This window comes from Porphyrobacter sp. ULC335 (genome assembly GCF_025917005.1).
Taxonomy (GTDB): Bacteria; Pseudomonadota; Alphaproteobacteria; order Sphingomonadales; family Sphingomonadaceae; genus Erythrobacter.
Genome location: NZ_CP078091.1, coordinates 1579787 through 1695129, shown reverse-complemented (window position 1 = coordinate 1695129; position 115343 = coordinate 1579787). Strand labels below are relative to the sequence as shown.

At 65.0% G+C, this 115343-nt stretch carries 86 protein-coding genes (2 of these 86 running past the window's edge); 49 read left to right on the top strand and 37 right to left on the bottom strand.

Annotated features, from left to right (window positions below; all coding sequences use genetic code 11):
* The 5 genes from argC to KVF90_RS07990 form a co-directional block, all read left to right on the top strand.
* Positions 1-455 carry the end of an N-acetyl-gamma-glutamyl-phosphate reductase gene (argC, locus tag KVF90_RS08010; protein ID WP_264394321.1) on the top strand. 484 nt of this gene lie to the left of the window's left edge, so the window shows 455 of its 939 coding nt (coding positions 485-939); its start codon lies beyond the left edge, outside the window; it ends in the stop codon at positions 453-455.
* A gap of 199 nt (positions 456-654) precedes the next feature.
* Positions 655-993: a P-II family nitrogen regulator gene (locus tag KVF90_RS08005; protein WP_054119870.1), complete on the top strand. Its 339-nt coding sequence runs from the start codon at positions 655-657 to the stop codon at positions 991-993.
* A gap of 75 nt (positions 994-1068) precedes the next feature.
* Complete coding sequence (gene glnA / locus KVF90_RS08000; RefSeq protein WP_264394320.1) at positions 1069-2478, top strand: type I glutamate--ammonia ligase; 1410 nt, start codon at positions 1069-1071, stop codon at positions 2476-2478.
* A 146-nt stretch (positions 2479-2624) separates the two neighbouring features.
* Complete coding sequence (locus KVF90_RS07995; RefSeq protein WP_264394319.1) at positions 2625-3584, top strand: calcium/sodium antiporter; 960 nt, start codon at positions 2625-2627, stop codon at positions 3582-3584.
* A 190-nt stretch (positions 3585-3774) separates the two neighbouring features.
* Entirely contained in the window at positions 3775-7350 is a 3576-nt protein-coding gene (locus KVF90_RS07990; protein ID WP_264394318.1) for an autotransporter domain-containing protein, read from the top strand.
* 75 nt (positions 7351-7425) lie between these two features.
* Here KVF90_RS07990 and KVF90_RS07985 read toward each other — a convergent pair whose 3' ends face one another.
* Both KVF90_RS07985 and KVF90_RS07980 read right to left on the bottom strand, forming a co-directional pair.
* Complete coding sequence (locus tag KVF90_RS07985) at positions 7426-8082, bottom strand: hypothetical protein (protein WP_264394317.1); 657 nt, start codon at positions 8080-8082, stop codon at positions 7426-7428.
* The gene (locus KVF90_RS07980; RefSeq protein WP_264394316.1) at positions 8079-8285 is read right to left on the bottom strand and encodes a helix-turn-helix transcriptional regulator; all 207 of its coding nucleotides are present in this window, start codon (positions 8283-8285) and stop codon (positions 8079-8081) included. Before KVF90_RS07980 ends, KVF90_RS07985 begins: the two co-directional genes overlap by 4 nt.
* A 220-nt stretch (positions 8286-8505) precedes the next feature.
* Between KVF90_RS07980 and KVF90_RS07975 the strand changes: the two genes are divergently transcribed.
* Entirely contained in the window at positions 8506-9069 is a 564-nt protein-coding gene (locus KVF90_RS07975) for a lysozyme (RefSeq protein ID WP_264394315.1), read from the top strand.
* Here KVF90_RS07975 and KVF90_RS07970 read toward each other — a convergent pair.
* The 4 genes from KVF90_RS07970 to KVF90_RS07955 form a co-directional block, all read right to left on the bottom strand.
* On the bottom strand, positions 9063-13277 hold the full coding sequence (locus tag KVF90_RS07970; protein WP_264394314.1) for a translocation/assembly module TamB domain-containing protein: 4215 nt from the start codon (positions 13275-13277) through the stop codon (positions 9063-9065). The genes KVF90_RS07975 and KVF90_RS07970 overlap by 7 nt on opposite strands.
* A 14-nt stretch (positions 13278-13291) precedes the next feature.
* Positions 13292-15568 (bottom strand): BamA/TamA family outer membrane protein, encoded by a 2277-nt coding sequence (locus KVF90_RS07965; protein ID WP_264394313.1) that lies wholly within the window; start codon positions 15566-15568, stop codon positions 13292-13294.
* Positions 15569-15635: 67 nt separating this feature from the next.
* On the bottom strand, positions 15636-16493 hold the full coding sequence (locus tag KVF90_RS07960; RefSeq protein ID WP_264394312.1) for an arginyltransferase: 858 nt from the start codon (positions 16491-16493) through the stop codon (positions 15636-15638).
* A 209-nt stretch (positions 16494-16702) separates the two neighbouring features.
* Positions 16703-17965: a threonine ammonia-lyase gene (locus tag KVF90_RS07955; protein WP_264394311.1), complete on the bottom strand. Its 1263-nt coding sequence runs from the start codon at positions 17963-17965 to the stop codon at positions 16703-16705.
* Positions 17966-18117: 152 nt separating this feature from the next.
* Here KVF90_RS07955 and KVF90_RS07950 point away from each other — a divergent pair, with 152 nt between their 5' ends.
* Positions 18118-19770 carry an amidohydrolase gene (locus tag KVF90_RS07950; protein WP_264394310.1) on the top strand — a complete coding sequence of 551 codons (1653 nt, stop codon included), beginning with the start codon at positions 18118-18120 and terminating at the stop codon, positions 19768-19770.
* Here KVF90_RS07950 and tatC read toward each other — a convergent pair whose 3' ends face one another.
* The 9 genes from tatC to KVF90_RS07905 all read right to left on the bottom strand — a co-directional run bounded on the left by tatC (position 19771) and on the right by KVF90_RS07905 (position 27285).
* The gene (gene tatC / locus KVF90_RS07945) at positions 19771-20580 is read right to left on the bottom strand and encodes a twin-arginine translocase subunit TatC (protein ID WP_264394309.1); all 810 of its coding nucleotides are present in this window, start codon (positions 20578-20580) and stop codon (positions 19771-19773) included.
* Complete coding sequence (gene tatB, locus KVF90_RS07940; protein ID WP_264394308.1) at positions 20573-21016, bottom strand: Sec-independent protein translocase protein TatB; 444 nt, start codon at positions 21014-21016, stop codon at positions 20573-20575. The genes tatC and tatB overlap by 8 nt, the downstream gene beginning before the upstream one ends.
* A 38-nt stretch (positions 21017-21054) precedes the next feature.
* A complete protein-coding gene (locus KVF90_RS07935) occupies positions 21055-21303 on the bottom strand; it encodes a twin-arginine translocase TatA/TatE family subunit (protein WP_264394307.1) in 249 nt (82 codons plus the stop codon).
* Between the two features lie 107 nt (positions 21304-21410).
* Positions 21411-22049 carry an SMC-Scp complex subunit ScpB gene (gene scpB, locus KVF90_RS07930; RefSeq protein WP_264394306.1) on the bottom strand — a complete coding sequence of 213 codons (639 nt, stop codon included), beginning with the start codon at positions 22047-22049 and terminating at the stop codon, positions 21411-21413.
* Positions 22046-22834 carry a segregation and condensation protein A gene (locus tag KVF90_RS07925; protein ID WP_264394305.1) on the bottom strand — a complete coding sequence of 263 codons (789 nt, stop codon included), beginning with the start codon at positions 22832-22834 and terminating at the stop codon, positions 22046-22048. Before KVF90_RS07925 ends, scpB begins: the two co-directional genes overlap by 4 nt.
* Positions 22831-23853: a beta-N-acetylhexosaminidase gene (nagZ, locus tag KVF90_RS07920; protein WP_264394304.1), complete on the bottom strand. Its 1023-nt coding sequence runs from the start codon at positions 23851-23853 to the stop codon at positions 22831-22833. Before nagZ ends, KVF90_RS07925 begins: the two co-directional genes overlap by 4 nt.
* 81 nt (positions 23854-23934) lie before the next feature.
* Positions 23935-24627, bottom strand: coding sequence for an SPOR domain-containing protein (locus KVF90_RS07915; RefSeq protein WP_264394303.1), 693 nt, complete (start codon positions 24625-24627; stop codon positions 23935-23937).
* Between the two features lie 40 nt (positions 24628-24667).
* Positions 24668-26416: an arginine--tRNA ligase gene (argS, locus tag KVF90_RS07910; RefSeq protein ID WP_264394302.1), complete on the bottom strand. Its 1749-nt coding sequence runs from the start codon at positions 26414-26416 to the stop codon at positions 24668-24670.
* Between the two features lie 218 nt (positions 26417-26634).
* Positions 26635-27285 (bottom strand): hypothetical protein, encoded by a 651-nt coding sequence (locus KVF90_RS07905; protein WP_264394301.1) that lies wholly within the window; start codon positions 27283-27285, stop codon positions 26635-26637.
* Positions 27286-27357: 72 nt separating this feature from the next.
* Here KVF90_RS07905 and ispH point away from each other — a divergent pair, with 72 nt between their 5' ends.
* From ispH to rnhA, 3 genes are read left to right on the top strand one after another with little or no spacing between them, the layout of a single operon-like run.
* Positions 27358-28335 (top strand): 4-hydroxy-3-methylbut-2-enyl diphosphate reductase, encoded by a 978-nt coding sequence (gene ispH, locus KVF90_RS07900; protein WP_264394300.1) that lies wholly within the window; start codon positions 27358-27360, stop codon positions 28333-28335.
* Positions 28336-28356: 21 nt separating this feature from the next.
* Positions 28357-29325: a homoserine kinase gene (locus KVF90_RS07895; RefSeq protein ID WP_264394299.1), complete on the top strand. Its 969-nt coding sequence runs from the start codon at positions 28357-28359 to the stop codon at positions 29323-29325.
* A gap of 28 nt (positions 29326-29353) precedes the next feature.
* Positions 29354-29812, top strand: coding sequence for a ribonuclease HI (gene rnhA / locus KVF90_RS07890; RefSeq protein WP_264394298.1), 459 nt, complete (start codon positions 29354-29356; stop codon positions 29810-29812).
* 122 nt (positions 29813-29934) lie between these two features.
* On the opposite strand, the gene KVF90_RS07885 is transcribed toward rnhA, so the two are convergent.
* The 3 genes from KVF90_RS07885 to KVF90_RS07875 are packed head-to-tail and all read right to left on the bottom strand — an operon-like array spanning position 29935 to position 32227.
* Positions 29935-30111 carry a YegP family protein gene (locus KVF90_RS07885; protein ID WP_081095341.1) on the bottom strand — a complete coding sequence of 59 codons (177 nt, stop codon included), beginning with the start codon at positions 30109-30111 and terminating at the stop codon, positions 29935-29937.
* A gap of 59 nt (positions 30112-30170) precedes the next feature.
* Positions 30171-31280 carry an NAD(P)/FAD-dependent oxidoreductase gene (locus KVF90_RS07880; RefSeq protein WP_264394297.1) on the bottom strand — a complete coding sequence of 370 codons (1110 nt, stop codon included), beginning with the start codon at positions 31278-31280 and terminating at the stop codon, positions 30171-30173.
* A complete protein-coding gene (locus KVF90_RS07875; RefSeq protein ID WP_264394296.1) occupies positions 31277-32227 on the bottom strand; it encodes an alpha/beta fold hydrolase in 951 nt (316 codons plus the stop codon). The genes KVF90_RS07880 and KVF90_RS07875 overlap by 4 nt, the downstream gene beginning before the upstream one ends.
* 133 nt (positions 32228-32360) lie before the next feature.
* On the opposite strand from KVF90_RS07875, the gene KVF90_RS07870 reads away from it, so the two are divergent.
* From KVF90_RS07870 to KVF90_RS07840, 7 genes are all read left to right on the top strand, one after another.
* The gene (locus tag KVF90_RS07870; RefSeq protein ID WP_264394295.1) at positions 32361-32864 is read left to right on the top strand and encodes a prepilin peptidase; all 504 of its coding nucleotides are present in this window, start codon (positions 32361-32363) and stop codon (positions 32862-32864) included.
* Positions 32865-32953: 89 nt separating this feature from the next.
* Complete coding sequence (gene cpaB, locus KVF90_RS07865; RefSeq protein WP_264394294.1) at positions 32954-34072, top strand: Flp pilus assembly protein CpaB; 1119 nt, start codon at positions 32954-32956, stop codon at positions 34070-34072.
* 87 nt (positions 34073-34159) lie between these two features.
* Positions 34160-35719: a type II and III secretion system protein family protein gene (locus tag KVF90_RS07860; protein ID WP_264394450.1), complete on the top strand. Its 1560-nt coding sequence runs from the start codon at positions 34160-34162 to the stop codon at positions 35717-35719.
* Between the two features lie 19 nt (positions 35720-35738).
* Entirely contained in the window at positions 35739-36419 is a 681-nt protein-coding gene (locus tag KVF90_RS07855; RefSeq protein WP_264394293.1) for a CpaD family pilus assembly protein, read from the top strand.
* Positions 36420-36422: 3 nt separating this feature from the next.
* Complete coding sequence (locus tag KVF90_RS07850) at positions 36423-37703, top strand: pilus assembly protein CpaE (RefSeq protein ID WP_264394292.1); 1281 nt, start codon at positions 36423-36425, stop codon at positions 37701-37703.
* 110 nt (positions 37704-37813) lie between these two features.
* Positions 37814-38785, top strand: coding sequence for a type II secretion system F family protein (locus KVF90_RS07845; RefSeq protein ID WP_264394291.1), 972 nt, complete (start codon positions 37814-37816; stop codon positions 38783-38785).
* Positions 38786-38804: 19 nt separating this feature from the next.
* On the top strand, positions 38805-39809 hold the full coding sequence (locus KVF90_RS07840; RefSeq protein ID WP_264394290.1) for a type II secretion system F family protein: 1005 nt from the start codon (positions 38805-38807) through the stop codon (positions 39807-39809).
* A 40-nt stretch (positions 39810-39849) separates the two neighbouring features.
* On the opposite strand, the gene KVF90_RS07835 is transcribed toward KVF90_RS07840, so the two are convergent.
* The 4 genes from KVF90_RS07835 to KVF90_RS07820 all read right to left on the bottom strand — a co-directional run bounded on the left by KVF90_RS07835 (position 39850) and on the right by KVF90_RS07820 (position 43383).
* Complete coding sequence (locus tag KVF90_RS07835; protein ID WP_264394289.1) at positions 39850-40353, bottom strand: MarR family winged helix-turn-helix transcriptional regulator; 504 nt, start codon at positions 40351-40353, stop codon at positions 39850-39852.
* Complete coding sequence (locus KVF90_RS07830; RefSeq protein ID WP_264394288.1) at positions 40346-41218, bottom strand: crotonase/enoyl-CoA hydratase family protein; 873 nt, start codon at positions 41216-41218, stop codon at positions 40346-40348. Before KVF90_RS07830 ends, KVF90_RS07835 begins: the two co-directional genes overlap by 8 nt.
* Before the next feature lie 183 nt (positions 41219-41401).
* Positions 41402-42187: an SDR family NAD(P)-dependent oxidoreductase gene (locus KVF90_RS07825; protein WP_264394287.1), complete on the bottom strand. Its 786-nt coding sequence runs from the start codon at positions 42185-42187 to the stop codon at positions 41402-41404.
* 26 nt (positions 42188-42213) lie between these two features.
* Entirely contained in the window at positions 42214-43383 is a 1170-nt protein-coding gene (locus KVF90_RS07820; RefSeq protein ID WP_264394286.1) for an acetyl-CoA C-acetyltransferase, read from the bottom strand.
* Between the two features lie 340 nt (positions 43384-43723).
* On the opposite strand from KVF90_RS07820, the gene KVF90_RS07815 reads away from it, so the two are divergent.
* The 6 genes from KVF90_RS07815 to KVF90_RS07790 all read left to right on the top strand — a co-directional run bounded on the left by KVF90_RS07815 (position 43724) and on the right by KVF90_RS07790 (position 53504).
* Entirely contained in the window at positions 43724-46960 is a 3237-nt protein-coding gene (locus KVF90_RS07815) for a TonB-dependent receptor domain-containing protein (protein ID WP_264394285.1), read from the top strand.
* 70 nt (positions 46961-47030) lie between these two features.
* Positions 47031-48545, top strand: coding sequence for a putative 2OG-Fe(II) oxygenase (locus KVF90_RS07810; RefSeq protein ID WP_264394284.1), 1515 nt, complete (start codon positions 47031-47033; stop codon positions 48543-48545).
* Between the two features lie 5 nt (positions 48546-48550).
* The gene (locus KVF90_RS07805) at positions 48551-50422 is read left to right on the top strand and encodes a tetratricopeptide repeat-containing sulfotransferase family protein (RefSeq protein WP_264394283.1); all 1872 of its coding nucleotides are present in this window, start codon (positions 48551-48553) and stop codon (positions 50420-50422) included.
* An 89-nt stretch (positions 50423-50511) separates the two neighbouring features.
* Positions 50512-51060 (top strand): type VI secretion protein, encoded by a 549-nt coding sequence (locus KVF90_RS07800; protein ID WP_264394282.1) that lies wholly within the window; start codon positions 50512-50514, stop codon positions 51058-51060.
* A gap of 4 nt (positions 51061-51064) precedes the next feature.
* Positions 51065-51796, top strand: a complete 732-nt coding sequence (locus tag KVF90_RS07795; RefSeq protein ID WP_264394281.1) for a 2OG-Fe(II) oxygenase — start codon at positions 51065-51067, stop codon at positions 51794-51796.
* 25 nt (positions 51797-51821) lie between these two features.
* Positions 51822-53504: a tetratricopeptide repeat protein gene (locus KVF90_RS07790; protein ID WP_264394280.1), complete on the top strand. Its 1683-nt coding sequence runs from the start codon at positions 51822-51824 to the stop codon at positions 53502-53504.
* A gap of 92 nt (positions 53505-53596) precedes the next feature.
* Here KVF90_RS07790 and KVF90_RS07785 read toward each other — a convergent pair whose 3' ends face one another.
* Positions 53597-56617 carry a TonB-dependent receptor domain-containing protein gene (locus KVF90_RS07785; protein ID WP_264394279.1) on the bottom strand — a complete coding sequence of 1007 codons (3021 nt, stop codon included), beginning with the start codon at positions 56615-56617 and terminating at the stop codon, positions 53597-53599.
* 246 nt (positions 56618-56863) lie between these two features.
* Here KVF90_RS07785 and KVF90_RS07780 point away from each other — a divergent pair, with 246 nt between their 5' ends.
* Positions 56864-57433 (top strand): hypothetical protein, encoded by a 570-nt coding sequence (locus tag KVF90_RS07780; RefSeq protein ID WP_264394278.1) that lies wholly within the window; start codon positions 56864-56866, stop codon positions 57431-57433.
* A gap of 84 nt (positions 57434-57517) precedes the next feature.
* On the opposite strand, the gene KVF90_RS07775 is transcribed toward KVF90_RS07780, so the two are convergent.
* From KVF90_RS07775 to clpB, 3 genes are all read right to left on the bottom strand, one after another.
* On the bottom strand, positions 57518-59512 hold the full coding sequence (locus tag KVF90_RS07775; protein ID WP_264394277.1) for an alpha/beta hydrolase family protein: 1995 nt from the start codon (positions 59510-59512) through the stop codon (positions 57518-57520).
* Positions 59513-59687: 175 nt separating this feature from the next.
* The gene (locus tag KVF90_RS07770) at positions 59688-63089 is read right to left on the bottom strand and encodes a TonB-dependent receptor domain-containing protein (RefSeq protein WP_264394276.1); all 3402 of its coding nucleotides are present in this window, start codon (positions 63087-63089) and stop codon (positions 59688-59690) included.
* 377 nt (positions 63090-63466) lie between these two features.
* A complete protein-coding gene (clpB, locus tag KVF90_RS07765) occupies positions 63467-66043 on the bottom strand; it encodes an ATP-dependent chaperone ClpB (protein ID WP_264394275.1) in 2577 nt (858 codons plus the stop codon).
* Positions 66044-66249: 206 nt separating this feature from the next.
* Between clpB and KVF90_RS07760 the strand changes: the two genes are divergently transcribed.
* From KVF90_RS07760 to KVF90_RS07735, 6 genes are all read left to right on the top strand, one after another.
* On the top strand, positions 66250-68457 hold the full coding sequence (locus KVF90_RS07760; RefSeq protein ID WP_264394274.1) for an acylase: 2208 nt from the start codon (positions 66250-66252) through the stop codon (positions 68455-68457).
* Between the two features lie 46 nt (positions 68458-68503).
* Positions 68504-71356, top strand: coding sequence for a M16 family metallopeptidase (locus tag KVF90_RS07755; protein WP_264394273.1), 2853 nt, complete (start codon positions 68504-68506; stop codon positions 71354-71356).
* Between the two features lie 120 nt (positions 71357-71476).
* Complete coding sequence (locus tag KVF90_RS07750; protein WP_101791671.1) at positions 71477-71776, top strand: hypothetical protein; 300 nt, start codon at positions 71477-71479, stop codon at positions 71774-71776.
* A gap of 137 nt (positions 71777-71913) precedes the next feature.
* Positions 71914-72348, top strand: coding sequence for an META domain-containing protein (locus KVF90_RS07745; protein WP_264394272.1), 435 nt, complete (start codon positions 71914-71916; stop codon positions 72346-72348).
* A 151-nt stretch (positions 72349-72499) separates the two neighbouring features.
* On the top strand, positions 72500-74170 hold the full coding sequence (locus KVF90_RS07740) for an MFS transporter (protein ID WP_264394271.1): 1671 nt from the start codon (positions 72500-72502) through the stop codon (positions 74168-74170).
* Between the two features lie 106 nt (positions 74171-74276).
* On the top strand, positions 74277-77648 hold the full coding sequence (locus tag KVF90_RS07735; protein WP_264394270.1) for a PAS-domain containing protein: 3372 nt from the start codon (positions 74277-74279) through the stop codon (positions 77646-77648).
* Here KVF90_RS07735 and KVF90_RS07730 read toward each other — a convergent pair.
* Positions 77618-78259 (bottom strand): response regulator transcription factor, encoded by a 642-nt coding sequence (locus tag KVF90_RS07730; RefSeq protein ID WP_264394269.1) that lies wholly within the window; start codon positions 78257-78259, stop codon positions 77618-77620. The genes KVF90_RS07735 and KVF90_RS07730 overlap by 31 nt on opposite strands.
* A gap of 4 nt (positions 78260-78263) precedes the next feature.
* Positions 78264-80195, bottom strand: coding sequence for an acetate--CoA ligase (gene acs, locus KVF90_RS07725; RefSeq protein WP_264394268.1), 1932 nt, complete (start codon positions 80193-80195; stop codon positions 78264-78266).
* A gap of 146 nt (positions 80196-80341) precedes the next feature.
* Between acs and KVF90_RS07720 the strand changes: the two genes are divergently transcribed.
* The gene (locus KVF90_RS07720) at positions 80342-81781 is read left to right on the top strand and encodes a DcaP family trimeric outer membrane transporter (RefSeq protein WP_264394267.1); all 1440 of its coding nucleotides are present in this window, start codon (positions 80342-80344) and stop codon (positions 81779-81781) included.
* Between the two features lie 205 nt (positions 81782-81986).
* On the opposite strand, the gene KVF90_RS07715 is transcribed toward KVF90_RS07720, so the two are convergent.
* On the bottom strand, positions 81987-82670 hold the full coding sequence (locus KVF90_RS07715) for an OmpW/AlkL family protein (RefSeq protein ID WP_264394266.1): 684 nt from the start codon (positions 82668-82670) through the stop codon (positions 81987-81989).
* Between the two features lie 162 nt (positions 82671-82832).
* Between KVF90_RS07715 and KVF90_RS07710 the strand changes: the two genes are divergently transcribed.
* The 13 genes from KVF90_RS07710 to KVF90_RS07650 all read left to right on the top strand — a co-directional run bounded on the left by KVF90_RS07710 (position 82833) and on the right by KVF90_RS07650 (position 96044).
* The gene (locus KVF90_RS07710) at positions 82833-83573 is read left to right on the top strand and encodes a Crp/Fnr family transcriptional regulator (RefSeq protein ID WP_264394265.1); all 741 of its coding nucleotides are present in this window, start codon (positions 82833-82835) and stop codon (positions 83571-83573) included.
* 76 nt (positions 83574-83649) lie between these two features.
* A complete protein-coding gene (ccoN, locus tag KVF90_RS07705; RefSeq protein ID WP_264394264.1) occupies positions 83650-85305 on the top strand; it encodes a cytochrome-c oxidase, cbb3-type subunit I in 1656 nt (551 codons plus the stop codon).
* 25 nt (positions 85306-85330) lie between these two features.
* Positions 85331-86095 (top strand): cytochrome-c oxidase, cbb3-type subunit II, encoded by a 765-nt coding sequence (gene ccoO, locus KVF90_RS07700; protein WP_264394263.1) that lies wholly within the window; start codon positions 85331-85333, stop codon positions 86093-86095.
* Positions 86092-86259 carry a cbb3-type cytochrome oxidase subunit 3 gene (locus KVF90_RS07695; protein WP_264394262.1) on the top strand — a complete coding sequence of 56 codons (168 nt, stop codon included), beginning with the start codon at positions 86092-86094 and terminating at the stop codon, positions 86257-86259. Before ccoO ends, KVF90_RS07695 begins: the two co-directional genes overlap by 4 nt.
* The gene (gene ccoP / locus KVF90_RS07690; RefSeq protein ID WP_264394261.1) at positions 86246-87193 is read left to right on the top strand and encodes a cytochrome-c oxidase, cbb3-type subunit III; all 948 of its coding nucleotides are present in this window, start codon (positions 86246-86248) and stop codon (positions 87191-87193) included. The genes KVF90_RS07695 and ccoP overlap by 14 nt, the downstream gene beginning before the upstream one ends.
* The gene (gene ccoG / locus KVF90_RS07685; protein ID WP_264394260.1) at positions 87186-88652 is read left to right on the top strand and encodes a cytochrome c oxidase accessory protein CcoG; all 1467 of its coding nucleotides are present in this window, start codon (positions 87186-87188) and stop codon (positions 88650-88652) included. The genes ccoP and ccoG overlap by 8 nt, the downstream gene beginning before the upstream one ends.
* Positions 88649-89104 carry a FixH family protein gene (locus tag KVF90_RS07680; RefSeq protein ID WP_264394259.1) on the top strand — a complete coding sequence of 152 codons (456 nt, stop codon included), beginning with the start codon at positions 88649-88651 and terminating at the stop codon, positions 89102-89104. The genes ccoG and KVF90_RS07680 overlap by 4 nt, the downstream gene beginning before the upstream one ends.
* Positions 89101-91224 (top strand): heavy metal translocating P-type ATPase, encoded by a 2124-nt coding sequence (locus KVF90_RS07675; RefSeq protein WP_264394258.1) that lies wholly within the window; start codon positions 89101-89103, stop codon positions 91222-91224. Before KVF90_RS07680 ends, KVF90_RS07675 begins: the two co-directional genes overlap by 4 nt.
* Positions 91221-91370, top strand: a complete 150-nt coding sequence (gene ccoS / locus KVF90_RS07670; RefSeq protein WP_264394257.1) for a cbb3-type cytochrome oxidase assembly protein CcoS — start codon at positions 91221-91223, stop codon at positions 91368-91370. The genes KVF90_RS07675 and ccoS overlap by 4 nt, the downstream gene beginning before the upstream one ends.
* Complete coding sequence (locus KVF90_RS07665) at positions 91367-91597, top strand: hypothetical protein (protein ID WP_264394256.1); 231 nt, start codon at positions 91367-91369, stop codon at positions 91595-91597. Before ccoS ends, KVF90_RS07665 begins: the two co-directional genes overlap by 4 nt.
* 44 nt (positions 91598-91641) lie before the next feature.
* Positions 91642-92952, top strand: a complete 1311-nt coding sequence (locus KVF90_RS07660) for a radical SAM protein (RefSeq protein ID WP_264394449.1) — start codon at positions 91642-91644, stop codon at positions 92950-92952.
* Between the two features lie 122 nt (positions 92953-93074).
* Entirely contained in the window at positions 93075-94430 is a 1356-nt protein-coding gene (gdhA, locus tag KVF90_RS07655; RefSeq protein WP_264394255.1) for an NADP-specific glutamate dehydrogenase, read from the top strand.
* 225 nt (positions 94431-94655) lie between these two features.
* Positions 94656-96044: a PucC family protein gene (locus KVF90_RS07650; RefSeq protein ID WP_264394254.1), complete on the top strand. Its 1389-nt coding sequence runs from the start codon at positions 94656-94658 to the stop codon at positions 96042-96044.
* A 199-nt stretch (positions 96045-96243) separates the two neighbouring features.
* On the opposite strand, the gene KVF90_RS07645 is transcribed toward KVF90_RS07650, so the two are convergent.
* Both KVF90_RS07645 and KVF90_RS07640 read right to left on the bottom strand, forming a co-directional pair.
* On the bottom strand, positions 96244-96426 hold the full coding sequence (locus KVF90_RS07645) for a light-harvesting protein (protein WP_264394253.1): 183 nt from the start codon (positions 96424-96426) through the stop codon (positions 96244-96246).
* Between the two features lie 13 nt (positions 96427-96439).
* On the bottom strand, positions 96440-96595 hold the full coding sequence (locus KVF90_RS07640) for a light-harvesting protein (RefSeq protein ID WP_264394252.1): 156 nt from the start codon (positions 96593-96595) through the stop codon (positions 96440-96442).
* Between the two features lie 536 nt (positions 96596-97131).
* On the opposite strand from KVF90_RS07640, the gene KVF90_RS07635 reads away from it, so the two are divergent.
* A complete protein-coding gene (locus KVF90_RS07635; RefSeq protein ID WP_264394251.1) occupies positions 97132-97650 on the top strand; it encodes a DUF2853 family protein in 519 nt (172 codons plus the stop codon).
* Positions 97651-98209: 559 nt separating this feature from the next.
* Here KVF90_RS07635 and KVF90_RS07630 read toward each other — a convergent pair.
* Positions 98210-99160: a tetratricopeptide repeat protein gene (locus KVF90_RS07630; protein WP_264394250.1), complete on the bottom strand. Its 951-nt coding sequence runs from the start codon at positions 99158-99160 to the stop codon at positions 98210-98212.
* Positions 99161-99280: 120 nt separating this feature from the next.
* Here KVF90_RS07630 and KVF90_RS07625 point away from each other — a divergent pair, with 120 nt between their 5' ends.
* Genes KVF90_RS07625 through KVF90_RS07610 form a run of 4 tightly spaced genes read left to right on the top strand, consistent with a single transcriptional unit; the run spans position 99281 to position 105387 of the window.
* Positions 99281-101809 (top strand): cyclic nucleotide-binding domain-containing protein, encoded by a 2529-nt coding sequence (locus KVF90_RS07625; protein ID WP_264394249.1) that lies wholly within the window; start codon positions 99281-99283, stop codon positions 101807-101809.
* Positions 101809-102687, top strand: coding sequence for a hypothetical protein (locus KVF90_RS07620; RefSeq protein WP_264394248.1), 879 nt, complete (start codon positions 101809-101811; stop codon positions 102685-102687). Before KVF90_RS07625 ends, KVF90_RS07620 begins: the two co-directional genes overlap by 1 nt.
* A 10-nt stretch (positions 102688-102697) precedes the next feature.
* Positions 102698-104497: a cytochrome c3 family protein gene (locus KVF90_RS07615; protein WP_264394247.1), complete on the top strand. Its 1800-nt coding sequence runs from the start codon at positions 102698-102700 to the stop codon at positions 104495-104497.
* A gap of 2 nt (positions 104498-104499) precedes the next feature.
* The gene (locus tag KVF90_RS07610) at positions 104500-105387 is read left to right on the top strand and encodes a metallophosphoesterase (RefSeq protein ID WP_264394246.1); all 888 of its coding nucleotides are present in this window, start codon (positions 104500-104502) and stop codon (positions 105385-105387) included.
* Between the two features lie 3 nt (positions 105388-105390).
* Here KVF90_RS07610 and KVF90_RS07605 read toward each other — a convergent pair whose 3' ends face one another.
* The 5 genes from KVF90_RS07605 to KVF90_RS07585 form a co-directional block, all read right to left on the bottom strand.
* Positions 105391-109500 (bottom strand): hypothetical protein, encoded by a 4110-nt coding sequence (locus KVF90_RS07605; RefSeq protein ID WP_264394245.1) that lies wholly within the window; start codon positions 109498-109500, stop codon positions 105391-105393.
* Positions 109500-111356, bottom strand: a complete 1857-nt coding sequence (locus KVF90_RS07600; protein ID WP_264394244.1) for a hypothetical protein — start codon at positions 111354-111356, stop codon at positions 109500-109502. Before KVF90_RS07600 ends, KVF90_RS07605 begins: the two co-directional genes overlap by 1 nt.
* The gene (locus tag KVF90_RS07595; RefSeq protein ID WP_264394243.1) at positions 111357-113261 is read right to left on the bottom strand and encodes a heme-binding protein; all 1905 of its coding nucleotides are present in this window, start codon (positions 113259-113261) and stop codon (positions 111357-111359) included.
* 45 nt (positions 113262-113306) lie between these two features.
* A complete protein-coding gene (locus KVF90_RS07590; RefSeq protein WP_264394242.1) occupies positions 113307-114695 on the bottom strand; it encodes a cytochrome c family protein in 1389 nt (462 codons plus the stop codon).
* Positions 114696-114840: 145 nt separating this feature from the next.
* Positions 114841-115343, bottom strand: the 3' portion of a protein-coding gene (locus KVF90_RS07585) for a hypothetical protein (protein WP_264394241.1). Its footprint extends 244 nt past the window's final position; the window shows 503 of its 747 coding nt (coding positions 245-747); its start codon lies beyond the right edge, outside the window; the stop codon is at positions 114841-114843.

Below are 115343 nucleotides of genomic sequence, written 5' to 3'. Positions count from 1 at the left end.
CAATCGCCTTTCGCGCCTATGGCCTGACCCTTGGTCACAAGCATCTGCCCGAGATGCAAGCCTATGCGCGCCTTGCTCACCCGCCGGTGTTCTCGCCCAGCGTGATCCCTGCGCATCGCGGGATGGTTGTCGATGTACCGCTTGCGCTTGGCGCTATGCCGGATGTCCAGCAGATCGAGGCGATGCGCGAGACGCTGGCGGCATTTTATTCCACCGGTCAGGTCATCGTCGTGCACGGCCCAAACGAGCCGCCCGGCGAATTGCTTCTCGATGCAGCCAGCGCACCGTGGGATGGTATGGAACTGTTCGTGTTCGCCAATTCTGACGGCAGCCAGGCCCGGCTGATCGCCCGGCTCGACAACCTCGGCAAGGGCGCATCGGGCGCTGCGATCCAGAACCTCAACATCATGTGCGGCCTGCCCGAAACCACCGGCCTTCGCCTCGACCGTGCTTAAAATTTAGGCAAGCCCCGATCATATGCTGTGCACCATTGCGCAGTGCACCATAATCTTGCTAACCGCACCTCATCGGCGAAAGACATCCCCACCCTTGAGTCTTCAAGCAGCAAGGATCGTTCGCAGCCACCACCTTAAAGCTTGGCACGGTTCTTGTTAAGAATCGGTCAGCAATCAGCCAAGCGCGGATGGGGACGACGTGAAAAAGATCGAAGCGATCATCAAACCCTTCAAACTCGACGAGGTGAAGGAGGCGCTGCATGAAATCGGCGTGTCCGGTATCACCGTTACCGAAGCCAAGGGTTTCGGACGCCAGAAGGGCCATACCGAACTCTATCGCGGCGCTGAATATGTCGTCGACTTCCTGCCCAAGGTGAAGCTTGAAGTGGTCGTCGCCGACGATCAGGCCGAACGCGTGGTCGAAGCCATCGCTGCCGCCGCGCAGACCGGTCGCATCGGCGACGGCAAGATCTTCGTTACTGCGATCGAGAGTGCGTTGCGCATCCGCACCGGCGAAACCAACGACGACGCGATCTGATTTCCCCCTCTCCAGCCTGCCGAAGCGGCGGGTCGGCCAGAAACACACCGCCATAATATCCGGAGGCAAATACCAATGTCGAAAGCTAAAGACGTCCTGAAGAAGATCAAGGACGAGGAAATCGAGTGGGTCGATCTGCGCTTCACCGACCCCAAGGGCAAGTGGCAGCACCTCACCATGGTCGCCAGCATCATGGGCGAAGACGAGCTTGAAGACGGGTTGATGTTCGATGGTTCGTCCATCGCCGGCTGGAAGGTCATCAACGAATCCGACATGATCCTGAAGCCCGATCTCACCGAGACCTGGGTCGATCCGTTCAGCGCCACCCCGATGCTGATCATCAACTGCGACATCGTCGAGCCTTCGACCGGTGACTGGTACAGCCGCGACCCGCGTACGACGGCCAAGCGCGCCGAAGTCTACCTCAAGTCGACCGGCATCGGTGACACCGTGTACGTCGGCCCCGAAGCCGAATTCTTCATGTTCGACGATGTGCGCTTTGAAGACGGCTATGCCGGCTCGGGCTTTGCGATCGACGACATTGAACTGCCGGGCAACACCTCGAAGGAATACGAGGGCGGCAACATGGGCCACCGCCCGCGTGCCAAGGGCGGTTACTTCCCGGTCGCGCCGGTCGACAGCGCTGTCGACATCCGCGCCGAGATGGTTTCGACCATGCTCGAAATGGGCCTGCCCTGTGACAAGCACCACCACGAAGTCGCCGCCGCCCAGCACGAGCTGGGCCTGACCTTCGGCACGCTGGTGCAGACCGCCGACCGCATGCAGATCTACAAGTATGTCGTCCACCAGGTCGCCCATGCCTATGGCAAGACCGCGACCTTCATGCCCAAGCCGATCAAGGCCGATAACGGCTCGGGGATGCACACGCACATCTCGATCTGGAAAGAAGGCAAGCCGATGTTTGCCGGCAACGAATATGCCGGCCTGTCGGAGACCTGCCTGTACTTCATCGGCGGCGTCATCAAGCACGCCAAGGCGCTGAATGCCTTCACCAACCCGACCACCAACAGCTACAAGCGTCTGGTGCCGGGCTTCGAAGCGCCGGTGCTGCTGGCCTATTCGGCGCGCAACCGTTCGGCATCGTGCCGTATTCCCTATGGTTCGGGCGACAAGGCCAAGCGCGTGGAATTCCGCTTCCCCGATGCGATGGCCAACCCCTACCTGTGCTATTCGGCGCTGCTGATGGCGGGTCTCGACGGGATCGAGAACAAGATCCACCCGGGCGAAGCCATGGACAAGAACCTCTATGATCTGCCGCCGGCCGAACTCGCCGAAGTGCCGACCGTCTGCGGTTCCTTGCGTGAAGCGCTCGACAGCCTCGCGGCTGATTACGAGTTCCTGCTGAAGGGTGACGTGTTCACCAAGGACCAGATCGAAGCCTATGCCGAGCTGAAGTGGGAAGAGGTAATCCGCACCGAAACGACCCCCTGCCCGGTCGAGTTCGACATGTATTACTCGATGTAATCTGGCCGCAGGGCTAAAGGATCGGGGGCGGGAAGAGCAATCTTCCCGCCCCTTTTTCGTGTTCATCAGCAGCACTGCGCCGCACGCTTCATTTACTGCCCGCCCTCCTCTGGTTAGAGGCTGCGTGCCGCATTGATGGAGAACCCATGACCGAATCGATCCTGCTCATCGCCGGGGGCCTCGTCCTGCTTGCCATTGGCGGCGAATTGCTCGTTCGCGGGGCGGTCGGCATGGCGGCGCGGCTTGGCATTTCGCCACTGCTCGCAGGTCTTACGATCGTCGGGTTCGGCACCTCGACTCCCGAATTGGCGACAAGCGTGCAGGCCGCGCTGGAAGGATCTCCGGGAATCGCGATCGGCAATGTCGTGGGATCGAACATCGCCAACATCCTGTTCATTCTTGGCCTATCGGCAGTAATCCTGCCGCTCAACGTCAATCCGGCCTCCTTCACACGGGATTCGATTGCGTTGGGCGGTTCGGCCTTGCTGTGTGTCGGGGCAGTATTGCTCGGCGTTCTCGGCCTGGCCACCGGCGTCGTGCTGCTGGCGTGCCTCGTCGGTTACGTGTGGTGGGCCTACAAGTCCGAAAGCGCCGCACCTTGCCCCGAAGCCGCGCGACATGAGGCAGAGGCAGCCGATCGCCCCGTTCCGCCGGGGACCGGCCCGGCGGTGTTGGCGGGCATGATTGTCGCCGGCCTCGTCGCCGCAATCTTCGGGGCAGGCTGGCTGGTTGACGGCGCAGTCGTTCTGGCCAGCGCGGCGGGCGTGTCGGAAAGCGTGATCGGCCTTACGGTCGTCGCTGTCGGCACATCGCTGCCCGAACTGATCGCCTGCATCGTCGCGGTATTGCGCAAGCATGAGGATGTCGCGCTGGGGAACATTGTCGGCTCGAACATCTACAACATCCTCGGAATTCTGGGCATCACGTCGATCATCAAGCCGATCGAGGTTCCGGCCGAAATCGCAGGGTTCGACATCTGGGTTATGCTCGGCGTCACCGCGCTTTTGATCGTGCAATTGCGGAGCGGGTGGCGTTTGTCGCGGCTTGAAGGCGCTCTGCTGGTCGCGCTTTACGTGGGCTACACGGTGCTTCTCGCGATGCGATGATACGCCTGTATCTGCGAACTGTTGAAGTAATCGAATATTGCAGACCGCCATCTGCTCCAATCTGATGCATCAATGACACGCATGAGCGAAATATTCTTTCCCGATTGCCTTGCGTGTTCCGCAGGTTAGTGTGCGACCGACCGCGCTGTGTCGCGGGCATTTGGTTCAGGTCGCAATTGCGGGGAAAATTATGAACAAGCGTGATCGCCGGGGTCGTCCGGCATTGATGACTGGCGTGGCATTGGCAGGTCTGATGCTGGGTGCAGGAGCTGCCAGCGCGCAGTCAACCTTGGCTGTCAATTCGCCGCCGCGCCTCAGTATCGATGGCTTGGAAGATGCGCCCCATGGCGGACTCGTGCTCGATCCCAATCAGGTCGAAAACGTGGCCCACGCCTCGGGCCCGGCCATCGGAGTCACATTCGAGAGCTATGTCGGACAGGAAACGATCGAGGAGCCCCAGGTCGTCATCTCGCAGCCCGGCACGCCCACCACCGCGCGCGATCCGGCCAATATCACCGGCATAGGCCAGATGATCGTCGCGGTTCCCAACGGCCAAGGCGGCTTTGGACTCGGACTGTGCACCGGCTCGCTCATCAATCCGCGCACCGTGCTGTTTGCGGCGCACTGTGTGAACAGTCGCCCCGCCACCGCCTACGGCGCAGAGTCGGGTGGGCTTGCGATCAGCTTCGGCTTTAACACCGCCAACAACACGACCCAGCCGGGCCAGCCGGCGGGCACATCGCCGCTGCTCAACTGGCTGTTCGGCTCCACGGCGCAGAACCGCGCGGCCTTCACCACCAGCACAAACGAGTTCTTCTACTCCGTCAACGGGCTGGTCTATAACCCGCTCTCGCTCGACCCCGCGGCGGCGGCCACGCCGGGTGGGCCGGGCTTCCTCTTCGGCGACGTAGCGATCGCCTCGCTCGACACGCCCGCACGCAATGTCCCGACCTGGGCGCTTCTGCTTTCGGCACTTACGCCGCCGACACAGATCACGGCAGCCAACGGCACCGGCTATCATGTCACGATTGCCGGATATGGCCGCAATGGGATCGGCACGACGGGCGATACGGGAGCAGTCGATTTTCGCCGCCGGATTGCGGAAAACTGGCTGGGTGCACTCACTTCGTTGAACGTCCGCGACACGGCCATTTTCGGAGGTTTCAGCGTCAACCGGCCGCAAAACCTTTACTGGACCGACTTCGACGATCCGCGTCGCGGCACGACGGCGGCGACGCCCTTCGACTTCAACCTGTTTCGCGACAACGCGCTGCCGAATGAAGGCATCACGGCGGGCGGGGATTCGGGTGGTCCGCTGATCCTTGACCGCACCTTTGCCCAGCAGGTGGTGATCGGTGTATTGTCCGGTGGCTCACGCTTCTTCCCCCAGACGCCTACTTCGTCGTACGGAACCGCCTCGTTCTACCAGCCGCTCTATCTCTACTGGGACTGGATCGCGCAGAACAACCCCTACCGCTATGTCGGCGCGGCGGCCGGTAACGGCAATTGGGAAGATGCCTCGCGGTGGGTTTCTTTGCAGGATCCGAATTACTTCATCATCGGCCCCAACGGGCAACTTGTGAACGGTGTCCCGGCCGCCCCTGGCGAGCAGAACCTGGGCACTTCGGGCCAGTTCGGCCAGATTTGCACACAGGGCGCCGTGGCCGGTGCCATCGGGTTGAACAACTGTCTTGATCTTCGCACCAACACCATCGTGCCCACACCGGGCGGGATCGGCAGCTCGGGCGAAGCGACCCTCAATGGGTCCGTGGGTAGCGGCACGCAGAACAGCAACAACCTCGGCTCGGCGATGATCAACGCCGATGGATCGATATCGACCGATACAGCGCAGAATGTGGGCGCCGTCTCGGTGCTCCCGGCAGCGACCATTGCCAATGGTTTACCGGGTGCGACCGGCTTCGTTCCCAACAACACCGCGGGTAACCGCTTGCAGGGCGTGCTGCCGCGCTACTTCGACGTGACGCTGAGCAACAGTGGTCTCACCACTCTGAGTAGCAACGTGACGATCGACCGGCTGACGCTGCGCGGCCCTGCCGGGCTGGGCATCGCCAGCAACGGAACCCTGACCTCGCTGATCGACATCACGCAGGCAGGCGGCACGATGACCGTCAACGGCCGCCTCAACTCGGTGGGCGATTACACGGTGCTCGGCGGCTTGCTGCAGGGCACGGGCACGATCGCCGCGCCCTTCGTCAATAGCGTTGCGGGCACCATCGCGCCGGGCACCATCGGCACCACCGGAACCCTGTCGATCAACGGCAATCTGGTACTGGCTTCGGGGACGCAATATCTGATCGATGTTGCCGGCACCACGTCGGACCGTATCGCGGTGACCGGGCTGGCAAATATCGGTGGTCAGGTTGTCCTCGGGAATGGTGTGACCGGTCAGGTCAACGGTCTCGGCCGTCAGTTCACCATCCTGACCTCCACTGGCGGGGTGACGGGCACCTTCACGGCCCAGAACCTGTCGGCACTGCTGAGCCAGCGGTTCACCTATCAGACCAATGCCGTCCTGATGGAGATCCGCGCGGCGAGCTACTCCACGGTGATCGATCCCACCAATCCGGTGCAGGCCGCCTATGCCCAGCTGCTCGACCAGAACCGTTCCAATGCGGCGCTGGCCTCGCTCTACGGGCTCGACTTTGCTTCGGTTGATTCGATCCGCAGCACCTTCACGGGTCTGGCGCCGGTGAACGAACAAGCGGTCCGTTCGATCGCTGGGCAGACAGTCAACCTGCTCCAGAACTTCAACGATGCGCGCCTGCGCGAGGCTGACAAGGACAAGGCGGGCGGCAAGATCGCCATCACCGGTCGTCCGCTGGAGCTTGCACAGATGAGCCTGGCTCCGGCGCTTCAGCCGATGGGCGGTGCGTTGATGGGTCTGCAGGACGGCGAGACCGAAGTGACCGAGGCGAACCTGCCCGAGAACGTCGCGATCTTCCTTGCTGGCGGTTTCATCAATGGTGACACCGGCGATCTGCCCGGCTTCACCAGCCAGCGCGAGATGGAAGGCTACAGCATCTCGGGCGGGATCGAGTTCTACCCGGGCGAGAACACCATGCTCGGCCTGTCGGGGTACTTCAACTCGATCGAAGCCGGTACCGCGCTCGGCCAGCAGGTCGACAGCGAGACCTATGCCGCCTCGCTCTACATGCGGCACAAGTTTGCTGGCGGGCCGGTGATCGACGGTCAGTTCAGCATGGGCAGCATGGGCTTCGACACCCAGCGGCAGGTGCAGATCCTTGGCGGCACGCAGACACTCGAATCGTCGTCGGACGATCTGCTTGTCTCGGGCGCTCTGGGCATCTCTTATGACCTCGAAAGCAGCATCGGTACGATCTCGCCGGGTATCGAGGCGCGCTACGCCAGCGTTGATCTTGCCCGCTTGCGCGAGAGCGGCGGCACCGTCGCCCTCGCCATCGACCGCGAGAGCTTCAAGAGCACCCAGGCGCGGTTCGGCTTCGATTACGAGAAGCAGGGCAAGATGTTGGCAGTGAACGCCACCGCACAGCTGGTGTGGGAGTTCGAGGATGGCCCGCAGCTGCTGGGCGCGAACTTCGTGCAAGGCACCGGGCCGAACGCCAACTTCGTGCTCGAAACCGCTGATCACACCTGGGGCGAATTGGGCATCAATGCCACCTTCGGCACTGGCCCGGTACAGATGACCGCCGGGATCGACACCACCATCGGCCGTGACAACGCCGATGCACAGGTGGTGCGCGTCGGGGCGAACTGGCGCTTCTGATCCGGCGATCAGGCCAGCAAAAAGGGGCGTCCGCCACACGGCGGGCGCCCCTTTTGTATGGGCCGCTTATAGCGTTCAGCGGAGCGCGAGCATCCCGCGGCGGCCAACCACGATGAAACTCGCCACCAGCACCAGCACATAGAACAGGCTCAGCAGATCGAGCGGCGCGGGCGCATCCACATAGCCGAGATGTGCGAGCATCGCCCACAGGCCGACGACCAGCAGAACCAGACCATAGCTGAGCGAACCGGCCTCAAGATTGACCGCACGCATCAGCTCGTCCGAGGCGCGATAGATCAGCACCGACAGCCCCGATCCGATCACCAACCCACTCGCACCGATCGCCAGCGCCATTTCCTGCGGTACAGGACCATCAGGCGCGGCAAGTGCGAGCGCCATCAGGCTTGCACCCCACAAGGCCATTGCCCAGCCTGACAGGCTCAGCACCTTCTTCTGCTCGCGCAACTCGTCAGCGTCCTCGACGTTGAGGAACCGTGCGCCCAATTGCGGACTGGCTGTCCCGAAGGCGATACTGGCCCCGATGACGACATAAAGCACCCCGATCAGCGCGGCGATGGTCGCTGACGCACTCAAGCCACCAACCGCCGAACTGTCGATGAAGCGCATCACCCCGGCACTTGCCGCAAAGCCCGCTACTCCGCCGATCGAGGCAGGAATAAGCAGTTTGCGCACCCAGCGCGGCATGGTGGAGGACTTGTCTTGGGTCATCATGCTTCAGGCTCCCAATGATCGATAAACAGCTCCGGCACTGCCACCTCGAACAGCCGCGCCATGCGCAGCGCCAGGGGCAGCGAGGGATCATACTTGTCGGTCTCGACCGCGTTGATCGTCTGGCGCGACACGCCGAGGCGGCGGGCGAGTTCACCCTGACTCCAGCCCTTGGCCTCGCGGTAGTGTTTCAGACGGTTTTCCACTGTGGCCGGACCCGTAAGTTGATGAAGTGCATCAAGAGGCCATGTGCGCCTGAACGATCTTGCACCGCGCTTGACAAGAGCTCTTTACAGACAAGAGCTCTTGTCAGTCAAGAGCTCTTGTCTGTAAAGAGCTCTTGTCATCCCGCGCAAGAATCCGTTTTCCTACTCGCGTGCGAGCTGCCTAATTGCCGGGCCTCACCCGCTTCAGGAGGCCGCAGCCATGCCCTACCAGCCATCCACCCCGCTTTTCGCGCTGATGCGCCGTCTGGCCGCGCTGCCTGCCAGCCTGACCACCCCGCCCCAACAGATCGGGGCCAAGGGCACCGCGCTCGTCAAACGCTTCGAAGGCTGCGCGCGGCTGCGCACTGACGGGATGATCGAGGCCTATCCCGATCCCGGCACCGGCGGCGAGCCCTGGACAATCGGTTGGGGCGCGACCGGGCGCGACACCTTCAGCGGCGGGCGGATCGGCCCTGGAACCCGCTGGACGCAGGCCCAGTGCGATGCGCGCCTTGCCGAGGATCTCGCCCGCTTTGCCGCCGAGGTCGCCGACGCGATCCGCGCCGCCCCCACCACGCAGAACCAGTTCGATGCGCTGGTAAGCTTCCACTACAACACCGGCGCCATTGCCCGCGCCACGCTGACGAAGAAGCATGTCGCAGGCGACCATGCCGGGGCCGCGCGCGAATTCGCGCGCTGGAACCGCGCAGGCGGGCGCGTGTTGAAAGGCCTCGTCCGCCGCCGCGCGGCGGAAGCGGAACTGTATCTCAGCCCCGATCAATAATCCCGGCTGACCTGCACCAGCACCGAATCGCGTCCGATGGTCGAGACCGTGCCGAGCAACGCGAGCCAGCTTGTGATGCGGTATTCCACCTGCGTGGCGCTGTACCCGCGCCCGTCGGTGACCAGTTCGACATAGATGTTGCGGGTGATGTTCTTGCCGATGGCGATGCCCGTGCCGCGCCCGATCAGCGGGTCGGCGCTGACGATCCGCAGTTGATCAAGCCCGATCGAGCGGCGCAGCTTGCCAATCGGGTCAAGCCCCCCGCCCCCGCCCTGCAAGGCCGCCAGCGCCGCCGCCAGCTGCACCGCATCGGTTGCCGATAGCGAGGTCACCGATCCGCCGAACAGCAGCCGCGCAAGGATCTCCTCCTCGGGCAGAGCCGGGTCGCTGGAGAAGGCAATCGCGGGTGACTGGGCGTTGCCGGTAATCGCGATATCGACATTGGTGCCGTTCTTCGAGGTTTCGGCAAGCACGTCGAGGCGCGGATTGATCGGCTCGCCCACGTCGAACAGGATGCGACCGCGGGTCAGTTCGAAGCGCGTGCCGGCAAAGGTGTAATCGCCGCGCACCAGCCTTGCTGTGCCGCCGATGCGCGGATCGGAAACTGTCCCGCGCAGCGCAATATCGACGCCCCATTCGCTGTCCAGCCCCAGCCCTTCGACCGCGACCCGCCCCGGCGCGGAGGCGTTGACGAGGTAACGCCACGCCGCATCGCGGCCCGAAGCCTGCGTGCGGCTGCGCCCTTCATCATCATTGATCTCGCGCGTGGCGATGCGCGGCAGGGCATTATCCTCGGCCGCTATGCCAAGCGCCCACCTCGCCCGATCAATGGTCACGCGCCCGGCGATGGTGCCTCCCAGTCCGTTGGACACGATCCGCAAAGGGCCGGTAATCGTCGCCTGAAGCCCGTTGGCATCGAGCAGCCGCGCGTCCTTCACCGCAGCGCGCAGATCGATGGCGGGGCCGCGTGCGGCGCTGATCTGCGCCAGATCGACCGTGCCGCTGCCGCTGATCGTACCGCCGCCCGCCGTCTGCCCGGCAAAGCGGACCAGTTCCAGCCGCGATCCGGCAAAGCGCCCGCGCGCGGTGACATTGGTGACACGGGTACCGGTCAGCGAACTCTGCACTGTCAGATCATCGCTGGCGAGCGTTCCGGTGATCCGGGGATCGGCAAGCGTCCCGGTGGCCCGCGCAGCGATCCGCACCGGCCCGGCAAGGTCAAAGACCTCGATCGCGGCGAGCCGCCACAGCGTTTCGGCCGCACCATCGAAGGCGAGCCGCGCATCGAGCCTCCCGCGCAACAGCCGGTCGGTCAGCGCGCCATCCTGCCCCAGCCCGCCGATGCGCAGCGCCAGATCGCCGCGCCGTGCGTCGCCTTCGAACAGGCGCGCGGCCGAGGTGAGGCGGTCTGCGCGCAGATCGACAACGCCGAGCACGTTGATGGGCTTGGAGGACAGCACCAGACCGGCGCGGCTGAACCGGTCGATCCGCCCGCGCGCGCGCGCCGTAGGAGGCTCGCGGCCCGCCTGACGGTAATCGATGACCCCGGTGAGCCGCCCGCCAAGGCCAAGGTCTGCGCCCGCCAGATCGAGCAACCGCAGCGGCATCCGCGCAAGCTTCACTTGGGCCTGCGTGGTACCGCCGCCAAAGCTGCCCTCGGCAATGGCAAAGCCCCCGCCGAAGCCGACCTGCGTGGGCGCGAGGCTCCAGCCGCCATCCTCGTTAGCGGTCAGCACCGCACGACGCGGCATGGTGATCGGCGCGTTGCCATATTGCCCGCGCGCGACAGCCGCGATCTGGTTCGGCGCGACATCGGCATCGAAATTGAGCGCGAACCGGTCTGCCCGCCTGCCGGAAACCGTACCGGTCACCTTGCCGCGCCCGTTGTTGATCGCCGCCTTGGCGGTGAGATTGGCAAGGCTCAGCCCGCCATATTCGAACCCGGCGGCGGTGATGTCGGCATCGACGCTGGTGTTGCCATCGGCATAACGCCCCGTTGCGGCGATATCGGCGCGGGCGATGCTGATCGGGGTCGCGCCGCCGAAGCTGGCATTGCGCGCCGCAAGATCGACCGCAAAGCCGATGACGCCATTGCCTTGCGGGCGGAAGGCGAGCGTGCCGTTGACCCCGCCCCCGGCGAGCCTCAGGTCGCCTGCAACGCCGGCATCCTCCAGCACCACATCGCCGGTGATCGTGGTGCGATAGACATCGAGCCGGTTGATCGCGATGCGCGTGGGCGCGTTCTCGGGCAGGAACAGTTCAAGCGCGCCGTCGAAATCGCCGAGCAGCGATCCACCCGCAATATCCAGCCCGAAGCCTTCCTTGCTGGGCGCGAGCGCGATGCGCACGTCCTTGAGGCCCGCCGCGGGATAGGGATCGGCCAGTACCAGCACAGCGCGCGGCCCATCACCTGCAATCTCGGCATCGAAATGGAACGGGCCATATTGCGTCTGCCGCCCGCTGCCCGAGAGGACGGTTCGGGTGACGCCGCCTCCGGTCACGACCTTGCTGTCGAGCTGCGCGGTGAGGCGCGGCGCGGTGATTGTTGTGTTGCGCAGGATGATCGGCTGGCCTGCGCCCATGCCAAGCTCACCCTTGAAGCGCACCTGCTCGCCCGCAAGGTTGACGATGGTGGCGTTGCCGATGCGGCTGAGCACGCCTGCCAGATTGGCGCGCAGGCTCCATGGCACCGAAGGGCCGAACATGGCGAGGATCTTGGCATTGGCGGTGACTTCGCCCGCACCGTCGACCCGCAGGCGGCTGGCCGTGACCGGACCGGCGATGGCGTAGGCCCCGGCGGGGATATCACCGCGAAGGCTCAACGTCGCCTCGGCCCCGGGGAAGGTGATCAGGGTGCGATCGGCCGCGAGACGCTGGCGATCGAAATCATAGGTCAGCATGCCGCTGGCCCTGCCCTTCACCAGACGCGGATCGGCTTGCGGATTGCCGGTCGTCACCCGCTCCGCCGTCAGCGCCAGCGGCAGCGACAGCAACGATCCTTCCAGTCGCGCGCTGCCCAGCTGCGCGAGGCCAGTGGCGGTGATGCCCGATGCGGTCAGGCGGGTGACAGCGATTTCGTGCTTGATCGCCAGATCGTCAAAATCCCCTGCAAGGTTGGCGACCAACCGCCCGCCCTCGATCCGCAGCGCCTCGCCCAGCAGGTCGGGATCGCGCAGGGTCAGCCGCACCCGCGCCCCATCGACCACATTGTCGGCCAGATCGACCACGCCGCCCGCGCGCAGATCGATCGAGGGAGAGATGGCGGCGGCACGGCCCTCGATCACGCTGCTTTCAAGCCTGAAGCTGGCGGCCAGCGATAGCGCCTCGCCCAGCGCGCGCGCCGTCAGGGTCTCGTCGCCGAGCCCGGCGCGCAGGCGGCCGAGCACGCCGTAAAGCCCCGCATCATTGGTGATGCGGAAGGCTGCGACCGGCCGCCCTGTGCTACCGATCTGCCGTGCTACCGCCGCACCGCGCCATTGCGCCCATGTGCCATCACCCACGATCCGCGCGGTGTAGCCCGCCTCCAGGCCTGCCAGCCCCGCCAGCACGCCGCCTGACGGAGCGAGGTAATCGCCTTCCAGATCGAAACGGTCGCCATCGGGCTCGGCATCCAGCAGCACGGTGATGCGGTCCTCCGCCCCCAGCCGCGCCTTGGCGTCGATCAGAACCCGGCCCTCGCGGATATCGACCTTAGCGGTGAGGTTGGCGCGCTCGTCGCGCGGGGTGGCAAGGCCCCGAGCGATCACCAGATCCTCGACCACCAGCTTGTCCACCCGGATATCGAAATCGGGCAGCAGGGGCGCGTCGGGATCGCCGGGGAGGAGTTCAGGCAGCCGCGTCAGCCGCCCGCGCCTCGCGGTCACTTCGCGGATGTCGAGCCCGCTCCACAGCCAGTTCAGCGGCCGCCAGTCGAGCCGCACTTCGGGGATGGTCAGGAACGCGCCCTTGGGGTCGCTTACCACCACGCGGCGCAGCACCGCCTGCCCATAGATATCGCCCTCGATCCGCCCGACGGTGAAACGCAGGCCCGATGCGGGCGCGGTGGCGGCGATCTGGTCGGCGATGAAGCGCTTGCCGATCGGGGTCGCAAAGAACAGCGCGCCCAGCAGGAAGGGTGACAGCAGGATCGCCAGCGCCCAGCCCAGCCGCTTGCCCCAGCGCCGCCGGGCGCTGCGCGGCGCGGCGGGCGCGGTGTCGGGTTGGTCCATCACCCCCTCGGCCATCAGAACGCCTGCCCGAGGCTTACATAGACCACCACCGGGCTATCGAATTCAGTCGGATTGAGCGGCGCGGCAACGTCCACGCGGATCGGGCCGAAGGTGGTCTTGTAACGGATGCCGATGCCTGCGCCGAAGCGGATTTCGTCGAAATCGGGCGTCGATCCGCGTGCCACCGATCCGCCGTCGATGAAGGGCACCACCTCGATAGCGCCGCTGAACAGCGGGGTGGGAATGCGGGCTTCCAGCGCGAATTCGACCAGCGAGGCGCCGCCGGTAGGGTTACCCTCCTCATCGCGCGGGCCGACACCCTGGAAGCCATAGCCACGCACCGAGGCACCGCCTCCGCCGTAAAGCCTGCGCGAAGGTGCGATGTCCTCGATCCCGGCGCCCTGGATCGTTGCCGCGCGCACACGGCCCGCCATCACGATGTCGCCGAAGGACTGGTAGTAACTCGCATCCCCCTGCGCGCGCAGATAGAAGCTTTCCGACCCGTCCGAACGCGATGCCTCGGGCGCGAGGAACAGGGTGGCGCGGTAGCCTTCGGTCGGGTCGAGCAGATCGTCGCTACCATCCAGTGTCACGCTGCCGAACAGCCCGCCGATCAGATAGGTCTGGCGCGGCACCGGCGCACCTGGCGCGATCCGCACATCGCGGTTGCGTTCATCGGTGTAGAGCAGCTCGCCGCCAAGCTGCCAGCTGAGCGGTTTCTGGAACAGGAAGTTCGACACCTTTTCGAAGGTGCCGCGCAGGCCGAACCCTCGGGAGTCCACCGCCTGCGTGGTGATGTCGCTGGCAAACAGATCGACCGAGAGCACCTGATCGCGCCCGCGGAAATTGTTGCGGCGCACGCCCACGCTGGCGAGCGCCTCGCGCGTGCCCAGGATGCCGCGCAGCCGCAGCGCGCCTTCAGGCGGGAAGAGGTTGCGGTGTTCCCAGCGCCCCTCGACCTTCAGCCCGTCCTCGGTCCCGTAACCGATCGCGCCTGCGATGGTGCGCACCGGCGCGCGTTCGAAATCGACGTCCAGTGCAACCTCGCCCGGCTGGCCATCCTGCGGCGCGCGGGTTTCGCGCGGGGTAACGGTCACGCTGGAGACGAGCCCCGTGGCGATGATCGCGCGGCGCAGGTCGGTTTCGAGGCTCTGCTGGAACACGTCGCCATCATCGAAGCGGGCAATGCGCGACAGGTGGCGGCCGGACAGGAAGCGCGGATCGCCGCTGACCACCGGACCGAACACATATTTACCCTTGGGCTGGACATCCAGCGTCAGGTCGCCTTCGATCCGGGCGTGGTCGATCAGCAACTCGGGTTCGGCCACCTCGGCAAAGGGATAGCCGGTTTCGCCCAGGGCCACGCGCAGTTCGAGCTCACGTTCGACGATGCGGTCTGCATAGAGCGGGTCGCCCGGCTTGATCCCGAAGGCCGCCAGCAAGCGGCTCGCATCAGGCTCGGGCAAGGCCGGAAGCGCGCCGAGATCGATCCGCCCGAAGCGGTAACGCGGCCCCGGAAGGATATCGAACCGCACGCTGGGTTCACGCGCGGCGGCTTCGGCGGCGTCATCGCTGCCCGCTTCGTCGGCGCTTCCCGCGCGGCGACCGCCTGAAAGCTGGCGCACCGCCTCGCCATCGTAATAGCCATAGGTGCGCAGGATATCGCCGAGCAGTTCCTCATCGGCGCGGGCGCGGGCTGCGACTTGCGGCGCGGATTCCACGCCATCATCCAGCGCGCGCAAGGTCGACAGGTCCTTGAAGCGCTGCGCGAATTCCTCACGTTCGGGGAAGGCCTCCTCGGCGGCGGGCAGCGCCAGCACGAGCGTGCTGCTGACCCGCGTTTCCGTGAGTTCGGGAAGCTCGGCCAGAACCGGGGCCGCGATGCTGGCGAGTTCCTCAAGCGCGGGATCGGATGGCAGCGGCTCGGGCTCTTCCAGTGCGAAATCGGCAAAGGTGCCGTCGATCGCCGGCAGCGCGTCCGGGTCTGCCGGGGAAGCAAGCGCCGTCAGGGCGTCATCGGTAAAGGGATCGGACGCATCAGCCAGCGGGTTGTCAGGCACCACCACCACGGCCGATGGGTCAGCAACCCCGGCAGCCGCCCAGACATCGGGATTGGTTACGGCATCTTCGGGGATCAGAAGGTCGAGCGATTCGGGTACCGGTTCGGGCTCGGCCGGAGTCTGGATGATGAGCGGTTCGCTGTCGTCACGGGCCTGGAGGTTGGCGTCAGGACGCGCGGCTTCTTCCGGCGCGGCCTGTTGCACGGCCGCAGCCGCGGGAACAGCGCTCAACGCCAGCGACGCCGGACCCAATCCTGCAACAATAGCGAGACCGAGCGTGGATCGCCGTGCCGAAGCCTCAGCTGGCGGGGAACTTGACAGGCTGGCCATCCTTGCCCCGCGCGCCCGTTCCCATTTCGGCAAGCTCCGCATCCTGCCCACGGCGCGGCGCGGTGGCCGCAGCGATCAACTGGTGCTGCTGGTCAGCCTCCATGAGCTGCCAGCCTTCCCGCGTCAGCCGCTCAAGCGGGCGATAGCGAACCTTGTATTGCATGCGCGGACTGCCTTCGACCCAGTAACCCAGATAGACGTAAGGCAATGCCTCAGCCGCGGCGCGGCGGATATGATCGAGGATAATAAAGTTGCCCAAACCGGCGCGGGTCGGGTGATCGGGTTCGTAGAAGGAATAGATCATCGACAGGCCATCGCCCTGCCGGTCGGTCAGGCAGGCGCCGATCAGACGGCCGGGCTTTCCGTTCGGCCCCGGCTCGCGATATTCGGTGACGACGCTGTTGACCGGCGTGTGTTCGATCATGTCGGCATAATCGAGTTCGTCCATCGCCGACATGCCGCCATCAGGGTGGCGCTGGCCGAGATAGCGGGCGAGCAATTCAAACTGTTCATCGGTGGCCCAGGGGCGGCATTCGGTGACGATCAGATCGCTGTTCCGCTTCAGATCACGCTTCTGCGTGGCCGAGGGCTGGAACTCTCCGGCGAGAACGCGCACCGAAACGCAGGCCTGACAATCGAGGCAGGACGGGCGATAGGCGACCGTCTGGCTGCGGCGGAAGCCGATGCGCCCCAGCGCTTCGTTAAGCTGGTCTGCATGGGCGCCCTTCAGCTCGGTGAAAACCTTGCGCTCGCTGCGGCCCGGCAGATAGGGACACGGCGCGGGGCTCGTGACGAAGAAGCGGGGGAAGCGGATCGGAGCCGTCACGGGTGGGGCCTGTCCTTTGAGCGCTGAATCGCGGATGCGGAAAGTGTTAAGAAAATCTTATGCCCGCACCCTCGCTCCGGTAAAAGTCCCTTAACCATGAAAATGTCGCGAAATATGCGCAGACCTTCGCAATCTGCCGCAAACGTCAGCCAAAGCGGCGCAAACCGGGGGGAAAGCCCGGTGCGCGCGCGTGGAAACTGTCCGCTTGTTTAGCCGAGTTCGACCAGCTGCACCGAATAGCCATTTGCTCGCAGCCCTTCGACCAGCCGGTCGACCTGCTCGGCATCGCGGGCCTCGCATTCGATATCGGTGATCAGGCCCTTGGCCGGCAGCGTGGTGAAGATGCGCTGGTGGTAGATCTCGATGATGTTGACGTTGTGCTCGTCAAACAGGCGCATCACCCGGAACAGCGCGCCGGGGCGATCCTGAAGCGTGATGCGCAGCCGCGCGAGACGGCCCTGCCGCGCCAGATCGCGCAGCAGCACGTTGGCGAGCAGCCGCGTGTCGATATTCCCGCCGCACAGTGCAAGGCCGATGGTCTTGCCTGCGAACCGCGCGGGGTTGCGCAGCACAGCAGCGAGGCCCGCCGCGCCCGCGCCTTCAACCACGGTCTTTTCGATCTGGAGCAGCAGCGCGACCGCCTTCTCAAGCGCGGGCTCATCAACCAGCAGAATGTCGTCGACCTTCTCGGCAATTACCTTGGAGGTGAAATCACCCGGCACCTTGACCGCGATGCCTTCAGCCAGCGTATCGCCGCCGCAGGGAAGGTTTGCGCCCTTTATGCGGTCGAACATGCTGGGGAACAGGCCAGCCTGCACGCCCACCACCTCGATATCGGGATTGAGCGCCTTGGCGACGGTCGCCATGCCCGAAATCAGCCCGCCCCCGCCAATCGGCGTGACGATGCAATCGAGATCAGGCTTCACCGTCAGCATTTCCAGCGCCACCGTGCCCGCGCCTGCGGCCACGTGCGGATCATCAAACGGGTGGACGAAGGTCAGGCCAAGCTCGCCTTCGAGCTTCCTTGCGTGGGCATAGGCTTCGTCGAAGGTCTCGCCTTCCAGCACCACCTTGCCGCCAACGCTCTCGGTCTGCATCACCTTCACCGTCGGAGTGGTGCGCGGCATGACGATGGTGACCGGCACGCCCAGCCGGGTGCCGTGATAGGACAGACCCTGCGAGTGGTTGCCTGCCGAGGCGGCGATCACGCCCCGATTGCGCTGCTCCTGCGTCAACAGCAGCAACGCGTTCAGCGCGCCGCGTTCCTTGTAGGCGGCGGTGAACTGGAGGTTTTCGAACTTCAGCCAGATATCCGCGCCGGTAATCTCCGACAGGGTGATCGAGTGCATCATCGGCGTGTTGACCACCGCGCCCGCAATCCGCGCGGCAGCGGCGCGGACGTCTTCGATGGTAAGGTCGGCCGGAGTGGCGGCGGCGCCCTTGGGGTTCGATGAGGCAAGCTGTGTCGACATGATGCCAGGGCGATTAGAGGCTTGGCGAGCCGAGGGCAATCAGCGACGCGCCGATTTCAGGAAAGGATTTCCTGTGCGGGTGAAAGTTGGCAAGCGCGCAGCAACGCGATAGGCACCGCGGCTCAACGCTTTCCCTTGCCTCAAGGACACCCATGCTGCGCACCGTCTCTGCCGCTTTGGCCGCCGTCACCGCCCTCGCACTTGCCGCGCCTGCCTGGGCGGACACGCTGGTGGACAATGTCGATGGCATCACCATCGATGCCGAGGGCAAGGTGAAGCGTTTCAACGGCATCGTCTTCGACGAGGACGGCAAGGTGACCGAGGTTCTGGCGCGCGGGGACAAGCGCCCGCAGGTCGATTACCGCCTCGATGGCGAGGGGCGCGTGATGGTGCCGGGCATGATCGACGCGCATGTCCACGTGATGGACATCGGCTTTGCCGCACTGACGCTCGACCTGTCGCAGACCACCTCGCTCGAAGACGCGCTAGCGAAGATCAAGGCCTTTGCCGAAGCCAATCCCGGCCGCCCGTGGATCATCGGGCGCGGCTGGAACCAGGAGAAGTGGGGCCTCGGCCGCTTCCCCACTGCTGCCGAGTTGGACGCGGTGGTCTCCGACCGCCCGGTGTGGCTCGAACGCGCGGATAATCACGCCAACTGGGCGAACAGCCTCGCCATGCAGACCGCCGGGATCACCGCCAAGACACCCGATCCCGCCGGTGGCAAGATCATCCGCGATGCCAAGGGCAATCCGGCGGGCGTGTTCGTCGACAAGGCGGTGCCGCTGGTTGGCGCAGTGGTCCCCGCCCCGCGCCCGGAAGACCGCGATCTGGCCTTCGCCGCTGCGCAGGAGGTGCTGCTGGCCAAGGGCGTCACCGCCGTTGCCGATATGGGCACCAAGCCTGCCGACTGGACGACCTTCCGCCGCGCGGGCGACGAAGGGCGGCTGCAAATCCGCATCATGTCCTATGCCGACAGCATCGAGACGCTGGAGCTGATGGCCGGACCGCAGCCGACCGCATGGCTTTATGACGACAAGCTGCGCATGGGCGGGATCAAGCTGTTCCTGGATGGTGCGCTAGGATCGCGCGGGGCAAGTCTCAAGGAGCCCTATGCCGACGATCACGGCACGCGCGGCCTGCCGCTACTCTCGCCCACCCAGCTGCGCAACCTGATGAGCCGCGCGGCGATGGACGATTTCCAGACCGCCGTTCACGCCATCGGCGATGCCGCCAATGCCGAGGTGCTGGGCGCGATCGAGGAGCTTTCGGAAAGCTACAAGGGCGACCGTCGCTGGCGGATCGAGCACACGCAGATCGTCGATCCGGTCGATCTGTCGCGCTTGGGCCAGCACGGGGTGATCGCCTCGATGCAGCCGCTCCACCAGACCTCCGACCGGCTGATGGCCGAAGTGCGGCTCGGTCCGGACCGGCTGGACGGCGCCTATCCTTGGCGCTCTGTGCTCAAGGTCGGAGGACGGCTGGCGTTCGGCTCGGATGCTCCGGTGGAGCCTGCTGACCCCTGGGCCGGCATGGCGGCCGCAATCAGCCGCACCGATGCCAAGGGTGAGCCCTTCGGCGGGTGGTTCCCCGAAGAAACCGTCAGCCGCGAAACGGCGCTCGCCGGATTCACCGCCGATGCCGCCTATGCCGGATTTGCCGAGGGGCGCTTCGGCCGCCTGATCCCGGGCGAGCGCGCTGATTTCCTGTTCGTGGACCGCGACCCGCTGTTCGCCTCGCCCGAGGCGCTGCGGGAAACGAAGGTGCTTCAGGTATGGGTCGGCGGGGTGAAGGTGCGCGGGGAGTAACTACTCCGCCGCCGCCTTCTCGGCCGCGAGTTCCGCCTCGCGCGCGGCCTTGTCGGCCAGCACGGCCTTTTCCTGGAAGCGCATCAGCAGCAGCGATGCTTCGAACAAGAGCCACAGCGGCACTGCCAGCACGATCTGCGAGCCCGGATCGGGCGGTGTCACGATCGCGGCGATGATGAAAATGCCGACGATCACATAACGCCGCGCCGCCACCATCTGATCGCGGCTGACGATGCCTGCACGGTGCAGCAGCAACAGCAGCACCGGCAAAAGGAAGGTCAGCCCGAAGGCGAGGATGAACTGCATGACGAGGCTGAGATAATCGCCCGCACTCGGCAGCGCCTGCACGTCGAGTCCACCCGTCATCCCGCCGAAGCCGAGGAAGAAGGTGAAGGCGACGGGCATCACCACGAAATAGGCCAGCGATGCCCCCGCCGTGAACAACACCGGCGTGGCGAACAGGAACGGCAGAAACGCCTTCTTCTCGCGCGCATAGAGGCCCGGGGCAACGAAGGCCCACAGCTGGTTGGCGATCACCGGGAAGCTCACCATGAAGCCCGCAAACAGCGCGACCTTCAACTCGACGAAGAACACTTCGGGCAGCTTGGTAAAGATCAGCTGGCCCTGCCCTGCGGGGAAGGCTTCCTTGAGCGGCCGGACCAGAATGCCGAGAATCTCGTCGGCGAAATAGAGGCAGATCGCAAAACCCACGCCCAGCGCCAGCAAAGCGCGGATCACGCGGGTGCGCAGTTCGATCAGGTGGTCGAGCAGCGGCGCGCGGCTTTCGTCCAGATCGTCGACCTTAAACATCGCTCACGCCTTTGGGGCTCGTGTCTGGTGCGGGCACCTGTGCCAGAGGCTCAGCCACCGCTTCCACAGGCGGTGTATACACCGCCGGGGCTGCGGTTACGTCCACTGGCGCTGCTACGGGCGTGGGCGTCTCGACCGGCGCCGTATCGATGGGAGGCGGGCCCGTCATCACCGGCGCGCCAGCTTCGGCTTCGGTCAAGGCGGCGGAACGGCGCATGATTTCTTCGTTCTGCGCCTTCCACTTCTTTTCCATTTCCTCCAGCTCGGCCTCGCGCACCATGGTGTCGATGCCGCTGCGGAAATGTGCCGACATACGCCGCATCTTGCCGATCCAGCGGCCAGCCGTGCGCATCGCAAGGGGCAGGTCTTTGGGCCCGATCACCACCACCGCGACGATCAGGATGACCAGCAACTCTCCGATGCCGACATCAAGCATATGGGGTGCGCCTGCGCCGCCGGGTCAGTGGAGGGCGATCAGGTGCCGCTGCTGTCGGTCTTGTCGACCGAGACCGGAGCCGGAGCCGCAGTTTCGCCCGGAGCAGGAGCCGGCGGATCGATCCGCGCGGCCTTGGCGGCGGTCTCCTCGGTTTCGCTCAGGCCCTTCTTGAAGCTCGAAATGCCCTTGCCGAAATCACCCATCATCTCGGCAATGCGGCCGCGACCGAACAGGATCAGCACGATCAGCAGAACGATGACCCAATGCCAAATCGACGAAAAACCCATGGTCTCAACTCCTGAACTGCGGCGGGGGGCAAGGTGTGCCGCATGGCCGGGGGCGGCCCCGGCGTTCGCTAGTGCGTCATTTAGGCCAGACTTGCGTGAATTGCGAGTCAGTCTGCCAGATTCTCGTCGTCCGGCAGATCACTTTCGTCAGGCTCCTTGTCCGGATCTTCATCCGGATCGAAGCGCATCGATGCTTCCAGCGCCTCGTCGACCGGATCGAGCAGCCCTGCGGCGCGCAATTCGTCGATGCCGGGCAGGTCGCGGCGGCTGGCAAGGCCGAACTGGTCAAGAAATTCGGGCGTGGTCGCGTAGATCACCGGGCGGCCCGGCACCTCACGCCGGCCTGCGGGGCGCACCCAGCCCGCCTCCATCAGCACATCCAGCGTCCCCGCGCTGGTCTGCACGCCGCGGATCGATTCGATCTCCGCGCGGCTGACGGGTTCGTGATAGGCGATGATCGCGAGCACTTCGGTGGCGGCGCGGCTGAGGCGGCGCACCTGCTCCTTCTCGCGGCGCAGCAGGTGAGCCAGATCGGGCGCGGTCTCGAAATGCCAGCGGCCGCCACGCTCGACCAGATGCACGCCGCGCGCGCGGTACCGCGCTTCGAGCAGGCGCAGTGCTTCGCGGACGTCGCCATGGGCAAGCCCGCCGAGATGCCCGGCCAGCGCCTCGACAGTCATCGGTTCCTCGGCCGCGAACAGCGTCGCTTCCACCGCGCGTTCTAGGGTGCCGGGCTCTTCGCTCATGCTGCGGCGGCATCCTTCAGGCGGCGGATGCGCAAGGGGGCGAAGGCACCCTCCTGATCGAGTTCCGCCCGGCCCCGCTTGGCCAGTTCCAGCGCCGCGACGAAGCTGGAGGCCAATGCCGAGCGCTTCAGTTCCGGCGAGGCGTGGGGCGGCAGAAAATCGCGGATCTCCATCCATTCCAGCGTCACGCCGAGCATCGCCGAGACGCGCTCAAGCGCGCTGTCGAGCGTCATCACCGGGCGATTGGCAACGTGATAGATGCGCGGCGCGGTGCGCGCTTTCACCTGCCCATAGGCCTGAATGACGCTGAACAGATCGCTGCGCCACACGGTCTTGCGGTCGGTGCGCAGCCCTTCTGGCGCGCCGCGCAGGAACACATCGCGCCCGATCCGGTCGCGCCCCATCAGCCGCGCCGCCGCCTCACGCATCGCGCCGAGGCGTTGCAGGCGCAGTTGCAGGCGCAGCGCGAGTTCTTCGGGCGAAGGATCTTCCTGTTCGGCCTTGGGCAGCAGCATCGCCGATTTGAGGTAGGCGAGCCACGCCGCCATCACGAGGTAATCGGCGGCCAGCTCCAACTTCATCGCACCGGCACGCTCGATATAGGTGAGGTATTGATCCACCAGCGCGAGGATCGAAATCTGGCGCAGGTCGACCTTCTGCCGCCGCGCCAGATCAAGCAGCAGATCGAGCGGCCCTTCCCACCCGTCCAGCGCGAGATAGAGCGCGTCGGTATCCTGACGCCCCGCTTCGGGCGGGAACATGAAGGGTTGATCGTCGGCCATCATGCAGCAGTTCCGGCGAGCGCCAGCAGGGCGTCGCGCTTTGCCAGCAAGGTTGCGGCCTCGGGTGCGATCGACGGCGCAACCCGCGTGCCTGCCAGCGCCCGGTCAAGCCGCGCCGCGGTGGCATCGGACATGGCAGGGAGCACATCGCAAATGCCCGTCATGTCGTCCATTTTCGCCCAGCAATTCAGAATGATGTCACAACCCGCTGCGTGCGCGCGGGCGGCGCGTTCGGGGATGGTGCCGCCGAGCGCTTCCATATCGATATCATCGGTGAGCAGCAGGCCATCGAAGCCGATCTGACCGCGGATCACGTCGCGGATCACGGTGGCGGAGAGCGTCGCGGGGTTCTCGGCATCCCAAGCGGTGAAGACGAGGTGGCCGGTCATGCCGATAAGTGCATGATTCAGCGTGCGGAACGGCGCAAGGTCATCCTCAAGCTCAGCCGCGCTGGCGGTGACGGTGGGAAGCGCCTTGTGGGTGTCGACATCGGTTCTGCCGTGCCCGGGCATATGCTTGATGCACCCCGCCACGCCGCCTGCGGCCAGCCCTTCGAGCACCGCGCGGCCCAGCGCTGCGACTTGCATCGGGTCGCTGCCGAAGGCGCGGTCGCCGATCACGTCATGCGCGCCCGGCACCCTCAGATCGAGCGGGGGGTGATAATCGACCGTGATGCCCATCGCGGAGAGTTCCAGCGCCATTGCGGTGGCGTTGGCGCGCGCTGCCTCTATGGCGCTGGCGGGGGCGATATCGTAAAGCTTCTCAAAGACTTGGCCTGCCGGATAGCCTGCCCAATGCGGCGGTCTGAGCCGCGCCACGCGCCCGCCTTCCTGATCGATCGAGACCAGCAGCCGGTCGCGCCCGTGGATGCTCCGAAGATCATCGGTCAGGGCGCGCAGCTGTTCGGGATCGACGCAATTGCGCCCGAACAGGATGTAGCCCGCAGGATCAGCCTCGCGGAAGAAGGCGCGTTCGTCCGCTGTCAGATGCGGGCCGGAAAGGCCGAAGATTGCCGGAATCATGCCCGCAAATTCGCACTCAACGGGGGGTCTAGCAAGGGCAAGAGGGGGTCAAGAGCGGGGAAAAGCGCCTCTGAAGGCCCCTTACTTCACCTGACAGTCGACCCCGTCAGCTTTCAGCGCGGCGCACAGCCGGTCGGCCTCGGCGCGGCTGCCGGTCACGGCCTGCAAGCGATAGACCGTGCCGATATCGACCTTGCCTTCGACCACCCGGTACTTGACCCCGGTCAGCGCGTCGGTGCGGCGGGACACATCGGTCCATCCCTGCTCGGCGCGGGCGCGGGTGCCGTAGGCGGCGAGCTGGACGCCGACGCCGGCCACAGGGGCAGCGCTGGGCGAGGTGGCAGGCACCGGCTTGGTCGCGGCGGCCGAGGGCGTCGCCGCAGGGCCGGGGAGCGGCGGCATCGGCGCATCGGCGACGACCGCCGGACGCGAACCGCCCTCGCCCACCACGGGAGCGACATTGCCCGTTCCGGCGAATTCCTTGCCGCCCGGATCATCGGGGCGCTGCTTGATCGGCCCGGCGGGCGCAGCGATCACGCTGCCATCGGCCACAGCCTCGCCGCCCACCGCGCGGTTCGAGACCCACCACACGCCGCCAACCACGACGCCGAGCAATGCCACCAGCCCTGCGGCAAACAGCATGATCTGCCCGGTATCGAGCCCGCCCGCTTCCTCGTCCTCCTCGTCGGATTCGAGCCAGGGCAGACTGTCGGTATCGGCGAGATCAAGCTCGCCGTTGCCTTCGTCCAGTTCCTCGTATTCGGCATCGATCATGGCGACTTCTTGTGACCCCCGCGAAGCAGAATAGCCTCGATTACATGCTCTCGACAGCCTCGACGCCAAGCACGCCGAGACCGCCCTTGATCACTTGCCCGATTGCCGCCCCAAGGAAAAGTCTTGCCGCGGTCAGCTCTGCATCCTGTTCCACGATGAAGCGCTTTTCCGGGCGGTCGTTACCGAGGTTCCAGTAGGAATGGAGGTCGGCGGCCAGATCATAGAGGTAGAAGGCGATCCGGTGCGGTTCGCGCGCACGCGCTGCAGCCTCGATCTCGCGCGGGAACTGCGCGGCGCGGGCGACCAGCGCCAGCTCCTCGGTTCCAAGCCGGTCGAGCGCGGCGTCCGACGGCGTGACACCCGCTTCCGCCGCCTTGCGCAGCGTCGAACGGATCCGGGCATGGGCGTATTGCACATAGAAGACCGGATTGTCCTTCGACGCTTCGACCACCTTGTCAAAGTCGAAATCCATCTGCGCATCGGGCTTGCGGGTCAGCATGGTGAAGCGCACCACGTCCTTGCCCACCATGTCGACAACGTCCGCCAGCGTCACGAAATTGCCCGCCCGCTTGGACATCTTGAACGGCTGGCCGCCCTTCATCAGCTGCACCATCTGGACCAGCTTGACCTCGAAGGGCTTGGGCGTAGCGCCATCGGCACTGGTCAGCGCGGCGACAGCGGCCTTGATCCGCTTCACCGTGCCTGCATGATCCGCGCCCCAGATATCCACCAGCGCATCGGCGGTCTGGGCCTTCTGGAAGTGGTAGGCGAGGTCCGCGCCGAAATAGGTCCACGCGCCGTTCGACTTCTTGATCGGGCGATCCTGATCGTCGCCGAACTTGGTCGAGCGGAACAGCGGCAGTGCTACCTGCTCCCAATCTTCCGGCGGGGCCTTGCCCTTGGGCGCTTCGAGCACGCCGTCATAGACAAGGTCATGTTCGCGCAGCCAGGCTTCGGCGGCATCGACCTTGCCCGAGGCTTGCAGTTCAGCCTCTGACGAGAACAGGTCGTGCTTGATGCCGAGGGTCGCCAGATCGTCGCGGATCATGTCCATCATCGCTGCCACAGCGCGGGTGCGGAACAGGATCAGCCAATCGCCCTCGGGCGCGGCGGCGTATTGGTCGCCAAACTCGGCGGCGAGTTTCTGGCCGATATCGACGAGGTAGTCGCCCGGATACAGACCTTCGGGGATGGTGATTTCCTGCCCAAGCGCCTCGAGATACCGCAGGTGCACCGAGCGGGCGAGCACATCGACCTGCGCGCCCGCGTCGTTGACGTAGTATTCGCGGATAACCTTGTGCCCGGCAAATTCGAGCAGGCTGCCAAGCGCATCGCCCACCACCGCGCCGCGGCAATGGCCCATGTGCATCGGGCCGGTGGGGTTGGCCGAGACATATTCGATATTGACGCGGGTGCCGCCGCCCATGGCCGAGCGGCCATAATCCGCGCCAAGAGCGGCGATCGCGGCGAGCTCATCAAGCCATGCCTGCGGAGCGAGGCGCAGGTTGATGAAGCCCGGCCCGGCGATCTCGGCGCTGGTGATGGTGGGGTACGCAGCCAGCTTGGCGGTGATCGCCTCGGCCAGCGCGCGCGGGTTCATGCCCGCCCCCTTGGCCAGCACCATCGCGGCGTTGGTGGCCAGATCACCATGCGACGCATCGCGCGGCGGCTCCAGCGTGACGTTGGCGAAGCTGGTGCCAGCAGGCAGCACGCCATCTGCGACCAGATCGGTCAGCACGGTTTCGATCAGCGCGGTGTAAGCGGCGTAAAGGGTCTTGGGTTGGGTCATCGGTTTCTCGTGCGTATGGCGCGGAGTATCGCGCGTGCAAGATAGGAAGCGGGGTCCCGGGTCAAGCCCGGGACGAGGGAAGAACGGCACCTAAAGCCCCCTCTTTTTCAAAGGAGGGGGTTGGGGGTGGTTGCGAGCGAAGCGAGCCACGGGAGCGCGGTGCTGTGCACCGCGCCACCACCCCTCGATCCCCTCCTCTGAAGAGGAGGGGAGGTTCCTTACCTCGTTACATTATAGCGCAGCTGGGCTTCGGTCAGCTGGAAGCCGACCAGCATTTCGAAGCGGGTGCGGGCAATCGCCGCTTTCACTTCGGGATCGGCGAGCGGATCGAGCGCTGCCTCGGCATCGCCCGCGCGTCGTCGCTTGGTGATCTTCTGGCGGATATCTTCCGGCAGGGCCGCATCGGCGCGATTGATGAAGCCGCCCGCCTTGGCCGTGGCGCTGGCGCGCTCCTGCCCGTCGGCGAAAGTCAGCGTGACGGTGCCGACGCGCTTGGACACCACGGCGGTGCCGCCGCGCAGCACAGTGACGAAGTACGGCAATTCAACCGAGCGCGCGCCGCGCGTATCAGTGCGGCGCGCGTTCACGGTGAAGCTCGCCTCGGAATAGATCTTGTCGGCGGTGTCGTTGCAGGTGGCGCGCAGGTCGGTCATCGCCGCGCTGACATCAAGGCTGGCGACAGTCGTGTCATCGGCGGAGCGGAAGGTCGTGACGTCGCCGGTATAGTCGGGAATGCCGACCGAAGGGCACAGCGTCAGCACGCTGGCAATCCCCACGCCCTGATCGATCACCAGCTCGCCCTCGTTCGAGCAGGCGGACAGCGCAGCCACGAGGCCAAGCGCGGTAAGGGAGCGTGCACGCAGCATCATTGAAAGCCGTCCTCGAATTTACGATCCCGAGCGCCCTAGCGAGGACCTGCGGAAAGCGCTAGGGGTAGCGACATGAACGCGCCCTTTCCCGCCTCCGATGCCGATATGGCAACTCGTCCGCCCCTCAACCTGCTGATCGCCGCGCCGCGCGGTTTCTGCGCCGGAGTCGACCGTGCGATCGAAATCGTCGAGAAGGCGCTCGAACGCTATGGCTCGCCGGTCTATGTCCGGCATGAAATCGTCCACAACAAATATGTGGTCGAAGGGCTGAAGGCGCAGGGCGCGATCTTTGTCGAGGAACTGGACGAAGTGCCCGATGATGCGCCGGTGGTGTTCAGCGCCCACGGCGTGCCAAAGGCGGTTCCGGCCGAAGCCAAGCGCCGCAAGCTGCTGTATGTCGATGCCACCTGCCCGCTGGTCAGCAAGGTCCACCGTCAGGCCGAACGCCAGATCGAGAAAGGCCGCCACATCATCTTCATCGGCCACGAAGGCCACCCCGAAGTGATCGGCACGATGGGCCAGGTCGAGCCCGGCCAGATGACACTGGTGGAGACGATCGAGGATGTGGACAAGCTGCCCTTCGATTCCGACGAGGCGCTGTCCTACCTCACCCAGACCACGCTGTCGGTGGACGACACCCGCGAGGTGATTCAGGCGCTCGAATGGCGCTACCCCAACATCTCCGGCCCGCGTGCCGAGGACATCTGCTACGCCACTTCCAACCGTCAGGCGGCGGTCAAGGAACTGGCGCAGGATTGCGATCTGGTGCTGGTGATCGGCTCGCCCAATTCCTCCAATGCGCTGCGGCTGGTGGAAGTGGCCGAACGGCTCGGCACCCCGTCCAAACTGATCCAGCGCGCCAGCGAGATCGATTTTGCATGGCTCGACGGGGTCGAGACGCTGGGCCTGACCGCAGGGGCCTCAGCGCCTGAAATTCTGGTGCGCGAAGTGGTCGATGCGCTCGCCGCCTATCGCCCGATCAGCGAAAAGACGATCACCGCCGCCGAAGAGAAGATGGTCTTCAAGCTGCCCCGTCAGCTGACCGAATAGGCTGGCGGAAGGCGGCAACCGGTGGCGGTCTATACCCATCTGGGCGCGGAAGACCTTGCCCGGCTGATCGCGCAATATGACGTGGGCGATCTGGTCATGGCCAAGGGCATTGCCGAGGGCGTGTCCAACTCCAACTGGCTGATCGAGACGACCGGCAGCGGAACAAGTGGCACCCGCTTCATCCTGACGCTCTACGAACGGCGGATCGATTATGCCGATCTGCCCTATTTTCTCGACCTGCTCGATCATCTGGCGGGCAAGGCTTGCCCCGTGCCGCGCACCATGCACGACCGCGACGGCGCGTCCTTCCGCATGGTCGAGGGCAAGGCGGCGGCACTGATCGAGTTCCTGCCGGGCGTCTCCCCCACCCGCCCCACGCCCGCACAGGCGCGCGCCGTGGGCGAGGTGCTGGCGAACCTGCATCTGGCCGCGCAGGATTTCCCGCGGATCCGCGCCAATGCGATGGACTTCGCCGCGAGCGCCGCGATTCTGGAGGCTTGCGGGGCGGAGCGGCTGGCGACCATCAATGCCGCTCTGCCCGCCATGCTGGATCATGCCCGCGCCGCCGCCGCGCTCGACCTGTCGGCGCTGCCGCCGTCGCAGACCCACACCGATCTGTTTCCCGATAATGTGCTGATGCTGGGCGATCGGGTAACGGGGCTGATCGATTTCTATTTCGCCTGCACCGGACCGATGGTGCTCGATCTGGCGGTGACCCATGCCGCATGGTGTTTCGACGGGGACAATGCCTATCGCGCCGATTGCGGCGCAGCGCTGGCCGAGGGCTACCAGTCCGTGCGCCGCCTTACGCCCGAAGAGCGCGCAATCTTCGCTGACGTCGCCAAGGGTGCGTGCCTGCGGTTTGTCGCCAGCCGTGCCGAGGACTGGCTCGACACGCCCGACGATGCGCTGGTCACCCGCAAGGACCCGATGCAATTTGCGGCGCGCTGGGCGTTCTACCACAACCATGGCGCGGGCCTGCTTGCCTGAAAGCCCCTCGCCGCCCTAGGGGGCTGGCATGAGACAGGTCGACATCTTCACCGACGGCGCGTGCAAGGGCAATCCCGGCCCCGGAGGCTGGGCCGCGATCCTGCGCAGCGGCGGGCACGAGAAGGAGCTGGTCGGCGGCGAGCCCGAAACCACCAACAACCGCATGGAAATGACCGCGGTGCTGCGCGGGCTGACTGCGTTGAAGGAGCCCTGCACCGTCACCGTCCACACCGACAGCCGCTATGTCATCGACGGGATGACCCAGTGGATCTTCGGCTGGCAGAAACGCGGCTGGATGAATGCGGCGAAAAAGCCGGTCGCCAACGAGGATCTGTGGCGCGAACTGATAGCTGCGGCGCGCCCGCACAAGGTATCGTGGGAATGGGTGAAGGGCCACTCCGGCCACCCCGAAAACGAGCGCTGCGACGCGCTGGCGAGCGCGGAGGCGGCGCGGCAGGCCGATCCGGGGTCAGCGTTCAAGCATTAGGCCCGCTTCGTCATTGCGAGGAGCCGGAGGCGACGCGGCAATCCATGGCCGAACCGCGCCACGCGCGGAAACGTCAGACCATGGATTGCTTCGCCTGCGGCTCGCAATGACGAGCAATGCAATCAGCTGTTGTCTTCGACCTCGGCGTCGGGGCCGTTCTTCTTGATCGAATCAATCGCGTTCTGCGCGCTCGCCTTGCTTGAATAGCCCTGCGTCGAGAACATCACTTCCGAATTGTACTTGAAGCGCACGCGAAACTCGCCCGCGTTGTCTTTGTAGATTTCAAACTTGTGCGCCATCGGTGGCCTCTCCCTTTCGTTAAACCAGATTAGGAAATGGCAGATCGGGGCGACCTTGCCTAGGCCGATTGTAGCGCTACCGCCAAGCGCGACGGAGCAAAACTGGAGGGATCAATCTCCGCCGTCATTGCGTCAGGCCCGTGTCCAAGCAGCACCTGCGCGCCCAGCCGCGCGGCGGCGGGGGCGGTCTGGATGCCGAACCCGCCCTGCCCGGCAAACCAGAAGAAGCCCTCGGCGCCCGGATCGAAGCCATAGACCGGCATCCGGTCAGGCGCGAAGCTGCGCAGGCCCGCCCAGCGGCGCTCCACCGCCTCGATCCGCCAGTCGGTGACGTTCTGGAAGCGGTCGATGGCGATGGCTACGTCGATCTCCTCGGGGGCGGCGTCGCACGGCTCGCTCGGGATTTCGTCATGGGGGGACAGCCAGAGCCGCCCCGCATCGGGCTTGAAATAGAAGCCGCCGCCGATGTCGAGCACCAGCGGCAGATCGGCAGGCGCGTGCGGTGCCACGCGCAGCACCGCGACAGTGCGGCGGCACGGCGCGATCCCGACGGGGCGTACGCCAGCCAAGCGCGCAACCTCGTCTACCCATGCCCCCGCCGCGTTGACGATGGTTGCCGCGCGCCACGTCTCGCCGCGCGCGCCGGTGATCGTCCACGCTCCGCTCTCGCGGACAAGGCCCGCGGCCTGCGCGCGCGTTGCGACCTCGACTCCGAGTCGCCGCGCCTGGCCCAGATAGTGCTGGTGCAGTCCGGCAACGTCGATATCGGCGCAGGCTGGCTGGTAGAGCGCCTCGCTCCACTCAGCCCGGATATGCGGCACGCGGTCCGCCAGCGCGGTAGGCGACAGCGGCTCGATGTTCACGCCGGTTCCGGCATAGCTGGCGCGGAAGGCGTCCATCGCCGCGCGGTCTTCGGCGCGCCCGACATAAAGCGCACCGCGCGGGGTGAGGAAACCGTGTTCGGCGAGGTAAGCGCCCGAAGCGCGGGTCAGCGGCACCACGCCGGGGCCGCCGTAGCATTCCTCCCAGAAGGCGGCTGACCGCCCGGTGGCGTGATAGCCCGGCGCGTCCTCTGCCTCGATCAGCAGCACGCGGGCATGGGGGGCAAGTTCGGCCGCGATGCTCGCACCTGCCATCCCTGCGCCGATCACGGCGACATCGTAGATCATGCCGCCGCAGCTCTCCGCGGTGCCGAGCGGTCGAGGAAGTCCGCGATCACGCCCGTGATCCGCCCGCGCACCGAATCGACTTCGCGCAGCACCTCGTGATGCGCCTCGGCGCCGAGCGCGAGAATCTCGCCCCTCGGCAAGCGCGCGGCGGCGCGCAGATTGGCGGGGTGGCTGACCAGCTTGTCCGACGCGGTCGAGACGATCAGCACCGGAACATCGACGCCTTCAAGCGCGCCGGGCTTTTCCAGCTCCATCCACGAGGCGTAAGCCCGCTCGACCCAGCGCCAGCTGGCCGGACCCATCACCAGCTGCGGGCGATTGTCACGCCACCATTGCTCGTCGGCATAGCGGACGGGATCGTGGGTGAGCAGGTTGGCGCGCTTTGCCGGAAGCTCGCCCGGCTTCTCGCTCCACTTCCACGCCTGACGCGCGGGATCACCAAGGCGGCACATCGTCCGCGCCACCGCATGGAGGATTGGCAGGGGAAGCGGCGGGCCGTTCATGCCGGTCATCGGCGCGCTCAGCACGACCGCATCGGGGGTTACGCGCTTCGCAACCAGCGCGCGCAGCACCACGTGCCCGCCCATCGAATGCGCGGCGAGCACATGCGGCCCCGGCGTTTCGGCGGTCCAGCGCTGCCACAACAGCGCCAGATCATCGATCCAGGTGCCGAAATCATCAATATGGCCGGTGACCGCGTCCTTGCCGAGTCGTCCCGAACCCGCCTGCCCCCGCCAGTCCGATGCTGTCACCCGCCAGCCGGCGCGGTGCCATTCGTCCAGCGTCTCGAGATACTTTTCGTAAAAGTCGCCGCGCCCGGGCAGGAACAGGATCGAGCCGCGCGGATGCTCGCCGCCCGGCCAGTCGATACGGCGGATGGCGTGCCCGTCGCCAGCGGCCCAGGTGCTTTCCTGCGCGTAGGGGGGAATGGCCCGGCGGTCGATCATCGCATGGCTCCCATAATCGCGCGCCTGTGGCTGAAGAGTGTGGTTACTATTTGGTAAGTCATAACCTGTAGCAGTGTCCCAATGAAGGACGGCCAGCGCGGGGAGCGCGGCCTTGCCCGGGGGCACGAAGTCGATGAGTTCCATTTCCTACGGTCTGCTGGTCGCCTTGGCAATTGCGCTGGTCTTTGCCGCGTTCACCGATGTGCGCCGCCGCCAGATCGACAATTGGCTCAACGCCGCGATCGCGCTGGTGGCTCCGCTGTTCTGGTGGGCGAGCGGACTAGACCTGTGGCCGGGCGTGGGCTGGCAGCTGATCTTCTGTGCGATCGTATCGGCGATCCTGATCGGGATTGCCTATATCGGCTATCGCATCAACGTGCTCATTCTGGGGGGCGGCGATATCAAGCTGCTGGCGGCGCTGTCGCTGTGGTTCACGCCCCTAAGCTACATTCAGATGCTGCTGGTGATGTCGCTATTCGGCGGCGCGCTGGCGGTCGCCTTTGTGCTGCGCCGCGTGATTCTCAAACCCAAGACTCCGGGCCGCCTGCCCTATGGCGTGGCGATCGCTTTCGGCAGCCTGTGGGTGCTGGCGACCCATTATCTGCCGGGCGCCGCGACTGCGGTTCAGGCAGCATAACCCGATTTTAACCAGTCATGCCTTACGAACTGCAACCATACCTGCCCGCTAACCAAACCCAGGGCAATTACGAGGGGGCTAATTGAGCCATGGATAGGAAGAAACTGGTACTGCTGCTCGGCGCGCTGATCATCGCGATCGGAACCGCATTTGCCGCGCGTAGCATGTTCGCTGGAGGCTCTGCCCCCAATGCCGAGGCCTCTGTGCCCACAGGCCCGCGTGTTCTGGTTGCCAAGCGGGCTTTGACCGCTGGCACGATCATCACCGCTGATGCGCTGGGCTTCCAGCCCTGGCCCAAGGAGCTGGTGCAGGACGCTTACTTCATCGACGGCGAGGCCGACATGAACAAGCTGCTGGGCACCGTGGTCCGTTATCCGATCACTGCGGGCGAACCTGTCACGCAAGGATCACTGGTGGCTCCGGGTGACCGCGGCTTCCTCGCAGCGGCTCTCGGGCCGGGCATGCGCGCCGTGACGGTGCCGGTGTCGGCGACGACCGGTGTCTCGGGCTTCATCTTCCCGGGCGACCGTGTCGATCTGGTCCTCAGCCAAGAAATCCCGCCGAACGACGAAGGTGCACCGCTGCGTGCGGCAGAAACCATCGTGCGCAACCTGCGCGTGCTGGCAACTGACCAGACGACCGAGAAGACCACCGATGAAACCGGCAAGACCGTGGTGACGCAGTTCAGCACCGTTACGCTGGAGGCAACGCCCAAGATCGCGGAAAAGATCTCGGTGGCCCAGACCTTCGGGACAATCTCGCTCGCGCTGCGCTCGCTTTCGGACAATCCGGCCGAACTGGAACGTGCGCTCGCCTCCGGCAGCGTGGTCATTCCGCCCAATGCTTCGCCTGAAGAAGAAGAGCGTCTGCTCAAGGCTGCGGCCGCCCAGCCGCTCGACAAGGGTGTGAGCTTCGTCACCGGGGCAGATGTCTCGCGCTTCCAGCGCTCGACCCCCGGTGTGAAGGAACAGCGCCGTTCGATGGCAACTGCAGACTCCCCGGCTCCCGCTCGTAGCAGCGGTTCGGGCGGCGGCAGCGCAGCTCCGGTCTATGTCGGCCCGAGCGTGCGGGTGACCCGCGGCAAGGAAACGTCGGAAGCGCCCGTAAGCGCCAGGGCGAACAGCACCGCGATCATCTCGAGCCAATCGAGTGGTCTGCGCGGCAGCGGCAAGGGCCTGTCGGCCGCCCGTTCGACCGTGATCAACTAAGGGGGGATCAGGACCATGTCGTTCACCATGACCGGCCACGTGCCTGCCTTCCAGGCGAACCGTTCCAAGCCCAAGGGGGGCAAACCCATGACACGCAATTTCAAGATCAAGCTGCTGGTTGCTGCGATCTCCGCGGTGCCGATGGCAGCAATGCCGGCGGCCACTGCCACCGCGCAGCAGGTCGTCAGCCCGGCGCAGGAAATCGTCCTGTCGATCGGCAAGGGCGAACTGGTGACGGTGCCTGGCAACATGGCCGACGTCTTCGTCGCCAATGACGAAGTCGCCGACATCCAGATCAAGTCGCAGCGCCAGCTCTACGTGTTCGGCAAGGCGGGCGGGGAAACCACCATCTACGCCAGCAATGATCGCGGCGACGTGATCTTCTCGGCCAACATCCGGGTCGGCTCGAACATCGGCAGCATCGACCAGATGCTCGCCATGGCGATGCCCGACGCCAAGGTGAGCGTGTCGACGATGGGCACCAACACGGTGCTACTGACCGGCACCGTGGGCGCACCTGAAGACGCTGCCGAGGCCGAACGGCTGGTCAGCGCCTTCCTCGGCAAGGAAGCCAATGTCATCAGCCGCCTAAAGACGGCAACCCCGCTGCAGGTCAACCTGCACGTCAAGTTTGCCGAAGTCAGCCGCAGCCTGCTGCGCGAAATCGGGGCCAACCTGACCTCTGCGGATGGGACCGACGGCTTCAAGTTTGGCGTCGGCTCGGGCCGCGGCGCGGTGACGCAGTTCAGCCCCGGCGGATTGGCTGGCGTGAACGTGACTGAGGGTTCCGATGGCACATCAGTCATCACCAGCAAAGGCACGACCCTTGCCGGTCTGGGCAAGATGTTCGGCATCGACATGGCCGGAACGCTCGACCTGTCGGAGCGGCTGGGTCTGGTGACGACCATCACCGAACCCAACCTCACCGCGCTGTCGGGTGAAACCGCGACCTTCCTTGCGGGCGGTGAATTCCCGATCCCGATCGCACAGGGCCTCGGCCAGGTGACGGTGCAGTTCCGTCAGTTCGGCGTGAGCCTCGCCTACACTCCGACAGTGCTTTCGAACGGCCGCATCTCGATGCGCGTGCGTCCCGAAGTGTCGGAGCTTTCGACCCAGGGCGCGATTACGCTCAACGACTTCCAGGTGCCCGCCATCACCACCCGCCGCACGGAAACGACGGTCGAGCTCGGCTCGGGCCAGAGCTTCATGATCGCCGGGCTGATGAGCGCCAACTCGCAGAATGCGCTCGAAAAGGCGCCGGGTCTGGGCGATGTGCCGATCCTCGGCAACCTGTTCCGCAGCCGGCAGTTCCGCAAGGGCGAGACCGAGCTGGTGATCATCGTGACGCCTTATCTGGTCAAGCCGGTCGACGCCAAGGACATCAAGCTGCCGACCGATGGCTATCGTGCAGCCAACGAGATCCAGCAGTTGCTCGGCTATCAGGACAACGCCGGTATCTCGGGCGAACAACGCCCCGGCCCGACCTCGTCGCAGCCAGACGCGCCGCAACCCAAGGTGAGCGAGGCCGACCCGGCCCTGATCATCCCGAACGGCGAGGAAAAGCCGCGCCGCGCAGACAAGAAGAGCCGCCGTCCCGAGCGCGAAGCGAATGCAAGCGTCGCCGCAACCCCGGGCTTCAGCCTCTAACGTGAGAAAGGTGACTTCGATGCCCAATGCACGACAAATCCGGCTGGCCCGCGTGCTTGCCCCCCAAGCGAAGCTCGCTCTCGCGCTGACGCTCGGCCTCGGCCTGGCCGGCTGCGGTGGGATGCCCACCAACACTGCGCTTTACAGCGTGAAGCAGCCGGTGGTGGAACGCACCAACATGACGCTTGATGTGGCGACGACCACGGCGGGCTTGCCGATCTCCGAACAGCAGCGCCTCAACGGCTGGTTCGAGACGATGGACCTGCGCTACGGGGATCGCATCGCGATCGAAAACCCGGGCCAGAACCCCGCCGTCGCCAATGCGATCAGCGATCTGGCCGCCCGTTACGGCCTGATGCTGAGCGCTACCGCTCCGGTCACCTCCGGCTTTCTCCAGCCGGGTCAGGCGCGCGTGGTCATCACCCGTGCCACGGCGAGCGTGCCGGGTTGCCCCGACTGGTCGGCCAAATCCGACATGAATTACAACAACGCCACAAGCCCGGGCTACGGCTGCGCCATCAACAGCAACCTGGCTGCGATGATCGCCGATCCGCAGGATCTGCTCGAGGGCAAGAAGGGCGCAAGCGAAACCGTGATCGCCACCTCGAACAAGGCGATCTCGACCTATCGCGAGATGGCACCCACGGGCAAGGATGGCCTGCAGGATGCCGGAACCGCAGCGACCGGAGGAGGTAACTAAGCCATGAATGCTCCCTGGAAATCCGGCTTGCCCGGCAATCGCGATCCCTTCTCGGCCTATATCTGCGACGATAGCTCGCTGGACGTGATCCGTCCCGTGGTGATCGAACTCGGCTGGCAGCCGGAGAAGTGCAACAAGGGCGGCCTGCGCAATGCTGTGCAATCGCTCTCGGTCAGCGCCTCGCCCGCAATCCTGCTGGTCGACCTGTCGGAAAGCGGCGATCCGCTGAACGACATCAATGCGCTGGCTGAAGTGTGCGAGCCGGGAACGGTGGTGATCGCCATCGGCCAGGTCAACGACGTGCGCCTCTACCGCGACCTGCTGTCGAGCGGGATCCATGACTACCTGCTCAAGCCCTTGTCGCCGCAGCAGGTGCATGATGCGCTCAATCAGGCGCTGGCAGTGTTCATGTCGCCCAAGGCCGGCGATGCCGATGCGGCCAAGCGCCACATTTCGACGGCGATCGTCGGAACGCGCGGCGGCGTGGGTGCCTCCACCCTTGCCACCTCGCTGGCCTGGCTGTTCGCCGAACAGCACAAGTCGCCGACCGCACTGCTCGATCTCGATGTGCACTTCGGCACCGGCGCTCTGGCGCTCGATCTGGAACCGGGCCGCGGCCTGACCGACGCGATCGAGAACCCGAGCCGCATCGACCCGCTGTTCATCGAACGTGCGATGGTGCGTGCCGGGGAAAACCTGTCGATCCTGTCCGCCGAAGCTCCGATCAACCAGCCGCTGATGACCGATGGTTCGGCCTTCGTGCAGCTGGAGGACGAGTTCCGGCAGGCCTTCGAGATGACGGTGATCGATCTGCCGCGCAACATGCTCATCAACTTCCCGCAGCTTCTGGCTGACGTGAATCTGGTGGTGCTGGCCTGCGAGTTCACCCTCGCCTCGGCGCGCGACACGATCCGGCTGCTGTCATGGCTCAAGAGCAACGCGAGCCATGCGCATCCGATGATCGTCGCCAACAAGGTTCAGCCGAGCCTCGCCGAGATCAGCAAAGCCGATTTCGAAGCCTCGATCGAACGCAAGGTCGATTTCGTGGTGCCTTACGACATCAAGGCAGCATCGAACGCGGCCAAGCTGGGTCAGGTGTTCGTGGATGCCAACCGTTCGAGCAAGGCAAGCGCCGCCATGCGCCAGATCGCCGAACGCGTGATGGGCGTAAGCACCGACGAAATGATCGCCATGACGGGCGAGAAGAAGTCGCTGCTGGGCAACTTCGACATCAAGGCGATGCTCGCCAAGAAGCCCAAGGTCGATCTGACCAAGGCTGACTAAATCGGGACCCGCGCGGGCGCGAGGGCGGCAGCACGCCTCCCCTCGCCCGGCGCGGAGATACAGGACAACCAACCGCCGAAGCCCGGCGGACCGAGGCAGGAAACTACGGCATGGACTTTCTCCAAACCCTGCTCATCACGCTGGTGATCTTCGGCGTACTCGTCGCGGGCTACGCGGTTGTCACCGGCTCCGGCGTGGCCAAGGCCCAGAAGCGCCGCGTGGAAGCGGTGCGCTATCGTCACTCCGAAAGCCTCGACGCGAAGGTCGACGCCCAGTTCAAGCGGGCGATCGCGGCGCGCAAGCCCAAAACCTACAAGGTCGCCGGCTCGGGCTCGCGGATGGACGCGCTCGCCGTGCGGCTGAACCGCACCGGCAAGAACTGGACTGTCTCCCAATACGTCTACAGCTCGATCGGCCTGGCGCTGGGCGTCGCGGTGGTGGTCTTCATCCTCAGCCGGGCGCCGATTCTCTCGCTCGGACTCGGACTGTTCGTCGGCGCAGGTATCCCGCACTTCGTGGTCGGCTTCCTGATCAACAAGCGCACCAACGCCTTCATCTCGAAGTTCCCCGACGGCATCGAACTGCTGGTGCGCGGCCTGCGTTCGGGCCTGCCCGTGACCGAGACGCTCCAGATCGTCTCGACCGAAGTGCCCGGCCCGGTCGGCTTTGAATTCAAGGCAGTGATCGACCGCATCAAGGTCGGCAAGACCATGGAAGATGCGCTTCAGGACACCGCCGACAAGCTCGGCATCGCCGAATTCAACTTCTTCACCATCACACTTGCGATCCAGCGCGAGACGGGGGGCAACCTCGCCGAGACGCTGTCGAACCTTGCCGAGGTGCTGCGCAAGCGTGGTCAGATGAAGCTGAAGATCAGGGCGATGAGCTCGGAATCCAAGGCTTCGGCCTATATCGTCGGCTCGCTGCCGTTCCTGGTCTTCGGTGCGATCATGTACATCAACCCGAAGTACATGAGCACCTTCTTCACCGACGATCGTCTGATCGTAACCGGCCTTGGCGCTGGTGTGTGGATGGGCCTTGGCGTGTTCATCATGGCCAAGATGGTCAGTTTCGAAATCTAAGGGTGGGGGGCACCAAATCATGATCGACCAACCCGTCGGCCCAAACCTGCTCGGCTTCGACGTCATGCTCGTCGGCACCTTGCTGGCTGGCCTTGCCGCCTTCGCTATGGTTCTGGCCATCTACGCTGCCGTCACGATCCGCGATCCGATGGCCAAGCGCGTCCGCGCGCTTGAGGCACGGCGCGAACAGCTCAAGGCAGGCATCGTCACCTCGGCGACAAAGAAGCGTACCAGCCTGGTGCGCCGCACCGACACGACCGACAAGGTCAAGAGCAGCCTCGACCGCCTGAACGTCCTTCAGGAAAGCCAGATCAAGACGATCCAGCAGAAGATGGCGTACGCGGGTTACCGCAACAAGGAATTCGCGGTCATCATCATCGGTGCCCGCGCGATCCTGCCGGTGGTTGTCGGCGGCATCATGGGCTCGCTGATCTACCTCTTCGATTTCTGGCCTGACTGGGGCCCGATGCAGCGGCTGGGCGCGTTCGCGATCTCGGTGTTCCTGTCCTACAAGGGCCCGGAACTGTTCCTCAGCAACAAGGCTGCCAAGCGCACCAAGGAAATCCAGAAGGGCCTGCCCGACGCGCTCGACCTGCTGGTGATCTGCGCCGAGGCCGGTCTGACCGTCGACGCCGCCTTCAACCGCGTCGCCAAGGAACTGGGCCGCGCCTATCCCGAACTGGGCGACGAATTCGCTCTGACCGCGATCGAGCTGAGCTTCCTCAACGAACGGCGCATGGCGTTCAACAACCTCGCCTACCGCGTCAATCTTGAAGCGGTGAAGGGCGTGGTGACGACCATGGTCCAGACCGAGCGTTACGGTACTCCGCTTGCGTCGGCGCTGCGTGTGCTGTCGGCCGAATTCCGCAACGAGCGCATGATGCGCGCCGAAGAAAAGGCCGCGCGACTCCCGGCGATCATGACCGTGCCGCTGATCGTGTTCATTCTGCCCACGCTGTTTGTGGTCATTCTCGGACCGGCGACCTGTTCGATCTCGGACAACCTGATCAACGCGCCGAAATAAGGCGGGATACCCAACCCACAACGCGGGGCCGGAGCGGGATTTACCCCTGCTCCGGCCCTTCGCGCGTTTCACTGGCGAGCCGCATCGCGCGTTCGCGCAAGCGGCCCAGCAGGTGGCGCAGGGACGCTTCCTCGTCCGCCGCCAATCCGGCAAGCAGATCGGCTTCCGTGGCGCGGGCAAGGGGCATGACCTCGGCATGGATGCCCCGCCCCTCGCCTGTCAGCGCCAAGAGGTGCGACCGGCCATCGCCCGGATTGGGCACGCGCGCGACGAGGCCGCGTTCTTCCAGCACCTTGACCGCGCGGTTGACCGCGACCTTGTCCATCACCGTTGCCGCAGTCAGATCGCGCTGGGTCAGGCTGCCCCCGAGCGCCTCAGCGTCCCCCAGCACCGCCATCACCCGCCATTCGGGAATCTTGAGGCCGAACCGCTTGCGGTAACGCTCGGCAATCAGCGCGCTGACCGCGTTGGAAGCGACCGAAAGCTGGTAGGGCAGGAACCCCGCCAGATCGCCCGCGCCAGCGCCGGCATCATCGTCATTCATAGGGGCGCTCGTCCCACCACGGGTAGAAATCGGGCATGTCGGCGCTGACCTTGCCGGGGTACATGGCTTTGCGCTTTTCAAGGAAGCTGGCGATGCCTTCCTTGGCGTCCGCGCCGCGGCTGAGGCGGTAGATGGCGCGGCTGTCGATCTTGTGCGCCTCCATCGGATGATCGGCGCTCATCAGCCGCCACATCATCGCCCGCGTCATCGCCACCGAAATGGCCGAGGTATTGTCGGCAATCTCGCGCGCGAGGCTCTGGGCGGCGTGGAGCAGGTCTTCAGGCGCATGGACCGATCGCACAAGGCCGCCGGTCTTTGCTTCCTCGGCATCGAAGATGCGCCCGGTGTAGCACCATTCGAGAGCCTGCTGGATGCCGACGATGCGCGGCAGGAACCAGCTCGATGCGGCCTCGGGGACGATCCCGCGCCGCGCGAACACAAAGCCGTAACGCGCGGTGGTGCTGGCGAGGCGGATGTCCATGGCGAGCTGCATCGTCGCACCGACGCCCACGGCCACACCGTTGCAGGCCGAGATGAGCGGCTTCTTGCTCTCGAACAGGCGCAGCGTCAGCAGCCCGCCGCCGTCGCGCACTTTGGGGTCGGACAGATCCTTCACCTCGGTCGGATCGGAGAATACCTGCCCGCCACCCTCGGGGGTCAGATCGGCGCCAGCGCAAAATGCCCGCTCTCCGCTGCCCGTGAAGATCACCGCGCGCACCGCGTCATCGGCGTCGATATCGTCCATCGCCGCCATGATCTCCTGGCCCATGGTGCGGGTGTAGGCGTTCATCTTGTCGGGGCGGTTGAGCGTGATGGTGGCGATGCCATCGGCCTTGGTGACGATGATCTGGGTATAGGTGGTCATGGAAGTGCCTCTCCTGCTTTGCCGTGTGTGATGCCACGAGCCACGCAAAAGAAAACCCCCGCAAAAGCGAGGACTTCTTTTGAGGTGAGTCAGGTGGGTCCAGATCGGGGTCAGACCCCGGTTAGACCCCCCTTAGACCCCCGCCAGACCCGCCTTGCAGACGGGTTCCACGTGAAACATCGCTTAGCGAGGGGCCATTCTGATGGCACCGTCGAGACGCACGTCCTCACCGTTGAAGTAGCCGGTCTCGATCATGGTCATGGCGAGCTTGGCATATTCCCCCGGCATCCCCAGGCGCTTGGGGAACGGCACCGAAGCGGCCAGCGCATCGCGCACATTCTGCGGCGCGGCGGCGAGCAGCGGGGTGTCGAAGATGCCCGGCAGGATGGTGTTCACGCGAATGCCCTCGTTCATGAGGTCGCGCGCGATGGGGAGCGTCATGCCGATCACGCCAGCTTTCGAAGCGGAGTAAGCCGCCTGACCGATCTGGCCGTCTTCGCCTGCCACCGACGCGGTGTTGACGATCGCCCCGCGCTCACCGAATTCGTCGAGCGGATCGAGGCTCATCATGCCTGCTGCCGACTTGGCGATGCAGCGGAAGGTGCCGATCAGGTTGACCTGAATGACGAAATCGAAAGCCGACACGGGGAAATGCTTGATCGAGCCGTCTTCCTTGGAACGGCTGGCGGTCTTGATCGCGTTGCCGATCCCGGCGCAGTTCACAAGGATACGCTCCTGCCCGTGGGCTTCGCGCGCCTTGGCGAAACCAGCATCGACGTCCGCATCGCTGGTGACGTTGACCAGGCAGAACACGCCGCCGATTTCCGCGGCGAGCGCTTCGCCCTTTTCTGCGTTCATGTCGAAGATCGCGACCTTGGCGCCCTTGGCGGCCAGGGCACGAGCAGTGGCCGCACCGAGGCCCGAGGCACCGCCGGTGACGACGGCAGGGGTATTGGCTGAAACTTCCATTGGTTTTCCTCTCAGACAGGGGGGGATTAGAGCGCTTCGATGATGGTCACGTTAGCGACGCCGCCGCCTTCGCACATCGTCTGCAGGCCATACTTCTTACCGTGGCGGCGCAGGCCGTGAACCAGCGTCGCCATCAGCTTGGTGCCCGATGCGCCCAGCGGGTGGCCCAGCGCAATCGCGCCGCCGTGGACGTTGAGCTTGGCCGGATCGGCGCCGGTGTGCTTGAGCCACGCGAGCGGCACCGAGGCGAAGGCCTCATTGACCTCGTAAAGGTCGATATCGTCGATGCTGAGGCCCGCACGCTGCAAGGCGCGGTCGGTGGCGAACAGCGGTTCTTCCAGCATGATGACCGGATCGCCCGCTGTCACGGTGAGGTTGTGGATGCGCGCCAGCGGGGTGAGGCCATGGGCCTTCAGCGCCGCTTCGCTGACCACCAGCACGGCAGACGATCCGTCGCAGATCTGGCTCGCCGAAGCCGCAGTCAGCGCGCCGTCGGGCGAGATCAGCTTGACCCCGGCGATGCCTTCCAGCGTAGCATCGAAGCGGATGCCTTCATCGACGGTGTGCATCTGGGTGCCTTCCGCCGTCTCGATCTCCACAGCAACGATCTCGCGCTCAAAGGCTCCGGCCTTGGTGGCGGCAATTGCCCGCTGGTGGCTTTCGTATGCAAAGCGATCCAGATCATCCTTCGAGAATCCGTGCTTCTGGACGATCATCTCTGCGCCCATGAACTGGCTGAAGTTGATGCCGGGGAACTTTGCCTCGATCCCGGCGGCCTTGCTGTAGAGGCCTTCTTTCATGTGCAGCGTGACGTTGGAGCCCATCGGCACGCGGGTCATGCTTTCGACGCCGCTGGCAATCACCACGTCCTGCGTGCCGCTCATCACGGCCTGCGCGGCGAACTGGATCGCCTGCTGGCTGGAGCCGCACTGCCGGTCGATCGTTACGGCGGGGGTCGACTGCGGGAGCAGCTTGCTGGCCAGCACGCCCATCCGCCCGACCTGCATCGCCTGCTCGCCGGCCTGCGAAACGCAGCCGGTCACCACGTCGTCGATAGCTTTGGGATCGATCCCGCTGCGCTCGACAATGGCATCAAGCGACTTGGCAAGCAGATCGACCGGATGCACTCCGGCAAGACGCCCGCCACGGCGGCCGCCGGCAGTGCGAACGGCTTCGACGATATAAGCTGTGGTCATGAATCTCTCCTCTATCCTCAGCCCGTGAGACGGGCCGCGCGTGGCCAGATCAGTTGCGCTTCGCCACTCGCTTGGCCCACCGCCTATTGAAGGGGCGAGCCCAAATCAAGCGATCAAAATGATCGGGCATTCATCGCGCACACAACACGCCTCATCTTCCAACTGTTGCATATATAATACATGGCAGAAGCAAGCGTCGCGCCCTCACGACATTGAAATTGCGCTGTCCATGGGGTTGGCCGATGCAGGAGGCCGGAGGGGGCTATTTGACGTAGATGTCACATGCCCTTGACGCTTGAAGTGTCAATGACTTGGTCAAACCTAGAGGAGGAAGACCACTATGAGGAAGCACGCGCTTCTCAAGGCCGGTGCGGCAACCGCCGTAATCGCGCTTACAGTCGGGGCCCCTGCATTCGCGCAGGATGCTGACGTAACCACTGATACCACCGCAGAAAGCGAAGCCCCCGGCGAAGCCATCGTCGTTACGGGTACGCGTCTGCGCTCGCCGAACCTGGAATCGGCCAGCCCCGTCACCGTCGTGACCGCTGAAGAATTCGCGATCACCGGGACCACCCGTACCGAAGACCTCATCAACTCGCTGCCGCAGGTCTTTGCGGCGCAGGGTGGTAGCGTCTCGAACGGCTCGACCGGTACGGCGACCCTCAACCTGCGCGGCCTTGGTGCCGAGCGTACGCTGGTGCTGGTCAATGGCCGCCGCCTGATGCCGGGCACGCCGAGCACCTCGGCTGCCGACATCAACGCGATCCCCGCCGCTCTGATCGAGCGCGTCGACGTGCTGACCGGCGGCGCTTCGTCGGTGTATGGTGCCGATGCGGTCGCGGGCGTTGTGAACTTCGTGCTCGATACCGACTTCGAAGGCTTCAAGATCAACGCCAACTATGGCGTCTACAACCACCAGAACCGGGCGAGCAACAACATCCGCGGCGCGCTTGACGCACGCGGGTTCGGCTACCCGACCGGCATGGTCACCGATGGCGGCACCTTTGACGCCACAGTCGCTTTCGGCAGCAGCTTTGACGACGGCCGCGGCCGCGTCACCGCCTATGCCGGTTACCGCAAGATCGATCCGGTGCTTCAGGCCCGCCGCGACTACTCGGCGTGCTCGCTGAGCGCCCGCCGTGCCGACGAAATTCCGGCTGACGGTCGCCAGTACACCTGCGGTGGCTCGGCCACTTCGGCGAACGGCACCGTGTTCTTCTACGACGATTTCGACGTCCTGACCGACGCGGACGGCAATGGCGTTGCGGATTCGCTGACCTCGACCATCGGTCAGTTCGGCCCCAACCGCACGCTGCTCGAAGGCAACAGCGTCTTCAACTTCGGTCCGCTGAACTACTTCCAGCGTCCCGACGAGCGTTACACGGCCGGCGTCTTTGCCGACTACGAAATCTCGAGCGCGATCAAGCCGTACATGGAGTTCATGTTCATGGACGACCGCACGGTCGCCCAGATCGCTCCTTCGGGCAACTTCGGCAACACCCTGTCGATCAACTGCGACAACCCGTTGGTTTCGGCCAATCAGCGCGCGCAGCTGTGCGACAACGAAAACCTGCTGGTCAGCCCGCTGCCGGGCAACGCCTTCATCGTGACCGGCAATGTCGCTCAGGAAAACCAGGACCGCATCGATCGCGGTATTGGCGAACCGCTGCTGCCGACCACGCCGTTCAACTTCGTCGACCCCTTGACCGGCTCGACCTACAACCGTGGCTTCGCGCAGATCCTGCGCCGCAACGTCGAAGGCGGTGCGCGTCAGGACGATCTCCAGCACGTCAGCTATCGCGCCGTTCTCGGCGTGAAGGGTGATCTGTCGCCGGCATGGTCGTATGATGCCTACTACCAGTACGGCCGCAACAACTACGCCCAGACCTACCTCAACGACTTCTCGGTCTCGCGTCTCAACCGCGCGCTCGATGTCGTCGACATTGATCCGGGTCCGGGCGTGAACGCCGTTTGCCGTTCGACCCTCGACGGGTCCGACCCGAACTGCGTGCCGTGGGACATCTTCTCCCCCGGTACCGTCGCGCCGAGCCAGGCTTCGCTTCAGTACCTTTCGACTCCGGGCTTCTCGCGCGGGATCGTGAGCGAGCAGGTGGCCAGCGCCTTCGTTTCGGGTTCGCTGGGCGAGTACGGCTTCAAGACCCCCTGGTCCGACCAGGGCGTCGACGTCGTCTTCGGTGCCGAATACCGCAAGGAGAAGCTCGACTTCTTCTCGGACACCGCGTTCAGCACGGGTGACCTTGCCGGTCAGGGCGCGCCGTCGCTTCCGGTTTCGGGCAGCTTCGACGTGAAGGAGTTCTTCACCGAAGTCCGTATCCCGATCGCGCAGGACAGCTGGGTCTATGACTTCACGATCACCGGCGGCTATCGCTACTCGGATTACAGCACCGGGGTGAACACCGACACCTACAAGATCGAAGGCGAGTTCGCCCCGACTGCCGACTTCCGCATCCGCGGCGGTTACAACCGGGCCGTGCGTGCACCGACGATCCAGGATCTGTTCGCACCGAACCGCGTGGCGCTTGATGCCTCGTCGGACCCCTGTGCGGGCGTGGTCATTACCGCAGCCAACACCGGCTGTCTTGCCCAGGGCCTGAGCGTTGGCCAGTTCGTCGCTCCGAACCCGGCTGACCAGTATAACGGCTTCATCGGCGGCAACGTCGACCTGTCGCCGGAAGTGGCCGATACCTTCACGGGCGGTGTGGTGCTGACCCCGACCTTCCTGTCCGGCTTCACCGCCAGCGTCGATTACTTCAGTATCGACATCAGCGATGCAGTTCAGGGCATTGGTTCGGACACCATTCTCACCGCCTGTACGGCAACGGCCGATCCGTTCTTCTGCGGTCTTATCAACCGCGATGCTTCGGGTTCGCTGTGGCGCTCGGCCAATGGCTTCGTGACCAACATCACGCAGAACATCGGCGGGTTCAAGACTTCGGGTATCGACGCCCAGGTCAACTACCGTACCGAAATCGGTGATGTCGGCACGCTGACCTTCAACTTCATGGGGACCTATCTCGATGAATTGGTCACCGACACCGGCATCAGCATCCCGGGTCTCGACCAGACCTATGACTGCGTCGGTCTGTACGGCAACGTTTGCTCGGCCACCAATGCGGTGAACCCCGAATGGCGCCATCAGGCCCGTCTCGGGTTCAACTTCCGCAACGGGATCGGTGCTTCGGTGCGCTGGCGCTACTTCAGCAGCGTTACGCTGGACGCGGTTGAGGAGAACTCCAACCTGTTCAACAATGGTTGTGCGGGTCCGGCTCCGGCCACGTCGTGTCGCCCGCCGCTTCGCGACACCAGCAGCGGCGATGCCGTTGCCCGTCCGGGTGCGGCTGGCTTCGATGCGGTCAACTACTTCGATCTGTCGCTGACCTTCGATGCAGGGGACAACTTCAACTTCGTCCTCGGCGCGAACAACGTCTTCGACAAGTCGCCGCCGACCACCGGCTCGCAGGCCTGCCCTGCCGGTCCGTGCAACGGCAACGTTTACGCGCAGGTGTACGACTCGCTCGGGCGCTACCTCTTCGCAGGCGTGACGCTTGATTTCTAAGCGTCTGCTTCGATAGACACGAGATGGCGGGCCGCGAGGTCCGCCATTTTCGTTTGGGGATACGACCCGCGTGAACCACGCCGAAGCCCTTGCCCGGATTGCGCAATTCCCCCTCTCCGACCCGGCGGCGGCGCTGGGATCGGGGCTGGCGCTGATCAACGCCGACTTTCCCGAAATGCTGCTGCCCCACGCCCGCACGCTCGCCGAGCGCCACCCTGCCAGCGTGCAGGCGCAGCAATTGCTTGGCCTTGCCGCCAGAGCGTGTGGCGACAGCCTGACCGCTTGTGAAGCTTTCCGCACCGCTGCGAGGCTCGCGCCGCGCGATGCGCTGATCGCCCACTCCTGCGCCCGCACCGCGCTTGAAGCGGGCTTCCCTGCCGCCGAGCTGTTTGTGGCCGCTGCCGCGCTTGCACCGCAAGACGGTGGCGTCCTGCTCGGGCATGCTGCAGCCTTGCTGCACGAAGGCAGGCCTGACGAAGGCATGGCCCTGCTGGAACACGCCCTTGCCGCCAATCCGCTCTGGCCCGACGGGCATCGCAGCCTTGCCGCCCTTCGTGGCCAGATGGGGCAAGACCCTTTGGCAAGCATCACGCAAGCCCTCGCCTCCCACCCCCGCGCTACCGAGCTTCATCACCTTTCCATCTCGCTTGCCTTGCAAGCCCGCGACCTTGCCCGCGCCGGGGCAGCTGTCACCTCAGCGCAATCCGCGCTCGGCAGTCCGCTCTGGCTCAGCCTGCTTGCCGGGCATGTCGCGTCCGAAACCGGTGCCACTGACACTGCCGACACGCACTTCGCCGCCGCTGGCCCGCCCGCAGATCCCCATGCCGCGTGGATGCACGCCCGCCACCGCATCCGATCAAACCAGCCCGAACGCGCCGCCGCGACAATCGAACCGCTGCTCGGCCAGCCGGGCGCGCAGGCGCTGTGGCCCTATGCCTCGCTGGCTTGGCGAATGCTCGGCGATCCGCGCGCGCAATGGCTGGAGGGCGATCCGCGGCTCGTTGGCGTGTATGACATCGGCCTGACCTCTGCCGAGCTGGCTACCCTTGCCGATCACCTGCGTGCGCTGCACGTCGCGACCAGCGCCCCGCTCGACCAGTCGGTGCGCGGGGGCACCCAGACCGATGGCAACCTGCTGCTGCGCGTCGATCCCGTTATCCGCGACCTCAAGGCGCGGCTGCTCGCGCTTGTCGAGCGCCATGTCGCCCAGCTCCCGCCGCCCAAGCCTGACCACCCAACCCTGCCCCACCACCGCGCCCCGCTGCGGATCGCAGGGTCATGGTCTGTGCGCCTCCAGAACGCCGGATTTCACACCGATCACGTCCACCCGCAGGGCTGGTTCAGCTCGGCGCTCTACCTTGCTCTTCCCGAAAGCCTCGGGCGCGGGGAGGATAATCACGCCGGTTGGCTCAGCCTTGGCGAGGTGCGCGATCTGGTGCCGGGTCTCGCCCCGCTTCGCCTCGTCGAGCCCAGGCCCGGCCGCCTCGTGCTGTTCCCTTCGACCATGTGGCATGGTACGCGCCCGTTCCCTGCGGGCGAGCGGCTGACTGTCGCTTTCGACATTGCCCGCCCCCGACAGGATTGACCGTGATGAACCAGCCCGCTGCTCTGGCCCCCGCCCTCGCCGAAGCGATCCGTCTGCGGCAGACGGGCGATGCCGCTGGCGCTTTGGCACTGGCCGAAGCCCACGCCGCCGCGAGCGAAGCAGGCGCGCCGTTCCTCGCCATCGCAGGGCTTGCCGCGCTGGAACTCGGCGATGCGACCCGCGCAGTCGCTCATCTTGAGGCACTGGCAAAGCTGCGTCCGGGCGATGTCGAGATTCGCGCCGATCTGGCGAAAGCACTGCTCGCCGCCGGGCGCGAGGATGAAGCGCTCGCCCTCGCGGACGGCGCACAGTTGCCCGCACTCGCCCGGATCGAGGCGTGGGTGCGCCAGCAGCGCGGCGAACATGCCGCCGCCGTTGCCGCCTATGCCCGCGTGCTTCAGGCCGAACCGGCCGATGCGGCGAGCTGGAACAACCTCGGCAACATCCACGCCGCCGCAGGGCGCTTCGATCCGGCGATCATCGCACTGGAACAGGCGATCACCCATCGGCCGGACGAACCCAAGATGTATCTCAACCTTGCCGACGTGCTGCGCCGCGCCGACCGGGGGGCACCGCGCCTGAAGGTTGCGCGCGATGCCGCAGAAATCGCCCCGGACGACCGCGCCGTGCAGACCGAGTTGGCGATGGCGCTGGCCCATAACGAGCTGCTCGACGAAGCAATCGCGGTGCTTGAAGCGGCCACGCAGCGTTGGCCCGAATTCGGTGAGTCCCATCTCGAACTCGGACGGCTGTACGAAGCGACCAACCGCACCGAAGCGCTCGCCGCCTTCCTTGCGGCGCTCGATCCGGCGGCCTGCCCGCCCGAAGTCGCGTTCCTCCATGCCTGGCTCGCCCAGCGCGAGGGCCGGTTCGAGGATGCTGCCCGCTATGCCGAAGCGATCCCGGCGACCATCCATCCGATCCGGCGCGAGGCGCTGATCGGCAATATCGCAGAGCGGCTCGGCGATGCCCCGCGCGCCTTTGCTGCCTTCGCGCGGATGAATGCCGCCGCCATCGCCGAAGCCCCGCCGCGCAGAGGGCCGAGCTTCCGCGCAGAGGTGGAGGCCGATTGCGCGCGCTGGACCACGGAATGGGCCGCACGCTGGGCACCGCCGCTTACTCCCGATCCGGCGCGGCGCGATCCGGTGTTTCTTGTCGGCTTCCCCCGATCGGGCACGACGCTCTTGGATACGATGCTGATGGGCCTGCCGGACCTCGCCGTGCTCGAAGAACAGCCGATGGTGGCCGAGGTTCTGCGGATGATCGGCAAGGTCGATCTTGCCGATCTCACCTCCGATCAGTGCGGACAGCTGCGCGAGGCCTATTTCGCCAGCGCGATGCAGCATGGGTGGGACGGCACACGCTGGCTGGTGGACAAGCACCCGCTCAACATGGCGCGCGCGCCGGTGATCCACCGCCTGTTCCCCAACGCGCGCTTCATCCTGGCCGAACGCCACCCGGCCGATGTGGTGCTGAGCTGCTTCATGGCGAACTTCACGCTCAACCACGCGATGCGCAGCTTCACCGATCTTGAGGAAGCGGCACTGACCTATGACGCAGTGTTCCGCGCATGGCATCGCGGGGGGGAGATCTTCCCCCTTGCCGCGCACACCGTCCGCTACGAACGACTGGTCGAAGACCCGGCGGGCGAATTGCAGCCGCTGGTCGCCTGGCTCGGGCTGGAATGGAACGACCGCCTGCTCGCTCACGAGGAAACCGCGCGCACCCGCAGCCGCGTGCGCACCGCCAGCTATGCGCAGATCGGCGAGAAGCTCTACACCCGCGCCAGCGGCCGCTGGCAGCGATATTCCGATCAGCTTGCACCGGTCATGCCGATTCTGGCGCCCTGGGCGGAGCGGATGGGATACGATAGCTGATCCGCAGCACAGGGTTTGCCACGTTGCGCACAGCGGCGTAATCAGAGGCGCAAGGACAGGGCTTCGCGCCCGCGAGGGAGATAACCATAATGACCCGTATCCGTGTCGCAGCCGCCGCCCCGGTGATGCTCGCCGCCCTGATCGCCGCGTCGCCGCTCTCCGCGCAGGACAACAAGGGCGAGAGCGCCTATGTGGCGGCGCTGCGCGATTGTCAGGGCAAGTCCGACCCGGCAGAGCGCCTCGCCTGTTACGACACTGCGGTGGCTGCGATGGTTTCGGCCAGCAGCGAAGGCGATGTGCAGGTCGTCGACCGAGAGCAGGTTCGCGAGACGCGGCGCAAGCTGTTCGGCTTCAGCCTCCCCGATCTCGGCATCTTCGGCGGCAAGAGCGACAAGGAAGACCCCGCACAGGCCGAGGAGTTCACTGCACTCAACACGACCATTACTGCGGTGCGCCCGGTCAAGGGGAGCGTCGTCATCACCACCGCGGAAGGCGCGGAGTGGCAGCTGGACGAGATGCCTGCGCGACTTATGCGGCCTAAGGTCGGCCAGACTCTCGAGATCAAGAGCGGAGCCATGAGCAGCTACTTCCTGCGTATCGACGGGCAGAAGGGCGTGAAGGGACGCCGCGTCCGCTAGCCGCATGAAGACGTTGTTCGAACTCAATCCCGCGCTCGATGTGCCGGCGCTCGCAGAGCGGTTCGCCGCGACGGGCCGGGTGCAGGTGCGCGACGTGCTGACGCCGGAGAGCGCGCGTGAATTGCTGCTGGTGCTCGCCAAGGGCACGCCGTGGGGCATGGCGGTGGGCGCGGGCACCGCGAAGCCGGAGAGCTTCAGCGCCGCAAAAACCCGCACACAGGAAGGCCAGCAGGCGCTCCAGCAGGCTGCCCGCAACGCCGAACAACACTCAGCGCGCGGCGAATATGGCTTCCGCTTCGCGCATTACCCGATCCTTGAGACGCTGCGCGAAGGCTGGGATCCCGGCGGCGCGCATGAGGTGCTGCTCGAACACCTCAACACGCCCGATTTCCTCGATCTGGCGCGCGCAGTGACGGGGATCGATCACCTGTTCAAGGCCGATGCCCAGGCCACGCTGTTTGCGCCGAACCACTATCTCGGCCGCCATACCGACAGTCATGTCGCCGAGGGGTGGGAGGTCGCCTACGTCCTCAACCTCGCCCGCGATGACTGGCATCCCGACTGGGGCGGTTATCTGCTGTTCCTCGACGACGATGGCGACGTGGTCGAAGGCTTCCGCCCGCGCTTCAACGCGCTCAACCTGTTCCGCGTGCCGCAATCGCACCTCGTCACCTATGTCCCGCCCTTTGCGCCAATGGGACGGATGGCGGTGACCGGATGGTTGCGCAGTCGATGAGACCAGTGAGGCCCGGGAGCGCGCAATGACGATCAGTGCGCAGGGAATCGCGCAGCAGGCCAGCGCGCTTGCCGCGCAGGGGCGCGATGTCGAAGCCGATGCCCTTTACGAGCGCGGGTTGGCAGACTTCCCGCAGGACGCGCGGCTCGCCAATAGTGCGGGCAATTTCCACTTCAAAGCCGGACGCCACGAACGCGCGCTTGCGCTGTTTGAACGGGCGCTGGCGATCGCGCCCGATCTGGTCGAGGCCGGGGTCAACGCAGCCATCGCGCTTGGCCGGCTCGGCCGTCCTGATCGCGCCGTCACGCTGCTCGCCCCGCTGGAGTCGGCCGCGAGTGGCCACCCCAATTACTGGCGCATCCGTGCGGATAGCGAGCGGCAGGCCGGGCGGTATCGCGATGCATCGGCGAGCATGGCACGCGCTGTGGCGCTCGACCCCGGCGGAGCCAAGACCGCTCGAAGCCGCGCCCGCCTTGCGCTCGAACGCAGTGATCCGCAGGCTGTGGCGCATATCGAGACCGCCTTGACGCTTAACCGCGGCGATCCAAGCCTGCTGTTCGACTATGCGCAGGCTCTCGCGGTCGAGGGGCGGATGGGCGAGGCGCTGGAATGCACCACCACGCTGGTCACGCACGTGCCGGGCTGGACCGATGCGCTCAAACTCCATGCCGAACTGCGCTGGGCGGCGGGCGAGCGGGAGCCGTTCGCCGATCATTTCGAGACGATCACCGCCATGCAAGGGGCTGGCCCTGCGGTCTGGCTGGCATGGTGCGAAGTGCTGGACGGCGTCGACCGGCCCGCGGAGAGTGCAGCGATCCTTGCCCGCGCCCGCGCGGTCTGGCCACAGGACACTGATCTCGCGCTGGCACAGGCTGTGGCGCTGGGCGAAGCAGGGGCGGTAGGGGAAGCACAGGGCGTGCTGGACCAGTTTGCCGCAATCGCATCGCCCGATTGGGCGACAGCGCGCGGGCGCAACCTGTTACGGCTCGGCGAGATCGCGCGTGCCGAAGCGGAGCTAGCGACAGTGCTGGCAGCACGGCCCACGGATGTCACTGCATGGGCGCTGACCGACCTGTGCTGGCGGCTCGCAGGCGATCCGCGGCACGAATGGCTCCACGGACAAACGGGGCTTGTGCGCCAGTTGGCTTTGCCGCTTGATGACGCGGAGCGGGAGAGCATCACGGCACTGCTAAAGCAGTTGCATCGCCACTCGGCCATGCCGATCGGCCAGTCGGTCAAGCGTGGCAGCCAGACAAAGGGCGCGCTGTTCGCCCGGGCCGAGCCGGAACTGGCGCGGCTTGAAGCGGCGCTTCTGGCAGCGTTGGCGGAATACCGTGCGGGACTGCCTGCCCATGATGCCGATCACCCGCTGCTGTCACGCAGGGATGACCCTTGGTCGATCATCGGCAGCTGGTCGATCTTTCTCAACGGAGAGGGCCATCACGCGGCGCATATTCACCCGCGCGGGCTCTTGTCCTCGGCGAGTTACTGGCTGGTGCCGGACGAGGTGGATGCGCCGGGCGAAGCGGGATGGCTTGAGCTCGGCAATCCGCCTCCGGGACTGGCCGATAGCCTGTCGCGCCTCCATGCCATACGGCCGCAGCCGGGTACGCTTGTGCTGTTTCCGAGCACGCTGTTCCATGGCACCCGCCCGATCACGCGGGGAACGCGCATGACCGTGGCGTTCGACGTTACCCCCACCGCCTGACGCACATCCTCACGGTTTGCCTTCGGAGCAAAGAAAAAGGGCGGCGGATCGTGTGATCCGCCGCCCCTTTCTGTTTTCGTTTCCGATCAGGATCAGAAGCGGAAGTTCACGCCCACGAAGAAGTCGCGGCCGAGCACGTCGAAGAAGCTCGGCATGGTGTTGCCCTGTTCGGCCTGCGCACCCAGAACCGGGGGCTGCTTGTCGAACACGTTGTTCACACCAGCGTTAATCGTCATGCGCTCGTCGATGTCGAGGCTCAGAGCCAGATCGAAGTAATTCCAGGCACCGATTTCCGGACGCGGCAGAACAGCCGGGTCGGTCCCGATACGCTCAAGCCCGTTGAACACGTTCTTGATGCGGCCATCTTCCATCCCGCCCTCGTGACGCCAGCGCAGCGAGAACAGCGCCGGACCCTGCGTGTAGGTCACACGCATGTTGTGCCGGTACTCCGGCAACGCACCAAAGGCGTTACTGAAGGTGCCTTCGAGGATGTTCACGCGTGCCGGAAGGGCTGCAATCGGGGTGCTGCGATACTCGTCGAGCCAAGTCGCGAGGAAGAACAGACCCAGTTCGCCACTGAACAGCGGCAGGCTGTAGTCGACCTGAACGTCAACACCGCTGGTTTCAAGCAAGCCAACGTTGGCCTGATCGAACAGCGGGTTACGACCGCCGTTGCCGAGGCCGATCGCGCCAGTGTTGGGGTTGCGGGTGTTGGCAAACACGCGGCAGACCGGATCTTGAGCGTTTTGGATCGTGTTGAAGCACAACGAAAGAGCGGTTGCCATGCCACCGGCACGAGTCGCAATCTGGTCTTCAACGGTGATGTTGAAGTAGTCCGCCGTGATGTTCAGACGCGGGACGAAGCTCGGCTGGAACACGACACCGACGGTGTAGGTGTCCGAGGTTTCCTCGCCAACGTTGGGGTTGCCGCCGAAATCGCCCTGGATCTGCGCAGCAGGCTGAACCGGACGGGTGAACACGGCAGCAGCCGGAACGCCCGAAGCGATGCAGAAATTGCGCAGCGCCGTGGTCCGCTCAGCCGCAGTACCGCGATCCGAGCATGGGTCGATCGCGGCAGGGAAGCCGACGCCAACGCCGCCGAACAGATCCTGCACGTTCGGTGCACGCACCGCACGCGAGTAACGGCCGCGGAAGCGGATGTCCTGGATCGGGGCCAGCTCGAAGCCGAGGTCATAGGTCCAGTTGCCACCGACCTGCTCAAGCGAATAGTCGGAGTAGCGGAACGAACCTTCCAGCGAGAGGCGGTCGATGAAGCCGTCTTCGATGATCGGAACGCGGACTTCGCCGAACATTTCCTTGACGTCGTAGCTGCCGCTGGTCGGAAGGCCGGCGTTGAAGCCGAGCACGTCACCCGAGGAGAGGAACTCGTCAGGAATGAACGCCGAACCCATCTTGCGGTATTCGACACCGAGCGCGAAGCCGACGTCTTCTGCACCGAAGCCGAGGTTGAACAGCGAGCCGTTGACCGAGGCCACCGCGTTGGTCAGTTCCGACGTGGTGATGTTGGTCGCATCAACCGACAGGTAGTTCAGTGCGGCCTGCGAAGCGAGACCCGAACCGAAGACGTTGAGCGGAACGCAACCACCAGCGCGGGCCGATGCGTCACGGCAGCGCAGCTGGGTCGGGTTAGCCGGATCGAACTCAACGGTCAGCGCATTGCGGAACCGGCTCGAGGAGATGTTGCCCCGCTGCAGGTTCGTGTTGGTCGTACGTGCATACGAGTAGAACGCGTCGAAGTTGATGTTGTCGGTGATCGAACCACGGACGCCGCCAAGGACGCGGAAGGCTTCACGGTTGAACTGCGTAAGGCGGCTGCCGATGTCGTTGAAGCGGAAGTTCACCGTGGTGTCACGATAGCCAGCACCGAGCGTTGCGTTCGCCGGGTTCTGGTTCAGGAGTTCACGGGTCTGGTCGTTGAAGAACGGGCTGTTCACGAACAGCGGCACGTTCGACAGGCCGGCCGGGGTCGGCGCCAGTTCGGCAGCCACTTCGTTACGAACGAAGGTGAGTTCCGAGTAGGCTTCGATGTTGTCGGTGAACTCGTAGTGGCCGTAGGCACCGATCAGGTAACGTTCCTGCGGAAGCTGCAGGTAGTTGTCCGGTGCGAAGTTGTAGAGGTCAGCCGGATCCTGGAACGCGCGCGAACCGCCACCGGTGGGATTGAAGATGAAGGGCAGCTGCGCGCCGGTCGGACCGGCGTTGAAGGTGCCGATCGGGCCGGTGGGCGAACCCTGCGGAACGAAGCCGATCTGGCCGCCCGAACGCGTGCCGGTGCCGCACAGGCCCGCCGTCGCCGAGTTGACGAGAGCGCCGCCCGGACCGGAGAACGGGGTGCCGATATCACCGCGGCCCGTGGTGCCAGCGTTGATGCAGCCGTCGCCAGCAGCACGCTCGGAGAATTCACGGGCGTCCTGGAAGACCGATTCACGACGGGTGTAGTTGGCGAACATGGTCACCGCACCGCGACCATCGTCGAAGGCCGAACCAATGGCAGCGTTGAACTGGTAACGCGCGCCGTCACCCTCGCCGGTCAGCGAGTAGCTGCCGCCGAGCTCGAGGCCTTCGACGTCACGCAGACGGAAGTTGACGACGCCGGCAACAGCGTCCGAACCGTAAACAGCCGAAGCACCACCGGTCACAACGTCAACGCCGCTCAGCAGGAACTGCGGGATGGTGTTAAGGTCGACCAGCTGGTTGGTGTCAGCGAACATCCAGCGGCGGCCGTTGACCAGCACCAGGGTACGGGTGGCACCGAGGTTGCGCAGGTTCAGCGTGACCGAGCCGTTGCCGGGGTTGTTCGAGAAGCCTGTGAATCCGGGGAGAACCTGCGGCAGGGTGTTAAGCACCTGCTCGACGTTCACGGCGCCGGTGAGGCGGAATTCTTCGGGCGAAACTACCGAGACCGGGCTGACAGACGCGAGGTCCTTGCGCTGGATGCGCGAACCGGTGACGACGATCGCGGTGGATTCGGTTGCCTCTTCGGCACCGGTGACATCAGCGGTATCGGTGTCCTGGGCGTAGGCCGGAGCGGCAAACATGGCGCCAGCCATGATCGTACCGGCAAGCAGCGAAGCTTTCTGGAAGCGTTGCATTAACGGGTCCCCTTGAATTGCGCGGACGATGTGCCCGCACTAAGATGTCGGGCACTAGTTCAATCGGGTTTGCGCTCGCAATGGCGCGTTGTGTACTTGGTACACTTGCTGCGAAGCTGTTGCAGTTCTGATACAGTTTGATGAACTGCCGAGGGTGGCGTGTGTGATATATCTGCAATAATTGGAAGGTGTGCGATTGGACTGGCGTTAGCATTGACGCTATGCGCCAAGGCAGGGAGATACAGCATGATCCGACAACCAGCCCAACGTCCATCCGCCCGCCGCATCCTGACCAGAGCGTCGGCGGTGGTGGCTATTGCGTTTGTCGGCAGCATAGCAGTCGTCGCGCAGCCCGCGTTCCAATCCTCGGCGAGCTTGCTTGATGGATTGCGCGGGTGCCGCGCGCTTACGAGCGAAGGCGAGCGGGTGTCGTGTTACGATGCCAAGGTCGGCGCGCTGCTCGGTGCGGTAGAGGCAGGTGACGTCCGGCTCGTCGATCGCGAAGCGATGCGCCAGACCCGCCGCCAGTTGTTCGGCATCACCATGCCCGATGTCGACATTCTGAAGGGTGACGACAAGGACGAAGAGGTGAACTCGGAGATGCTCGAGACCACCATCGCCAGCGGCCGCCAGATCGGTCCGAACGCCTGGCGCTTCACCACGACCGAGGGTGCGGTTTGGGAGATCAACAGTCCCCCGCGCAAGCTCGCGCCGATCAAGGAAGGCGACAAGGTGGTCTTCAAGAGGGCATCGTTCGGCTATTACTTCATCCGCATCAACGGACAGATCGGGGTCAAGGGCCGGCGCGTTTCCTGATCGCGCGCGGCCGTCCCGGCCCAGCAACGCAAAGGGCCCGGCCATCGCTGGCCGGGCCCTTGCTGTTTGTACCGCCTTTGCGCCTTACAGCCCGCCGGGGCCGCAATCATTCGCAAGATAGTCGAGCATCTTGGTGTAGAGCTGCTGCTGGTGGGTGAACATCAGCGTATTGTAGAAGTGGTCCGCGCCATCCAACGTGATGAACTCGCCGGTCTTGCCGGCAGCCTGGAACGCCTTCTGGTAGTCCTTCATGTGATAGTACTGCACGCGGCGGTCGACATTGCCGTGGATCATCAGCAGCGGGATGTTGACCTTGGCAATCTCGTTCATCGGGTTGACCCCGATGGTGCCACGGCGGCGCTCCCACTCGTCGAGCGCCTTGAGGTCCGGGTTCCGACGACCGAGATACTGCTTTTCGGGGTTCGCCACCGCCGCACCGGCAATTGCGCACTGGTAAAGCTGCGGCTCGCGGCTGAGCGAGACCAGCGCGGAATAGCCGCCATATGACCAGCCGAAGAACGCCACGCGGTTGGGATCGACCAGGCCCTGATCGATGAGATACTGGACGCCGTCATCCTTGTCGTCCTGCATCTTGCCGCCGTGCTCACCGTAACCGGCGTCGAAGTGCTTTTGGCCCCAGCCCACGGAAATGCGCTGGTCAGGGTGCAGCACCATGTAGCCCGCATTGGCAAGCATCTGGCCCCATTCGTCATAGCTGACCATGCCGTTGACCTGCGGGCCGCCATTGTGCTGCACGATCAGCGGGAAAGGCCCCTTGCCCTTGGGGATGGTGATCCATGCCGGGATCATCAGCCCGTCACGCGCTGGGTAACGGATGAACTTCACGTCCGACAGCTGATCGGGACTGATCAGCGGGTTACGGCTTCCCAGCTTGGCAAGCTTGCCATTCTGCACCAGCCAGAACGAACCCGGATCACGCGGGCCGCGATTGGTGACAACCATCGACTTGCCATCAAGCGAGCGGCTAGAGATCGACACCTGCCATGCGTTCGGAATCTGCTGTTCAAGGGCTTCGTAAAGCGCTTTCTCTTCCTCATCGAACCAGTGCCGCTCCATCTTCTCGCCGGGGAAACGCGCAGCGACGAGCTTGTTGTTGCCCGGGATCGAATGGAACTGGACGCCCATCACGTCCGAATCCGTGTTCTGGAACAGCTTCTTGCCCACCTGGCCGGTGTTGAAATCGAACTCGTAAAGACCCGACTTGTCGTCACCATCACGATTGTCGATCAGGTAGCCGATGTTCGGATCTTTCGGATCGAACCCTGCCACGCCTGAAAATCCGCCTAGAACACGGTAGAGGTTCTTGGGATCGTTGAGGTCAAGTTCCTGAAGCTTTGTCCAGTCGCCGTCACCGGGCTTGCGATAGTAGGAGATGATCTTGCCGGCCGCGATGTCCTGGATCTCGGTGTAGCGCGGATTGCCTTCATCATCCCATGTCGAGACGTAGGGGATCTTGCCCCCGCCGCGCAACACCAGCGACCGCGCACCGGTGCGCAGGTCGAAGCGGTAATAGGAGCGCGGGCGAGCCGCCGCGAAAGGATCGACCCCGGTGGCATCGGGCACGATCGTGCCGGAGGCGACCAGCACGTGGTCCGGCTCGTTAGGAAGCAGATTGACGATGCTGAAATTGCCGTCGACGTTGGTGAACTTGTTGGTGGAAAGGGTGTAGGCATACGTGCGGTAATCGCGCACGTCTTCTTCCGGGCCCTTCACAGTCTTGCGGTTGACCTGCCAGGCGGAGCCGAAAATCACATCATCGCTGACCCACTGCGCACTGACGATCTCCATCGGATCGGCGTTGAGGCGGCGCAGCGGCTTGGACAGATCGGCGGCATCGTAGATTTCGAGAATGTACTCCCCTTCGCGGCTTTCAACCTTGTGAACCAGCAAGTATTTGCCGCTGGGCGAAATCTGCACCGCGTCGACAACATCGCGCAGCGCCCAGACATCGACGGGAACGCTTCCCTGCGCCTGCGTGGGCGTCGGACTGGCGACCACAAGGCCGATGGCCGAAACACCGATCAGGGCGGCTGCGAGCGAGGTTTTGAGAAGTTTCATAATGAGGCTTTTCCCGGGGACACAGTGTTGAATCGAACAGGGCGTTGAACCGAACAGGCGCGGGGTCGGCGGCTTAGGGACCCGCCTCTGACCACGGCAGCATTAAACGAAAAATGCGGCCTCTCGGCAAGTGCCGGGAGGCCGCATTCTCTTAGTCAATCAGGTCATTCGGCGATCAGAAACGATAGCGAACCGATGCGAAGAATTCGCGACCGTCGAGATCGTAGCCGTTACCGATCGCCACGTTGTTGACGGCGAAGACTTCAGTCGAGTCAACCTGCGGCGGCGCTCGGTCAAGGAGGTTGGTCACGCCCGCGGTGAGCGTGATGTTGTCCTTGTTGTAGCGGATCGATGCAGTGTGCTCGAAGTAGTCGTCAGCGAAACCGACGTTGCGGCAGTAGATCCCGTCACCCTGAACGATCCCATTGGGCTGCCCGGCATTGGGCCCGGTGGTGAAGCGCGAGCCGCCACCAAGGCAGGTGTCGGCCAGCACGCCAGTCGGGCGGCCATCCGGACCGAAGCCGAAGGCATCGGACAGCGGATCGCGGAAGTCTTCTTCCTGCTCCACACGGCCGATCCAGCGGGTTTCCCAGGTGAAGCGGAAGTCGCTCACGTCGACGAAGAACGTTGCCGCGCCATCCCATGACGGGAAGCCGAATTCGCCCGAATCTTCATCGAACGAAGGCTCGCCATCGTCGCCGATGAACAGGCTCGACCGCTCGATGAGGTGAGCGGCACGGAGGATCAGGTTAAGCCTGACCGCCTCCTCGCCGATGGTGACTTCCTTGCTGAAGCGGGCGTTGAGATCGATCCCGCGCACGCTTTCCTGGTTGAGGTTGATGAACCCGCTTGCCACGTTGCTGATGAGGCCGCGGCTCGTCGCGTCGAACGGACCGGTTGCAATACGGTCGCAGAACGGGCTGCGGTTCTCTTCCTGGCGAGTGAAGCAGTCATTGATGATGAACTGCGCCGAAGGCTCCACGATCGAGCCCTTGAGCTTGATATCGTAGTAGTTGAAGTTCAGCCCGACTTCCCAGTCACCCGCGAAGCTTTCCTCGAAGGCGAAGCCGGTGGTGATCGAACGCGAAGTTTCCGCCTCGATATCCAGTGAGCCGCCGGTGGTGATTTCCACACCGGTGTTCGAGAACGGCGCCACCTGCGTATTGGCCGGGTTCAGACCGACGCGGGTCGGGTCACGACCTTCGCGGCGACAGTTGGCGAGGATCGCAGGATCGCGCTCGTCTTCAGCCGCAACATACTGGCCGGTGGCGGTGTTGTAGGCATCGAACGGCACGGCGCACGGATCGCTCAGAGTCAAGAAGCCCGACTGGCCGCGCAAGAAGTTCTCGCGCAGATTCGGCGCACGGAATGAGGTGCCGTAGCTGAACTTGAACAGCAGCGGAGCCACCGGGCGCCATCCGCCCTTGATGGCGAAGGTGCCGTTTGTGCCATATAACTCTTCGTCGGTCAGACGACCCGAAAGGTTCACGCTGAGCTCTTCAACCAGCGTCTTGCCGGCTTCAAGCGGCACGTCGATTTCGCCGTAGATTTCCCGTATCCACTTGCTTCCGCTCGCACCCTGGTCGGCACTGAAGCCGAAGAACAGACCGTTGGCTGCTTCACGGTTCGGGCTAGACGAAATGGTGTCTTCGCGCCATTCGGCACCGATCACCACGCCTACCGGGCCGGCGGGAAGCTCGAACAGATCGCCGGTAATGAAGCCCGAAAGCATGGCCTGCTCATAGGTGGTGTCGAAGCGACGCTCACCGAACACGTAGGCACGCTCTTCCGCGGTGGCGAAATCGCCGATCACCTGGTTGAGCGCGCCGGGCGCGAACAGGTTCACGGGGACGCAGCCCTGCAGCAGATCGGGCATGGCCAGGTTCGGGTTGCGCAAACCGGTACCACACGGCCCGGAAAGCAGCGGCGGCGCATTGCTGTTGCCATTATAGTCGTCGGCAATGCCATCGCGGTTATTGTCGACGATACCGTTGCGGTTGAAGTCGGCAGTCGGGTCGATGCCCAGCGCCAGCGCCAGCTTGTCTTCACGAATACCGCGGGTCAGTGACTTGCCGATTGAGCGCGAATAGACGCCCGAAAGTTCGAAAGTCCAGCTCGAACCGATGAACGGCAGATCGCCGCGCACGCCGAGCACACCGCGATACTGCTCCTGCGTGATCGCAAAGTTGTTGCGATCACCCTGAATGGAGAGAACCGGCTGCACCGGCAGGCTGAAGCCAGTGTTCCCCCCGGGACGACCAAGCAACGTAACTTCCGCAGCCGAGCAATCGTTGTTGATCAGGTTACATGGGTTGAACGGGTTGCTGCCCGGCACAAACGGGAACAGCTGCGGGGCGCCCGTGTTGTCGGCGCCGATTTCCGCGCGGGTGTAGTTCGCCTCGAAGAACGGCGTGATGTTGGCTTCACCCGGGAAGGTATATTCCCCGTAAGCCATCACGTTGATCAGTTCCTGACGCGACAGGAATATCTGTTCGAGATTGGTGCCGTTACGGTTCTTGTTCTGGAAGTCGACATCGCGCACGCCGTCACGAGGGGTCGTGTCAATGTCGCGCCCGCCGGTGAAGGACACGTCGTAGCCGCGGATACCGGAGTTGCCGACACCATTGGCCGACCACAGGGTGCCATAGGTCTGGGCCGGCGAACTGAAACGCCCAACCTGACTGGTGATCTTGCACTCGTTTTCAGAAACGGTGACGCCCGGCGTCCGGTTGCGGATCGTGGCGTTCGAACGCAGGTCGACCGTGCGAATATTGCCGTTCTGGTCGATTTCGTAGTGCGTGTCGCAGCCATCGAAGAAGTCGCGATCCTTCAGACGGATTTCGTCACGCACACGGTATTCGGCACCGATGCCGAACACGGCGCGGTCGGTGTTGAAGCCCCAGGCGCCGCTGATGGTGTAATCGTTGCCCGCGCCTTGTTCGTTAAGGTCACCGGCTGCAAACAGCTCGAGGCCATCGAAATCCTTGCGCAGGATGATGTTGATCACGCCGGCAACCGCGTCCGAACCGTAGATCGACGATGCGCCGTCAAGCAGCAGGTCGAAACGGTCAACGAGCGAGGCCGGGATCAGGTTGGTCGAAGGGCTGGTCGGCGCGCCTTCCACACCCGCCGGAGCGAGACGACGGCCGTTGACGAGCAGCAGCGTGCGGCTGGCGTCCAGACCACGAAGGTTGATCGTTTCCGAGCCAGGGCCGTTATCGAGCACGAAGCCGTTGAACGTGGCGTCGATCTGGAGGCCGGCAGCAGCTTCACTGCGCTGCAGGATTTGCGTCGGATCGAAAGCGCCGACCGCTTGCTGCATGTCGTTCGAGATGACCTGAAGCGGCGAGATCGAGCTGTAGGTGTCGCGCACAATACGCGAGCCGGTCACAGTAATGTTGCCCTGCTCGGTCCGGCCAGCGGCATCGGTCGTAACGTCAGCCGGCTCTTCCTCTTGATCCTCGGCAGCGGGCTGTTCTTCCGCGTCTTGCGCGTAGACAGGCCCGGCGATCACAAATGCGATGGCCGATGCAGAGAAGGCCAGCGCCTTGATCGAATTGCTGTGAAATTTCTTCATGGTCACTCCAGTTGCCCAAACCGGAGACGAAACGGCCACCACATGCGCCCACCACAAGATTGCCCCAGGTGGGAGGCGCACGCTTCAAAGGTTGCCAAATTCAGTCCCCGCAGTGACCGTTTTGTGCAATGGCGAAAGTTTGATGTCAAAGCGCCCCTTCGCAACAGCGAACTTTTTCAAGGCGTGTTGCGTTAATCCCACATTCAGCCATCGACGGCCGAAACGTGCGCAATAAAGTTATCCTGCCGCTATGCGATTGTTTGAAGATACAGGCTGTCGCACGCAATAAAGCGCCCGACTTTCCGAAACGGACGTTTCTGCGCAACTTTGTTAGCCATGGGCTTAGAGTGCTGGCTGAACGGGCTCGCCCGATAAAATCAGCGAATCGTCATGCTTAACTGACCATCGCCTTCATCGATCGCCAGCGTGCTGCCGTCAGGCAGTTTGCCCTCAAGCAGCATTTCGGCGAGCGGGTCCTGCAGATAACGCTGCACGGCGCGCTTCAGCGGCCTTGCACCATAGACCGGGTCATAACCCACCCGGCCAAGCCAGCGCAGCGCCGCATCGGTCAGATCAATCGTGATCTTGCGATCCGCCAGCAGCTTCTGGACGCGCTTGACCTGGATCTCGACGATCGGGGCCATGTGCTCCTGACCGAGACGGTGGAACAGGATGATCTCATCGAGGCGGTTCAGGAACTCTGGCCGGAAATGGCCGCGCACCACGTCCATCACATCCTTCTCGACCGTCACCGGTTCCGCACCATCAGGCAGGTTGGCTAGATATTGGCTGCCTAGGTTCGAAGTGAGGATGATCAGCGTGTTGCTGAAATCCACGACGCGGCCCTGCCCATCTGTCAGGCGCCCATCATCGAGAACTTGCAGCAGCACATTGAAGACATCGCTGTGGGCCTTCTCGACCTCGTCGAACAGCACCACCTGATAGGGGCGGCGACGCACGGCCTCGGTCAGCACCCCGCCCTCTTCATAGCCGACATAGCCCGGAGGCGCGCCGATCAGGCGGGCAACGGCGTGCTTCTCCATGAACTCGCTCATGTCGATCCGCACCATCGCAGAATCGTCGTCGAACAGGAACCCGGCGAGCGCCTTGGTCAGCTCGGTCTTGCCGACGCCCGTAGGGCCGAGGAACAGGAAACTGCCGAGCGGACGGCCCGGATCCTGCAGGCCCGCTCGCGCCCGGCGGACCGCCTTGGACACAGCCTCGATCGCCTGCGACTGGCCGATCACACGCTTGCCGATGATCTCTTCCATCGCCAGCAGCTTCTCGCGCTCGCCCGCCATCATCTTGTCGACCGGCACACCCGTCCAGCGGCTGACGACCCCGGCGATGTCTTCCTCGGTTACTTCTTCGCGCAGCATGGCGTTGGCGGCCTGGCCTTGCGCTTCGGCGAGCTGCTTCTCCAGCGCGGGGATGGTGCCGTACGACAACTCTCCCGCCTTGCCGAGATCGCCTTCGCGCTGCGCCTGTTCCAGCAGGGCCCGCGCGGTATCGAGCTGTTCCTTGATCTTGCCCTCGGCCTCGATCTTGTCGCGCTCGTTCTGCCAGCGGGTGGTGAGTTCGGCAGACTGCTGTTCAAGGTTCGCAAGTTCCTCGCGTAGCGCGACGAGGCGGTCCTTGGAGTTCTGATCGGTCTCCTTCTGCAGCGCGCTTTCTTCGATCTTCAACTGGATGATCCGCCGATCGAGCGCCTCGATCTCTTCCGGCTTGCTCTCAACCTCCATGCGGATGCGGCTGGCGGCCTCGTCCATCAGGTCGATCGCCTTGTCGGGCAGGAAGCGGTTCTGGATGTAGCGATCGGACAGCTTCGCCGCCGCCACGATGGCGCCGTCGGTGATGCGCACGCCGTGGTGGAGCTCGTACTTGTCCTTGATGCCGCGCAGGATCGAGATGGTGTCCTCAACCGTCGGCTCGGCAATGAACACCGGCTGGAACCGCCGCTGGAGCGCGGGGTCTTTCTCGACATACTTCTGATACTCGTCGAGCGTGGTCGCGCCGATGCAGTGCAGTTCGCCGCGCGACAGGGCGGGCTTCAGCAAGTTGGAGGCGTCCATCGAACCTTCGGAAGCGCCCGCCCCGATCAGAGTGTGCATCTCGTCGATGAACAGGATGATCTGCCCGTCGGCATGCTTGACCTCGTCGAGCACCGATTTCAGCCGCTCTTCGAACTCGCCGCGATATTTCGCGCCCGCAATCAGCGAGCCCATGTCGAGACTCATCAGGGTCCGGCCCTTCAGGCTGTCCGGCACGTCGCCATTGGCGATGCGCAGGGCGAGACCTTCGGCAATCGCGGTTTTGCCGGTGCCGGGTTCGCCGATCAGCGCGGGGTTGTTCTTGGTGCGGCGGGCAAGGATCTGGATCGTACGGCGGATTTCCTCGTCGCGGCCGATCACCGGATCAAGCTTGCCGTCGCGCGCAGCCTTGGTGAGGTCGCGGGCGAACTTCTCCATCGCGTCATAGGTGTTCTCGGCGCTTGCGCTATCGGCGCGCTTGCCGCCGCGCAGCTGCTCGATGGCCGTGTTGAGGCTCTGCGGGGTCACGCCAGCGGCCTTCATGGCCTCGCCAGCGGGGGTCTGGGACAGGGCAAGCGCGGTCAAGAGCCGCTCAACGGTGACGTAAGCGTCCCCTGCCTTGTCGGCGAGCTGCTCGGCCTGATCGAGTACCCGCACCGCGTCATTATCCAGCCCCGGCGTGGTCTGCGCGCCGCCGCCGGTGACTGCCGCAATCTTGGCGAGCCCGGCGTCCACCGCACCCAGCGCCAGCGGCGCAGTGCCGCCTGCGCGCTGGATCAGGCCCGATGCCATGCCCTCGCTATCTTCCAGCAGCGCCTTCAGCAGGTGCAGCGGCGTGATGCGCTGATGGTTCATGCGGATCGCGACGGTTTGCGCGGATTGCAGGAAGCCCTTGGCCCGGTCGGTGAACTTTTCGAGATTCATGTCGTCTAACCCCTCCAAAGGTTACCGCTTGCAGATAGTGTTGCACATTGGCCACACAAGGTCTGGTGCCAAAAAATCGCAAGGCAGGTGTATTACCCGACTAGGTGGGTTCAAACCTTGTCCAAGGCAAGAGGCACCTGCACGCCTTGACCTCATCCCGCCGCCACGCGATGGAGCGGTCATACGGTTTGGGAGAGAAATCGGACATGATCTGGGTCAAGCGCGGCGCCTTTGCGCTGGTGGGGGTGCTGTTGCTGGCGGTGGTGGTGCTTGCCACGTGGGAGCCGTTCATGGCCACCGCGGCCAACACCGCACCCGCCCGCACCTATGCTGCAGAAATCATCCGCGACGATTTCGGTGTGCCGCATATCTACGGCAAGACCGATGCCGACACGGCTTACGGCGTGGCCATTGCCCATGCCGAGGACGATTTCTTCACGCTTCAGGACGTGGTCGCCATGGCCCGCGGGCGGTATGGCGCGATTGCGGGCGAGGAAGGGGCGAAGATCGACTACGCCTACCACCTGATCGACGCCCGCGGCACGGCGGAGCGGGAGTACCCCAAGCTTCCTGCCGATACCCGCGCGCTGTTCGAAGCCTATGCCGCCGGGCTCAACCAATATGCCGACGAGCATCCGGGCGAGGTGAAGCTGGCCAACCTGTTCCCCGTGAACGGCATGGACGTCGCTGCCGGATTCTCGCTGCGCCAGCCGTTCTTCTTCGGGCTTGATGGCGTGATCGGACCGCTGGTGGCAGGCGAAGACCTGCGCCGCGAGCATGGCCCCGACATTCCCGGCTTCCCCCGCCCGCCGCTGTCGGGCGCTGCGCCTGACGCGACTGACGCTGCGCCCAAGCAGGCCCGCACGCTCGTGCTGCCGCTGGGCGAGGATGCCGAACATCTCGGCTCCAATGCCTTTGCTGTTGCTCCTGAAAAGTCAGGCGGGACGACCACCCTCATCTCCAATTCGCACCAGCCGCTGCGCGGCGGCGTGGCGTGGTACGAACTGGTCGTCGAAAGCGGCGAGGGCTGGCATTTCGCGGGCGCGAACTTCCCGGGATCGCCCTTCCCCTTCCTCGGCCATAACGAGCATCTGGGCTGGACCAACACGGTCAACACGCCCGACATGATCGACGTCTACCAGCTGGAACTCGACGACACCGGCACCCGCTACAAGCTCGACGGGCAATGGCGCGATCTGGAAAGCAAGTGGGTGACCCTGCCGGTCAAGATCGGCCCCGTGGTTCTGCCGATCCGCAAGGAAGTGCTGCGCTCTGTCCACGGCCCGGTCATCAAGAACGACAAGGGCGCATTTGCCATCCGCTACGGCGGTATCGGCCAGCTCGGCCAGCTGGACGCCTATTACCGGATCAACAAGGCCAAGACCTTTGCCGAATGGGAAGCGCAATTGTCGCGCCTTGCCATCCCCTCGACAAACTTCATCTATGCCGACCAGACCGGCACCATCGCCTATGTCTACAACGCCGCGATCCCCGCCCGGCCCGAGGGTGTGAAGGCCGACTGGCGCAATGTGCTCCCCGGCGACCGGTCTGACCTGATCTGGCAGGGCGCAGTAGATTACAAAACCCTGCCCCGCATCGTGAACCCGGCGAGCGGGTGGCTCTACAATTCGAACAACACCCCCTTCACCGCAGCGGGCGCCGGGAGCGATCTTGCCCCTCAGGCGTTTGCGCCGCTGATGGGTATCGAACTCAAGCAAACCAACCGGTCATGGCGCGCCTTCAAGCTGCTTTCGGAAGCGCGGGTGCTCGACCGTGCGACGCTCGAGCGGATCAAGTACGACACCGGCTACGAACGCGAAGGCTATGTCGACCGCCTGTTCGATGCGCTTGAGGGCCTGAAGGCCGATGGCCAGCTGGCCGAAGCGCGCGATCTGCTGGTCAGTTGGGACTTCACCGCCGACAACAAGGGACGCGCCGATGCCCTGGCCCTGCTGATCATCCGCGACTTCATGGCCGCCGATTACAACAACAAGCCCTTCCCCGACGTGGCCGAAAAGCTGCAAGCCGCTGCCGACCACCTGAAGACGCATTTCGGCCGGCTTGATCCGCCGATGGGCGATCTGTTGCGGTTGCGGCAGGGCGACCTCGACCTGCCACTGGACGGCGGCTCGGACACGCTGCGCGCATCGACCACCTGGGACGTGGCCGAGGATGGGCGGCTCAGCCTCAAGCATGGTGACAGCTTCATCATGTGGATCGAATGGGCACCCGGCCAGCGGGTATCCTCACGCTCAATCCAACCCTTCGGCGCGGCGAGCACTCGGCCGGCGAGTCCGCATTATACCGACCAGATGCAGCTGTTCGTCGATCATAAACTGAAGCCTGTGCATTTCTGGCGCGATGATCTGCTGGCGAAAGCCAGCAAGCGCCGCACCATTACCAACGCGCGCTGACCGGCGCCGATCTTTCGCCTGATCTCTTCACCGGAGCCTTCGTCAAATGACCCACCGTTTTGCCGCCGCCAGCCTCTCGGCGCTTGCCCTTGCGCTTGCCGTGCCTTTCGCTCCCGCACTTGCCCAGACCAAGGCTCAGGCCAGCGCCGTCCCGCAGGCGACAGCCGATCTGCCGACGCTCGTTTCGCAGGTGAAGATCCCCTACCAGCAGTTCGAGCTGGCGAACGGCCTCAAGGTGCTGGTGCACGAAGATCGCAAGGCTCCCATCGTCAACGTGACCGTGTGGTACAATGTCGGCTCGAAGGACGAACCCAAGGGCAAGACCGGCTTTGCCCACCTGTTCGAGCACCTGATGTTCAACGGGTCGGAAAACGCCCCCAACGACTATTTCGAATATCTCGCGGAAATGGGCGCGACCGATTACAACGGCACCACCTGGTTCGACCGCACAAACTACTTCCAGACCGTGCCCCGCCCCGCGCTGGAACGCGCGCTGTGGCTGGAAAGCGACCGCATGGGCTACCTTCTCGGCGCAGTGACGCAGGGCAAGCTCGATAACCAGCGCGGCGTGGTGCAGAACGAAAAGCGTCAGGGCGACAACGAGCCCGGCGGTCTCGTTTTCTACGATGTGCTCAAGACCCTGTTCCCCGATGGTCACCCCTACCAGCACGAAGCCATCGGCTCGATGGCCGACCTCGATTCCGCATCGATGGAGGACGTGAAGGCGTGGTTCACCGAGAATTACGGCCCGAACAACGCCACGCTGGTGATCGCAGGCGACATTTCCGCTGCCGAAGCGCGTCCGCTGGTCGAGAAGTATTTCGGCGCCATCGCGCGTGGCCCGGTCAATGATCCGGCCCAGGCCGATGTGCCGACCCTTGCCGAACCGGTGCGCAAGACCTTCAAGGATCAGGTCGCTGCCACCAGCATCACCCGTTACTGGGCGGTTGAAGGCCTGACCGGCAAGGACCGCATCGCGCTTGACGTCGGTGCCTCGATCCTCGGCGGTCTCGCCTCCAGCCGTCTCGACAACACGCTGGTGCGCGAAGAGCAGCTGGCGGTTGGCGTTTCCGCGGGCAACTCCGCCTTCCAGCGCGTCGGCTTCCTCAGCGTCGAAGCGACCGCCAAGGACGGCGTTGATCTTGCCGCGCTCGAAGCGCGCATGGATGCGGTGGTCAACAAGCTGATCACCGAAGGCCCGACCGAGGACGAAGTCCGCCGCGCGGTCACCAGCAACCTCGCCCGCACGATCCGCGGGCTGGAGCAGGTCGGCGGCTTCTCGGGCAAGGCCCAGACCCTCGCCGAAGGCGAAGTGCTGGCGGGCGACCCGGAATTCTACGCCCGCGAGTTCGAAACGCTCGCCAAGCTGACCCCGGCTGACGTCAAGGCGGCGATGGCCAAGTGGATGACCCGCCCGGCGATGACCGTGGTGCTGGAACCCGGCGCACGCGACGCTTCCTACGAGGAAGCCGCATCGGTCGCAGCCGATGGCGAAAACGCTTCCGAGCGCGACCGTGCGGCGGAGACCATCAACGTCTCGGCCGAACGGCCCAAGCCTGCGATCGACTCCATCGCTGAACTCGATTTCCCCACGCTCGAGCGCGCGACGCTCAAGAACGGGATGAAGGTCACCTATGCCCGCCGCAACGCGGTGCCCGCGACCTATGTGGCGATGACCTTCAACGCGGGCGGCGCGGCCGATCCGGCCGACAAGCGCGGGCTGGAAGGCCTGACCATGTCGCTGTTCGACGAAGGCACCGCCAAGCTTTCGTCGCAGCAGATCGCCGAAGCGGGCGAGCGTCTCGGTGCGACCGTGTCGGTCGGCGGCGGCGATGACCGGTCGACCTTCACGCTTTCGGCGCTGACCGCCAACCTCTCGCCCAGCCTCGACCTGATGCGCCAGATCATGCGCGAGCCGGCCTTCAACCCGGCCGATCTCGAGCGGGTGCGCACCCAGACCGTCACCGGCATCCGCCAGGCGATGAAATCGCCGCAGGGTATCGCCCAGCGCACCATCACCCCCGAACTGTTCGGGGCTGCAAACCCCTATGGCGGGGTGAGCACGGTGGAGAGCGTCAGCAGCATCACCCGCGACGATCTGCTCGCCTTCAAGGACAACTGGATCCGTCCGGACAATGGAGAAGTCTTCGTCATTTCGGACAAGCCGCTGGCCGAGATCGTGACCTCGCTCAACGCGGCCTTCGGTGACTGGAAGGCACCTGCCACGCCCAAGGGCGTCAAGCAGTTCCCCGCTGGCAAGGAAGCACAGGGCAACCGCATCATTCTGGTGAACCGCCCCAATTCGCCGCAGAGCTTCATCGTCGGCGCGCAGATCACGCCGCTTGATGCGGGCGATCAGGCCTTTGTGGCCTTCAACAGCGCGAACAACTCGCTGGGTGGCAACTTCCTCGCACGGCTCAACATGAACCTGCGCGAGACCAAGGGCTGGAGCTACGGCGTACGCGGCGGCACGCAGGCGCGCGAGAATGCGGTGATCTACTCGATATCGGGCGGCGTTCAGGCGGACCGCACCGGGGATTCGGTCGCCGAGATGATCCGCGAAACCCGCGAATTCCTCACGGAAAAGGGCGTGACCGCTGAAGAGCTGACCCGCAACATCGCGTCGGAAGTCGGCGCGCTGCCGGGCCGGTTCGAAACCTCGCCCGCGGTGCTCGGCGCGATGCAGGGCAATGCCCTGTTCGGCCGCCCCGACACCTATCAGGAAACGCTCGCCAGCATCTACCGTGCGCAGACCACCGAAACGCTCGATGCCGCCGCCCGTGCCGCGATCGACACCGACAAGTTCGTGTGGGTCGTGGTCGGCGATGCCAGCAAGGTGCGTGCCCAGCTCGAACCGCTCGGCCTGCCGATCGAACAGCGCGAGATGGAAGGCGAATAAACAGCGCATCGGCAGCGCGCTTCAGCCGAAATCCGGTTGAAGCGCGCTGACATGAGTGTAAATAGCGCACCCAGAAGTGTCGGGTCACCCAAGGTCCGCACCAAACCCAAGGAGTGGTTTATGTCTGTTGCAGGTACCTACAAGACCATCGTCAAGAGCCCGATGGGCGACCAGACCGGCACCCTCACCGTGGTTCCCGATGGCGACACCTTCAGCGGCTCGCTGGTCGGCAGCCTCGGTTCGATGGACATCGCGGGCGGCACTGTCAGCGGCAACACCATCTCGTGGAAGATGAACATGGTCGTCCCCATGCCGATGACGCTCGATTGCGAAGCGACCATCGATGGCGACACGCTGACCGGTTCGGTCAATGCAGGCGCTTTCGGCGCGATGCCGCTGTCGGGCACCCGCGAAGCCTGATTGCTCGCCGCTTGAGCGAGATAAGCCGCCGGAGTTCGCGCTCCGGCGGTTTTTTCGTGCCCTCAAACAATGCCGGACTGCCTGCATTCAGGATCGCGCGTTATTGACGGGCTGATACCTGCCAAGGAGCAACAGGGATGACGTTTCGTGCCGCTTTCACCGCCTCTGCCGCCACGCTTTCGCTTGCAGGCTGCATGACCATTCCCGACAGCCACCCGCTGGCCGGGACCGAGTGGCAGCTGGTTGCCATCGACACGTCGGGCAGCACCACCACGCTGACGCCTGCGGTGCAGCGCCGCCACACCATCGCCTTCGGTGACGGAGGCGAAATGCAGCTCCAGCTCGATTGCAACCGCGGGCGCTCCACCTGGACTGCGGGCCAGCCGGCGAGCGGCGCGGGCAGCATCAGCATCGGGCCGGTCGCCGGCACCAAGATGTTCTGCCCCCAGCCGAGCTTCGGCGATGAACTCGCCGGCCTCAGCGAAGCCGAACGGTTCATCACCACGCTCGACGGGCGTCAGCTGGTGATCGAAACGGCGCAGCTGCGCTACACCTTCTCCGCCCTCGAATAGAGCCGTGCCGGTCGCAGGCATGCGACCAAGGTCTAGCTATCGTCCACACCCGTAACGCGCGACTTTGCAATCCTCGACAGGAGCGGCATGGTGCGGCCTCGCGGCCATGCCTGCCGCTCAGGGGATCGAGCAAACGAGCGGGAGACGGACAATGGCGACGGCATATGATGGCGCCCTGCCCAAGCATCACAAGGTCACGGGGACGGAAAAGCGCGTCATCCTCGCCTCGTCGCTGGGCACGGTTTTCGAATGGTACGATTTCTACCTCTACGGCCTGCTGGCCACGATCATCTCGGCGCAATTCTTCTCGGGGGTGAACGAGACCACCGGGTTCATCTTCGCGCTGGCGGCCTTTGCCGCAGGCTTTGCGGTGCGGCCGTTCGGCGCGCTGGTGTTCGGGCGGCTGGGCGACATGGTCGGGCGCAAATACACCTTCCTGGTGACGATGGGCCTGATGGGCTTTGCCACCTTCACCGTTGGCCTGCTGCCGAATTACACCAGCATCGGGGTGGCTGCCCCGATCATGCTGGTGGTGCTGCGGCTGTTGCAGGGCCTTGCGCTCGGCGGCGAATATGGCGGCGCGGCGACTTATGTTGCCGAACACGCGCCGAACAACAAGCGCGGGCTCTACACCAGTTTCATCCAGACCACTGCGACGCTGGGCCTGTTCGCCGCGCTGCTAGTGGTGATCGGCACCCGCACCATGATCGGCGAGGAAGCCTTCAAGGAATGGGGCTGGCGCGTGCCGTTCCTGATCTCGGCACTGCTGCTCGGCGTGTCGCTGTGGATCCGGATGCAGCTTCAGGAAAGCCCGGTCTTCCAGAAGATGAAGGACGAAGGCACCAATTCCAAGGCGCCGATCTCGGAAGCTTTCGGCAACTGGAAGAACGGCCGCTGGGCATTGATCGCGCTGCTCGGTGCAGTCGCGGGGCAGGCGGTGGTGTGGTACACCGGCCAGTTCTACGCGCTGTTCTTCCTTGAAAAAGTCCTGATGGTAGACGGGGCGACGACCAATATCCTGATCGCCGTCGCACTCGCCATCGGAACGCCGTTCTTCATCTTCTTCGGCTGGCTGTCGGACAAGATCGGACGCAAGCCGATCATTCTGACGGGCTGTGCGCTGGCGGCGGTGACGTTCTTCCCATCCTTCCACGCCCTCACCGAAGCGGCCAATCCGGCACTTGCCAAGGCACAGGCGACGGCTCCGGTCAGTGTCATCGTCAATGATGCCGATTGCTCGGTGCAGTTCGACCCCATCGGCAAGAACAAGTTCGACGCCAAAAGCTGCGACATCGCCAAATCCTTCCTGGCGAAGAGCGGCGTCAGCTACTCTAAGGTCGAGGCAGACGCAGGGGCCATCGCGCAGATCACAATCGGCGCGCAGACCTTCGTCGCTCCCGATCCGGCCAAGCTTGCAGGCGACGAACGCAAGGCCGCCATCACCGCCTATCAGGACGAATTGAAGGCGGCGCTGGCCAAGGCGGGTTACCCGGCCAAGGCCGATCCCGACGCCATCGACACCCCGGTGGTGATCGCGATCCTCACCTATCTCGTGCTGCTGGTGACGATGGTTTACGGACCCATCGCCGCGCTGCTGGTGGAGCTGTTCCCCACCCGCATCCGCTACACCGCGATGAGCCTGCCTTACCACATCGGCAATGGCTGGTTCGGCGGTTTCCTGCCAACCACCGCCTTCGCGATGGTGGCGGCGACCGGGAATATCTACTTCGGCTTGTGGTATCCGGTGGCGATCTGCGCGGCCACCGTGGTGATCGGGCTGTTGTTCCTGCCCGAGACTTTCAGACGGAATATCGACGATTGATCCAGCACCGGTGGACCACAAGCAGGGGCGGTACCGCAAGGTGCCGCCTCTTTGCTTTGCGCACGCCTTGCAGTAACTTGTCGTCCGCGAGCGAGGGGAGGCTGACATGATGTTGGGCGCGGCGCTGGCCGCCGCGACACTCTATCTGGGCGCGCTGTTCTGGCTTGCCGCGTGGCGTGACAGGCAAGCGGCTGGCGGCTGGCTGACGCGCCATGCGGGCACGATCTACGGCCTCAGTCTGGCGGTCTATTGTTCAAGCTGGACCTTCTTCGGCGGGGTCGGCACGGCGGCGACGGCAGGTCTTGATTATCTGCCGATCTATCTCGGCCCGATCCTCGTCTTCACCCTCGGCTTCGGGCTGGTGCGCAAGATCCTCGCGCAGGCCAAGGCGCAGCATTCCACTTCGATCGCCGACTTCCTTTCCGCACGCTACGGCAAAAGCGCGAGCCTCGCAGCGCTGGTGACGGTGATCGCGACCTGCGGAACGCTGCCTTACATGGCGCTGCAAATGGAATCGGTGGGCGCCGCGCTGCTGCTGCTCGACCCGAGTCTGCGCACGCAGGTCGCTGCGGACGAGCTGGTGCTGATCGTCGCGGTGCTGATGGGGTTGTTTGCGATCCTGTTCGGCTCGCGCCGCGCCGACCGCGCAGGCGACAATGCAGGTCTGGTGCTGACGATTGCGGTGGAGGCGGTGGTGAAGCTCGCAGCGCTGCTGGTGGTCGGCGCGCTGGCGGTGGGGTTGCTGGCGAGCAGTGACGGGTTTGCTCTGCCCGCCGCCCCTGCCCTGTTCGCCGCCGATCCCTTCGACGCGCGCTTTGCGGTGCTGACGGTCATCGCTGCGGCCGCGATCCTGTGCCTGCCGCGCCAGTTCCACATGAGCTTTATCGAGGCCCCCGGAGACCGCACCGGCCGGGCAATGCGATGGGTGTTCCCGGCCTATCTCGCGCTGACCGCCGCGGTGATCGTGCCGATCGTTCTGGCCGGGCAGGCCATGCTGCCCGCGGGCACCGATCCCGACACCATCGTGCTCGCCCTGCCGCTCGCCAGCGATGTACCGATGCTCGCCATCGTGGTGTTCATCGGCGGCCTTTCGGCGGCGGCGGGCATGATCGTGGTGGCGAGCGTCGCGCTGTCGATCATGATCACCAATGATCTTATCGCACCGCTGCTGCTGCGCCGCACACTTGCAGGGCGGGGCGACCGCAGCCGCGTGCCGGGACGGTTGCTGCTGATCCGCCGCATGGTGATCGCCGCGCTGCTCATGGCGGCCTATGCCTTTTATCGCGGATTTGCCGGTATCACCGATCTCGCCGGGCTCGGCACGCTCGCCTTTGCCGCCGCAGCGCAGTTCGCGCCGGGGCTGGTGCTGGGCATGGTGAGCCAGCACGGCAACCGGGCGGGGATGCTGACAGGCCTTGCCACCGGCTTTGCGCTGTGGCTGGCGCTGCTGATCCTCCCTGCGGCGAGCGGCACACCCCCGCCTGTCAGCATTCACCCCGATCCGCTGGTCTCGGGCGTGGTGCTGAGCCTCTGTTTGAACGCCGCGCTCTATTGGCTGGTATCGGCCCTGGTGCGGCCATCGCTGCTGGATCAGGCGCAGGCCGCCGCCTTTGTCGGCACGCCGATGCCGGGCGAGCTCCCCCGTCACGCTACAGCGAAACGGGTGGCCGATGTGCGCGCGCTGCTTACCCAGTTCGTCGGACGGGAACGCGCCGATGCCGCGCTGACCCCGCTGCACCTGCGCAATGGCGATCCTGCGAACGCGGCGGTGCTGGAGCTGGCCGAGCGGTTGATCTCGGGCGTCATCGGCACATCCTCTGCGCGGATGCTGGTCGCATCATGGGCGGGCGGCGATCCGATCCCCCTCCCCGAAGTCGTCGCCATGTTTGGCGAAACGCACCGCCGCCTCAGCTTCTCCGCCGACCTGCTCCAGACAGCGATCGAGAGTATCGATCAGGGCGTGGCGCTGGTCGATGCCGAGATGCGCCTGGTGGCGTGGAACAGCCGCTATCAGCAAATCTTCGATCTGCCCGACAGGCTGGTCAGCGTTGGCACGCCGATTGCCGATCTGATCCGCTTCAACCTTGCCCGAAGCGCGCTTTCAGAGGCCGAAATCGCCGAGCAGGTCGCCCGCCGCCTCGGTCATATGCGCGCCGGGCGCGAACACCGGATGGAGCGCGAACAGCATGATGGCCGTGTGCTCCGGATCGTCGGCGCGCCCACGCCGGGCGGCGGCTACACCACCTCCTATACCGACATCACGGCGGATCGCCGGGCCGAGCAGGCACTGGAAGACAAGGTGGCCGAACGCACCCGCCAGCTCAGCGCCGCGAACGCCGCGCTGGCCGAGGCGACCCGTTCCAAGACCCGCTTCCTCGCCGCGGCCAGCCACGATCTGATCCAGCCACTCAACGCCGCCCGCCTGTTCGCTTCGGCATTGGGCGAGGAAGTGAGCGGGCAGCAGGCGCTGGAGCGGCTCGTCAGCGATCTCGACGGCTCGATCGTCGCGGCCGACCGGCTGATCCGCGTGCTGCTGGAGATTTCCAAGCTCGACAGCGGCGGGATCGTCCCCGCGCCAGAAGCCATCGCCCTCGATCAATTGTTTGAGGATGTCGCCCGCGACTTCACCTTGCAGGCACAGGCGAAAGGCCTGCGGTTGCGGCGGGTGCGCACGAGCGTGTGGGTGATGGCCGACCGGGCGCTGCTCACCGATGTGCTGCGCAACCTCCTCAGCAATGCGGTGCGCTATACCGCGCAGGGTGGTGTGCTGATCGGGGTGCGGCGACGCGGCGGGCTGGCGCAAATCTGCATCCACGACACCGGACGCGGGATCGCGCCCGAAGACATCGAGCGCATCTTCGGCGAGTTCGAACGCGGCGCATCGACCGACCGCGAGGGGCTGGGGCTTGGCCTCGCCATTGTTCGCCGCGCGGCACGACTGCTGGAGGTGGAGATTGCGACCACCTCCACCCCGGGTCGCGGAAGCCGCTTCGCGCTCGCTCTGCCGGTACTGCGGCGGGAGGCGATTGTGGCTCCGAAGTCCCAGCCCGCCCGCGCCGCAACAGGGCTTGGCAGCGCGCGGGTGCTGGTGGTGGATAATGATCCGGCGGTGCTGGCCGCAACCGCCGCCCTGCTCGGCAAGTGGGGGCTATCGGTGACCTGCGCCGCCAGCCTGATCGAAGCCCGCGCAGCCGCGCCGGAGTCGCCCGATGTGGCGATCATGGACTACCGGCTCGATGGTGAGGAACGCGGAGACGAAACCTATGCGATGCTGTGCGAAGGCTGGGGCTGCCGTCCGCCGGTAATCCTGCTGACCGCGGAAAGCGCCGAGGAAACCGAGGCCGCCGCCGCGCGCATGGGCGCCAACATCCTGCTGAAACCCGCGCCGCCCGCTGCACTGCGCGCCTTGATCGCCACGGCTCTCGCGCAGGCGCGCGCGGCGGCGGCTCACCCCTTCGCCGGGTCCGCCACCGGCTGATCGACATCGAGTTTCGCGGCGAGCAGCACCGCCTGAGTGCGGCTGTTGACCCCCAGCTTCCGCAGGATCGCGGTGATATGCGCCTTCACCGTCGCCTCGCTGATCGCGAGTTCATAGGCGATCTGCTTGTTGAGCAGCCCTTGCCGGATCGCCGCGAGGATGCGCCGCTGCGCCGGAGTGAGGCTGGCGATGCGAGCGAGATCATCGTCCATGCCTGCCGCACCGCTTTCGGGAAACCAACCGTCCCCTTCACGCACCGCCGCCAGCCCTTCGCGCATGGCGTCGAGGCTGGAGGATTTGGGAATGAACCCCGCCGCTCCCAATTGCGCCGCTGCCGCCGCGACGCGCGGCTCCTCGCTGGCCGAGACGATCACGATGGGCAGCGCAGGGTGATCCTGCCGCAGGTCCATCAGCACCGAGAGGCCGGAGGAGTCCGCCATATGCAGATCGAGCAGCAGCGCCTCCGCCCCGCCCTCTGCCAGCGCCAAGCGCGCCTCGGCGGCGGAGCTGGCTTCGATGATTGCCGCTTCGGGCCACACCCGCCCCACCGCGTGCGCCAGCGCGCTGCGGAACAGCGGGTGGTCATCGGCGATGACGATCCTTGTGGTCATAACCTCAAGCGTTCTGCCGCCCCTCGATCAGCCGCTCGACGAGCGAGGGGTCGGCCAGCGTCGAGGTATCGCCCAGCGCGCCGAATTCGTTCTCGGCGATCTTGCGCAGGATGCGGCGCATGATCTTGCCCGAGCGTGTCTTGGGCAGGCCATCGGTGAAGTGGATGATATCGGGCGTGGCGATCGGTCCGATTTCCTTGCGGACATGCGCCTTCAGCTCGGCGAGCAGCGCGTCGGAGCCATCCTCGCCCGCGTTGAGCGTTACGTAGCAATAGATGCCCTGCCCCTTGATATCGTGCGGGTATCCTACCACCGCCGCCTCTGCGACCTTGGGGTGGAGCACCAGCGCGCTCTCGACCTCGGCGGTGCCCATGCGGTGGCCCGAGACGTTGATGACATCGTCGACCCGCCCGGTGATCCAGTAGTACCCGTCACCGTCGCGCTTGCACCCGTCGCCGGTGAAATACTTGGCCTTGTAGGTGCTGAAATAGGTCTGCCCGAAGCGTTCGTGATCGCCATAGATTGTGCGCGCCTGACCGGGCCAGCTGTGGGTGATGCACAGATTGCCCTCGGCCGCGCCGTCCAGCACCCCGCCCTCGCTGTCGACCAGTTGCGGGCGGATGCCGAAGAACGGGAGGCCAGCGCTGCCCGGCTTCATGTCATGCGCGCCCGGCAGCGTGGTGATCATGCAGCCGCCGGTTTCGGTCTGCCACCAGGTGTCGATGATCGGGCAGCGGCCCTCGCCCACGGTGTCGAAATACCAGCGCCATGCTTCAGGGTTGATCGGTTCACCAACGCTCCCGAGCAGCCGCAGGGATGCCCGCGAACGGCTCGTCACATGATGATCGCCCTCGCGCATCAGCGCGCGGATGGCGGTGGGGGCGGTGTAGATGATGTTGACCTGATGCTTGTCCACCACGTCCCAGAACCGTCCGTGATCGGGGTAATTGGGCACGCCTTCGAACACCACGGCGGTCGCCGCGTTCATCAGCGGGCCGTAGACCACGTAGCTGTGCCCGGTGACCCAGCCGATATCGGCGGTGCACCAGAATACCTCGCCGTGCTGGTAATCGAAGATGTAGTGGAAGGTCGTCGCCGTCCACACGCCGTAACCGCCGGTGGTGTGGAGCACGCCCTTGGGCTTGCCGGTCGATCCCGAGGTGTAGAGGATGAACAGCGGATCTTCCGCACCCATGACCTCGCAGGGACAATCGGCATCGCTGGCCACGTCCTCCAGCCAATGGTCGCGGCCTTCCTGCATCGTGATCGCGCCGCCGGTGTGGCGGATCACCAGCACGCCATCGACGGGCGTGGCGTGCGCTGCAAGGCCCAATGCCGCATCGACATTGGCCTTGAGCGGAACGCGTTTGCCGCCGCGCAGGCCCTCATCCGCGGTGATGACGAAGCGGCTGCCGCAGTCCTCGATCCGGCCGGCCAGCGCCTCGGGCGAGAAGCCGCCGAACACCACCGAATGCACCGCCCCGAGCCGCGCGCAGGCGAGCATCGCGGTGACCCCTTCGAGGATCATCGGCATATAGATCGTCACGCGGTCGCCGCGCTTCACTCCCAGATTTTTCAAGGCGTTGGCCATCCGCACCACTTCGGTGTGCAGTTCGCCATAGGTGAGGCTGCGGCCGGGCGAAGCCGGATCATCAGGCTCGAAAATCAGCGCCGTGCGATCAGCGTGCTCGGGCAGGTGGCGGTCGACCGCATTGTGGCACAGGTTGAGCTGGCCATCCTCGAACCACGCGATGCGGACGGGGTCATAGGCCCAGTCGCCGCCCACTGTCGGCGCACGGTCCCAATCGAGCCGCTGCGCCTGTTCCAGCCAGAAAGCATCGGGCGTCTCCACCGAGGCGCGATACATCGCGGCATATTGCTCGGGGCTGCAATGCGTGGGCGTGTGCGGTTGGGGCCGCTCGACGGCGTGGATCATCTCGACTCTCCCTAATTCTGACCCCGTATTACACCAGGCTACCAGCCCCGCGCCCTCAGACAAAGGTCTTACGACCATCCGCTAACTGTCCGCGCCCCGACAATAGGGCCAGTCTCCCCGGCATAAGACAAGGACGGGAGCGGTTCATGATTCACACGGTGACAGGACACGCATTGCGGGCCGCGCTGCTGGCGGCGAGCGCCTTGGTGGCCGCGCCAGCACTGGCACAGGAACAAAGCGTCGATGCGCGGCTCGACCGGCTGGAGAAGCTGGTCGAAGGGCTGATCACGCGGCTCGATGCCGAGGCTGGCGCGAAGGCCGAGCAGGCCGAGGCGCTCGCAGCGGTACGCGCCGAGACCGGAGCGATCCGGGCTGAGCAGCAAGCGATGCGCAGCGAGGTCGAAGAGACCGAAGCTACCACCCGCACCCTTTCCGCAAAGCAGGCTGAGATGTCCGACAAGCTGATCGATTTCGCGATTGCGCCGGGCGAAGGCTTCAAGATGGGCAAGACGCGGGTCACCTATGGCGGCTATGTGAAACTCGATGCGACCTCCCAGCGCACCAGCGGCGGGCAGATTGCGGGCAATTCGATCCTGCGCGATTTCCTGTTCCCCTCGTCCATCCCGGTGGGTGGCCAGGCGAGCGGCTTCGACACCGATTTCTCGGCACGCCAGACCCGCTTCCTGTTCAAGACCGAAACCGACGTCGGCACCGATCACAAGCTGAGCAGCCTGATCGAGCTTGATTTCAACGTCACCGAAGGCGGCAATGAACGGGTCACCAACAGCTTCACGCCGCGCATCCGCCACGCGCTGATCAATTACGATAACTGGACCTTCGGGCAGGGCTGGTCGACCTTCCAGAATGTCGGCGCGCTGCCGGATTCGCTGGATTTCATCGGGGTAACGCCGGGCACGGTGTTCGATCGCCAGCCTCTGATCCGTTACACCAAGGGCGGCTTGCAGCTCGCTGTCGAGCAGCCCGAAACCGTGGTGACGGCGCAGAACGGGGCGATGGTCACGCCCGGTGACGACCAGATCCCGGACATCGTGGGCCGTTACAACTGGAGCGGCGACTGGGGCCAATTCACGGCGGCCGCGATTGTGCGCCAGCTGCATGTGTCGACCGACGATCTGATGGGCGTCGACGATGCGGCGTGGGGATATGGCCTCAGCCTGTCGGGCAAGCTCAAGGTCGGCGCGCAAGACGATCTGCGCTTCATGGCCACGGCTGGCGACGGGCTGGGGCGCTATATCGGCCTCAACATCGTCAATGATGCCGCGATCAAGATGGACGGGACGCTCGATCCGATCTTCACCTGGTCGGGCTTTGCCGCCTACCGCCATGTCTGGACGGACAAGCTGCGGTCCAATCTGGCCGGGTCATATTTCAAGGCCGACAATCCGGTTCGGCTGACCACCAATCAGGTCACCGACGAAAGCTGGAACGCCTTCGCCAATCTGATCTGGACTCCGGTCGGCCCGCTGAATGTTGGGATCGAAGTGATGTATGCGACCCGCACGCTGGAAGACGGACGGACCGGCAATCTGCAACGCATCCAGCTTTCGACGCAGTACAATTTCTGATCCCGAGGCATTTAACCAATATGGCAATGTTTCACGTGAAACATTGCCATATTGTCTCCATTTCGCTGGGGCTAAGAGGGGTCTAGCGGGGGTCTAGCGGGGGTCTAGCGGGGGTCTAGCGGGGGTCTAACGCCGGTCTAACCCCAAGCAAAAGCCCCGCTAGCGCAAGGCTGGCGGGGCTTGGACTTGGGCAAGGGTCGTCCGATCAGAAGCGGTATGCCAGCCCCGCGCTGATCACCCAGGGGTCAAGCTTGTGCTCGGTCTCGATCGCCAGCGTGTTGCCCACGAACCAGCGCGCCGTGGTGTCGATGAAGTAACGCTTCACATCAAAGCTGAGGCCCAGCCCCTTGTCGCCCAACGGCACGTCCATGCCGGCTTGCAGCGCCACGCCGAATTCGTCGGACAGATCGGTGCGCGTCACGCCAAGCGGCACAGTCGCCGCGCCGCGCTTGTCACCGACCCACAGGAAATAGGCAGGGCCAGCACCGACATATGGCTTAATCCCGCCCAGATCGAAGTGATACTTCGCCGTCACCGTCGCCGGGATCAGCTTGGCGTTCGAGACCAACTCAGCGCCCGCAGGCAGCCCCGCCAACGTGTCGACATCATGCTGGGTCATGCCTGCAATCGTCTCGATCGAGATGTTGTTCGTCACGAAATACTCGATCGCCAGTGTCGGCGTGACATTGTCGTTCGCCTTGGTCTGCAAGGTCGCAGGCAGGCCCGGAAGATTGACGTTGATGTCGGTGATCTTGCCATCGGGCGCCACATAGGTGCCCAGCAGCTTGATCTGGATATCGCCCGCCCGGTCGCTTTCGGCGTCCTGCGCCATGGCAGGCATTGCGGCCAGCATCAGCGCTGCGCCGCCCAATGCAGTATTGGCAAGCATCAGAATTTTCTTCATTTTATCCGTCCTCATCGGCAACAGTGGCCGCCTTTCGCGGCCCAGGATGGTTGCTGCCTGTCAGCGCCCGATAGCCCCAGCCGCCCCTCGCGCTCATTGATCGGGATCAAAGACCTTTGCCGACCGCCGCGCCAAAGCGGCAGCATCATGGCGACCATCAGCCCCTCTCCGCCCCCCGGGCTGCCCGACTTCGGGCTTGCCGCATTCCGCGCCGCATTGCCGGCCGGAACGGGCGATGCGGCGACAGCCGACCGGCTTTGCGCACTGGGACTGAAGGCGCATCTGCCCAAGGGCGCGCAGCTTGAGCCTGATGCCGAGGAAGACCGGCTGGTGTGGATCGACAGCGGCTCTGCCAAGCTGGTCGCGCCCCATGCCACCGGCGCGCCCGGAGGACAGGTGCTGGCCTTTCACTTCGCAGGCGATCTGGTTTCGGTGCTGCGGCGCGGAGACGGCGATTTCCGCCTCGTCGCGCTTGTCGATTGTGATCTGGTGGTGTTCCCGGCGGACCGGTTCCTCGATCAGGCGCAGGGCGATCCGGCGGTGCTGCGATCAGTGCTGACCCGCAGCCTTCAGGCGCTTCACCGCAGCCGCACCCGCATGATGCAGATGGGGCACAAGTCCGCATCCGCGCGGATCGCCGATTTTCTTGTCTCGATGGCCGAGCGGCTGGCCGACTGCAACGAAGGCCAATGCGCCATCGCACTGCCGATGAGCCGCCGCGATATCGGGGATTCCCTTGGCCTCACCATCGAAACCGTCAGCCGCCAGCTCACCGAACTGCGCGAGGCGGGGCTGGTGACGACCGAGGGGCGATCAAAGGTTGTTCTGAGCGATGTGGGCGCGCTCGCCCGGATCGCGGGGCGGCAACAGGGATCTTCGAAAAACTGAAGCAAATTTGATTTCGGTCAAACACACGGAGTGCGGTGGCCAGCTAGAAGCGGGCCAACGAAAAGGGATAATCAACATGGAAACAGTCGTTCGGCGGCTGGGGGTCTGGGCGCTTGTCCTGCTCGCCAGCATCGCTGCCATTGCGCTCACCCCTGATAGCGGGTTTGCCATCCACATGGGCATTGTCGGGCTGGTCGCGGTGATCCTGCTGATCGCCACAGCCACCTCCTATGACCCGATGGCCCGCGCGCAGAGCATCTTCCGGATGCCTCCGGGGCCAAGCCGCTATGATGACGACGTGATCCGCTGGGGCGTGATCGCGACGATGTTCTGGGGGCTGGCAGGGCTGTTGGCGGGCGTGTTCATCGCCGCGCAAATGGCCTTCCCGCAGTTGAACTTCGAACCCTATCTCAATTTCGGCCGGTTGCGCCCGCTGCATACCAGCGCGGTGATTTTCGCCTTTGGCGGCAATGCGCTGATCGCCACCAGCTTCTATGTGGTGCAACGCACCTGCCGCGCCACGCTGGCCCTGCCCGGCACGGCCCGCTTCGTGTTCTGGGGCTACCAGCTGTTCATCGTGCTGGCCGCGACCGGATACCTGCTCGGCATCAGCCAGGGCAAGGAATATGCCGAGCCGGAATGGTATGTCGATCTGTGGCTGACCGTGGTGTGGCTCGCCTATCTGGCGGTGTTCGTCGGCACGATCCTGCGCCGCAAGGAACCGCATATCTACGTGGCGAACTGGTTCTACCTCGCCTTCATCATCACTGTGGCGATGCTGCACGTGGTCAACAATCTGGCGCTCCCCGTCAGTCTGATGGGCGCGAAAAGCTACAGCGCCTTTGCGGGCGTGCAGGATGCGCTGACCCAGTGGTGGTACGGCCATAACGCGGTCGGATTTTTCCTGACCGCAGGCTTCCTGGCGATGATGTATTACTTCGTGCCGAAGCAGGCCGGGCGGCCGGTGTACTCCTACCGCCTGTCGATCATCCACTTCTGGTCGCTGATCTTCCTCTATATCTGGGCCGGCCCACACCACCTCCACTACACCGCCTTGCCCGACTGGGCGCAGACCCTGGGCATGGTGTTTTCTGTGATGCTGTGGATGCCCAGCTGGGGCGGGATGATCAACGGGTTGATGACCCTGAACGGCGCGTGGGACAAGGTCCGCACCGATCCGATCATCCGCATGATGGTCCTCGCGCTCGCCTTCTACGGGATGAGCACCTTCGAAGGGCCGATGCTGTCGATCAAGGCGGTGAACTCGCTGAGCCACTATACCGACTGGACCATCGGCCACGTCCACTCCGGCGCGCTGGGTTGGAACGGGATGATCACCTTCGCCTGTGTCTACTTCCTCGTCCCGCGCCTGTGGAACCGCGAGCGCCTTTACAGCCTGCGGATGATCAACTGGCACTTCTGGCTCGCGACGCTGGGGATCGTTTTCTACGCCTCGGCCATGTGGGTCGCCGGGATCACGCAGGGCCTGATGTGGCGCGAATACGGGGCTGACGGATATCTGGTGAACAGCTTCGTCGACACGGTCGCAGCGCTGCACCCGATGTACATCCTGCGCGCTGCGGGCGGGCTGATGTACCTCAGCGGCGCGATCATCATGGCGTACAACATCTGGATGACGATCGCAGGGCACCTGCGCGACGAAGCCCCGATGGGCGACACGCCGCATGATCAAGCCGCCGACCGCCCCTTCATCGCCGAACCCGCCGAATAAGCGCTGCTGCGCAAGGAACGCGAACATGACCGATACCCATCGCAAGGAACCTTTCGAGGGCCACAAGCGCCTCGAAAAGAACGTCACCCTCCTCGCCGCCGCGACACTGCTGACTGTCGCAATTGGCGGGATCGTGGAAATCGCCCCGCTGTTCTGGATCGACAACACGATCGAGAAGGTGGCGGGGATGCGGCCTTATACCCCATTGGAACAGGCAGGCCGCGACATCTACGTGCGGGAAGGCTGCTACGTCTGTCACAGCCAGATGATCCGCCCCTTCCGCGACGAGGTGGAGCGTTACGGGCATTACAGCCTCGCCGCCGAGAGCATGTATGATCACCCCTTCCAGTGGGGATCGAAGCGCACCGGCCCTGATCTGGCGCGCGTCGGCGGGCGCTATTCGGATGCCTGGCACGTCGACCACCTGAAGGCGCCGCGCTCGGTCGTGCCGGAAAGCATCATGCCCAGCTATTCCTTCCTCGCCGAAACCGCGCTGGAGGTGGATGATCCAGCGGCGAACCTCACCGCGCTGCGGCGGGTGGGCGTGCCTTATTCTGACACCGACATCGCCAAGGCCGAGGCCGATCTGCTGGCGCAGGCCAACCCCGATGCCGACGCGGGCGATCTCGCCACCCGCTATCCCAAGGCGCAGATCCGCGACTTTGATGGCGACCCGAAACGCGTGACCGAGATGGATGCGCTGGTCGCGTACCTCCAGATGCTCGGCACGCTGGTCGATGTGAACAGCGCCGCCGCGCAGGAACAGCTCAGCAAGGAGGGCACCCGGTGAGCCTCTACACCGCCCTTCGTCACTTTGCCGACAGCTACGCGCTGGCGATGATCTGCGTGCTCTATCTGACCCTGTGCCTGTGGCACTTCCGCCCGGGCGCCAAGCCCCATGTTGCGGACGCCAAGCACTCGATTTTCAGGGATGACGACAATGACGACCAATAAGACTCCGGCCTCCGCCGGTCGACGCATCGACGAGCCCACCGGCACCGAAACCGTCGGCCATGAATGGGACGGGATCGAGGAGCTCAACACCCCCCTGCCGCGCTGGTGGCTCTACACCTTCTACGCGACCATTGTATTCGCGCTGGTCTATGTGGTGCTCTATCCCGCCTTGCCGATGATCGACCGCGCAACGGCGGGCACGCTCGGCTGGTCGAGCCGGGGCGACCTCGCCCGCGAAATGTCCGCTGCCGATGCGGCGCGCGCGGGCATCGTGGCGAAGATTGCGGCGACCGATATCGAGGCGCTTCCCGCCAACCCTGACCTGATGCAGGCGGCGATTTCTGGCGGGGCGGCGGCGTTCAAGGTCAATTGCGTCCAGTGCCACGGCGCGGGCGCGGCGGGATCGCCGGGCTATCCCAACCTCAATGATGACGACTGGCTGTGGGGCGGGACGCTGACCGATATCGAATATACCCTCACCCACGGCATCCGCTGGGAAGGCGCGGACCAGACCCGCGCGACCTATATGCCTGCCTTCGAAGGCGTGGTCGACGCCGCGCAGGCCAGGGCGCTGGCGGGCCATGTCCTGTCGCTCAGCGGCAAGGCCAAGCCCAGCCCGGCGGGCGCGCAGATGTTCGCCGATAATTGCGCGGCCTGCCACGGTGCGGGCGGCGAAGGGATGCCCGCCATGGGCGCACCTGCGCTGAATGATGCGATCTGGATCTACGGCGGGACGCAGGCCGAGGTGGCCAAGCAGATCCTCGCCCCGCGCCACGGCGTGATGCCCGCGTGGCAAGGGCGGCTTGATCCGGTGACGATCAAGATGCTCGCCGCCTATGTCCACTCGCGCGGCGGCGGGCAGGCTGCGGCCCCCGCTCCCGCTGAACCTGCGCCGGACGTCGCGCAGGGAACCGAGGCCAAGACGGATGGCTGACACCGCCGGGTCCGACCTTCTGCACAGTGATCTCTATGCGAAGGGCAAGACCGTCCATAACAAGCGGATCGACGGGCCTTTCCGGCGGTTCAAGTGGCTGGTGATGATCGTCACGCTGGCGATCTATTACATCACCCCCTGGATCCGCTGGGATCGCGGGGCCTACGCCCCCGATCAGGCGGTGCTGGTCGATCTCGCCAATCGCCGCTTCTACATGTTCGATATCGAGATCTGGCCGCATGAATTCTACTTCGTGGCGGGCCTCCTTATCATGGCGGGCATCGGCCTGTTCCTCGTCACCTCGGCGGTGGGCCGCGCGTGGTGCGGCTATGCCTGCCCGCAGACGGTGTGGACCGATCTGTTCCAGCATGTCGACCGCTTCTTCGATGGCGACCGCAACGCCCGCGCCCGCCTCGACAAGGCACCGTGGACCGCAGGCAAGACCGCCCGCCGCCTCGCCAAGTGGGCTGTCTATCTCGCCATCGCCTTCTGGACCGGCGGCGCGTGGATCATGTATTTCGCCGACGCGCCCACCCTCACCTACGATTTCTGGCGCGGAGACGCCGCGCCGGTTGCCTATGCCACCGTCGCGATCCTGACCGGCACCACCTTCTGGCTCGGCGGGTTCATGCGCGAACAGGTGTGCATCTACATGTGCCCCTGGCCGCGCATCCAGACTGCGATGCTCGACGAGAAATCGCTGATCGTCACCTACAAGGACTGGCGCGGCGAACAGCGCGGCAGCCTGAAGAAGGCGGCCAAGAACCCCGAGGCTTTCGGCGACTGCATCGATTGCCAGCTCTGCGTCGCGGTCTGCCCCACCGGCATCGATATCCGCGAAGGCCAGCAGATCGGCTGCATCACCTGCGGGCTGTGCATCGACGCCTGCGACCGCGTGATGAAGGAGACAGGCCGCCCGCGCGGGTTGATCGATTACGCGACGCTCGACCAGTGCGAGGCCGAGGCCGCTGGCGCCCCCGCCACCCCCGCGTGGAAAGCGCTGCTGCGCCCGCGCGTATTCATCTATTTCGGGGTGTGGACGGCCCTGGGCGCAGGGCTGCTGTTCGCGCTCGGCACCCGCACCCACACCGATCTGACCGTCTCGCCCGATCGCAACCCGCCCTTCATGCTGCTCAAGGATGGATCGGTCCGCAACGCCTACACCTTGCGGCTGCGCAACATGGAGGCCCGCCCGCGCGACATGGAAGTGGCGCTGCAAGGCCTGCCCGCTGGCGCGGTGCTGTGGACCGATGCGGTCAGCGCCGAAAACGCTGCGCCCGTGCAGGTCATCACCGTGCCCGCCAACGAAACCAAGGTGGTGCGCGCCTATGTGCTGGTGCCGCCGGGCACGGACGAGGATGACAGCGAACACTTCTCCTTCCGCCTGACCTCGCTCGACGAACAGGGCGAGACAGACATTGCCGAAACCACCTTTGCCATGCCCGAGGACGACGAATGACCAGCAAGACCACACGGTTCACCGGCAAGCACATGGCGGCCGTCTTCGTTGGCGGGTTCGCCATCGTCATCGCGGTCAACCTCGTCATGGCGAGCATCGCGGTGGGAAGCTTTCACGGCACGGTGGTCGATAATTCCTATGTCGCCAGCCAGAACTACAACGGCTGGCTCAAACAGGCGGCGGCTTCCAAGGCGCTGGGCTGGCAGGCCGTGCCGCATCGCCGCGCCGATGGCCGTGTGGTGATCGAGACGCTCGCTGTGCCCGCTGGCGCGGCGGTTACCGCCACTGCAGAACGCCCGCTCGGGACGCGTGAGGACACGCCTCTGACCTTCGCGGCGCAGGGTCAGGGCCGCTGGGTTTCCAACGAGGCACTGGCACCGGGACGCTGGCAGATGCGCACCGCGATCCGCGCGGGCGATCAGGCCTGGGCCGGGGAAGGCGAACTGCGGTGAACGCCCCCGCTGTCCTTTCTGCTGATACCGCGCGCCCGCTCGTCACCACGCGGCTGACCGTGCCGGGCATGAAATGCGCCGGCTGCATCGGCAAGATCGAGCGCGAGCTGCCCAAGCTCCCCGGCATCGCTGCCGCGCGGGCGAATTTCTCGGCCAAGCGGGTTGCGGTCCAGCACGATCCGGCCCTCGGCGAGGATGCGCTGACCGCTGCCCTTCTCGGCCTCGGTTTCGAGGCGCAGCCGGTCGCTGACAATCCCCTTGGCGACGAGACCAAGGAGCGCAAACGCCTGAACCGCGCGCTCGGCGTCGCGGGCTTCGGCATGATGAACGTGATGCTGCTTTCGGTCAGCGTCTGGTCGGGCGCGGACGGGGCGACGCGGGAGCTGTTCCACTGGCTCTCCGCGCTGATCGCCGTTCCGGTCATCGCCTATTCGGGCCGCCTGTTCTTTGCCTCGGCATGGATGGCGCTGAGCCACCGCCGCACCAATATGGACGTGCCGATCTCGATCGGCGTCATCCTGGCAACCTGCCTCTCGCTCTACGAAACCATCACCGGCGGCGCGCACGCCTTCTTCGATAGCGCGGTGATGCTGCTGTTCTTCCTGCTGGCGGGCCGCGCGCTCGACGCCGAGATGCGCACGCGCACCCGCGCCGGGATCGGCGCATTGCTGGGGCGGATGGGCAAAAGCGCCAGCGTGATCGCCCCCGATGGCTCGACGCGGCGGGTGGCGGCCAAGGATCTCGCCCCCGAGATGCTGGTGCTGGTCGCCGCAGGCGAAGCGCTCGCCGCCGATGGCGAGGTGGTGGAGGGTATCAGCGCGCTCGACAATGCCATGCTCACCGGCGAAAGCGCGCCCGAACCGGTGGGACCGGGCAGCGTGGTGCACGCCGGGACGATCAACCTTTCGGCGCCGCTTCGCATCCGCCTCACCCGCGTGGCCGAGGATACTGCGATTGCCGAAATCGCGCGGCTGATGGACGAGGCAGGGCAATCGCGCAGCACCTATGTCCGCATCGCCGACCGCGCCTCGCGCCTCTATGCGCCGGTGGTGCACAGCCTCGCCGCGCTGGCCTTCGCAGGGTGGATGATTGCGGGGGCGGGCTGGCACCAGTCGCTGACCATCGCCATTGCCGTGCTGATCATCACCTGCCCCTGCGCAATGGGCCTTGCGGTCCCCGCAGCGCAGGTGGTGGCGAGCGGCGCGCTGTTGCGGCGCGGGCTGCTGGTGAAGGACGGCAGCGCGTTGGAACGCCTCGCCGAATGCGACATTGCGCTGCTCGACAAGACCGGCACGCTGACGCTGGGCGAACCGCGCGCCGATGTCAGCCAGCTCGATGCCGAGGCGCGGGCCGTCGCATTGGGACTGGCGCAGGCGAGCCGCCATCCGCTCAGCCGTGGCCTCGCCGCTGCACTGCTGCGCGAAGGGGTGGAGCCTGCGGTCATAGAGAACGTGCGCGAGACCAGCGGAGCGGGCCTCACCGGCCAATGGCAGGGCTTGGCCGTGGCGCTGGAGAAACCGGCGGGCGAGGCGCAGGCCCTCGCCACTGCCTTGCGGATCGGGGACCGCCTCCAGACCATCACCTTTGCCGATCCGCTGCGCAGCGATGCCGCCGCCACCATCGCCGCATTGCGGGCAGAGGGGATCGACGCCAGCATCCTGTCGGGCGACCGCAACGCACCGGTCGAAGACGTGGCCCGAACGCTCGGCATCTTTGCGCAGGCCGAAGCCAGCCCGCAGATCAAGCTTGCGGCGCTGGAAAGCCTCAAAGCGCAAGGCCGACGCCCTTTGATGGTGGGCGATGGCCTCAATGATGGGCCCGCCCTCGCCGCCGCGCATGCTTCCATCGCGCCCGGCACCGCGTCCGATGCCAGCCAGCAGGCCGCCGACGCGGTGTTCATCGGCGAGGCGCTGATGCCCGTCGCGCTCGCGGTAAGGGTGGCGCGAAAGACCATGCGGATCGTGCGCGAGAACTTCGCCTTTTCCATCGGCTACAACCTGCTCGCCGTGCCGCTGGCGCTGACCGGGCTCGTCACGCCGCTGGTCGCCGCCATCGCCATGTCGGTAAGCTCGCTGGTGGTGGTCGCCAATTCGCTGCGGCTGGCCCGGAGCGCGCGATGACCGGGCTTGCGATCCTTATTCCGATTGCGCTCGGCATGGGCTTGCTGGGGCTGGCGGCGTTCTTCTGGTCGATGAAGGACGGGCAGTATGACGACATGGACGGCGCGGCCAACCGGATCCTGATCGAAGAAGAGGACGAGGCATGAGCCGCCTCCTCCCCCTCGCCCTGGCCGCGCTGGTGCCGGTCATGATCGGGCCAATCCCCGCCGAAGCGAAGACGATCACCGCCATGTTGTGTAACGGCGGGACGATCACCATTCCGCTCGGCCGGAACGCCCCGCCTGCCGAAGACCGCAACTGCCACCCCAAGGGCTGCCACGCAGGCACCTGCCGCGCCAAGGACCGGCCCGAGCGCGCAAAATCCGCGATTTGATTTCGCGCAAAGACGGGGTGCCGCAGCAGCGCTTTAAGCGTCTCATGTGGAACTATCACCCCGACCTCCTCGCCACGCCGGTGCCGCGCTACACCAGCTACCCCACCGCCGCCGATTTCGGCACGCTGGAGGAAGGCGTCATCGAGCGTGAGATTGCCGGAGCGAGCGGGGACATCTCGCTCTACCTCCACATCCCGTTCTGCGAGCAGATCTGCTTCTACTGCGGCTGCAACACCGGCAAATCGGGCAAGCGTGCGCGGGTCGAAAGCTACCTTGCCGCGCTGCATCAGGAAATCGCCACGGTCGCCAGCCTGCTCCCCGCAGGCACGCGGGTGCGGCGCATCGCCTTTGGCGGGGGTAGCCCCAACGCGATCCTCACCGGCGAATTCCTCGCGCTGGTCGATGCGCTCCACGCCCACTTCCCGCTGCACGCGCCCGAATGGTCGATCGAGCTTGATCCGCGCAGCCTCACCGCCGAATGGAGCGGCGTGATCGCCGCCACCGGCATCACGCGGGCGAGTATGGGGGTGCAGACCTTCGCCGCACATTGCCAGAAAGCCATCGGCCGCGAACAATCGCTGACCATGATCTGCCGCAGCGTGGACTGGCTGCGCGCCGGCGGCGTCACCTCGCTCAACTTCGATCTGATGTATGGCCTGCCCCACCAGAGCGAAGCCGATCTTGAGGACAGCCTTGAATACACCCGCAAGCTGGGCGCGGACCGGATTGCGGTGTTCGGCTATGCCCACGTGCCGCATCTGGTGCCGCGCCAGACCATGATCCCCGAGGACGCCTTGCCGGGCGCCGCTGCGCGCTTCACCATGGCGAGCGAGGCGCACCGGATCCTCACCGGCGCGGGCTATGACGCGATCGGCTTCGATCACTTTGCCTTGCCCCATGATCCGATGGCCCGTGCGGCGCGGGGCGGCACGCTGCGGCGCAATTTCCAGGGCTTCACCGATGATCCTTCCGAGGTGCTGATCGGCATGGGCGCAAGTGCGGTGAGCGGTTTCCCCGGTCTCTACGCGCAGAACGAGAAGCACACCGGCCACTATCGCCAGCTTTCGGGCGAAGGGCGCCTGTCCGCCCGCCACGGCATCGTGCGCAGTGCCGAGGACCAGCGCCGCGGCCGCTTGATCGAGGCGCTGCTGTGCCAGGGAGAGGCGGCGATCCCCGCCGATCTCCTCGCCGAGGTCGGGCCGCGCCTTGCTCCCTTCACCGCTGCCGGGCTGGCCGATCTGCGCGGTGACCGGCTGACGATCCCGGTGCGCGGCCTGCCCTATGCCCGCGTCATCACCTCACTGTTCGACAGCTACCGCGCGCTCACTGCCCGCAAGTTCAGCTCGGCCATCTGACCGGATTATTGCCCCGCCCCCGGCCTGCTTGCAGGAATTGTGCTTTCCCCCGATACTTTGCCGCATAACGACAAGCGGAGTCACGATCGGGCGCATAGATACATCGCAGGGGGGAATTCATCATGGCAGTTACCGATCACGTCGACCTCAATGGCTTCATGGAGGGCGTGAAGAAGCGCAACCCGCACCAGCCTGAATTCGTGCAAGCCGTGCAGGAGGTGGCCGAGGACATCTTCGAGTTCATGCAGGACAAGGAGGAGTACCACTCCCAGCAGATCCTGCGCCGCATTGCCGAGCCGGATCGGGTGGTGTCCTTCCGCGTGTGCTGGGAGGATGACGCGGGCAATATCCGCGTCCAGCGCGGCTGGCGGGTGCAGAACAACAACGCGATCGGCCCCTACAAGGGCGGCATCCGCTTCCACCCTTCGGTGACCGAAAGCGTGCTGAAGTTCCTCGCCTTCGAACAGACCTTCAAAAACGCGCTCACCGGCCTGCCGATGGGCGGCGGCAAGGGCGGCAGCAACTTCAATCCCAAAGGCAAAAGCGTGCGCGAGATCATGCGCTTCTGCCAGAGCTTCATGACTGAGCTTTACCGCCACATCGGCGCGGATATCGACGTTCCGGCGGGCGATATCGGCGTGGGCGGGCGCGAGATCGGCTTCATGTTCGGCCAGTACAAGCGCATCACCAACAACTTCACCGGCGTGCTGACCGGCAAGGGGCTGGAATGGGGCGGCTCGCTGATTCGCACCGAGGCGACCGGTTACGGCGCGGTCTATTTCCTCGAGAACATGCTGGCCACCAAGGGCGAGAACCTTGCGGGCAAGACCGCCGTCATTTCCGGCAGCGGTAACGTGGCGACCCATGCTGCGGAGAAGATCGTGCAGCTGGGCGGCAAGGTGCTGACCCTGTCAGACTCCGGCGGGTTCATCCATGATCCCGACGGCATCACACAGGACAAGATCGACTGGGTGAAGACCCACAAGACCCACCGCCGCGGGCGCATTGAAGAATATGTCGCCGAGTTCCCGCGCGCGAGTTTCCATGCCGGCAAGACCCCGTGGGGCGTGCCCTGCGACATGGCCCTGCCCTGCGCCACCCAGAACGAACTGCTGGGCGAGGATGCGAAAACCCTCGTCGCCAACGGCTGCCGCGCTGTCTCCGAAGGCGCGAACATGCCCACCGATCTGGACGGCGTGCACATCTTCAAGGCAGCGAAAATCCTCTACGCACCGGGCAAGGCGAGCAATGCCGGGGGCGTTGCGGTGTCGGGTTTGGAGATGAGCCAGAACTCCGAACGCCGATCGTGGAAGGAGGAGGAATTGCAGCAGATGCTCAAGGACATCATGTCCGGCATCCACAATTCCTGCATCCGCTACGGCGATCAGGGTGGCGGCTATATCGACTACGTGAAGGGCGCGAATATCGCGGGCTTCAAGAAGGTAGCCGACGCGATGCTGGCGTTCGGGGTGGTGTGATCCCTCGCTGATTTAGCGACCCGGAAAGGCCCCCGCGCTTGTGATGAGCACGGGGGCTTTTTGCGCTTTCGTAGCGTCAGCTTTCCGCCGGTCGCCGGAAAAAGCTGCCGTTCGGCTGTCGCCCCCATTGCGGTCCTGAGTTGCGGCATTTATGCCGTTGACCAAGGTTAGGTGCAAATTATTCAAGGTCGAAAGCCCGTAGTGAATCGGTTTGACAAAAAGCTGATGTCGCTCTGGATGGGCTGGGGCAAGCGGCTGCTGCCGTTTGCCGATGCCGCCAGTGACGATCTGCCACTGTCTCGCCTGCTCAGGCTTTCGCTCATCCAGTTTTCGGTCGGAATATCGCTGACCCTTCTGGTCGGCACGCTCAATCGCGTGATGATCATCGAGCTTGAAGTGGCCTCGACGATTGTTGGCGTAATGCTCGCCCTGCCACTGCTGGTCGCCCCGTTTCGTGCGCTTATCGGCTTTCGTTCCGACACGCATCGTTCGGCGCTGGGCTGGCGCCGGGTGCCTTTCATCTTTCGCGGCACCATGATCCAGTTCGGCGGTCTGGCGCTGATGCCTTTTGCACTGCTGGTGCTCGGCGGTGCGCTGCAATCGGCGGCCTGGCCTTCATGGATCGGCCAGATCAGCGCGGCGGTGGCAATCCTGCTGGTCGGCGCGGGCGTGCATATCACGCAGACGGTCGGCCTTGCCCTTGCCACCGATCTGGCGCGCGAGGACCAGCAGGCCAATGTTGTCGGGCTGATGTATGTCAGCCTGCTGCTGGGATCGATTGTCTCCGCGCTGGCGTTCGGCGCCTTTCTCACCGATTTCACCCCCGGGCGGCTGATCCAGGTGATCCAGGGTTGCGCCGTGGTCACCGTGTTCCTGAACCTTGTCGCCACATGGAAGCAGGAGGCACTCAATTCGAGCCCGCCGCCAAGCGATCCGGCGGCCGTGACCGGGTCGTTCCGCCAAAGTTGGGACAGCTTCATCGTCCAGCGTCAGGCGCTGCGCCGCCTGATCGTGATCGGGATCGGGACGCTGGCCTTCACCATGTCGGATGTGCTGCTCGAGCCTTATGGCGGTCAGGCGCTCGGCCTCGGGGTGGGCATGACAACGCGGCTGACCGCGATTCTGGCGGGGGGCAGCCTGGTGGGCTTCACGATCGCATCGCAGATCCTCAGCCGGGGCAGCGATCCGGTCAGGCTGGCGGGGGCGGGCGCACTGATGGGCCTTCCCGGCTTTGCGATGATCATTGTCGCAGCGCCGATCCAATCGGTCTCGCTGTTTTCGGTCGGCGTCCTGTTGATCGGGTGCGGCGCCGGCCTGTTCGGCCACGGCACGCTGACCGCCACGATGCGCGATGCGCCAAAGGGGCAGGTCGGCATGGCGCTGGGGGCATGGGGCGCGGTTCAGGCAACGGCGGCCGGAGCAGGCGCGGCGATTGGCGGCGTGGTGCGCGACCTAGCCCGCGGCCTTGTGATCATGGAAGGATGGCCCCCGGCGATCTCCGGCTATGTTCTGGTCTATGTGCTGGAACTGGTCCTGCTGGCTGCGGCGCTGATCATCATGGTGCCGCTGCTGCACCGCCCGCAGGAACAGGCCGGGCTGCTGCCGCGCGTCTGAGCAATTCCGCCAATGCGTCTGAGGGCGCGCCGGTTGCGCGTTGTCTGGTCGGCTTCGGCTTCCGGCGGCACCCGTGTCTGCGGCACATAAAGAAAGACCCGGCGCTTGCGGGCCGGGTCTTTCCTATTGGGTGGTCCACACCGCCCTTGCGGACGGGATGGAATGTGCAGGCCTCAGGCACCTGCGGGCCTGCTGTGCCTTAGACAGCCGGTGCTGCAGCAGCCTCGGCAGTAACAGCGGCACCCTGCCAGAAATCAGCAAACCACGTCGTGTTGCTGAGAATGGAGTAATGGACCGCGAGCGACGCCAGCACCAGAACGAGGAACATGATCGGAATGATCACATTCGGGCTGACATAGAGGAAAATCCGACCTTCTTTCATCGTCTGGCCTCCCTTACTTGAGCCACGGCGTCAAAACGAACGCCAGAATGTGAGCGGCAACGGCGATGCCGAAGTAAATCCGCGTCCCCCATTTCAGCCCGTCGTTGATTTCCAGGGCCTGCGCTTCCGTCAGCCCTGTTGGGTAAACCATTGTGTCATCACCTGCCATGTGGCGAACCTCCTTGATCGGTTACGGCATTCGCGGAAACTCGGTAATGACCCCAGCCTTGTTCCCTTGGGATGCAATTAGCGTGGATGTGGAATTCTCCATGAACCGCATCAGGAAATAGCAAAATACGGCCATAGGCATCGAGTCGGGTAAGCGGCCTAATGCAGATTGAATGTTGCATTTTTCAGGACAAACGTCAACTTTGACTAACATATTTTGTTGTCAAGAAAAGTTGCCCAAGATTACGCATTCCCAAGGGGTCCTGGTCGATCCGGCGGTGGTCTCACGGGACGATCGGGAGTGGACGAGCGCCTGTCGGCGTTACGTTTTTATCAATCATCATGCGCTGCGCCAGACGATAGCCGGTCCGGCCGCAGGTTGGGCTGCAGCAAGCCGAGAGCGGAGCCCATCCGGGTCTCTGGCGATGCAGAATGAATGTGGAGGTGCGAGAAAGATTTGGGCTTGCACCCAACCTCTGCTAGAACGCCCGCGGGATCGACAACAATGGGCTCCTTAACGGAGCGAAGGAGGTCGATATGTCCAATGCAGCCCCAGCCATCGACTGGGCGGACGACGTCAAGCGCTATGTACCCAATGCCGATAACGATGTGATCGCCGGGATCGTGAGTCATAGTCTTGTTGCGCTGAAGACCCGCGACTCTGCGGTGGTGTCGTTCGGCAATCCGGCCGAAACGCGCCGCGTGCGCGAAAATTTCTGCAAGAAGACGCTCGGCCTGACCGATCCGGACGCCGTGCTCGACTCCGCCATCGGCGCAGTTGGCCAGCGGATGAGCGACTCTACCTCGCGGCACCGGGTGACGGCATATTACCTTCTTGCCGACCATTTCGACAAGCTGGGACAGTTCCGCGCGGCGCCGCCATCGGCCGAACCGGCCCGGCCTCTTGCGCCGTGGGCGGCGACCATGTTTGACGGCCCTCCACCGGGCACGGCCATCGGCGGCCCCAGCACCGATCTCAGGTTTGCGGCCTTGGCTGGTCTGAGCGGCGGGGTGCTGGCGCTGTTTGCAGCGATTGCAAATACTGCTGGTGGCTGACGCTTTGGTCGCAAATCGTCGTTGGCACCGACAGCGGCCGCCACGGCAGAACGGCCTCACCGACCGCTTCTGACCTCATGGCTCTGGAGAGAGTGCCAACGCACGGGCCGCGCTGTGTTTGCTTGACCTGTGGTACCGCTCGCGAACCCGCAGACCCGGCGGCGCCTTTGCGCTGATCGGGAACCGGGGCTGGTGCACTTGCCCTCGCCAATGGAGCGGCTCCACGGTGCGACCAAGGCGACTTCGATGGCCACGACCCGGATACGGTGGCCAGTGCCGAGCCATAGTTGCGAAATCTCGAATGCGACAAGCCCCACAAGCCAGGCGGGCACATCCTACCGTTGCCTCATGCCTCAGACACAGCGACCGGGTGAATCTGTGGCGACCTTGGGCTAATTCATGCCTCGATCAATGCTGCGGACATGGAAGCTGGGAACTTTGACAGGGTCAGAGCTTGGCTGGAGGCGTGACGGGCGGTTCGCGAAGCAGACATTCCGGAATCCGTCCACTTGCGGTCATTCACCACTGTCAGCCAAAAACCTGAAAGCCGCCGCTTACCCTAGCTGATCCCCAGCGCCGCCGCCTGCGCCCGCAAGTCCGCCGCGCTGCCCGGATTGGCCTTCACGGCCGCGTCCAGCGCCGCCTTGGCCTTGGCGGGCTCGCCCAGCGTCATGCGGCTGCGCATCAGCATCACCCAGCCATCGAGGTTCTTCGGTTCCTTCTGAAGCCGTTCTTCGAGCTGCGCGACCATGCCTTCGGCCATCTGGCGCTGCTCTGACGGTTTCATCGCGCCCGCCGCGGCCACGTCAGCCGCGCTCGGCCCGCGCAGGGTGGAGGACGCTGCTTCCCCCGCGACGCTGCCCGATCCGGGCGCGATCAGTGCAGGCTTGCGGGCCGCTTGCGCCTTGGCAATGCGCGGGGCGACATCGATTGCGTTCATCTGCCCGACCTGCTCGATCGTGCGCACCAGATCGGCCTCCCACGGCGCGCCCTGCGGGCTGTCGGCCAGCAGATCGAGCCACGCGGCAATCGCGCCCTCGTGGTCCTTGTCGATGTCCTTCTTGGCCGCGAGGAAATACCGCGCGCGCGGATCATCCGCGTCGAGAGCAACCGCCTTCTGGAACGCCTGCAAAGCCTCGGGCGGGAGCGGGTCGCGCTCGCTCGCCAGCACCAGGCTTTCGCCCAGCGCCGACCACAGCACCGCCTCGTCCGGCGCGATAGCCAGCGCGCGGCGATAGGCGGTGGCCGCCTCGCCGAACTGGCCCTGCTGGAAATAGGCAAAGGCAAGGTCGCTCCATGGCCCGGCATCGTCCTTCGACGCCTCGGCCGCGGCGCGCAATTGCTCGATCGTGGCCGTGCCATCACCCGGCACGGCAGAGGCGGCATCGCCCCCCGAACCTTCGTAGACATTATACCCGATCGAGCCTGCCGCCAGCAGCAATGCCCCGCCCAGCAGGAACCAGCCCGCCTTTGATGATCCGCCCTTGGGCGCCTGTTCCCCTAGTCCCATATGCCAAGGGCTAGCACCCCCGGCAGGACGGGGCAATTCGCTCTGGTGTCAGAGGCCGATTGGGGTATGGTGCGGGCCGGGGTGCGATCTATCCGAAGGGGGGGTGGATAGGCGGACGGCATGTTCAAGGTTGCGATCATAGGCTCCGGGCCTGCGGGCCTCAGTGCAGCTGCGCGTGCGGCGGCATCGGGGTTGAGCCATGTGCTGCTCGAAAAGACCGATCACCTCTCTGACACGATCTACAAGTACCAGAAGGGCAAGCACGTCATGGCGACGCCCAGCAATCTGGTGCTGCGCAGCGATATCGATTTCGAGGCAGGCAAGCGCGAGGCGATCCTCGGGATTTGGGACGAGCAGATCGAAGGCCACAAGGTCAATGTGAAATACATGGCCGAGGCAAAGGCGATCCGCGGCACCGGCGACCCGATCCCCGGCAGCATCCAGCAGATCGTGGTGCGCGCGCGCGATGGCACCAAATCGGTGCGCGAGATCCAGCGCTGCGCCCCGCCCTATGCCATCGAACTGACCAATGGCGAGGTGGTGATGGCGGAAAACGTCATCCTCGCCATCGGCACGCAGGGCAATCCCAACCGGATGCGCTGCCCCGGCGCAGACCTGCCGCACGTCCAGTACCAGCTGGATGATCCGGCCGAGTATGTCGACGAGCATATCGTCATCGTCGGCACCGGGGATGCGGGGATCGAGAACGCGCGCGGCCTCGCCGAAGACCCGGCGCAGCGCAACACCGTCTCGATCCTCAACCGCGGCACCGAATTCCCGACCGCCAAGGACGCCAACGTCAAGGCGCTGAACGCCGATCACGAGGCGGGCAAGCTCACCATCCGCACCGAGAGCGAGACCAAGTCGATCGAGCCCGGCTTCATCACGCTGACCACCCGCGACGGGGAACTGCGCATCCCCTGCGACCGGATCATCGCCCGCATCGGCTCTGCCCCGCCGCGCGCCTTTGTCGAAGAATGCGGGATCGAATTCACCAGCGAGGATCGCGGCGCCTTCCCCAAGCTTTCCCCCGTGTTCGAAAGCACCGCGCCCGGCATCTTCGTGATCGGCGCGCTGGCGGGCTATCCGCTGATCAAGCATTGCATGAACCAGGGCCACGACGTCATCGAGTTCATCAACGGCAATACCGACCTCAAGCCTGCCGACGAGCCGATCATCGCCGCCAAATTTGCAGGATTGCCGGGCAATCGCAGCACCGAGGAATGGCTCGAATTCCTGCGCGCCAAGGTCGGCATCCTGAACGGCATGAATCCCTTGCAGATGCGCGAGTTCATGCTCGATTCCGAGGCGAAGTTCTTCAGCCCGGGCGAGGTGATCTTTGAACGCAATGCGCCCGGATCATCACTGTTCGGCATCGCCAGCGGATCGGTCGCGGTGGAGGTCAATCCGGCTGATCCTTCGATCACCATCCCCATCGAGGCAGGATCGATCTTCGGCGAGGTGGGCCTCATCTCCGGCCGCAGGCGCGGGGCGACGATCCGCGCGGCGGAAGACACCATCGTGGTCGAAATCTCGCGCCTTGCCGCGCTGAAGCTGCAATCGCAGGTGCCGAGCGCCAAGGCCGCGATCCAGCGCATTTCGATCGAGCGCCAATTGCTCCAGATGTTCGGATCGGGCCTCACCCGCGATGATATCGCCCCGCTGGTGGAGACCGCCAAGGTCGAGGAAAAGCGCGCGGGCGAGGTGGTCGTCACCGAAGGCGCGGACGACAAGGACGTGTTCATCATCCGGCGCGGGTCAATGATCGTCGAAAAGGCGATTGGCGAACGCCCGGTGTTCCTGTCCTACCTGCCCGCCGGGTCCTATTTTGGCGAAATGGCGGTGATCGACGGCAGCTTGCGCACCGCCACAGTCAAGGCCGCGATCAAATCCGAAGTGATCCGTCTGCCGGGGGAAGGTTTCCTCGACCTGCTGGCGAAGAACCCTGCCCTGCGCGAACGGGCAATGACCGACATGGCAGGCCGCCGCGCTACCAATGCCTTCATCGAAGGGCAGAAGGACAACTTCTCGGGCGCGGTCGATCTCTATTCCAAGACCGCGCAGTTCCTCGTCGACAACGGCATCGGCGAAGCGACCGACGTGCTGCTGATCGACGAGAAACTGTGCATCGGCTGCGACAATTGCGAAAAGGCCTGCGCCGACAGCCACGACGGCCTTTCACGATTGGACCGCGAGGCGGGCAAGACCTACGCCCACCTCCACGTGCCGACGTCATGCCGCCATTGCGAACACCCGCACTGCATGGCCGATTGCCCGCCCAACGCGATCAAGCGCGGGCCGGACGGCGAAGTGTTCATCGATGAAACCTGCATCGGCTGCGGCAATTGCCAGCGCAACTGCCCCTACGGCGTGATCCGCATGGATGCGAAGCCGCCCAAGAAGCCGAGCCTGCTGCAATGGATGCTATTCGGCAGCGGCCCAGGCCCGGGCGAGGCGCCCTATGGCTGGCGCAAGAAGGCCGCCGAAAAGGAAGGCGGACAGAAGGCCAAGCAAGCGATCAAGTGCGATATGTGCTCGGGCATCGACGGCGGCCCGGCCTGCGTGCGTGCCTGCCCTACTGGCGCTGCGATCCGCGTGGCGCCTGACAAGTTCCTGACCTTCACCAAGCTGACCGAAGGGCCTGAGTGATGGCGACGAAAGCGGCCGGAAAAGCGGGGGGCACCGGCAGGTTCACGCAGGATGAAAAGCGGCGCGATTCCGACCATGTCAGCTTTCTGAAGCATCGTGGCTTTCGCTGGCTGTGGATCGCGCTGGCGCTCAGCGGCGCGTCCATCGCAGGCTACGCCCTGATCGACCAGCAACCGCGCCCCAACGGCGGGACGTGGTATGGCTATACGCTCGGCACGATTGGCCTTGGCCTGATCCTGTGGCTGTCCTTGCTGGGGGTGAGGAAGCGGCGCATCAATCCGGGCGCGTGGAGCCTGAAGGCGTGGACCTCGGCCCATGTTTACCTCGGCCTGTCGCTTGTGGTGGTGGGCACGTTGCACACCGGCTTTCAGATCGGCTGGAACGTCCACACGCTCGCCTATGTGCTGATGCTGCTGGTAATCGCGACCGGTATTTACGGCGTGGTGGTCTATGCAACCCTCCCCGCCAGCCTGTCAGCCAACCGCAAGGAAATGACACGCGCGCAGATGCTCGACGCGCTGACCGCGATTGATCGCCAGCTGGAAAGCGCCGCGCAGCCGCTTGCCCGCGCCGAGTCCGATCTGGTGATTGCGGCGCTGGCGCAGGATATCTTCCACGGCGGGCCGATTGCACGGTTGACGGGACGCTATCGCGGCTGCGCCACGGCGCGGGCGCTGGCAGGCATGGGCGGCGGGTCAGAGGCGGAGGCGCGCGTGACCGCGCTATTGGAAAGGCGGCGCGACCAGCTTGCCCAGATCCGCGGGGCCTTGCGCATCAGGGCGATGCTGGAAGTGTGGCTGTTCATCCACATCCCCCTCACCATCGCCCTGATCGCCTCGCTCGCCGCGCATGTCATCAGCGTGTTCTACTACTGGTGAGGGGCGGACGATGGCATTCCTGATCCGCACCATCGATTTCACCGCCGCCGGGCGCGAGATCATCCGCGACCGGGTGGTGGATCAGGCCAGCCTCACCATCGGCCGGGCGGCGGAATGCGACATTCATCTGCCCGATCTGGCGGTTGAGCAGCGTCACGTGCGGATCGACCTTGCAGGCGATGGCACACTTTCGGTCGCCGCCTTGGGCACCTTGGGATTTGCGCTTGATGGCCGGGCGGTCAACCAAGGCTCCGTCGATCCGCGCACCGGGGGCGAGATTGCGCTGGGCGCAGCGCGGCTGGCCATCGCGCGCGAAGATGATGGCAAAACCTCCATCACTATCCGCCAGATTGTCGCCGACGAGGGCAAGGGGGATGCGCTGCGCGGCTTCGCGCTGGCCAGTGTGCTGCCGTCCAAGCGGGCGATGAGCTGGGTGTTGGCCGGGGCGATCCTGCTGCTCTTGCTGCTGGTGCCCGTCGCCAGCCATCTGCTGCGAACACCTGCCAAGCCCGATCCGACCGGCAAGACCGCCGGCACCGTGCTGATGGACAGCGCCTGGACCTCGGGCGAGCTATCGCTCAAGCACCATACGCTCGAGAACAATTGCGAAAGCTGCCACGTCAACGCCTTTGAAAGCGTGCAGGATGAAACCTGCGTCAGCTGCCACAAGGACACCGGCGATCACGCGCCGATGGGCCGCCTCGACAAGGGCAGCCCCGCGCTGTCGCCCGGTGACGCGGTGCAATGGAAGATCGCCGAAGGCTTCGGCAAGGAAGGCCCGCTCGGCTGCGTCTCCTGCCATTCCGAACACGAAGGCCCGGTCCGCACGGCCGCGGGCGGCGAGGCCTTCTGCTCCGATTGCCACAAGACCCTCGACACCCGCCTGACCGACACCGCGCTCGCCAATGCACATGATTTCGGCAAGGCGCACCCGCAGTTCCGCCCGATCTACTTCGCCAGCTTCGGCGCGGCCAAGCCGGTGCGCGCAGCTCCGGGCGGCAAGCCGGTCGAACGCTCGGGCCTCAAGTTCCCGCACGACGTCCACATGAACGCGCGCGGGGGCGCGGCACGGATGGCCATATCCCTCCCGCAATATGGCAACCCCCTCGAATGCAAGGATTGCCACAGCCTCACCCCTGACCGCATCGGGTTCAAGGAGGTGAAGATGGAAGACGCGTGCGAAGGTTGCCACAGCCTTGTTTCCGGTCGCACCGCCGGGGGCGGGTTCAGCAAGCTGCGCCACGGCGATGTGAAGGACCTGGCTGAAGATCTCGCCCGGATCAGCACCGGCCCGCGCAGCCCTGTCGGTCCCGCACGCCAACGCCCCGGCCAGCTGGGCAGCGCCGCGACGCCCTATCGCGCGGATTTCGGTCGTCCGGTGCGCGCCTATATCGGTCTCTCCAACGCGCTCAGCGTCGGCGGGGTGTGCACCGAGTGCCACCTGCCCACCACCGGCCCCACCGGGCAAGCCGATCTGATGCCGGTGAACCTGCCCGACCGCTTCCTGTCGAGCGGCTATTTCAATCACGAGGCGCACAAGAAGGAAAAGTGCACCGATTGCCACGCGGCCGACACCTCCAGGGTGGCGAGCGACCTGCTGATCCCCGATCTCAAGAGCTGCCGCGAATGCCATCTTGGCGCGGCGGCGGTGAAGACCAAAAAGATCGTGCCATCCGACTGCGCGATGTGTCACGCCTATCACCTGCCCGCCGGGCAATGGTCGCCCAAGGGGGCCGCGCCGCATTACAAGCCGCCGCCGCCTCCCGCCAAAACGACAGTTGCGGCCAAACTTGCACAGGCTAAACCATAGTCATGGACGGGGGCGCTTCTTCCACGGGCCGCGCGGTGCTGATCGCGCAAATGACCGATATTCACGTCGGCTTTGCTCCTAAAGAGCACCCCGAGGAATTGAACCTCACCCGCTTCCGCGCGACCTTGCAACGATTGATCCATGGCCCGAATCGGCCCGATATGCTGGTACTGTCGGGCGACATCACCGATCACGGCGATGCGGAAAGCTTTGCCAAGACCGTCGCTTTGCTGGCCGAATGTCCTTTCCCGATCCTGCCGATGGTCGGCAATCACGATAGCCGCGAAGGTCTGCTGGGCGCGTTCCCGCAGGTCGTGCCAGCCGAGGACGGCTTCCTGCACTATGTGATCGAAGCTGGGATGGGCCTGCGGGTGATCTGTCTCGACACGCTGGAGGACGGCCGCCACGGCGGGGCCTTCTGCGAGGTACGCGCGCGCTGGCTGGCCACGCGGCTGGCCGAAGCGCCCGATACCCCGACGGTGATCTTTATGCATCACCCGCCGGTGGTCGCCGGGATTGACTGGATGGACCCCGCGCCGCGCGAACCGTGGATGGAGCAGCTTCGCGAGGTGCTGGAGGGGCAATCCCAGGTGCAGGCGATCCATTGCGGGCACCTCCACCGCCCGATCACCACGCGGTTTGCGGGTATCCCGCTCGGCGTCACGCCCTCGGTTGCGCCGCTGGTGGCGATGGACCTGACCCCGATTGACCAGAACATGCCGGACAACCGCGAGCTGATCACCACCGAACCGCCGACCTATGCGCTGCACCGCTGGGACGGGCAGAACCTTGTCTCGCACTACGAGCGCGTGGGCGACTGGGAGGTGCTGGCGCGCTTCCACGCGGGGCTGCAACCGATGATCGAGGGCATGTTCGCCGAACGGGAGTAAGTCCTACTTCCGCGCCGCCCGTTGCCCGCCCTGCGGCGCCACCCCTACCCAGCGCTTCATGTCGACATCATCGCTGACCTTCCACGGCACGCCGCTGCGGGTCATGAACAGCTGCTCCATCTCGCTGCGGGTAAAGGGCCGTGAGCCGAGCCTGCCGAACACCGCCATCTGCCCGCCGGTCTCGTCCACCGCGCGGTCGCGGTCGAGGCCCTTTGACAGGGCGATGGCGGGGGTCGGCGTCCTGGCCCAGGCGATCAGCTCAGGGATAGGCGCGGGGCTGAAGCCGTAGAAATTGCGCTGACTGTCAGGGCTGGTGAGTTGCAGGACCTTCATCCCGTTGCGCCCGTCCGCCACGTAAGCGAACAGCGATGCATTGGTGGAAGCGACGATCACATCCTCGGCATCGTTGAGTGTCCCGCCCAATGTGACCTTCTGGTAGACCTTGGGCGCGCGCGGGTTGGTGATGTTGAGGATCACCAGCCCATCACCCTTGGCCGCGACATAGGCATAGGTGCGCGCGATATACAGCCGCCGCGCATCGGCCAGCGGCACCGCCCCCTCGGGCACGGGCTGCGGATCGCGCAGCGAGGTGATGTCGAACAGCTTCACCCCGTCCGCGTCGGTGACCCACAGATACCGGAACTGCACCGCGCTCGCCCGCGCATCGCGAAGCTCGCGCACCGCTGCCAGTTTCGGCGTATCGGGATCGGCGAGATCGACCACCACCAAGCCGCGGTCCGCTGTGATATAGGCAACCGCGCCCGCCAGCACGATGTGCCGCGCGCCGGTCAGCACCCCGCCGTGGTTCCACGCGGTGGAGCCGTCAGCAAACACCTTGCGGGTCAGCTTGTTGTTGCGGAATTCGCCGTCCGCCAGCGTGTTGACGTTTACAAGGATCAGGCCCTCCACCGCATCGGTCACCGCCGCATAATTGTAGATCGGCAGGAACGGCTGTTCCTGATTCATCTCGCGCATTTCGGGCGTGCTGCGGGTCGGCGCGATCGGCTGATTGGTGGGCAGCGCCATGCAGGTCGCGTTGGCGGTCTTCACATTGGTATCATGCCCCAAAGCAGAGAACGGCCCCTTGAGGATACGCTCGGACGTGCCCTTGTTGGCGATGCTCGCCACGTCATAGGCGGTGAAGCCGTCCTTGCCGCCGGCGACGAACATGTATTCGCCGCGCACTTGCAGGCAGCCGACCCTGTCAGATGTGCCTTCGTGGACATTGGCGAATTCTTCGAGCGGTTGCGTCTCGCCCGACAGCTTCTTGTCGAAGGTTTTGCCGCGCACCCAGTTCTTCAGCTCTCGCCCGTTCTGGTCGACATGGAGCCCCCAGTAATCAGGATAGGCATAGCGGTGGAGGTATGACCCGATCACCGCCTGCGGTTCGTCATATTCGGTGACGCGAGTTGCCTGAAAACCACCCTCAAGACCCGTCCAAGCATTCAGCCCGACGAAGTTGACGTAATTGGTGCCGAGCAGCAGCAGCTGCGCCATGATCGCGTTGTTATCGTCCTTGGCGCTGAGGTGGCAATCGGTGCAGGTCTTGGTCTCGGTCTTGCGCACCGTGTGCGGGAAATGCGGCGCAAAGGCCTGTGACGAGAAGCCGATGGAACTGATCGGCGGCTGCTGCACATAGATGCGTTCGCGGTTGATATTGGTGGAGGACAGCACCAGCGCCGAGGACGAGCGCACCGGGGCGGTCTGGTTGCCCTTGGTGGTCTGGTGCTTGCCCAGCTGGAACATCTCGTCGCGCGCGACCTGCGGGTTGTAGGTGGCAAAGTTCCTCGTCTCGCCGCCTTCGTAGCGGTGGGTCGCGGTCTTCCAGTTCGCCTCGATCGGCAAGTGGCACCCGCCGCAGCTGGTGGTCCATGACAGGTGGCAGGTGAAGCACGCCATCTCCGGATCGCGGTGCGCCCGGTCATCGGCGGCGATGCCGGTGCCGAATTCGAAATTGCCGGTTTCCGCCCCGTAGCGGCTGACCAGCTTGGCCCGCGCGGCCTTGGCGTTGAAGGTGGGTGTTGCGGGATCGACCGAGTCCTTGACGAGGCTCATCTCCCATTCAAGGCTCGGGTCGACGATCGATCGCTGGACGAGTTTTCGCCTGCCATCCGCGCCTTCGCTCCATTCGAAGCGGCGCTTGCCGTCGGGATTGCGCAGCAGGGCGAGGTCGTGGCCTTCCGGCGGCGCGGCGGGGCCGCTGGTGCGCAGGGTGGGATAGGCATCGGACGTGCCATGGCAGTCCTTGCAGGTGATCTCGATTGCGTTGGCAACCTCGCCGTAGATGAGGCCGTTGCCGTGGCTGTCCTGTTCGAAATGGCAATCGGCGCACTGCATCCCGATTTCGGCATGGATGTCCATCATGTGGACAGCCTTGCCCGGATTGGTTCCGGCCGGAACGAACTTGCCCTCGCCCTCGCGCCGCCATTTCTCCGGATCGTCCGGATCCACGATTGCGCCCTCGGCATCGAGCAGATTGCCTTCGCGGTCCCGCTTGAAGATCGCGCGGAAGTTCCAGCCGTGGCCGTGATAGTCGGCGAACTGGGTGTCCTTCAGGGTCGGGTTCAGATCATAGACGTTGCGCAGGAAATCGACGTCGCCCCACAGGCCCTTGGGCGCGGCGCCTTCGGGGTTGCGGTCGGTGATTTCGCGCACTTCGGCAGCGGTGGGGTATTTCTGCTGTTTGGGCCACATCGCGGGCGCATCGGACTCGTAGTCCCACATGGTGTAGCCGAGGAACGAGTTCAGGAAGATGTTGGGCTGGTGCATGTGGCAGTTCATGCACTGGCTGGTGGGGATCGCGCGGGTGAAGACGTGGCTGAGCGGGTGGCCGCTTTCCTTCACCTGCCCGTCCGGGGTGGTGAGGGCGCCGTCGTCCTTTTTGCCATGGCTGTGCCCGTCATCTTCCTTGTGCCCCGGATGCTTGACGGCGCCATGCTTTTCCTCGCCGTAACCGGCGGCGTGCTCGACCTTCCCTGCAATCGTCGGATCGACCGTCATGGTCTGCCCGTCACGGCCAAATTGCGCGTAGGTCAGCGAATGGCGCGGCTCGCGGTCATTGGCGTAGACCACGTGGCAGCTGGCGCAGCCGGAATGGCGGTAATCGCCCGGCTGGTCATTCGTCCCCATGAACCAGGTGAAGGGATCGTTGAGGCGGGTCTTGTGGATATTGAGCGCGGGGATCGCGACGCGCAGGCCTGTGCCGGGGCCGCGGTTCGATTGCTTCAGGTCAGGCCGCCCGGGTTCCTCAAGGCGCTGGATCGAGCCGGTCGGGTTGGGCAGGCCGATTTCCGGGAACTGGGAATTGATCGTGCGCCCGCCGCGTTCAAACACGCGGAACACATCGCCCGGCGGGATCACGTGCCAGGTGGGCAGCGGATACATCTCGGCCAGCACGCCGCGCGCCACCTGATCATCCGAGAGCTTGCCCCCCGGCCCCGCGCCCGGCGTGGTGATCTTCGCAGGCAGGCCATCGCGGGTATAGGCCTCGCCCAGCAGGTAGTTCTTGAAGGGCAGGATCCCGTTATTGTAGCTCGCCCCGCCCCACAGCATCGCGCCCGTCGCCATGATCGATCGTTCCGTCGCCTCGATCGCGCCCACGTGGCACGATCCGCAGGCCTCGCGCGCGACGCGGTAATCGGACGGGTTGATGAACTTCACGAACTCCGGCGCTTCCTTGTTGAGGAGCGCATAGGACCGCTTGGGGTTGGCCGAGGAAGGGAAGTGCCAGCTGCCGGGATATTTGGGCAGCACGTGGGCGGTGTCACGGGCAGCGACGTAATCGGGATGATCGTGCGGCAGTTCGGAATTGCCGCGCACCTGCGGATTGCCGCCGTGGCAGTCGGTGCAGCCAAGCCGCACAGCGGGCGAGACATGCATGGTCGGCGCGTCGGTCTTGATATGGCAGGTGTTGCAGCCTTCGGACTTCGCATCCATTTCCGCGACCGATTGCCGTTGCGGCGCAGGCGGGGCGAAGACGGCGCTGTAATCGCGCTTGACCGGCTTTTCCTTGTCCGCCGCCATCGGGCTTCCTGCGAACAGGGCAATGGCAAGCACCAGCGCAGCTGCCAGCAGCACGATGTGACGGATGAAGGTTCGGCCGAGGTCAAGCATCAGTAGGTCAGCACCACGTTGGCGAGGATCGAGACGAACTCCTGTCCGCCGCCGCGCGTGGCGAACAGGTCTTGGAAACCGTCGCCCGCCAGCAGCGTGGCGGCGGACAGGCGGAAGACGAGGTTCTGGTTCGCCTTGGGCCGCCAGATCGCCGCGGCCGACAGATCAAAGCCGATCTCGCGCGGGATCGAACCTTCGTTCCGCAGCACCTGAAGTGTCGACGTATCCTCGAACCACAGGTGGTTGGCGTTGGCCGAAAGCCGGAACTGCGGCGTCAGGTCAAAGTCCGCGCCGATGCCGGTAAGGATCAGGCCGGGATTGTTGAAATTGCTCTGCCCCTGTTCCTTGGAGGAACGCAGCGAATTGAGCAGGCCGTTGCGCCCGTTGATGCTGACCGCACGCCCGCCGCCTGCGAAGGGAATGGTCTGGCGGATCCAGTAGGAGGTATCCGCGCCCGCAAAGACCGGGTTCTCGAAGATCGCGTCGAACCCGCCTTCGGTGTCGTCATAGGGATCGCTGTCGCCGCTGGCGTAGGCGGCAGACAGACGGAAGCGCATCCAGTTTCGGTCATAGCTCGCCTCGACCGCGGCGAACTGCGCGTTGATATTGGCCGGGCGGTCGGTGAAGAAGCTGTTCCGGTCCTCGCCCAGCGCCCAGTAGAAAGAACCCGTCAGGTTTACCCGGCCCAGCCGCCCATCCATGTTGTAGCCGAGATAGACCACGTCATATTCGCGCCCCCGCAGCGTGCCCAGCAAGGCCGGGCGCACGGGGAAGCCGTTATCGTCGATCTCGATATCGTCGGCTTCGCGGTTCATGTTGTAGACCACGGTGAACTGGCTGGTCAGCGCCGGGATCAGAAAATCCTGCCGGTAGGCATTGGCGACGAACACGAAATCATCGCGCAGCGGCTTGGTAATCGCGTTGAGGCCGCTGTTGGTGTCCTTCTCCAGCCGCCAGAACGCGCCGAGGTTGAACTGGAAGCGGTTGTTGTCACGCGATCCGAACAGGCGCACGCCCAGCTGCTGGTCATTGAACAGGAACCCGCGAAAATCGGACTGGAAGGGTTGGATCCCTGCGCGGATCGAGATGAAATCGAACCGGTCATTGTCGAACTGGCTGAAGTGGTAATCGACGAAGGCTTCCTGCACCCCGAGGAAATGGTCGAGCCGGTGGCTGGGGCGCGAAGGTTCGACAAACAGCACGCGGCGTTCGGGCACATCGACATAATTGACGTTGTAGGCCAGCGTGACGCGGTATTCGATGGTCGGCGGCTTGAAGGTGGTCGAACCTTTCAGCAGCGCGAAACCGGCGATGAAGGTCTGGCTGAAGACCTGGCTGAAGTCGTTCCCGAACACGTCGTTGCGGTCAGGGTCTTCGGTGGTCTGCACGCCTACAGGGATCGGGAAGGTGCGCGGTTCGTAGACGCTGTCGGAGATCAGATTGGCGACGAAGAACCAGTCGTCGCCCGTGATCGGCAGCCACGGCACTTTTGCCGGGTTGATCGGGCGATCACCCTTGTAGGTGTTCTGGTTATAGGGATCTAGCAGGTTCTCCTTCACCAGTCCGAGGCTTTCGATCAGCCGCCAGCGATCGGGAATGGGGAGCTGGTCGGTGGGGAAGGCTTCCGGCGGCGGTGCGCGGATCGCTCCTTCATTGCGCTGTTCGATCCGGTCCGGCAGCGGGGCGGTATAGCCGGGACGCTGGCGGCCTTCGATGATGGCGGGATCGACGGGAGGAATGTCCTGCTCCCAGTCCTGCGGCGCGGCCTCCTCGCCCGGCGGCGGCGTAACCGGCGGCTGCACGGCCTCGGGCGGAGGCGCTTGAAGCAGCAGCAGCGCAGGCAGCAGCAGGGCCATCTACAGCCCCTCGCACACGTTCTGCGCCGCCGTATCGAGGAACGGGGCAAAGGGGCAGCCGACATAACGCAGGCGCACCTGCCGCGAGCCGACCTGCACCACAATCCGGTCCGAACGGGCCGCAGCGGGCGCATTGCCGATCCCGCCAACCCGCGCGCCCGCATTGTTGAGGCCGAGGAAGCTGATCATGTCATCCTGATCGATCCCGTCGCCCGACACGCCGATCGCGCCCACCAGCGTGTTGCCGCGATAGACGGGCACTGATCCGGGGAATATCTGCATGCCGTTGGCAAGTCGCGGATTGCCGCCCGCCACTCCCGGCAGCCCCGTGCAGGCGCGCGGCGTATCCGATGCGCTTGCCCCCGTCACAAAGGCGAGGTGCTGGGCCAGATTACCGACCACCAGCGCCGATTGCAGGCCGGTCGAAAACGGGCTGAACTGCCGGATCGGGCGCGACAGCGGGCCATTGGGCTGGCCCACTTCGCCATCGGGGAAATAGGGCCGGGACAGGTTGCCGACAGCGCGATCAGAAAAGGCGATGGCGCCAGTCAGCGCATTGGGATCGGCAAGGAAGCTGCGGGTGCGGGCCACGAACTGCGGCACCTCTCCGGGGGCGGCCAGCAACTCGTTTGCGGCGAAAGGCCCGGACAGGAAATTGGCGGTGCGCGCCTTTTGCAAGCTGACATCGATCCCGAAGACCGGCGCATCGGGGGATCGCACCAGCCCCAACACGCTGCCGCGCGTATCGACAAGGCTGATCGTCACCTGCGCGCGGCTGTCCAATGGCTGGCGGATCTGCGCCCGCGCGCGGCTCATGACCGTGAAGGCTTCTTCAAGGATCGCGCGGGCCTCGGCAGCGGTCAGCGGCGCGGCCACCTCGGCTGCATCCGTGCCGCCGCGCAAGGGATAGCGGTTCGTCCCCGCCCCGTTCGACAGCACGAAGGCATCGCGATTGGCGAATTCCGCCGCGGTCGAAGCGCGCACGCCCGAGGCTTCGGTGCCGTAGATCGCGCCCGAAAGCAGCCCTGCGCCGGTGAAATAGCCCGCCACCGGAACCAGCGTGCCGGCGGTGCCGGCGAAGCTTGCGCCTGCCACATTGCCGATCTGCGGATATTCAACGTCGGTATAGCGCAGCGAAGTGCCATCGGCGGTGATCCGGTCTGCGCGGATTGCCACCGGCGCCTCGAAGCCGACCGTGCCTGCCAGCGCTATTGCCTCGTCAAGATCAGTGTCACGGTCGAGCACATTGGGATCAAAGCCGTAGACCCCGTCGGCGATCACTCCGATGCCGCCCACCACCACGCCGTTCTGATAGAGCGGAAAGCCCCCCGGATCAGCCGCCAGACCGAGCGGTGAACGCTTGGGTCCGATCAACCCGTCGCTCGCCCGCGCGGCAAGATCGGAACAGGGCAGCTGGCTGAACTGCACACCGAACAACGGGCCGCTTTCCAGACCGGCGGTGGTTGGCGCGGGCGGGAAATGTTCCTGCACGATGAAGCTCGCCGTGCGGGTGGAGAAGGCATTGCCGCTGCTCGACAGATAGGCCCCGGTGATAGCCTTGGCGATAGCGGCCCCGGCGCCGGGAATGGTCAGCCCCTGCGCATCGTTGTTGCTGCCGTCGGGCGCTGACGGAATGCGCGCGGTTGCCGCTGCCCCGGGCATGGCGAAGACGGCAAGGACATTGCCCACCCGGTCCGTCACCGCGATGGTCGCCGCCGCGCCGCGCGCGCGGGCTTCTGCGGCGGCCTGCGCGATCACCGTGCCGACTTCGGCGCTCGACAGGCTTTCAGCGGCAGGAACAGCGAAGACCTGACCGGCGGGCGGCGGGGTAGGCGTCGGGGTCGGTCCGGGACTGCCGGTTGCGCCACCGGAGGACGTGCCGCCGCCCCCGCAGGAGGCGAGCACGAGTGCGCTTGCCGCGATCCAGAATGTCCCCCCCCTTGCGCATGGCTATTGCAACCTGCCGATCGCGCCCGAGGCCGATTTGAGAGCGCTGCGGAAATCGGCGGGGCGGTAGGCATTGGGCTCCTCCACCGCCTTGTAAGCCCGCGCGATATCCCCCCTGATCCCGGCAGCTGCGCCCTGCGTCACCCGGCCCTCGCGCACCAGCACATTGAGCAGTGTGTCCACCGCCATCACCGCCTGCACCGATCCGGCATAGTCGGTGAAGCGCGGCGCGGTCGCCTCGCCCGCGATGATCGCAATGATCCTGAAGGCGTCGGCATTGCCATAGGCCCGGCCCGACAGCGCATCCGACAGAGCCCCCGCGCGCGCCGCAAGCGCCTGCGCGGCGGCGCGCGTTTCGGCGGGGCCTTGGCCCATCGCCTTGTGGAAGTCGCGCGCGGCGGTCTGATAGGCTCCCGCCTCTCCCGGCACCAGCGCGCCCGCCACGGCCGAGAGCATGATCATGTTCTCGTCATTGAAAGGCGGGTTGCCGAACGGGATCGGGCGTCCCGGATTGGTCTCGAAGGTCAGCTTACGGCTCGGCCCGTCGGTGATGGTGCGGTGGCACGAGTGGCAATCGAGGAAGGTGAACTGCGGAAAGGCGCCCTCGTAAGCGAACTTGGGCTGTGCGAACAGGCTGGTCGCACGGCGGACCGCTTCGGCCTGGCCCACCGCCCAGAAGCGCACCGAGTCAGGGGCGCCCTTGCGCGCAACATAGTCGGCATCAATGTTGTGGTGCTGCTGGAGCGCGCTGAACAGATCAAGCTCGAAGGAGATGCGCGGGTGACCCGCCGCCATCATCGCATGGGTTACAAACTGGCCGGGCTTCGACGATCCGTAATGGCAATCGAGGCACACGCCCGCGCGCGCCTTGGGATTGTCGAGCGGGGTGAGACCCGCCGCAATGTTCGAGTCATGGGTGGCAGGCAGCGCATAGTGTTCCGCCAGCCATGTCCCTCCCGAAGGCCCGTGGCAGCTCTCGCACCCGACCCCGTCGGTGAGCGTGAACTTCGCCCCGCGCTGGCCCGCCGGGGCATTGGTGGCATGGCAGCCGAGGCAGGCCGGCGCGCTCTGTGCATTGCCGAGCCCGAGGCTCGCGGCGATTTGCTGACCGCGCCGTCCGCCCAGCACCGCATAGGCCCTGCTATGCGCGCCAGCGGGGGAGGAAGGCTCCTGCCAGGTGGCGATTTCGTCCTGCCGCACGACTGCGCCATTGCCCTCGGCCCGGCCATGGCAGGTCGATCCAGCGCAGCTTGCCACGCCTTCGAAAGTGCCGTTGCCGATCGCGCTGGACGCCGGATACAACGCGGCGAGCGCCAAAACGGCGATCGTGCGCAAGGCACCGCGAGGCAACGCCTGCGCGCCTGTGATTACCTCCGCCCAAAATCGCCTCATCCGATCCCCCCTCGAGATGCTGCTTCCACGAACCGACCCCCGCGCTCTTGTCCCAAGCTTGGGGCTGCGATGCAACAGACAATCGGTGCGCTGCACCGCCCCGCGCACCGACGTTAGAGCACCGCCACGCACTCCGGCCCGGCGATCAGCCTCCGCTCGCCTCTGCCGAAGCCTCCAGGCTTGATGCCAGCGCTTCAAGCTGCACCGTGCAGCCCTTGGCAATCAGCGCTTCTGCGAGCGCATCGGGCGCGGCATAATCCTCGGCCAGCAGCACGAAATTGATATGCGCCGTGGTGGCGCCGTCAGGCGCGGTGACCATGTATTGCCCGGCCTCGGTGATCGGCAGGCGTGCAGGGTCTAGCGCGGCGACGGTCACCGTATCATCGAAGGTTACCTCCGCCTGCGCCGATCCGGCGTGATCGGTGATGGAATAGGTGCTGGTCCCCTCGGTCCCCGGACGCCACAGACGCACTGTCGCAAGGTCGTAGAGGCAGATCGTGCCCGAACGCGTCACATCGACATACCACAGGCTGGGGTTGGTCGGATTGTCATCGCCCTCGCCGCGCACGGCCCCGGTGCGCACACGGGTGGCGGCGCGCTTGCGGGTCAATGAAGCGAAGCGGTCTGCCGCAACCTGCGGGCGATCCC

What these genes read in the sequence shown, in the direction of transcription:
- cpaB (WP_264394294.1), top strand. Translation starts at nt 32,954, where the DNA reads ATGGATAGGAAGAAACTGGTACTGCTGCTCGGCGCGCTGATCATCGCG.
- KVF90_RS07870 (WP_264394295.1), top strand. Translation starts at nt 32,361, where the DNA reads ATGAGTTCCATTTCCTACGGTCTGCTGGTCGCCTTGGCAATTGCGCTG.
- KVF90_RS07620 (WP_264394248.1), top strand. Translation starts at nt 101,809, where the DNA reads ATGGCGACGAAAGCGGCCGGAAAAGCGGGGGGCACCGGCAGGTTCACG.
- KVF90_RS07605 (WP_264394245.1), bottom strand. Translation starts at nt 109,500, where the DNA reads ATGCTTGACCTCGGCCGAACCTTCATCCGTCACATCGTGCTGCTGGCA.
- KVF90_RS07905 (WP_264394301.1), bottom strand. Translation starts at nt 27,285, where the DNA reads ATGATGCTGCGTGCACGCTCCCTTACCGCGCTTGGCCTCGTGGCTGCG.
- KVF90_RS07740 (WP_264394271.1), top strand. Translation starts at nt 72,500, where the DNA reads ATGGCGACGGCATATGATGGCGCCCTGCCCAAGCATCACAAGGTCACG.
- scpB (WP_264394306.1), bottom strand. Translation starts at nt 22,049, where the DNA reads ATGAGCGAAGAGCCCGGCACCCTAGAACGCGCGGTGGAAGCGACGCTG.
- KVF90_RS07885 (WP_081095341.1), bottom strand. Translation starts at nt 30,111, where the DNA reads ATGGCGCACAAGTTTGAAATCTACAAAGACAACGCGGGCGAGTTTCGC.
- KVF90_RS07750 (WP_101791671.1), top strand. Translation starts at nt 71,477, where the DNA reads ATGTCTGTTGCAGGTACCTACAAGACCATCGTCAAGAGCCCGATGGGC.
- argS (WP_264394302.1), bottom strand. Translation starts at nt 26,416, where the DNA reads ATGACCCAACCCAAGACCCTTTACGCCGCTTACACCGCGCTGATCGAA.
- KVF90_RS07775 (WP_264394277.1), bottom strand. Translation starts at nt 59,512, where the DNA reads ATGAAACTTCTCAAAACCTCGCTCGCAGCCGCCCTGATCGGTGTTTCG.
- KVF90_RS07820 (WP_264394286.1), bottom strand. Translation starts at nt 43,383, where the DNA reads ATGACCACAGCTTATATCGTCGAAGCCGTTCGCACTGCCGGCGGCCGC.
- KVF90_RS07630 (WP_264394250.1), bottom strand. Translation starts at nt 99,160, where the DNA reads ATGGGACTAGGGGAACAGGCGCCCAAGGGCGGATCATCAAAGGCGGGC.
- KVF90_RS07805 (WP_264394283.1), top strand. Translation starts at nt 48,551, where the DNA reads ATGAACCAGCCCGCTGCTCTGGCCCCCGCCCTCGCCGAAGCGATCCGT.
- KVF90_RS07610 (WP_264394246.1), top strand. Translation starts at nt 104,500, where the DNA reads ATGGACGGGGGCGCTTCTTCCACGGGCCGCGCGGTGCTGATCGCGCAA.
- KVF90_RS07995 (WP_264394319.1), top strand. Translation starts at nt 2,625, where the DNA reads ATGACCGAATCGATCCTGCTCATCGCCGGGGGCCTCGTCCTGCTTGCC.
- tatB (WP_264394308.1), bottom strand. Translation starts at nt 21,016, where the DNA reads ATGCTTGATGTCGGCATCGGAGAGTTGCTGGTCATCCTGATCGTCGCG.
- acs (WP_264394268.1), bottom strand. Translation starts at nt 80,195, where the DNA reads ATGATCCACGCCGTCGAGCGGCCCCAACCGCACACGCCCACGCATTGC.
- KVF90_RS07955 (WP_264394311.1), bottom strand. Translation starts at nt 17,965, where the DNA reads ATGTCGACACAGCTTGCCTCATCGAACCCCAAGGGCGCCGCCGCCACT.
- KVF90_RS07855 (WP_264394293.1), top strand. Translation starts at nt 35,739, where the DNA reads ATGCCCAATGCACGACAAATCCGGCTGGCCCGCGTGCTTGCCCCCCAA.
- nagZ (WP_264394304.1), bottom strand. Translation starts at nt 23,853, where the DNA reads ATGATTCCGGCAATCTTCGGCCTTTCCGGCCCGCATCTGACAGCGGAC.
- KVF90_RS07720 (WP_264394267.1), top strand. Translation starts at nt 80,342, where the DNA reads ATGATTCACACGGTGACAGGACACGCATTGCGGGCCGCGCTGCTGGCG.
- KVF90_RS07935 (WP_264394307.1), bottom strand. Translation starts at nt 21,303, where the DNA reads ATGGGTTTTTCGTCGATTTGGCATTGGGTCATCGTTCTGCTGATCGTG.
- KVF90_RS07660 (WP_264394449.1), top strand. Translation starts at nt 91,642, where the DNA reads ATGTGGAACTATCACCCCGACCTCCTCGCCACGCCGGTGCCGCGCTAC.
- KVF90_RS07755 (WP_264394273.1), top strand. Translation starts at nt 68,504, where the DNA reads ATGACCCACCGTTTTGCCGCCGCCAGCCTCTCGGCGCTTGCCCTTGCG.
- KVF90_RS07785 (WP_264394279.1), bottom strand. Translation starts at nt 56,617, where the DNA reads ATGCAACGCTTCCAGAAAGCTTCGCTGCTTGCCGGTACGATCATGGCT.
- KVF90_RS07665 (WP_264394256.1), top strand. Translation starts at nt 91,367, where the DNA reads ATGAGCCGCCTCCTCCCCCTCGCCCTGGCCGCGCTGGTGCCGGTCATG.
- KVF90_RS07815 (WP_264394285.1), top strand. Translation starts at nt 43,724, where the DNA reads ATGAGGAAGCACGCGCTTCTCAAGGCCGGTGCGGCAACCGCCGTAATC.
- KVF90_RS07845 (WP_264394291.1), top strand. Translation starts at nt 37,814, where the DNA reads ATGGACTTTCTCCAAACCCTGCTCATCACGCTGGTGATCTTCGGCGTA.
- KVF90_RS07770 (WP_264394276.1), bottom strand. Translation starts at nt 63,089, where the DNA reads ATGAAGAAATTTCACAGCAATTCGATCAAGGCGCTGGCCTTCTCTGCA.
- KVF90_RS07925 (WP_264394305.1), bottom strand. Translation starts at nt 22,834, where the DNA reads ATGATGGCCGACGATCAACCCTTCATGTTCCCGCCCGAAGCGGGGCGT.
- ccoO (WP_264394263.1), top strand. Translation starts at nt 85,331, where the DNA reads ATGACCGATACCCATCGCAAGGAACCTTTCGAGGGCCACAAGCGCCTC.
- KVF90_RS07990 (WP_264394318.1), top strand. Translation starts at nt 3,775, where the DNA reads ATGAACAAGCGTGATCGCCGGGGTCGTCCGGCATTGATGACTGGCGTG.
- KVF90_RS07970 (WP_264394314.1), bottom strand. Translation starts at nt 13,277, where the DNA reads ATGGACCAACCCGACACCGCGCCCGCCGCGCCGCGCAGCGCCCGGCGG.
- KVF90_RS07730 (WP_264394269.1), bottom strand. Translation starts at nt 78,259, where the DNA reads ATGACCACAAGGATCGTCATCGCCGATGACCACCCGCTGTTCCGCAGC.
- KVF90_RS07645 (WP_264394253.1), bottom strand. Translation starts at nt 96,426, where the DNA reads ATGAAAGAAGGTCGGATTTTCCTCTATGTCAGCCCGAATGTGATCATT.
- KVF90_RS07600 (WP_264394244.1), bottom strand. Translation starts at nt 111,356, where the DNA reads ATGGCCCTGCTGCTGCCTGCGCTGCTGCTGCTTCAAGCGCCTCCGCCC.
- ccoP (WP_264394261.1), top strand. Translation starts at nt 86,246, where the DNA reads ATGACGACCAATAAGACTCCGGCCTCCGCCGGTCGACGCATCGACGAG.
- KVF90_RS07650 (WP_264394254.1), top strand. Translation starts at nt 94,656, where the DNA reads ATGTCGCTCTGGATGGGCTGGGGCAAGCGGCTGCTGCCGTTTGCCGAT.
- KVF90_RS07950 (WP_264394310.1), top strand. Translation starts at nt 18,118, where the DNA reads ATGCTGCGCACCGTCTCTGCCGCTTTGGCCGCCGTCACCGCCCTCGCA.
- KVF90_RS07840 (WP_264394290.1), top strand. Translation starts at nt 38,805, where the DNA reads ATGATCGACCAACCCGTCGGCCCAAACCTGCTCGGCTTCGACGTCATG.
- KVF90_RS07850 (WP_264394292.1), top strand. Translation starts at nt 36,423, where the DNA reads ATGAATGCTCCCTGGAAATCCGGCTTGCCCGGCAATCGCGATCCCTTC.
- KVF90_RS07915 (WP_264394303.1), bottom strand. Translation starts at nt 24,627, where the DNA reads ATGATCGATGCCGAATACGAGGAACTGGACGAAGGCAACGGCGAGCTT.
- KVF90_RS07640 (WP_264394252.1), bottom strand. Translation starts at nt 96,595, where the DNA reads ATGGCAGGTGATGACACAATGGTTTACCCAACAGGGCTGACGGAAGCG.
- ccoS (WP_264394257.1), top strand. Translation starts at nt 91,221, where the DNA reads ATGACCGGGCTTGCGATCCTTATTCCGATTGCGCTCGGCATGGGCTTG.
- KVF90_RS07780 (WP_264394278.1), top strand. Translation starts at nt 56,864, where the DNA reads ATGATCCGACAACCAGCCCAACGTCCATCCGCCCGCCGCATCCTGACC.
- ispH (WP_264394300.1), top strand. Translation starts at nt 27,358, where the DNA reads ATGAACGCGCCCTTTCCCGCCTCCGATGCCGATATGGCAACTCGTCCG.
- KVF90_RS07800 (WP_264394282.1), top strand. Translation starts at nt 50,512, where the DNA reads ATGACCCGTATCCGTGTCGCAGCCGCCGCCCCGGTGATGCTCGCCGCC.
- KVF90_RS07790 (WP_264394280.1), top strand. Translation starts at nt 51,822, where the DNA reads ATGACGATCAGTGCGCAGGGAATCGCGCAGCAGGCCAGCGCGCTTGCC.
- tatC (WP_264394309.1), bottom strand. Translation starts at nt 20,580, where the DNA reads ATGTTTAAGGTCGACGATCTGGACGAAAGCCGCGCGCCGCTGCTCGAC.
- KVF90_RS07615 (WP_264394247.1), top strand. Translation starts at nt 102,698, where the DNA reads ATGGCATTCCTGATCCGCACCATCGATTTCACCGCCGCCGGGCGCGAG.
- KVF90_RS07825 (WP_264394287.1), bottom strand. Translation starts at nt 42,187, where the DNA reads ATGGAAGTTTCAGCCAATACCCCTGCCGTCGTCACCGGCGGTGCCTCG.
- KVF90_RS07590 (WP_264394242.1), bottom strand. Translation starts at nt 114,695, where the DNA reads ATGAGGCGATTTTGGGCGGAGGTAATCACAGGCGCGCAGGCGTTGCCT.
- ccoG (WP_264394260.1), top strand. Translation starts at nt 87,186, where the DNA reads ATGGCTGACACCGCCGGGTCCGACCTTCTGCACAGTGATCTCTATGCG.
- KVF90_RS07715 (WP_264394266.1), bottom strand. Translation starts at nt 82,670, where the DNA reads ATGCTTGCCAATACTGCATTGGGCGGCGCAGCGCTGATGCTGGCCGCA.
- KVF90_RS07875 (WP_264394296.1), bottom strand. Translation starts at nt 32,227, where the DNA reads ATGATCGACCGCCGGGCCATTCCCCCCTACGCGCAGGAAAGCACCTGG.
- KVF90_RS07625 (WP_264394249.1), top strand. Translation starts at nt 99,281, where the DNA reads ATGTTCAAGGTTGCGATCATAGGCTCCGGGCCTGCGGGCCTCAGTGCA.
- KVF90_RS07860 (WP_264394450.1), top strand. Translation starts at nt 34,160, where the DNA reads ATGACACGCAATTTCAAGATCAAGCTGCTGGTTGCTGCGATCTCCGCG.
- KVF90_RS07735 (WP_264394270.1), top strand. Translation starts at nt 74,277, where the DNA reads ATGATGTTGGGCGCGGCGCTGGCCGCCGCGACACTCTATCTGGGCGCG.
- KVF90_RS07745 (WP_264394272.1), top strand. Translation starts at nt 71,914, where the DNA reads ATGACGTTTCGTGCCGCTTTCACCGCCTCTGCCGCCACGCTTTCGCTT.
- KVF90_RS07975 (WP_264394315.1), top strand. Translation starts at nt 8,506, where the DNA reads ATGCCCTACCAGCCATCCACCCCGCTTTTCGCGCTGATGCGCCGTCTG.
- KVF90_RS07760 (WP_264394274.1), top strand. Translation starts at nt 66,250, where the DNA reads ATGATCTGGGTCAAGCGCGGCGCCTTTGCGCTGGTGGGGGTGCTGTTG.
- KVF90_RS07710 (WP_264394265.1), top strand. Translation starts at nt 82,833, where the DNA reads ATGGCGACCATCAGCCCCTCTCCGCCCCCCGGGCTGCCCGACTTCGGG.
- KVF90_RS07680 (WP_264394259.1), top strand. Translation starts at nt 88,649, where the DNA reads ATGACCAGCAAGACCACACGGTTCACCGGCAAGCACATGGCGGCCGTC.
- ccoN (WP_264394264.1), top strand. Translation starts at nt 83,650, where the DNA reads ATGGAAACAGTCGTTCGGCGGCTGGGGGTCTGGGCGCTTGTCCTGCTC.
- clpB (WP_264394275.1), bottom strand. Translation starts at nt 66,043, where the DNA reads ATGAATCTCGAAAAGTTCACCGACCGGGCCAAGGGCTTCCTGCAATCC.
- KVF90_RS07795 (WP_264394281.1), top strand. Translation starts at nt 51,065, where the DNA reads ATGAAGACGTTGTTCGAACTCAATCCCGCGCTCGATGTGCCGGCGCTC.
- KVF90_RS07830 (WP_264394288.1), bottom strand. Translation starts at nt 41,218, where the DNA reads ATGACCACCTATACCCAGATCATCGTCACCAAGGCCGATGGCATCGCC.
- rnhA (WP_264394298.1), top strand. Translation starts at nt 29,354, where the DNA reads ATGAGACAGGTCGACATCTTCACCGACGGCGCGTGCAAGGGCAATCCC.
- gdhA (WP_264394255.1), top strand. Translation starts at nt 93,075, where the DNA reads ATGGCAGTTACCGATCACGTCGACCTCAATGGCTTCATGGAGGGCGTG.
- KVF90_RS07880 (WP_264394297.1), bottom strand. Translation starts at nt 31,280, where the DNA reads ATGATCTACGATGTCGCCGTGATCGGCGCAGGGATGGCAGGTGCGAGC.
- KVF90_RS07835 (WP_264394289.1), bottom strand. Translation starts at nt 40,353, where the DNA reads ATGAATGACGATGATGCCGGCGCTGGCGCGGGCGATCTGGCGGGGTTC.
- KVF90_RS07635 (WP_264394251.1), top strand. Translation starts at nt 97,132, where the DNA reads ATGTCCAATGCAGCCCCAGCCATCGACTGGGCGGACGACGTCAAGCGC.
- KVF90_RS07985 (WP_264394317.1), bottom strand. Translation starts at nt 8,082, where the DNA reads ATGATGACCCAAGACAAGTCCTCCACCATGCCGCGCTGGGTGCGCAAA.
- glnA (WP_264394320.1), top strand. Translation starts at nt 1,069, where the DNA reads ATGTCGAAAGCTAAAGACGTCCTGAAGAAGATCAAGGACGAGGAAATC.